The sequence below is a fragment of the Streptomyces sp. NPDC004838 genome, from assembly GCF_053600955.1.
In genome coordinates, this window is sequence record NZ_JBSGAW010000027.1 from 1 (window position 1) to 115343 (window position 115343).

Sequence of the window (115343 nt, forward strand, 5' to 3'; positions counted from 1 at the left end):
GATGGTACTGCAGGGGGGACCCTGTGGGAGAGTAGGACGCCGCCGAACAATTATCGAGGGGGAGGCCCCGCACCACAGGTGCGGGGCCTTTCCGCATTTCCGGACCCTATTCGTAATTCCGGGGCGGGTTCCGGGGCGGGAATGGGGTGGGTGGTGGGCACCGGCCACAGCCGACAACCGCCCGCTGACCTCAACACCCCTGTGCCGATGAGCCGGTCGGCTGAAGGTAGGGTCAGGGGGCATCGTCGGCACGTTCCACACAGGAGGCCCCCGGGTGGAGGTCCAGGAGACTCGGGTTCAGACGGACCGGGTACTCACCATCCCCAACATCCTCAGCATGGCCCGCCTCCTCGGCGTACCGCTCTTCCTGTGGCTGATTCTCCGCCCGGAGTTCGGCGGGCCCAAGAGCGATGGCTGGGCATTGCTGGTGCTGATGCTCAGCGGCATCAGCGACTACCTGGACGGCAAGCTCGCCCGGCGGTGGAACCAGGTCAGCAGTCTGGGGCGTCTTCTCGACCCGGCCGCCGACCGGCTGTACATCCTGTCCACTCTGATCGGTCTGACCTGGCGGGACATCCTGCCCCTCTGGCTCACGGCAGTCCTATTGGCACGCGAACTGATGCTGCTGGTGATGGTGGGAATCCTCCGGCGGCACGGCTATCCGCCGCCTCAAGTGAACTTCCTCGGCAAGGCCGCCACCTTCAACCTGATGTACGCGTTTCCGTTGCTGCTGCTGAGTGACGGCGCGGGGTGGCTTGCGTCACTTGCCGCTGTTTTCGGATGGGCCTTCGCAGGATGGGGTACAACTCTGTATTGGTGGGCAGGGATCCTGTACGTGGTCCAGGTCCGCCGTCTCGTCAAGGCGGATACCGTGCCCGATTGAACTCGTTGATGCGGCGCCCGGCAGTGTCGCCGGCAGCGCATGACGCCAGAGGGCCTCTTTGGACGAGCGAAGTCGGCTGGACCGTCGTCTCTCAAGGAGGACGCTTCCGACATGAAGGCCGTCGTGATGGCCGGTGGCGAAGGAACCAGGCTTCGCCCCATGACTTCCAGCATGCCCAAGCCGCTCCTGCCGGTTGCCAACCGGCCGATTATGGAGCATGTGCTGCGGCTGCTCAAGCGGCATGGTCTCAATGAGACCGTCGTGACCGTACAGTTTCTCGCTTCACTCGTCAGGAACTACTTCGGTGACGGCGAAGAGCTCGGAATGGAGCTCACCTATGCCAATGAGGAGAAGCCACTCGGCACCGCGGGCAGCGTGAAGAATGCCGAGGAAGCGCTGAAGGACGACGCGTTCCTCGTCATCTCCGGTGACGCTCTCACAGATTTCGACCTCACCGACCTGATCTCCTTCCACAAGGAGAAGGGCGCGATGGTCACGGTGTGTCTGACGCGGGTACCCAACCCACTTGAATTCGGCATCACCATCGTCGATGAAGAGGGTGTGGTCGAGCGCTTCCTGGAGAAGCCGACGTGGGGCCAGGTCTTCTCGGACACCGTCAACACCGGAATCTACGTCATGGAACCCGAGGTCTTCGACTATGTCGAAGCCGATGTACCCGTCGACTGGTCCGCTGATGTCTTTCCCCAGCTCATGAAGGAAGGCAAGCCGATCTACGGCTATATCGCCGAGGGCTACTGGGAAGACGTCGGCACACACGAGAGCTATGTGAAGGCCCAGGCCGACGTCCTGGAAGGCAAAGTCGACGTCGATCTCGACGGATTCGAGATCTCGCCCGGTGTCTGGGTCGCCGAGGGCGCCGAAGTACATCCCGACGCCGTACTGCGCGGACCGCTGTACATCGGGGATTACGCCAAAGTCGAAGCCGATGTCGAAATCCGCGAACACACAGTCATCGGCTCGAACGTCGTCGTCAAGAGCGGTGCGTTCCTTCATAAAGCGGTGATCCACGACAATGTGTACATCGGGGAGCATGCGAATCTCCGCGGCTGCGTCGTCGGCAAGAACACCGACATCATGCGATCCGCTCGTATCGAGGACGGCGCGGTCATCGGTGACGAGTGCCTCGTCGGTGAAGAATCGATCGTTCAGGGCAATGTGCGGGTCTACCCCTTCAAGACCATCGAAGCCGGCGCTTTCGTCAACACCTCGGTCATCTGGGAGTCACGGGGGCAGGCGCATCTCTTCGGGGCCCGGGGAGTCTCCGGGATCCTGAATGTGGAGATCACTCCGGAGCTGGCCGTACGGCTGGCCGGAGCGTATGCCACGACGCTGAAGAAGGGCGCCACCGTGACCACGGCGCGCGACCATTCCCGTGGCGCACGGGCGCTCAAACGGGCCGTGATCTCGGCGCTGCAGACCAGTGCCATCGATGTGAGGGACCTGGAGAACGTGCCGCTGCCGGTGGCACGCCAGCAGACCGCGCGCGGCAGCGCCGGCGGCATCATGATCCGTACATCGCCGGGGGTGCCCGACTCGGTCGACATCATGTTCTTCGACGAACGAGGGGCGGACCTGTCGCAAGGCGGGCAGCGGAAACTGGACCGGGTCTACGCCCGCCAGGAGTACCGGCGGGCGTTTCCGGGGGAGATCGGCGATCTGCACTTCCCCGCCAGCGTCTTCGACTCGTACACCGGATCACTGCTGCGGAACGTCGACACGACAGGGGTCGCCGAATCGGGCCTCAAGCTCGTGGTGGACGCCTCCAACGGCAGTGCCGGGCTGGTGCTGCCGAGTCTGCTGGGACGGCTCGGGGTCGATGCTCTGACCATCAACCCCGGTCTCGACGAAGCGAGACCGACCGAGTCGGCCGACACCCGGCGGGCGGGACTGGTGAGGCTCGGCGAGATCGTCGCCTCCGCGAGGGCGGCCTTCGGCGTGCGATTCGACCCGGTCGGCGAACGTCTGTCGCTCGTGGACGAACGGGGTCGCATCATCGAGGACGACCGGGCGCTGCTGGTGCTGCTCGACCTGGTCGCGGCCGAACGGCGCAGCGGCCGGGTGGCTCTGCCGGTGACGACGACCCGTATCGCCGAGCAGGTGGCCGCGTACCACGGCACACAGGTGGAGTGGACGACGACCTCGCCCGACGATCTGACGAGGGTGGGCCGCGAGGAGACCACCATCTTCGGCGGCGACGGCCGCGGTGGCTTCATCGTGCCGGAGTTCAGCAGTGTCTTCGACGGTACGGCGGCCCTGGTACGGCTGGTGGGGCTGGTGGCGCGTACGCAGCTCACGCTGAGCCAGATCGACGCCCGGATTCCGCGCGCGCATGTGCTGCGGCGTGATCTCGCCACTCCCTGGGCGGTCAAGGGGCTCGTCATGCGGCGGGTCGTGGAGGCGGCCGAGGAGCGGCATGTGGACACGACCGACGGGGTTCGTGTCGTCGAGACCGACGGCCGCTGGGTGATGGTGCTGCCCGACCCCGCGGAGGCCGTCACCCATCTGTGGGCGGAAGGACCCGATGACGCTTCGGCGCAGGCACTGCTCAACGAGTGGGCCGCCGTCGTCGACAGCGCAGGTCACTGACGTGTGACCGGTGTGCCGGGAGTTGTCCACCGACGGCTCCCGGCCCGCCGGTGGGGCCATTCGGCGGTAGCGGCCATGGCGTGCGACGATGTGCGGCATGCCGCAGCAGCCCCCCATTCGGAGCACTGGTTCTCCACCGCCGCGCCCCGATGCGTCCATGTCGCTGCTGACGAACGTGATGGAGCACAGTCTCGACGAGGGATACGCCGAGGCGACGGCCCGGCGCCGGGCGGAGGGCGGTGGGCTGCCCCGTACCCTGCGGGCCAAGCTCTGGCTCGCCCTCGGCCTGGTGCTCGCGGCCGTGATAGTCACCGTCGGCGCCGCCGAGGCGCGGATATCCGCCCCGGTCGTGGCCAAGGAGCGCGAGGAACTGATCGACCGCGTCGACGCCGAGACCGCCGAGGCGGACGCACTGGAGCGAGGCGTCGACGAACTCCGGGACGAGGTGGGTGAGCGGCAGCGGAAGGCCCTCAACGCCCAGGACGGTGGCCAGGGGGAACTCGTCGCGATGCTCGCCGGGGCGACGGAGGTCGGCGGACCCGGCGTGAAGCTCGTCGTGGACGATGCGAAGGACGCCGTCGGCGGTGGTGCCGGCGGTCCCCGGGAGAGCAGCGGCTTCAGTGATACGGGCCGGGTGCGCGATCGCGACATGCAACGCATCGTCAACGGACTGTGGGAGTCCGGCGCCGAGGCCGTGGCCATCAATGAACAGCGGCTGACCGCCCTCTCCGCCATCCGTGCGGCGGGCGACGCCATACTGGTCGACAACCGGCCGCTGGTGCCGCCGTACACGGTGTTGGCGGTGGGGGACGGGAAGCGGCTGAGCAGTTCGTTCCAGGAAAGTTCCGACGGACAGTATTTGCAGGTGCTGCGAGAGAACTTCGGGATCCGTTTCAGCATCTCTACACAGGACAAGGTGCGTCTTCCGGCTGCCCCGAGCCTGATCGTACGCACAGCAGAGCCGGGAACCCCCGATGCCGGGAAGGGCAGCGGGCAGGGTACGGCAGACACAGGGAAGGGCACATCGTGATCGCCGTACTGGGCCTCGTCGTGGGAGTCGTGGTCGGACTGTTGGTCCGGCCCGAGATTCCGGCGGTGGTCGAGCCCTATCTGCCGATCGCTGTCGTCGCCGCGCTCGACGCCGTCTTCGGCGGGCTGCGGGCCATGCTGGACGGGATCTTCGTCGACAAGGTGTTCGTCGTCTCCTTCCTGTCGAATGTGGTCGTGGCCGCCCTGATCGTGTTCCTCGGCGACAAGCTGGGCGTCGGCGCCCAGTTGTCGACCGGAGTGGTGGTCGTGCTCGGCATCCGGATCTTCTCCAACGCTGCCGCGATCCGCCGGCACGTCTTCCAGGCGTGACGCCGATGAACAGCGAAGAGCGTCCCCGGAACGGGATTCCCGAGGACACCGCCCCCAAGGTCGCCGGTCCCCGGTCCGAGATGCCCGAGGCCGAGCCCTCCGAGCCCGCAGGAACGGCACCCGCGGAACCGGCACCCGGCGGACCCGAACGCGCGGAGCCGGAGGCCACCGAGGCGACCAAGGAGACCGGCACGGCCCCGGCGGGGCTGACGGGCCGGCAGCGGCTGAAGGCCGGTCTCTGGCCGCCCCGGGCGACCCGCGCCCAATTCATCGTCGCGGTCCTGTTGTTCGTCCTCGGTCTCGGGCTCGCCATCCAGGTCCGCTCGACCAGTGACAACAGTGCTCTGCGAGGGGCACGCCAGGAGGATCTCGTACGCATCCTCGACGAGCTGGACAGCCGCACCCAGCGGCTGGAGGACGAGAAGCAGCGCCTGGAGGTCCAGCGCGCGGAACTGGAGAACAGCTCCGACCAGGCGGAGGAGGCGCGTAAGCAGACGCGGCAGAAGGAACAGCAGCTCGGCATCCTGGCCGGGACCGTCGCGGCCCAGGGGCCGGGCATCACGCTCACCGTCGCCGGCCAGTCCGGCTCCGTGGAGCCGGACATGCTGCTCGACGCGGTCCAGGAGCTGCGGGCCGCGGGCGCCGAGGCGATTCAGGTCAATGGCGTCCGGGTCGTGGCCGATACCTATCTGACGGGCACCGGCGGTGACATCAAGGTGGACGGGATGCGGATCAGCGCGCCGTACGTTTTCAAGGTCATCGGAAAGCCGCAGGATCTGGAGCCCGCCCTGAACATTCCGGGCGGGGTCGTGCAAACACTGGAAAAGGAGCAGGCCACGGCCACGGTGGAGCGCGCGGAGAGGATCGTCGTGGATGCCTTGCGACCCGTGAAGAGCCCTGACTACGCTCGGTCGTCAGCGCGGTGAGGCCGGGGAGCGCGATGCCCGGGTCGCCGGGACGAGAGGTTGCGGGGGGTCGGCACACCGACATCGCGCGGCGTAATGGAAACTGTCTGACGGCCGCGGACGTTGTGATGATGTCCGGGTCGGCAGGTGTGATCAATGAGGGTTCGTCCTGCCCCACGGGCGGGTCTATTTCGGTCAAGGGGAATCGCCCGTGAAGTTGTTTGCGAAGTTGTTCGGCAAGAGCGGACGCGAGGACGGCGGCAACGCCAGGCATCGTGCCCGGCGTCATGGCCAGGAGGAGCAGGGCGCTGAGCGGCCTCTCTTCCGGGACGAGGTCGCTGGTCCGGGTGGTGACATTCCGGGTGGCCGGGGCGCGTCGTCTGTTGACCCTGCCGGTCCCGGCCGCATAGGTTTCGGGGAACCATCAACCTCAGGTACGGGTGGAGGGTTTGCCCCCGACCCCTATGCGACCAATCCCCGCGGGGGCCAGCCGCGACAGGAGGATCCGTCCATGGCGGGCGTGACGGTGTGTACGAGGTGCGGGAACCGCAATGCCGAGTCCAGCCGGTTCTGCTCCAACTGCGGAGCACCACTGCGTGGCGGGGTCTCGGCCGAGCGTCCTTCGGAGACGACGTCGACGATCTCCATCTCCGGGCTGGAGGCGTACGACTCCGAGGTGACGGGGCAGACACAGCTCCCGTCGCTGTCCCCGGAGGCTCAGGCCGCCGTGGACGCCCTGCCCCTCGGCTCGGCGCTGCTGGTCGTCCGGCGCGGACCCAACTCCGGCAGCCGCTTCCTGCTCGACGGCGAGCTGACCACGGCCGGCCGGCACCCGCAGAGCGACATCTTCCTGGACGACGTGACCGTGTCCCGGCGTCATGTCGAGTTCCGCAGGAGCCCGGACGGCAGTTTCAGCGTCGCCGACGTCGGCAGCCTGAACGGCACCTACGTCAACCGTGAGCGGATCGACGCGGTCTATCTGGCGAATGGCGACGAGGTCCAGATCGGCAAGTACCGACTGGTCTTCTACGCGAGCCATGCGAGCCAGCGGGGCATGTAATCCGTCAGGCCCGTCAGGGAAGGCACATGCTGCGAACACCGACGACGGGCGGTGCCGGACACGGCACCGCCTCCGCGGGCGAGAAGCTGATCAGCATCGGCACGGTGCTTCATCAGCTGCGGGACGAGTTTCCCGGCGTCACGATTTCCAAGATCCGTTTTCTGGAGGCCGAAGGGCTGGTCGAACCGCGCCGTACCCCGTCCGGGTACCGGAAATTCAGCTCGGAGGATGTCGAGCGGCTCGCCCAGGTGCTGCGCATGCAGCGGGACCACTATCTTCCGCTGAAGGTCATCCGCGAGCATCTCGACGCCGTCGCCCGTGGCGAGCAGCCGCAGCTGCCCGCTCAGAGCTCCGGCCGGGAGCTGTCCGACGGGGCCGGGGAGTCCGACGCCGACGGGCGTACCGCCGCCAGGGTGGGGCGGGCCGAGCTGCTGGCCGCCGCCGAGGTCGGCGAGGAGGAACTGGCCGACTGGGAGTCGTACGGCCTGCTCGCACCCGACGGCGACGGCGGGTACGACGCCGAGTCGGTGACCGTGGCCCGGCTCATCGCCGATCTCGGCAGATTCGGTCTCGAACCACGGCATCTGCGGGCCATGAAGGCCGCCGCCGACCGGGAGGCCGGACTCGTCGAACAGGTGGTCGCACCCTTGCGGCGGCATCGTAATCCGCAGACCAGAGCGCATGCCGAGGCCACCGCGAAAGAGCTGGCGGCCCTGTCCGTACGGCTCCACGCGGCCCTGGTACAGACCGCTCTCGGGGTCCGGCTCCACTGATCATGGACGTGCCCGACTACCCAAAGAGGCCGGGCACGTCCTAGGGTTGCTGTGTGAACGAGCTCGACGTTGTGGGTGTCCGGGTGGAAATGCCCTCCAACCAACCGATCGTGCTCCTGCGTGAAGTGGGAGGCGACCGGTACCTCCCCATCTGGATCGGTCCCGGGGAGGCGACCGCCATTGCCTTCGCACAGCAGGGCATGGCACCGGCCAGACCGCTGACCCACGACCTCTTCAAGGACGTGCTGGAGGCGGTGGGGCAGGAACTCACCGAGGTCCGCATCACCGACCTGCGCGAAGGGGTCTTCTACGCGGAGCTGGTCTTTGCCAGTGGAGTCGAGGTGAGCGCCCGCCCGTCCGACGCCATAGCGCTCGCCCTGCGCACCGGCACGCCGATCTACGGCAGTGACGGGGTGCTCGACGACGCGGGGATCGCCATCCCGGACGAGCAGGAGGACGAGGTGGAGAAGTTCCGCGAGTTCCTCGACCAGATCTCTCCCGAGGACTTCGGAACCAGCAGTCAGTGACCGCTGAACGCTGAGTGAGCATGGTGGCCGTCGGCGGAAGCCGGTGGCCACCCGCCGGCGGACAGGGCGCATTCGAGCAGCCCTTCCCCGGATCGGGGCATGCGAAACCACTCTCAGGGTGATTATCACTCGGCGTGGCGAGTGTGGCGATCGTTGACGCACCCCTGGTGACTGCCTACCGTCGTGTGGGCAGTCAAGGACGGAGGGCCGGCGTGAGAAGCAGCGGCGACGGTGCGGTTGGGGGCGCCCTCGGACGGAGTCCGGGGGAGGGCGGGCCGTATCCGCTCCAGCGGGGTGCGGCTGAACCGTCCGAGGAGACGGTCGGCTACCGCGGGCCCACCGCGTGCGCGGCCGCGGGCATCACCTACCGACAGCTCGACTACTGGGCGCGTACCGGCCTGGTCGAGCCGAGTGTCCGCCCGGCGTACGGGTCGGGCACACAGCGCCTCTACAGCTTCCGCGATGTGGTCGTCCTCAAGATCGTCAAGCGGTTCCTGGACACCGGCGTGGCCCTTCAGAACATCCGGGCGGCCGTGCGGCATCTCGGGGATCGCGGCTTCGCCGATCTGGAGCGGATGACCCTGATGAGCGATGGGGCGACGGTCTACGAGTGCTCGTCTCCCGACGAGGTCGTCGATCTGCTCCAGGGCGGACAGGGCATCTTCGGCATCGCCGTCGGCGTGGTCTGGCGCGATGTCGAGGCGGCGCTGTCGCAGCTGCACGGCGAGCGGATCGACACCGGCGAGACACTCGTCGGGAACAACCCGGCCGACGAACTGGCCAGGCGCAGACGCGACCGCGCGGTCTGAGCGCGGACCCGTCGCCGGTGTGCCCGTACCGGCGACGGCGAGGACGAGACGATACGCGGTTGGGGCCCTGTGCCCGGGTGGGACCGGTGGAGGGCGCGCGGGCCGGTTGGCGGGGCATTGTCAGTGGCGTGAGGCAGCATCGGAGATGTGAGATCCGCGCCGACGATTCTGCATCTGGACATGGATGCGTTCTTCGCCGCCGTCGAGCAGGCGGCGAAGCCCAGCCTGCGCGGAAAACCGGTGATCGTCGGCGGCCTCGGTCCACGAGGGGTCGTCGCCACGGCCTCGTACGAGGCGAGACGCTTCGGAGTGCACTCGGCGATGCCCATGGCGCAGGCCAGGAGGCTCGCGCCGAACGCGGCGTATCTCGTGCCACGCTTCTCCGTCTACCGCTCGGTCAGCGATCAGGTCATGGCGCTGCTCGGCAGGCTCTCACCGCTTGTCGAGCCGCTCAGCCTCGACGAGGCGTTCGTGGATCTGGAGGCGGGCGGCTCGGCCGGTGACTCGCTGTCGGCGCGGCTGGTGGGCGAGCGGTTGCGCGCGGACATCCGGGCGGTCACCGGGCTCACCGGGTCCGTGGGGCTCGCCGGGTCCAAGATGCTCGCGAAGATCGCCTCCGAGCAGGCCAAGCCGGACGGGCTCGTCCTCATAGAGCCCGGCACGGAGCGCGAGCTGCTCGGGCCCATGTCCGTACGGACGCTGCCCGGCGTCGGACCGGCGACCGGGGAGCATCTGCGGCGGGCCGGCATGACGACCTGCGCGGAGCTGGCGGAGGCGGGCGAGGACGAACTGGTACGGCTGGTGGGCAAGGCCCACGGGACCTCGCTGTTCCGGATGGCGATGGGGTACGACGACCGGCCCGTGGTCGCCGAGCGCGACACCAAGTCGGTGTCGGTGGAGGACACCTTCGACGTCGATCTGCACGACCGGGTCGGGATCCGGCTGGAGGTGGAGCGGCTCGCGGACCGCTGCGTACAGCGGCTGAGGGCGTCGGGGCACTCGGGGCGGACGATCGTGCTGAAGGTGCGGCGGTACGACTTCTCGACGCTGACCCGCTCGGAGACCCTGCGGGGGCCCACCGACGACCCCTCGGTGGTACGGGAGGCGGCAGCGCGGCTGCTGGAGGCCGTGGACACGACGGGCGGGGTGCGACTGCTGGGCGTGGGGGTCAGCGGCCTCGCGGACTACACCCAGGAGGACCTGTTCGCCCAGGCCGCCCAGGCGGCGGCTGGGGAGCCGACAGGAGCGGCGGAGGCCGTGCCCGGCGCGGGAGGAGCCGTACGGCCGGGAGACGCCGACCCGCGGAGCCCGTACGAGAGCGGTGACCGGCCGCCGCCCGGCGGCCTCGGCGGCGGAGTACGGACGGGTGCGTTGCCGGGCGATGACGGACCCGTACGGCACGGCGGGCACACGGCCGGGGCCGGGGACGCGCCCGCGGGGGACGAGGCGCTGGGGGAGCGGCGCTGGCCCGCCGGTCACGATGTGCGGCATGCCGTGTACGGGGCCGGATGGGTGCAGGGCAGCGGGGTGGGGCGGGTCACCGTGCGGTTCGAGGAGCCGGACTCGCCGCCTGGGCGCGTCCGCACGTTCCGAACGGACGATCCGGAGCTGGTGCTCTCCGATCCGCTGCCCCTGGTCGCCCTCGTCGCCCTGGCCGACGATTCGCGTCAGGCGTCGTCGCCGGCGACCTTCCCGAAGGAGCGGTCGCGGGCCGGTGACGGCGGAGTCTCCGGGGCCACGGAGAGTTCGAGGCCGTAGTGGTGGTACAGCTGGAGTTCCTGCTCGGGGGAGAGATGGCGGCCGACGCCGAAGTCCGGCGCGTCCTTGACCAGCGAGCGTTCGTACGGGACACGCAGGATGTCGTCGGCGAAGGTGCTCGGTTCCAGCGGGACGAACGCGTCCCGGCTGAAGAGCCCGGTGCGGACTGCCGCCCATTCGGGTGAGCCCGTGGCGTCGTCCAGATAGACCTCGTCGATCGTTCCTATCTTCACGCCGTTGCGGTCGAACGCCTTGCGGCCGATCAGGCTGCGCGGATCGATATCGGTTCGCACGGTCCCTCCAGAAGGTCGCAACTGCTGGTTAAATCATACGAAAGGGCACATTCTGGCCGTCGGCCACTTGAGGGATCGCATGAACGATCGTCGAGAGTGTGCGCTGGTAGGCTGGCAGGCGGCTGCTGACCCCGTGCGGGAGAGTCCACCGGCAGGACGACGGTGGCGCCGAAGGAGCAAATCCTCCCCGGAATCTCTCAGGCACCTGTACCGCACGGACGAGGTCACTCTGGAAAGCAGGGCGGGCGTCGGACGGCATCCGCTCTCACCGACGGTGAAAGCCGGAGCGCCCCGTTTTCGGGCGGTCCGGCGAAGCTCTCAGGTTGAGATGACAGAGGGGGAGGCCGTCCAGGGCATCCCGCGCCGTGGTGCCCCTCGCAGGTCGTGTCAGACCAGGAGGCCTCCTACATGACCGCCAACCGCATGCCGCTCGCACAGCTGGAGCGAGGCACACCCTTCGAGCAGCGCCACATCGGACCCGACGCCGAGGCCCAGGCCAAGATGCTGGCGCAGGTGGGTTACGGCTCGCTGGACGAGCTGACCGCCGCGGCGGTGCCCGACGTCATCAAGAGCGCCGGGGCACTTGGGCTCCCGGACGCGCGCACCGAGGCCGAGGTCCTCGCCGAGCTGCGCTCCCTCGCCGACCGGAACGAGGTGCTGACGCCGATGATCGGCCTCGGCTACCACGGCACCTTCACCCCGCCGGTGATCCTGCGCAACGTCATGGAGAACCCGTCCTGGTACACCGCGTACACGCCGTACCAGCCGGAGATCTCCCAGGGCCGCCTGGAAGCCCTGCTGAACTTCCAGACCATGGTGGCCGAACTGACGGGCCTGCCCACCTCCGGTGCCTCCCTCCTCGACGAGAGCACCGCCGCCGCCGAGGCCATGTCGCTCGCCCGCCGCGTCGGCAAGGTGAAGAACGGCGTCTTCCTGGTCGACACCGACGTACTGCCCCAGACCCTCGCCGTGATCCGGACCCGCGCCGAACCGACCGGAGTCGAGGTCGTCGCCGCCGACCTGAGCGAAGGCATCCCCGCGGAGATCGCCGACGGCGGCGTCTTCGGCGTCCTGCTCCAGTACCCCGGTGCTTCCGGCGCCGTACGGGACCTCAAGCCCGTCATCGACCAGGCGCACGCCCTCGGCGCGGTCGTCACCGTGGCCGCGGATCTGCTCGCGCTGGCCCTGCTCACCTCGCCCGGCGAACTCGGCGCGGACATCGCGATCGGCACCACCCAGCGCTTCGGCGTCCCCATGGGCTTCGGCGGCCCGCACGCCGGCTACATGGCCGTGCGGGAGACGTACGCCCGCAGCCTGCCCGGACGGCTCGTCGGCGTCTCCGTGGACGCCGACGGCGACAAGGCGTACCGCCTCGCGCTCCAGACCCGCGAGCAGCACATCCGCCGCGAGAAGGCCACCAGCAACATCTGCACCGCGCAGGTGCTGCTCGCCGTGATGGCGGGGATGTACGCCGTCTACCACGGCCCGGACGGACTGCGGTCGATCGCCCGGCGCACCCACCGCTACGCCACCCTGCTCGCCGAGGGCCTGAAGGCCGGCGGTGTGGACGTGGTGCACGGCTCGTACTTCGACACCCTGACCGTACGCGTCCCGGCCCCGGCCGCCGATGTGGTCGCCGCCGCCCGTGAGCGCGGGGTCAACATCCGCCTCGTGGACGACGCGCATGTCTCCGTCGCCTGCGACGAGACCACCACCCGCGCGGCCGTGGCCGCCGTCTGGGCCGCCTGCGGCGTCGACGCCGACATCGAGGCGCTGGACGCCGCCACCGGGGACGCGCTGCCCGAGGCGCTGCTGCGGACCGACGACTACCTCACCCACCCCGTCTTCCACCAGCACCGCTCCGAGACCGCCATGTTGCGCTATCTGCGCCGCCTGGCCGACCGTGACTACGCGCTGGACCGGGGCATGATCCCACTCGGCTCCTGCACCATGAAGCTGAACGCGACGACCGAGATGGAACCGGTCACCTGGCCCGAATTCGGGCAGATCCACCCCTTCGCCCCGGTCGAACAGGCCGCCGGCTATCTCACGCTCATCCGGGAGCTGGAGGAGCGGCTTGCCGAGGTCACCGGCTACGACAAGGTCTCCATCCAGCCCAACGCCGGATCCCAGGGCGAACTCGCGGGGCTCCTCGCCGTACGCGCGTACCACCGTGCCAACGGCGGAGAGCAGCGCACCGTCTGCCTCATCCCGTCCTCCGCGCACGGAACCAACGCGGCGAGCGCCGTCATGGCGGGCATGAAGGTCGTCGTCGTCAAGACCGCCGACGACGGCGAGATCGACGTCGACGACCTGCGCGCCAAGATCGAGAAGCACCGCGGCGAACTGTCCGTGCTGATGATCACCTACCCCTCCACGCACGGGGTGTTCGAGGAGCACGTCGCCGACATCTGCGCACGGGTCCACGAGGCGGGCGGCCAGGTGTACGTCGACGGAGCCAACCTCAACGCCCTGGTGGGCCTCGCCAAGCCGGGCGAGTTCGGCGGGGACGTCTCACATCTGAATCTGCACAAGACGTTCTGCATCCCGCACGGCGGCGGCGGCCCCGGCGTCGGTCCGGTCGCGGTGCGGGCGCACCTGGCCCCGTATCTCCCGAACCACCCTCTCCAGCCGACCGCCGGCCCCGAGACGGGTGTGGGACCGATCTCGGCGGCTCCCTGGGGCTCGGCGGGCATTCTGCCGATCTCCTGGGCGTATATGCGGCTGATGGGTGGCGAGGGCCTCAAGCGGGCCACCCAGGTCGCCGTGCTCGCGGCCAACTACATCGCCAAGCGGCTGGAGCCCCATTACCCGGTGCTGTACACGGGACCGGCCGGACTGGTCGCCCATGAGTGCATCGTGGATCTGCGGCCCCTGTCGAACGCCACCGGCGTCAGCGTGGCCGATATCGCCAAGCGGCTCATCGACTACGGCTTCCACGCGCCGACGATGTCGTTCCCGGTCAGCGGGACGCTGATGATCGAACCCACCGAGAGCGAGGACCTGGGCGAGATCGACCGCTTCTGCGACGCGATGATCGCCATCCGCACGGAGATCGAGAAGGTCGCGTCGGGCGAGTGGCCGGCCGACGACAATCCGCTGCGGAACGCCCCGCACACCGCCGCCGCGCTGGGCGGGGAGTGGACGCACGCCTACAGCCGGGACGAGGCGGTCTTCCCGGGCGCGGTGAACGCCGCGGACAAGTACTGGCCGCCGGTCCGCCGGATCGACGACGCGTTCGGGGACCGCAACCTCGTCTGCTCCTGCCCGCCGCTGGACGAGTACGACAACTGACGGACGGCACGCGTGCGTCGGGGCCGGTACGGAGGAACTCTCCGGCCGGCCCCTGTCGTACGGTTTGCTTCTGTCGTGCGGTTCGCCCCGGTCGTACCCGTCGTAGCTGTTGTACGGAGAACAGCTCGCGGCACGACCGACGGCCCGTCGTACCGCGCCGGATCCGCGTACGGAACCCCGGCTCGTCGTGGGCGAAGGCCCCCGCCTCGCCCGTCGCCGCCGCGTCGCTTGGCCGGATCGCGCCTGTGCGCCCGATATGCGGGCGCCCCCCGCCGTACGATGCGACGCATCCACGCAGAGGGCTCGATCCAACGGGTGCCGAGGGACGGCTTTCAGACGGCTCTCAGGCCGCCTTCACCGCCCGGAGAGGCCGGTGCGGCGCGATGATCTGTCCGTCGGGCAGCAGTTCGCCGGTGTCCTCGAAGAGGAGCACGCCATTGCACAGCAGGCTCCAGCCCTGTTCAGGGTGGTGCGCCATGAGGCGCGCCGCATCCCTGTCGGCTGAGTCGGATGTCGGGCAAGGTGGCTGATGCTGGCACATGGGTGGGTTCTTTCGCTGTGATGTGGTGAGTGTCCCGCGGCTCGATGAGGTGTTCATGGCCGCCCCCCGTATCTGTCGGTCCGATCCCAGTGTTGCCGCACGAGCGTCAATCCGCAGGGATTTCGCGACAGCTCGTCTCTCTCATGAGAGACGTATCACCCACGCGGGCGGTTCAGCTCAACTTGACTGTCCTTTCGGGTGGTTCAGGGGGGCCGGAATGGACTAGTCCATTCGGGCAGCAGTGCGCCCCGTCACCGATGAGTGACGGGGCGCGAACAGGGTTCGACCGCCGGGCGGGATGTGGGGCGGCGGTGTGTCAGGCCGGTGAGCCCAGCAGCGGGGCGGGAGTCAGCCGGAGGTTCATCACGGGCAGGAGGTCGGCGAACCGGTGCGGCCGGTGGGCGGCGATGCCGGGCGGTGCCGGGGCGAGCGGCACCAGGAGGTCGGTGGATCCGGGGGTGCCCGCGGAGGCGTCGGCCTCCGTGTCCGCGTGCAGCCAGAGTGTGAGCATGTACAGCGCGGGTATGGAGAGCAGCCGTGGCTGGAACGGCGTCTGGAGCGACTCCGCCTGACGGAGCGCCTGTTCGGTCGAGCGGAGGTAGGGGCCTTCGAAGAAGTGCGAGAACAGCCAGCCGTCCGGGGTCAGCTCCGTCTCCGCCGCGGCCACGGACCGCTCGCCGGCGCGGAGGAGGAAGCGCCACCCGGTGAGCCGGGTGGCGGGCCGGGGATCGTCGGGCACGATCCCGTCCAGCCCGTCCGGCACCTTCAGTTTCTCCAGTACATGTACGGGGAGCGGTGATTCGGGGCTCACGGGTCCCTGGACGGACCTGAGTGCCGGGATGTGGTCCTCGTGGACGGCGGACGGGGAACCGAGTGCCGCGAGGACGCTGCGGACGGCAGGCGCTGGGGCCGGGGGGACATGCAGCGGCATGATGGGTCGCCTCTCGCTTGGGAGACACGTGGAGCCAGGGCAGGTGCGGACGGCGCTGTCAGCGTGCGGGGCCAGAGGGGGGCCGGAAGGGCCACCGGGTGCCAACTCTCTGCCTCGTCCACCGAGTTTATACGACACGTGTTCTCACTGTGTTTCCGCTAGCGCTGGCCGGCGTTAAGGGCAAGGCGGATTCAAGTCCTTTTCAGCCGTTCGATACGCCGGTTTTCCCCTACGTTTCCGGCGATAGCCTGGGAGTATGTCCCCATGCCGGTAGGCCGAAACTCGTCGGCGTTTTTCACCAGACAGTGGGTGAAGGTAGATGTGTACTGCACCCTGCCGGGTCTGCGGGCCGCCCGATGGCGCACGCCACGGTACCGGTCCGGAAGCGCCCGCGCTGCGTTATGGATCAGTCGGTCTGGGCATTATCGTCCGTGACGCGAGCGACCGATGCTGCGTGCCGCCCACCGGAGGAAGGACGCTTCAATGGGGGACAAGGTCGTGACGGACGGGTTCGCGCTGTCTGATCGCCAGCGGTATCGGCGGAAGCTCCAGCAGTGTCTGGCGGGACTGGGACGGCTCCTGGCGGAGAAGAGGTTCGACCGTCCCAGAAATCTCATGGGTCTGGAGATCGAACTGAATCTGGCGGGTGCCGACGGGCTGCCCAGGATGATGAATGCGGAAGTGCTCGAGCGGATCGCGAGCCAGGATTTCCAGACCGAACTGGGAATGTTCAACCTGGAAGTAAATATCGTTCCGCACCGGCTCGACGGCCGGGTTCTCGACCAGCTGGCAGAGGAGTTGCGAACGGGGCTCGGATATGCCCACCGAAAAGCTGATGAAGTCGGCGCCGGAATCGTGATGATCGGCATTCTGCCCACCCTCGCCCAGGACGATCTCGTCAGCGCGAATCTCTCGGACGACGACCGCTACACGATGCTGAACGATCAGATCGTCGCGGCGCGCGGTGAGGCGTTCGCCCTCGACATCGAGGGCGTGGAGCGGCTGACCTGCACTTCGGCGTCGATCGCGCCGGAAGCGGCGTGCACATCCGTCCAACTGCACCTGCAGGTGACGCCGGCACGGTTCGCGGATGTGTGGAACGCGGCGCAGGCGGTGGCGGCGGTTCAGGTCGCGGTCGGGGCCAACTCGCCCTTCCTGTTCGGGAAGGAACTGTGGCGAGAGTCCCGGCCACCGCTGTTCCAGCAGGCCACGGATACCAGGCCGCCGGAACTCCAGGCCCAGGGGGTGCGCCCGCGCACCTGGTTCGGTGAGCGATGGGTGAATTCCGTATATGACCTCTTCGAGGAGAATCTGCGGTATTTCCCGGCCCTGCTGCCCATTTGCGACGAAGAAGAGGATCCGCTGCGGATCATCGACGACGGCGGGGTCCCCGGACTCCACGAACTCGTCCTGCACAACGGCACGGTCTACCGGTGGAACCGCCCTGTCTACGGCATCGCGGGCGGGGTGCCGCATCTTCGGGTGGAGAACCGGGTGCTGCCCGCGGGCCCCACGGTCACCGATGTGATCGCCAACGCGGCCTTCTACTACGGACTGGTCCGCGCGCTCGCGGAGGAGCCGCGGCCGGTGTGGACCAGGCTCCCGTTCGAGGCAGCGGCGGAGAACTTCGACACCGCGTGCCGCGACGGCATCGACGCGGAGCTCCAGTGGCCGCGTCCCGGCCGGGCGGGCGGCATCACACGGGTGCCCGTGGTCAAACTCGTACGCGATGAACTGCTGCCGCTGGCCGCCGCGGGGCTCGACGCGTGGAACATCGAGGCCGCCGACCGCGACCGGTATCTCGGGGCGATCGAGGAGCGGTGCAGGCGGCGGATCAACGGGGCCTCCTGGCAGGCGGAGACCTTCCACCGCGCGCTGGAGGCCGGCCTGGAGCGGGACGCGGCCCTGGCGGCGATGACCCGTCGCTACTGCGAGCTGATGCACCGGGGGGATCCGGTGCACACCTGGCCGATCGGGTTTCCGGGGCGCGAGACGGAAGCCTGAGACGGGCCGGGACGCACCGCGTCCGGGGCAGCGGCGGAATCGGGCAAGCTGTGGTGTCCCCTGTGAGGGGTCCGTCCCGCCTGTGAGGGGTCGTTCCCCGACGCCGACCCCGTGTCGAGCCTTTCGTGTCTGTGTTCGAGACCCTGGCCGGGTGAGGATGGGGGACGAGACCGGATCACCCGACTGGAGGCGCAGGTGCAGATGGAGGCGGGACGCGTGGCCGATTCTCTTCCCCAGGAGGGCGTGCCACGACGTGCTCTGCGGTCCGAGACGCTTCTGGTGCTCGCGCTCTCGCTGGGGGCCAGCGCGGTGTCGTCGCTGATCAGCTTTGTCGGATCGCTGACGAAACCGGGTGGTCTGAAGGAACAGGCGGCCTCCCTCAACGGGTCGTACGCACCCGGACGGCCCTGGCTCGATCTCGCCTGGCAGCTCTTCGGGATCGCGACCGCCCTGGTGCCGGTCCTGCTGGTCGCGCATCTGCTGACGAGGGAGGGCGCGGGCGGGCTGCGGTCGATGGGCTTCGACCGGACCAGGCCCTGGCCGGACCTGGGGCGCGGCACACTCGTCGCCGCGGGGATCGGGAGCGCGGGCCTGGCGTTCTATCTGGTGGCCAGGGCGACGGGCTTCAATCTGACGGTCGTGCCGGAGTCGCTGCCCGAGGTGTGGTGGAAGTTCCCCGTGCTGATCCTGTCGGCGATCCAGAACTCCGTCGTGGAGGAAGTGATCGTCGTCGGCTATCTGCTGCGCCGTCTCGGACAGTTGGGCTGGTCCCCGATGGCCGCGCTGGTGGCCAGTTCGGTGCTCCGAGGCTCGTACCACTTGTACCAGGGCATCGGCGGATTCATCGGCAACATGGTCATGGGCGTGGTCTTCGTACTGCTATACCGGCGCTGGGGGCGGGTGGGGCCGCTGGTGGTGGCGCATGCGCTGCTCGACATCGTGGCGTTCGTGGGGTACGCGCTGCTGGCCGGGAAAGTGGGCTGGCTGCCGACCGCGTGAGCTGCGGTCCGTGGGGGCGTACGGAACCGGTCCGTACGCCCCTCTCCGTGCCGGGCGGGATCACGGCTGTGCTCCGGACGGGGCTCCGAGGTCAGGGAGTGGTCAGAAGTTCGCCGTCGATGACCGTCACGGCCCGGCCGGTGAGCAGGGTGCGATCGCCGCGCAGGGAGGTGCCGACCAGGCCGGAGCGGGCGGATGCCTGGAGCCCGGTCAGTTCCGTACGTCCGATGCGCGCCGACCAGAACGGCGCGAGGGCGGTGTGGGCGCTGCCCGTGACCGGGTCCTCGTCGATGCCGACCCGTGGGAAGAAGCAGCGTGAGACGTAGTCGTAGCCGCCCGCCGGGTCCTCGGCCGCCGCTGTGACGATGACCCCGCGCCGGGAGAGCGCGGCCACGGCGACCAGATCCGGGGTGAGTTCGCGCACGGTCTTCTCGTCGGCGACCTCCAGAAGGAGGTCGCCGACGTGCTGGCCGGTGTCGTGTACCGAGATCACCCGCGCGCCGATGGCGTCCGCGACCGCGTCCGGGACCCCGACGGGGGTGAGCGGGGAGGTGGGGAAGTCGAGCGTGATGGAGCCGTCCTCATCGGCGGCGGCGGACAGGGTTCCGCAGCGGGCGGCGAACCGGACCGTGCCGCTCGCGGTGCCGGTGGTGTGCAGGACATGGGCGGTGGCGAGCGTCGCATGGCCGCACATGTCCACTTCGGTGGCCGGGGTGAACCAACGCAGGGCCCAGTCGGCGCGGTCCTCGCGGGCCGAGGCGGGGAGAGGGTGGGCGAAGGCGGTCTCGGAGAGATTGACCTCGGCGGCGACCTGCTGGAGCCAGGAGTCGTCCGGGAAGCGGTCGGCTCCGGGGAACAGCACGACGGCGGCGGGATTTCCGGCGAAGGGGCGGGGGGTGAAGGCGTCGACGAAGTGGATGCGCATAGGGGGACGGTAGCTGTGCGGGTAGTGGGCGGGCCAAGGCCAAACGGGCGAGGGTGGCCGTTTCCGACGTGCTCCTCGGCGGCGGATCCGGGTGCGACGTGGAGTACGTCCAGGGCGCCGGCTTCTCTCCGCACGGGCCGCTCAGTCCGACGGATGTCCCGACGGGTGGCCTGACGGAAAACCTGACGGAAGACCTGTTCCGGTGCCGAGCGAGGGGCCGGCCGGTCGCCGAGGGGGCCCGCCGTACGGCCGAGGCTTGTCGGGCGAGCTATTCCGATATATCGTTGACGCATCGCGACAGATCAACGATGGAAGGAGCGTAGCGATGCGTTCACATGGACACGAACACGGACATGGGCCTTGCGGGCCCGGCCATCAGGGTCGGGGCGGTTTCGAGGGACGCCGGGGCGCGTTCGGGCAGTTCGGTCCGCCGTTCGGCGGCGGGCCCTTCGGCGGCGGGCACGGCCGTGGCGGTGGCAGGGGGAGGGCGCGGCGCGGTGATGTGCGCGCGTCGATCCTGGCCCTGCTGAAGGACCGCCCGATGCACGGGTACGAGATGATCCAGGAGATCGACGAGCGCAGCGGCGGGGCGTGGAAGCCCAGCCCCGGCTCGGTCTACCCGACACTCCAACTGCTGGAGGACGAGGGGCTGATCGTCAGTGCGAGCGAGGGCGGCAAGAAGCTGTTCACGCTCACCGACTCCGGACGCGCCGAGGCCGAGTCGGGGCCGGATGCCCCGTGGGAACAGGCCGGGCGCGGTGTCGACTGGGAGACGGTCAACGAGATCCGGCAGGCGGGCTGGGGGCTGATGGAAGCCTTCGGCCAGGTCTGGAAGACCGGAAACGCCGAGCAGCGCCGGAAGGCCGTCGAAGCGATCAACGAAACCCGCAAGAAGCTCTATCTGATCCTCGCCGACGAGCACTGACCCGACGAGCACTGACCCGTGGCGACGGCCGAGGGTCCGCGCACCCCTTGGGTTCCAACGGTCCTCGCAACACCCGCGATCTGTGGGAGTTGCGAGGACCGTGGGCGTCGGTCGGCTGGCCCGCCGAGTCCGCATAGTGATTCATCGAGTGCGGCGGTCGCCGAATCCTCGAGTGGCCATACGGCCACCCCTTCTTCAGGTATCAGGCTTCATATATCGGGTCACGGTGCCGCGGAACGTAGCCGTACCGGGTCGAGCATTCAGTACTGATGAACAGTCAGATCTGTTCGATCAGCTGGTGGTGCCAGATCTCGGCGGAGTCGAAGCAGTCGGAGGCGCGGGGGTGCGGTCCCTCGTCATGGCAGTGGAAGGCGGCCCAGAAGAGATCCGCGGGCAGCGCGCAGGCCGGCGCGTACACCCGGTAGACGTACTGCCGCCCGTCCACCGCGAGCAGAGCGACCATCCAGAACATGCACGGGGGGACGCTCTCCCGGTGTCGGTCGGTTGCCCGCCGGACGCATGTGTACGGGGCATACGGCTCGCGGTGCGGGTGTGCGGCAAGGCGGCGCGCGCGGTCAGGGGGAGATCTCCGCGATCTCATCCGTAAGGAGGAGGAAACGGTCGGGCGTACCCACCTCCGGTGGGATGGGCAAATGGCCCCAGACGGGGACGCACGGCCTTTCGGCGGCTGATGAGGTGGGTTATGTGGAGAGCTCAGACCCCCGACGGCCGCGACTGCCCCGGCAGCGCGCCGTCTCGCGTGCGGAATCCGACACCCGGCTCACCCCTGAACTGGCCTCGGTGGTCGAGGGCGCGCGCCGCAGAGCCCTGCGCGACGGGGACCGGCAGGTCGACACCGCTCATCTGCTGCACTCGCTGATCGAGTCGGACCCGGAGGTCCGTGAGCTGTTCGGGCCGGGACCGCAGATCGCGCGGGTGCTCGGCTATCTCGTTCAGCGGAGCATCGGCTACGGACTGCGGTGGCAGGGGTCGGTGGAGGACTCGGGCGCGCTCCCCGTCGTACGCGATGCTCCGGACGGCGCCTGCGTCGGCGCGGACCCCGACCGGCTCACCGACCCCGACCGGCTCACCGATCCCGACCGCGTCACCGGGATCGAGCCCGGGGTCCGCGTCGGTGCCGGTGACGGTGACGGCGGCTGGGGCGCGGGCTGGTCTCCCTCGGCGGCGGCCGCCATGGAGGGGGCGCTGAAACGCGCCGAGGAGTGCGGCAACGCGCGGGCGACCGGTGTCGATCTCCTCGCCCGCCTCGCCGCAGATCCGGGGTGCCGCGCGATGGAGGTACTGAGCCGGGCGGGCGTCGACGCGGAGTCGCTCGACGACCGGATTCGGCGGGACTACGAAGGGCTGGCCGCCGCCGAATGATCCGCGTCTCGCCATGCGTCACAGGGTCGACGGTACTGACGCGCGCTGACATGATGTGCCGATGCAGGCGTCTTCGGGAAAGAGCGCGGGACTGGCGATAGCCCTGGTCTCGGCGTTCGCGTTCGGTGGTTCGGGTGTGGCTGCCAAGCCGCTGATCGAGGCGGGTCTGGACCCGCTGCACGTGGTGTGGCTGAGGGTGACGGGCGCGGCGCTGATCATGCTGCCGCTCGCCTGGCGCCACCGCGATCTCGTACGCCGTAAACCTGTGTTCCTGCTCGGCTTCGGGCTCCTCGCCGTCGCCGGAGTGCAGGCGTTCTACTTCGCCTCCATCTCCCGGATTCCCGTCGGGGTCGCGCTGCTCGTCGAGTACCTCGGCCCGGCGCTGGTCCTCGGCTGGATCCGCTTCGTACAGCGCAGGCCCGTCACCAGGGCTGCCGCCGTCGGCGTGGTGCTCGCGGTCACCGGTCTCGCGTGTGTCGTCGAGGTGTGGGCCGGGCTGAGCTTCGATGTGCTCGGGCTGCTGCTCGCGCTGGGCGCGGCGGGCTGTCAAGCCTGCTACTTCATCCTGTCCGACCACGGCAGCGACGGCGAGGAGCGGGCGAACCCGCTGGGCGTCATCGCGTACGGGCTCCTCATCGGCGCGGCGGTGCTGACGGTGATCGCGCGTCCGTGGGGCATGGACTTCTCGGTGCTGGGCGGGGACGTGGCCATGGGCGGGACACCGGTCGCCGCCTGGCTGCTGCTCGCCTGGGTGGTGCTGCTCGCGACTGTTTTCGCCTATGTCACCGGAGTCGTCTCCGTACGGATGCTGTCGCCGCAGGTGGCGGGGGTGGTGGCATGCCTGGAGGCCGTGGTCGCGACCGTGCTGGCATGGGTGCTGCTGCGGGAGCATCTGTCGCTGCCGCAGATCCTGGGCGGTGCGCTGGTGCTGGTGGGGGCGTTCATCGCGCAGTCCCAGGCCCCGAAGCCGCCGTCGGGGCCGATCGCCTCCGGGCCGGGCAAGGGCGTCTCCCGGCCGAGGACGCCCGCTGACGGGATCTCGCGCGGGGGCTTGGACGAGGGCTCGCGCGGGGGGACGGATGGCGTACCGGACGGCGGGGGGACGCATGGGGTTACGGGAGGCGTCGCGGACGGGGAGTTGTCGGCCGGGCACGCGGGGACGTAGTCTCACGATCATGCATTCGACCGTCCTTCCGCCGCCCGCGTCGTAGCGCGCGGCCGTTGACGAAGACCGGGCTCGGGTAGTCCCGAGCGGCTCTTCGCTGTCCGCGTGCCGGAGCAGAGCGAGAAGCCATCCCGTTCTTCACACGGAGACCACACGTGTCGAATCTCTCTTCCACTCCTGCCGTCGTCGTGCCCGCGCGGCCGTCCGCGCCCGCGCCCGTCGGGCGGAGCCTGCTCTATCTGATCTTCGCCGGGGTCGCCTGGGGGACGGCGGGGGCGGCCGCCTCGCTGGTCTTCGAGGCCAGCGATCTCGGACCGCTCTCCCTGTCCTTCTGGCGCTGCGTCGGAGGACTCGTGCTGCTGTTGGGTGTGCTGGCGCTGCGCGCACGGCGTGCGTCCGCGACCGCGCACCCCATCGGGTCCACAGCGTCCCCAGCGTCCACCGGGCCTGCGGCGGTCGTCGAGCCGAGGCGTCGGAGGCTGATACGGATCCTCGGTACGGGGCTCGGGCTGACCCTCTTTCAGAGCGCCTACTTCGCCGCCGTGCAGGCGACGGGCCTCGCCGTGGCCACGGTGGTCACCCTGGGCGCGGGTCCCGTCCTCATCGCGGTGGGCGCGCGGCTGACGATGGGCGAGCGGCTCGGGCGCGGCGGTCTCGTGGCCGTCGGCGGGGCGCTGGCCGGTCTGGTGGTTCTGGTGCTCGGCGGCGAGGGCGGTACCGTGCGGCCGGCAGGGATCGTACTCGCGCTGCTCGCCGCTTCCGGATACGCCGCGATCACCCTGCTGGCGCGCTGGCTGGGGCGGGACGGCGGCAGCGATTCCGTGGCCACGACGGCATGGGCGTTCGCCGTCGGCGCGGTCAGTCTGCTGCCGATGGCACTGGCGGAGGGACTCATCCCGCACACCGGGGAACCGGCCCGCGTGCTGTGGCTGATGGTCTACGTGGCCGCCGTGCCGACGGCGTTGGCGTATGTGCTCTACTTCGCCGGCGCCGCCGTCGTACGGGCCGCGACCGTCTCGGTGATCATGCTCCTCGAGCCCGTGAGCGCCGCGGCGATCGCCGTGACGCTCCTGGGCGAACACCTGACGGCGGCGACCGTGTCCGGTACCTTGCTGCTGCTCTCGGCCGTGGCCGCGCTCGCGCTCGCCGAGGCGCGGATGGGGAGACGGAACGGCGCGGATTGAACTCGCGGGACCGGCGCGGTCCGGTTCCGGGGCGGGGCGGCTCCTCGCGCCGGACCAGCTCCTCGTTCCGGACCAGCTCCTCGTTCCGGTTCGGGCCCTCGTTCCGGTTCGGCTTCGCGAGCCGGGGGCGGGGTGCGGGGACCGGTCCGGGGCCCGCCGCCTCCCTGGCCGACCGTCACAGTGTCGCGATGTACTCCGGCACCCCGGTCGAGGGCGCCAGACCGTCGGCGGGGACCGGCGGCCCGTACGACGACGTGAGCGGTACGACTCCCGCCCAGTAGGGCAGATCCATGTCCTCCGGGTCGTCGTTCGGCGGCCCGGAGCGGTGCTTCGCCGAGACCTCCGTGAGGTCCAGCCGGATGACCGCCGTCGCCGCCAGTTCCCTGGCGTTCGCCGGGCGGGAGTCCCGGGAACGGCCCGGAACCGCCTGGTCCACCAGGGCGTCGAGGGCCGTGCGCTTCTCCTCGGGGTCCGTGACCTGGTGGGCCCGGCCGTGGATCACCACCGAGCGGTAGTTGATCGAATGGTGGAAGGCGGACCGCGCGAGAACCAGGCCGTCGACATGCGTCACGGTCAGGCACACCGGGAGACCGGGGTCCGGTTCGCCCGCCATACGGAGTGGCCGGGAGCCGGTCGAGCCGTGGACGTACAGCCGTTCGCCGAGCCGGGCGAAGAGCGTCGGCAGCACGACCGGTGCTCCGTCCCGTATGAAACCGAGATGGCAGAGATACGCCGCGTCGAGAATCGAGTGCACCACCTCGCGGTCGTACGAGGCCCGCTCGCGGAGGCGGGTGGGCACGGTGCGGTCGGTCGGCTCGTACGGATGTTGCCGCTGCTCGTGTTCGCGTGTGTGCCCGGTGGCGTCCCGCATTGGCGTCCTCCATTGTACTAGTGCATAATGTGATTTGTGCTAGGAGAATACCGGATCGAAGGTCGGCGTGCATCGGACATCGCCGCCGGCATTGAGCGCGCCGTCGGGACGGGTGAACTGGAGCCGGGGCAACTTCTGCCGCCCATGAGGGAGTTGGCGGGCCGGCTCGGGGTCAATCCGAATACCGTCGCCGCCGCCTATAGGACCCTGCGCGAGCGCGGGGTGATCGAGACCGCGGGCCGGCGGGGCAGCCGGGTGCGGCCGAGGCCCGTCAGTACCTCGCGCGGGTCCATCAGGGTCGAGGCCCCACCGGGGGTGCGGAGTCTGAGCGAGGGCAACCCCGACCCCGCGCTGCTGCCGCCGCTGCGCGAAGCGCTCTCCGCCGCGGCCCTGCACCATGAGCACCGGCCCGGACTGTACGGGCAGGCCACCGTCGACCCGGAGTTCGGCCGCCTCGCGCGCGCCGCGCTGGACGCCGACGGGGTTCCCGAAGGCCCGATCGCCGTCACCTCCGGTTCACTGGACGCCATCGAGCGCGTCCTCGCCGCGCATATGCGTCCCGGTGATTCGGTCGCCGTCGAGGATCCGGGCTGGGGAAATCTGCTCGACCTGCTGCCGGCGCTCGGGCTGAAGCCCGTCCCCGTCCCGGTCGACGACGACGGCCCGCTCCCCGCCGGAGTGGAGAGAGCCCTCGGCGCGGGGGCCGGGGCGATCATCGTCACCGACCGCGCGCAGAACCCCACCGGCGCGTCCGTGGACGCCGAGCGCGCCCGTGACCTGCGTACCGTCCTCGCCCGCTTCCCCCGGACCCTGCTCATCGAGGACGACCACGGTCACGGGATCGTCGATCTGCCTCTGCACCCCCTCGCCGGGGTCACGGACAGCTGGGCCTTCGTCCGCTCCACTGCCAAGGCGTACGGCCCCGACCTCCGCGTCGCCGTGCTGACCGGCGATCCGGTCACCGTCGACCGCGTGAGCGGGCGGCAGTTCGTCGGACCCGGCTGGGTCAGCAGGCTGCTCCAGCGTGCCGTCGTCCACCTCTGGGCTTCGGAGGCGGTCGATCCGCTCGCGGTCGCGGCCGCGTACGGGGAACGGCGCGACGCCCTCCTGCGCGCCCTGGCCGAGCGCGGAGTCGAAGCGCACGGCCGCAGCGGAATGAATGTATGGGTGCCGGTCGCCGACGAGACGGGCACGGTGGCGCGGCTGCTCCAGGCCGGATGGGCCGTCGCACCCGGAGCGCGCTTCCGGATCGCCGCGCCGCCGGGGGTACGGATCACCGTCTCGGGCCTGACGCCGGACGAGGTCGGCCGGATCGCCGACGCGCTGGCGTCGGCGGCCGAACCGGCGCGGGTACGCAGCTACGGCTGAGCGGCCGGCGACTGAGAAGGGTTCGACTGCTGTGGTGCGGGTGCGGGTGCGGGTGCGGGTGCGGGTGCGGGTGCGGGCGTCGGTGTCGGCATAGGCGTGCCGGTTGCGGCTCGGGGCCCGGAGCCGTCCGACGCGGCCACCGGCCCGGACACGGGAACCGTCGTGCGCGCCGCGGCGGGCGTCCTCGACCGGGTCTGTGTCAGCGCCGCGCCCACCAGGATGATCAGCGCGCCCACCGGTGTGTTCCAGTCCAGACGCTCGCCGAGGACCACCACACCCGCCGCCGTGGCGATGACCGGGATGAAATAGGTGACCATCTGTGCCGTCGTCGGTCCGACTTCGTCGACCAGCCCGTACTGGAGCAGCAGCGCGAGACCCGTGCCCAGCGCGCCCAGTGCGACGACCGCCAGCAGGGGAACGAGCGGGAAGGACGTCGGCATCGCGGTGAACAGCGGGGTGACGACCGCGAGCTGACCCGTGGCGAGAAGCAACTGGGCTCCGGTCAGGGAGAGATGCGAGTCCCTACTGCCCGCCAGCGTCCGGCGTATGTAGATCCAGCCGATCGGATAGCTCATCGCGGCGAGCAGCGCCATCGCGGTACCGCCGAGGTCGAGCCCGGCGAAGCCCTGCCACGCGCCGAGCACGGTCAGCACCCCGAGAAAGCCGATGCCGAGTCCGGCGAACCGGCGGCGGGTGGGACGGTCCTCCGAGAGGGCGACCAGGGAGAGGGCCATTCCCCACAGCGGCGACGTGGCGTTGCAGATGCCCGCCAGAGTGGACGGAATCGTCAGCTCCGAGTACGCGAACAGGGAGAACGGCAGGACGCTGAGCAGGAACGCGGCCACCGTCAGATGCAGCCAGGTCCGTCCTCCGCGCGGCAGCCGTTCCCGCCGTACGGCCATGGCCACGGCCAGCACCGCCGTACCGAAGAAGAGCCGGCCGAGGGTGACCTGGAAGGGCGCGAACGCCTCGGTGCCGACCTTGATCAGAAGGAAGCTGAAGCCCCATACGGTGGAGAGGACCGCGAAGCGGACCCGCCAGTCGAGCCGAGGGCCGCGGAGGGCGGGAGAGTGCGCGGCGGTGGTCATGGTCTCCAGCTTCGACCGTTCGATCTCGTAGAACAAGCGAGAATTCATTGCCGCGTTCTTTTAGTATCGCTTATATGTTGAATCTGGAGCGCCTGCGAACGCTGGACGCCCTCGCCCGCCACGGCTCCGTCAGCGCCGCGGCCGACGGACTGCATGTCACGACCTCGGCCGTCTCCCAGCAGATGGCCAAGCTGGAGCGGGAAGTGGGGCAGCAGCTCCTCGCCAAGCACGGGCGGGGTGTACGGCTCACCGACGCCGGGCTGCTCCTCGCGGACCACGCGGCGCGCATCCTGTCCCAGGTCGAGCTGGCCCAGGCGGATATCGAGGCGCAGCGCGGGCGGGCGGTCGGGGACGTCAGGGTCGGTGCGTTTCCGACGGCGGCGCGCGGGCTCTTCCCCGGGATGATCACGAGACTGCGTGCCGAGCACCCCGAACTGCGCGTCCGGTCACGCGAGCTGGAGCCCGCGCGGGCGGTCCAGGGAGTCGTCAGAGGAGATCTCGATCTCGCCGTGGTGCTGGACTGGAACAACAAGAGGCTGCCGATCCCCGGCGGGCTGGCGCAGGCGCATCTGCTCGACGACGCGGCCGATGTCGCGATGTCCCGCGACCATCCCCTCGCGGGCCGCTCCGAGGTGGATCTGGAGGACTTCGCCGAGGACGACTGGGTGTCCTGGCCCCAGGGCGAGTTCTGCCACGAGTGGCTGGTGTTCACCCTCCGCTCGAAGGGCGTCGAGCCCCGCATCGCGCATCTCGCCGCGGAACACCACACCCAGCTGGCCCTGATCGCCGCCGGGTGCGGTGTCTGTGTCACCCCGCGGCTCGGGCGCGGTCGTGTGCCCGAGGGGATCGCGTTCGTTCCCGTACGGCAGCGGGTGCGGCGGCATGTGTACGCGGTGTGGCGTGCGGACGCGGACCGCCGCCCTTCGATCAGGGCGACGGTCGAAGCGCTCCGCGCGGCGGCTGAGGGGGGAGCGCTCCGCGCGGCGGCGGAGGGGGACGCGCTCCGCGTGGCGGCGGACCGGGTCGCCCACACGGGTGCGGGAGCCGCGTCCGGCGGGGGCCACGGCCCTACCGTCTCAGAGCACTGACATGCGGGCGACCGTCCGCCGAAACGGTGGCCGCCCGGCGGATGCGCTGCTCGGCGCATGCGCTGCTCGGCCGTGCGGGGCCCGCCCGACGGACGGGACTTCGGCGAAACCGCCTTGGCGAGCTTGATCGCGTCAGGCCAGCTTGATCGAGTCGCCTTCCACCTTGATCGACGCGGACGGCAGCGGAGCGGTCGCGGGGCCGCCCTTCACGCTGCCGTCGCCCGCGTCGAACCGGCTGTTGTGGCAGGGGCAGGTGATGACGTTGTTCTCGACGCCCTGGACCGCGCAGCCCTGGTGCGTGCACTTCGACGAGAACGCCTTGAACTCGCCCGCCCTCGGCTGGGTGATCACCACATCGCCGACGACCTTGCCGCCGCCCTCGGGGATGTCCGCCACCTTGGCCAGCTCCGTGCCGCCACCGCCGCCGCTGCCTCCGGCGCTGTCGCCGCCGCCTGCCGTACCGCTGCCGACGGCGCCGCCCTCGTCCTCGGCGCCGCACGCGGTCAGCGCCACCGTGAGACCGGCTCCGCCCACCGCCGCGACGACGGTCCGGCGGGTGACGGTCCGGGACGGCCCCTGCGATCCGGTCATGGTTGACGCTCCTTCTTGTCCGCGGTCCCAGTCGGCCGAACCCTTCGGCCGGTCGCTCCTTCTCGGTCTTCTACGGGCCCGTGCGCCGGAGAGTTCAGATTCTCAAAGATTCAAAGATCTCTTGAGGAAGTCCGCCTCCAGGAGCAGAAGGCTGCTCGCCTGGTCCTCACGGGTGACCATATGGCTCGTCCCCGAGAGCGGCAGCACACTGTGCCGCCGCCCGGCCGCGAGCAGCGCGGACGAGAAGCGCAGCGCGTGGGCGAAGTGCACATTGTCGTCCGCGACCCCGTGCACCAGGAGCAGCGGCCGGGTGAGCCGGTGGGCGTACGGGATCAGCGAGCTGCGTTCGTACGCCTGCGGGAACACCTCGGGATGCCCGAGGAACCGCTCCTCCCAGTGGGTGTCGTACAGCCCTCGCTCCGCGGGGGCGGCGCCCGCGACGGCGGCGTGGAACACCTCCGGCCGGTGCAGCACCGCACCGGCCGCGAGATAGCCGCCGAAGGACCAGCCGCGGATCGCGACCGCGTCCGGATCGAGATCGGGGCGGCGCTCCAGAACCGCGTGCAACGCGTCGACCTGGTCCTGGAGAGCGGGTGTCAACCGGTCGCCGTGGACGGCCTTCTCCCACTCCCCGCCCCGGCCGGGAGTGCCGCGCCCGTCCGTCACCAGAACGGCGAACCCCTGCTCGGCGAACCACTGCGACACACACGTCCACCACGCGCGCGCCCGCACCACAAGCTGCATGCCGGGGCCCGCGTAGGGATTGAGCAGCACCGGCAGCCGCCCGGTGCCTCCCGCCCCACCCGGCTGTCCCGGCCGGCCCGAGCCCGGCTCGTACCAGGACGGGAGGAAGAGCTGGCTGCGCAACTCGCGCTCGCCCAGCGAGAGGAACACCGGCCTCGGAGTGAGTACCGGCTCCTCGGTGAGCACTTCGATCCGGCCGACCGGCTTCCCGTCGCGGAGCACGGTCACCGTCCTGCCTTCCCCGGTCGCGCTGTTCCGTACGACGGTGTCGCCGCCTGCGGCCGCCGAGTGCACACCCGGGCCCTGGCTGAGGCGGACGAACCCGGCGGCCGGGTCGTACGACCAGACGTGGAACTCGGTCGGCTCCTCGTTCGCCGTGAAGAACACCCTGTCCCCGACCGTCTCCACGACCTCGCGGACATGCAGCCCGGCCGGGGTCGTCGCATCGCCGATCCGCAGTCCGCGCACACCGTCGTCACCGTAGTGGGGGAGGACGAGGGCGCCGGACGAGGTACGGGCGGGAGTGCCCGGCAGCAGTTCCACCCATGCCGGATCGCGGTCCCGGTGCAGTGGCTCGGTCGCTCCGGTGGCCGGATCGACGGCCAGCAGGCACAAGGAGCGCTGGTCACGGGTCTGCACCTGAGCGAGCGGCCCGGATCCGTCCCAGCCGGCCGCGGTCACATACTCGAAGGCGGTGTCGGTCCACTCGCCGGGCGGGTGGAACTCCGCGTCGGCGGCGGAGGGCAGCTCCACCCGTACCCGGCCGCCGTCCAGCCCCAGGATGTGCAGCGACACCTCCGCGTTGGCCGTTCCCGCGACCGGATACGCGATCCGCCTCGGCGGCTTGGCGGGGTCGGCCGGATCGGCGAGGTACCACGATCGCACCGGGGTGTCGTCCACCCGCGCGACCAGGAGCGCGTCCCCGTCGGGCGACCACCAGTACCCGCGCGCCCGGCCGATCGACTCCGCCGCCACATGGTCGGCGAGGCCATAGGTCACCTCGGGGCTCTCGGGCGCGGCGAGCAGACGGTCGCCGGTGCCGTCGGCGCGTACGACATGGAGCGTGCCCCCGGTGACGTACGCGATGAAGGCGCCGTCCGGCGAGGGGCGCGGGTCGACCACCGGACCCGCGGTCACGATCCGCCGGGGCGACCCCGGACTCCCGCCGCCCTCGTCGGTCCGTACGGTCCAGAGCGCGCCGCCCAGCGCGAAGGCGGCCAGCCGGACTTCGGCGTCGGTCGCGTACGACACCACACCGGACGACCGCTCCCTGGCCCGCTCCCGGCGAACCCGTTCCGCCTCGGGCACCGCGTCCGAGTCCTCGCCCAGGGCCAGGGGGTCGGCGAGCATCCGCTCCCGCCCCTCCTCGTACGACCACAGCCTGCTGACCTTGTCGTCGCCGCTCGTCCCGCGGACGAACAGCACGCGTGAGCCGTCCGGTGAGACGGTGAAACGATCCGGTTCGCCGAGCGAGAAGCGCTGGGTGCGGGCGAACTGACGGGGGAACTCAGGGACCTTGACGTCGTCATCCATGGAAAATCGTTCGCATCCCGGACCCGGCGGTGGCAAGTGGATATGTGGATATCCCGACAGGCTCCGCTCCGGCGGGAATCGCACACGCGGGTGAAGCCGTTCGTGATACGTTCGACGTCGCCGCACGCCGTTGCGAACCGAGGAGGTGAGACCGATCAACGCTTCGACAGGTCGGGACTCCCTCCCTCGTACGGCCTAGGGAGTGCCCGCGGAAGGCATCCCGAAAGGCTTGAAACCCTATGCGTTTCATCTCAGAGACGTCGTCGGACGGCATCTTCGAACAACTCTTCGCGCTCGGTGAGATTCCCGGCGTCCTATGGACGCCGGAAGGCGCCGCCGGTACTCGTCCCCTCATCCTGATGGGACACGGCGGTGGCCGGCACAAGAAGGCGCCCGACATCACGGCCCGTGCGCGCCGATTCGTGACCGAGTGCGGCTTCGCGGTGGCGGTGGTCGACGTGCCGGGCCATGGCGACCGGCCGAAGGACGAGGAGTACGACCGGATCGCGACCGAGAATCGGGCCCGCGTGGACGCAGGAGAAGATCTGGCTCCGCTGATCGCCGACTTCCAGGCGCTCGTGGCTCGTCGGACCGTCCCGGAATGGCGGTCGGTGCTGGACGCGGTCCAGGGACTCGAACACGTCGGCGCCGGTCCGGTGGGCTATTGGGGTGTGTCGTTGGGGTGCGGACTCGGCGTGCCCTTCGTCGCCGCCGAACCCCGGGTCCGGGCGGCGGTGCTGGGCTTGGGCGGGGCGTCGGCTCCGGCCGAGGCCGCCGCGCGGATCACGGTCCCGGTCGAGTTCCTGGTGCAGTGGGACGACGAGCGGGTGCCGCGGGCCCGGAGCCTGGCGCTGTTCGACGCTCTGTCCTCCACCGAGAAGACGCTGCACGCCAACCCGGGCAAGCACGGGGAGATCCCGGCGTTCGAACTGGACAGCACGCTGCGGTTCTTCACCCGGCACCTCGGCTGACACCACCGCCCGTGGTCCGCGCCGCGCCGACCGGGGTCCGTTCCCGGTCGGCGCGTTCGTCGAGCGCGTCTGCGCCACGCAGGCCGCCGACCGGGGGGTGACCGAGGGCTTCACCGCCTGCTTCCCCGAGTCACCGGGCATGGAGGAGCCGCGTGCCCGGGCCGTGGCGGCCGTGGACGCGCTGATCCGACGCGCACAGGAACAGGGCAGCCTGCGGCCCGAATTGACGAGCGGTGACGTCATGCTGTTCCTGATGGCCAACGCCGGGGTGCTCTCGTCCACTCGCCACGCCGCGCCGGGCGCGTGGCGGCGGCTGGTCGCCCTGCTGCTCGACTCCTGCCGTCCCGGACCGGCGGCGCTGTCGCCGCTGCCCCCCGTTCCAGGCCCCGAGGAACTCCACGACGCGATGGTCGCCGCACGCCCCGGCCGCTGAGACCGGGATGTTCCCGCACGGTGCGATGCGGGTCAGGAGACGGGTTGTGGCGAGGGTCAGGGGATCGGGCGGCGCAGTGCTCTCGGGAGGGCGAACCACAGGCCGGTGAACATGACGAGGGTGGCGGCCGTGATCGCGAGAGCGGCGGTCCGGCCGAGGACGACGTTCATGATCAGCAGAACAGCGCCGTTGAGCGCGAGGGCGAGGAAGACCAGACCGAGTTCCGCGAGCCGGGCCGACAGCGCGACGATCCGGATCTTGGCACCCTTGTGGAACAGCGCTCGGTGCAGTGCGACCGGAGTCGCGAGCACCGCCGATGAGATCACCGTGAGCAGCAACGTCACCACATACGTGGCGCGTTCGAAGGTGTCGAGATTCGGGAACTGGCTGGTGAAGGCGATGCCGAGAAGAAAAGCGAAGACGATCTGCACACCGGTCTGCACGACCCTCAGTTCCTGGAGGAGTTCGATCAGATTGCGGTCCGCCCGCTCCGCGGGCGTCTCCGCGCCCAGCGGGGACCGACCGCCACCACCCGGCGGCATATGAGACATGGCGCTCATTGTTCTCCGGCCGCCCGGTCACGGCACGCGGCGCACCGCATCGCGTCCGAACGGGCTAAACGGTGTCCGACGTCAGACCTTCGAGGCCCGTCCCTCTCCGAAGACAGCCTTGATCGGCTGGCAGTCCGCACCTTGGATCACCACCGACACAGCCTCCCGCACGGCCTCGACCGCCGGTACCGCCACAGCCTCAACCGGCCCGGCAGCCCAGGAGGTCGACGACCGCTGTGTGCACGGATCGTCAAGTGACGTGCATTCCTCGTCATGTACCTCGCCCGCACCAGGCTGCGACCGTGGGATCCCTCGTTCCGGAACTCAGCGACGTCAGAAGGAGAAACACTGTGCGGAATCTGATCGGCCGTATACGCGGCAAGGCCCTGGCGATGGCGTGCGCCGGCGCGGTCCTCGGCGGACTGGCCATGGCCCAGCCCGCCCAGGCGGCGGCAGCCCCGACCTGCGCAACGCTCTGGAAGACGGTCAACAACTCGGCCGGGCATCTCGGCGGCTCCGTCAAGGGACACTTCTGCGTCAGCCCCGATACGGGCTACGCCTATCGCCACAACGGCCACGAGAGCTATGTGCATGACTTCGAAGCGGACGGAGTGGCCGCCCGCGCCTATGTGAGACACGGCGGGGTGACGAAGCTGATCGGCACGGACAACACCTCGAGCCCCTGGAGTACGACCCTGGACTCCTGGGATTCCTCCCCAGCCGACAACGGGCCCGATCTGAAACTGTTCGTGTGTCTCGGCACGGCCCGTCCCGGTGCCGCCGGCGCCCGGTGCGACTACGACTACATGCACGCCTGAGAGCCCCCGCCAGAGGATCGGCCTCCGCGACTTCCGGACCTCACGGCGGCGGATTCGCGTGCGTACACGGCGACGCCGGGAGCCGACCGTCTCATCGGTCGACTCCCGGCGCGGAATCCCGTCCGGGACTCCCCTGGATTCTCCCCAGGGCCGAGCGGGGGGATTTCCCGGCTGTACGGCGCTGATCCGCTTCCGCGGATTGGCAGGAAGTCGGGCCGTATAGCCTGGGGAAATGCTGACAGAGGTGACAGCGACCCGCCATGTCACGCCCCTGCGTAAGGGTGGTTCGCTCCCGGGCATCGTCGAAGCCGACGATCTCGGTACGTACGTCATGAAGTCGACGTGTTGAGGGGGTCGACCTGCAGCAAGACGGCGTCCTGCGTGGCTGACCGTGGCATGCCGTTGATGGGTCGCGGAAGAGCTTGTACGTCCAAGAATGGAGCAGGCGCTTAGAAGAAGCATTGGCCCGTCCGTTCGTCAGGGCGTCTGACCGCGGTTCCCGTCGCGGTCCGCGCCGACGACGGCCAGCGAGGCTCCACGGCGGCTGCTTGGCCGATGGGGTCTGGCTGTGGGCGGGTCCGGCTGGAGCTGGGACCGCACGTGAACTGTCGCCGTGTGGATTCAATGTCGGTCTGCTCCGGGAGCGGGGGATGGACCGGCTCACCGCTCGATCGTGGTACGCACGGTGGCTTCCGCCGACTCCCACGGACTGCGCGAGGTGGGCGACTACTTCCTCAACGGCGCGCGCCCGCCCTTCGCTCTTCCAGCCTGACCGGGAGGGCGACCGGCGCGGCGGGCGGACACGACTGTCATGGATAATCGCGGTATGCGTATCTCGGCGCGGGCGGACTATGCGGTGCGGGCGGCACTGGAGCTGGCCGCAGCAGGGAGCGAGGCATCGCTGAAGGCCGAGGCGATCGCCGCTGCGCAGGGTATCCCGCACAAATTCCTGGAGGGCATCCTCGGCGACCTGCGCCGGGGCGGTCTTGTGGTCAGTCAGCGGGGCGGCAAGGGCGGCTACCGGCTCGCCCGCCCGGCGGAGTCGATCGCGATCGCCGACGTCATCCGCGTCGCTGACGGCCCCCTGGTCTCGGTGCGGGGAGTGCGCCCACCCGGGCTCTCCTACTGCGGTCCCGCGGAGTCGCTGCTGCCGCTGTGGATCGCCGTACGCGCCAACGTCCGCAAGATCCTCGGCGAGGTCACCCTGGCCCACGTGGCCGCGGCCAAGCTGCCCGACGAGGTCCTGAGCCTCGCGGAGGACCCCGAGGCATGGACGAATCCCTGACCGACACCATCCCGGCGCGTCCGGACTGTCCGCGAGGCCGCAACACCTGCGCGGGCGCCGCGCGGACCGTCCTGTCGGCGCTCGCAGGTCCGCGTACCGCCCCGTTCCCGCTGACCAGCCCCACCGCGCCGGGCGAGACCCGGACCCGCCGCACAGACCACCTGGCAGCAGCTCCCGGACGAGAACGTCGACGCCCGGGTCTTCTCCGGCGTCCACACGAGGTCGGCCGACGAGTCGGGGATCACGCTCGGCACGAACGTGGCACGGTGCGTCGAGCAGAACACGGGACGCCTCCCGGCCGCACGGCGGCTCGCGGTCACAGCGCCCGCGCCGCGTAGGCCCTGACGTCGGCGTCCGGGTCCGTCGTCGCGCCGGCCAGGGCGGCTCGGGCGTCCTCGGCCGCACGATGCCGGGTCAGGGCCAGTACGGCGGCCTTGCGGACGTCGGCGTTCAGGTCGGTGAGGGCCTTGGCGAGGGCTGGGACGGCCAGGACGGAGTCCGCGACGGACAGTGCGGTGGCGGCCCCGGCCCGGACCTGCCAGGCAGGGTCCGACAGGGCCGCCTCGGCGCGTGCGGCCAGGGCTTCCGGGCAGCCCGTCGCGCCCAGAGCCTCGTAGGCGGCCCCCCGGACCAGGGCGTCGGGATCGTCGACGAGCGCGGCGAGAGCCGAGCAGACCGTGTCCGAGCCCGTGCCCATGGTGGCCAGGGCCTTGGCGATCGTGACGCGGACCTCGCGGGACGGATCGACGGCCGCTGCGCGGGCCACCTCGACGGAGGCGTCCACCGACACCAGCGCGCGCACGGCCGCGACGCGTACGGCGATGTCGGAATCCGACAGGGAGCGCGCGAACCACTCGGCGTCACCGAGGCGCAGGGCACGCAGTACGTCCAGTGCGGCGGCGCGGACGGCGGAGTCGGCCTCGGACAGGGCGGCGGCGAGACCGTCGCGCAGGGCCGGTTCCGGCGGCAGCGTCTCGGCCAGTTCGCGCAGTGAGGCGACCGCGGCGGCGCGGACGCCGGCGTCGGGATCGGTGAGCGCCGAAGCCAGAGCCGGTCCGGTGCCCGGGGGCGCGATCTCCGACAGGACTGTGACGGCCGTCCGGCGCACGCTGGACTCGGGGTCCGTCAAGAAGTCGGCGAGCACGGAGAGATCAGGCTCGTCCTCTGCGAGAGAGAGGAGTTCGAGCAGACGGGGTGTGGCCCGCGCGTCCGTGTCGGCCCGGGGGTGGGCGGCCGTGTCGGCCACGGTGGGTTCCCGCCGCAACGCCACCGGCGCCGCTTCCCGGGCCCCTGCCGTCGCCACACCTTCCGGGTGGACCTCGCCGACGTGCCGGGAGGGGCCGCCGAACGGGGTGAAGCCGTCGACCGGGACCAGGTAGGGAGCCACCGGACGGGCCGTGAACTCCATAGCCCCAGAGGGGGACTTGTACAGGTCGAGGTGGTGGAACCAGGTCGCGTCGTCGCGCTCGGGATGGTCGAGACGGTCGTGGTAGAGGCCCCAGCGGGACTCGGTGCGGGCCAGGGAGGCGCGCGCGGCCATCTCCGCGCAGTCGCGGATGAAGGTGACCTCGGCGCAGCGCATGAGTTCGTGCGGGGTCCGGGCCCCCATCGCGGCGATATCGTCCCGCATCCGCTCGAAGGCTTCCAGGGCCAGGGAGAGACGGGCGCCGGACTTCGGCGGGGCCACGTAGTCGTTCACGAAGCGGCGCAGCTTGTACTCGACCTGGGGCTGCGGCGGGCCCTCCGGGGTCCGCAGCGGGCGGTAGATCAGCTCGTGGGCCTCGCGCATCTGGTCCTCGGGCAACTCGCCCTCGTAGACCTGGTACTGGGAAGCGTCCGCTCCGGCCAGGTCCCCGAAGACGAACGCGCCGATCATGTAGTTGTGCGGCACGCAGGCCAGGTCGCCGGCGGCATACAGGCGGGGGAGGGTCGTACGGGCGTGGTCGTCGACCCGTACGCCCGATGCCGAGTGGCCGCCGCACAGGCCGATTTCGGAGATGTGCATCTCGATGTCATGGGTGCGGTAGTCATGGCCGCGACCGGCATGGAACGTGCCGCGCGTCGGGCGCTCGGTCGAGTGAAGGATCGACTCCAGGGCCGAGACCGACTCCTCCGGAAGGTGGCTCAGCTTCAGGTAGACGGGGCCCCGGTCGCTCGCGATCTCGGCCGCGAACTCGGCCATCATCTGGCCGGACCAGTAGTCGGAGTCGACGAAGCGTTCGCCGTGGCGGTTGACCTGGTAGCCGCCGAAGGGGTTGGCGACGTAGGCGCAGGCGGGGCCGTTGTAGTCCTTGATCAGCGGGTTGATCTGGAAGCACTCGATGCCGGTGAGTTCGGCACCCGCGTGGTAGGCCATGGCGTAGCCGTCGCCCGCGTTGGTCGGGTTCTCGTAGGTGCCGTAGAGGTAGCCGGAGGCGGGCAGTCCGAGCCGGCCGCAGGCGCCGGTCGCCAGGATCACGGCGCCCGCGCGCACCGCGACGAAGGCGCCCGTGCGGGTGTTGAAGCCGACCGCCCCCACCGCGCGCCGGTCCCCACCCTCGCCCGCCGTCAGCACCCGCACCGGCATCACCCGGTTCTCGACGCGGATCCGCTCGCGCATCTCGCGCCGCCGCAGCTGCCGGTACAGGACCTTCTTGACGTCCTTGCCCTCCGGCATCGGCAGGACGTAGGAGCCGGAGCGGTGGACCTGGCGGACCGCGTACTCGCCGTGCTCGTCCTTCTCGAACTTCACGCCGTACGACTCCAGCCGCCGCACCATGGCGAAGCCGCGGGTGGCGGTCTGGCGGACGGTGGACTGGTCGACGATGCCGTCGTTGGCGCGGGTGATCTCGGCGACGTAGTCGTCGGGTTCGGCGCGGCCGGGGACGACCGCGTTGTTGACGCCGTCCATGCCCATGGCGAGGGCGCCGGAGTGACGGACGTGTGCCTTCTCCAGGAGAAGGACGTTCGCACCGTGCTCGGCGGCGGTCAGGGCCGCCATGGTGCCGGCGGTGCCGCCGCCGATGACGAGGACGTCGCAGGTCAGCTCCTCGGCTTCGGTGAGAGCGGGGATCCGGAGGGGCTCCGTGGGCGTGTTCGCGCGGGTGTTCACCGGGGTGCCTTTCACGTGCCGAGCGAGATGAGGACGTCGCGGCGCAGGGCCGTGCGGGCCGGGTCGCCGAGGGCCGTACGGTCGCGCGGGCGCGGCACGTCCCGTACGGCGAGGAGGCGGCCGGCGCCGAGCAGGGCCACGCGGTCGCCGAGGAACAGGGCCTCGTCCACGTCATGGGTGACGAAGACGACGGTCGCGCCCGTGCCCCGCAGCACCTCCACCAGCAGATCCTGCATACCGGCGCGGGTCTGGGCGTCGAGGGCGCCGAACGGCTCGTCCATGAGGACGGCGCGCGGGCGCCCGGCCAGAGCGCGGGCCAACTGGGCGCGCTGGCGCTGCCCGCCGGAGACGCGATGCGGCAACTGCCGGGCGTGGTCGGCGAGTCCGACCCGGGCCAGCCACTCCTCGGCCTGGACGCGTCGTTCGGAGCGCGGGACGCGGCGGATGGCGAGCGGGAGTCCGACGTTGGCGCGCAGGGTGCGCCAGGGCAGGAGGGCGTCCTCCTGGAAGATCAGGGCGCGTTCGGCCGACGGGCCGGCCAGGGGGTGCCCGTCCTGGTCGATCTCTCCGGCCAGTGGGGGCAGCAGGCCCGCCAGGCTGCGCAGCAGGGTCGACTTGCCGCATCCGGAGGATCCGACGACGGTGAGGATCTCACCCCGCGCGATGACCAGGTCGACGCCGGCCAGAACAGGCGCGTCGGGGTGGCCGAGCGTGGCGGCGTGGAGGGTGAGCCGGGTGCCGCGTACGGACGACGGCGCCTGGTCCACCGTACGGAGTCCGGGCTGGGTGTCAGACGAGGTGTTCATCGCGTGCCTCCTCGGTGTCGGAGGACTGTCCGGTCCGTACGGCGGAGGCGGCGGCGGGGGCCGGCCGGGCGGGTGCGAGCGTGCGCGGTGCCGCCGGCCGGGTTCCGGGGACGTACGACGTGCGGGGCAGCCAGCGGGTCAGGCGTCGGCCCAACAGCTCGACGGTCGTGGAGGTGAGCCATCCGAGGACGCCGATCGTGACCATGCCGACGAAGACACCGGGGTAGTCGACGATCGTGTAGTCCTGCCAGGTGCGGTAGCCGACGCCGTACTGGCCGGAGATCATCTCGGCGGAGATCACGCAGATCCACGAGACGCCGATGCCGACCGACAGGCCGCCGAAGATGCCGGGCAGCGCGCCCGGCAGGACGACCGAGCCGAGGATGCGCCACCGGCCGCCGCCCATCGTGAGCACGGCCTCCTCCCACACCGGGGTCAGCGCCCGGACGGCGTGCCGGGTGGAGACCAGGACCGGGAAGAAGGCGGCCGTGAAGGTGATGAAGACGATGCCCTGTTCGTTGGAGGGGAAGAGGAGGATCGCGACGGGCACCAGGGCGATCGCGGGGATCGGGCGGACCACTTCCAGCAGGGGGCCCAGCAGGTCCTCGGCGAGCCGGGAGCGGGCCACGAGCACGCCGCCCGCCACGCCCAGCACCGCCGCCAGCAGGAAGCCGCCGACGATGCGGGTCAGGCTGTCGCCGAGGTCCCTCCAGTAGTCCGCCCCGGAGAGGCGGCCGGCGAAGGCGTGGGCCACATCGGTGACGGTGGGGAACTGCGAGAAGCGCAGCCACAGGTCGACGTCCAGGCCGGTCAGCAGCTGCCAGAGGCCGAGGGCGGCCGCGACGGCGGCCACCCGCAGCGCATACCGGCCGATCGGCGGGAGTGGCCGCCGGTAGCGGCCTGCTCGCGGCGCGGGCGGGTTCACGCGGCACGCTCCAGGGCGTCGGCGTAGGTGATGACGCGGGCACCGCCGTGCGCGGAGACATACGCCCGCGCGGTCGCCGGGGCGACGAACGGCAGGAGTTTCTCGCCGTCGGCCACCCAGACGGCCTTGTCGGCGAACCAGAGGGTGCCGGTGGTGGCGTCGGGCACGTAGGCGGCACGGATGCCGTCGCGGTGGGCGGCCACGTACGTCAGGAGCTCCGCCGGGGACTTGAACGCCTTGGTCTCCTCGGCGCCCTTGGGCCATGCCTCGCTCGCGGCCGCCGGGGGAGCCGCGGCGAGCCGCTTGTCGTACGACGTGCCGAGGGCCTTCTTCACGTACCGGTCGTCGACGAAGGAGTCCACGTCCACATCGCCGGTCAGCTTCGCCGCCTTCAGGACCGACACGTCCTGCTTGAGCGCGGAGACGAGCTGGGGCTTGACGGCCGGGTCGAAGGTGGAGATGCCGTGGGCGCCGTTGTAGAGGTAGACGACCTCGGCGGGCAGGCCGGTGGCCTTCGCGACCTTCTCGGCGGCGGCCACGGGATGGGTGTTGAGGTAGTCGGTGGCCTCGGCCTGGGCCTTGAGGAAGGCTTCGAGCACGGCCGGGTCGTTCTTGGCGAAGTCCTCGCGGGCGGTGACGCCGTGGAAAGTGGGCAGGTTCAGCCGGGCGCCGTCGTAGAGGGCCTTCGCCTTGCCCTGGTAGGTGAGCAGGCCGGGCCAGGCGACGAACTGCGACAGCGCGTCCGCGCTGCCCGCGGCCAGGGCCGACGCGCCCACGGCGGGCTGCTGGTTGAGCTTCTCGACGCCGTCGTTCGGGTCGACGCCGGCGCGCTGCAGGGCCCGTACGAGGGTGCCGTCGGCGGCGGAGCCGACGCTCGTGGAGATCTTCTTGCCTTTGAGGTCCTTGAGGGAGGTGAGCTTGGAGTCCGGGGCGGTCACGATGGTGTTGAGGCCGCCGCGGAGGTTGTAGCCGGTGACGGAGACCAGATGGGTGGGGCGGCCGAGTTGCTGGCCGCGGGCGGCGTTGATGAGCAGCGGGAAGTCGCCCATCGAGCCGATGTCGATCTTCCCGGCGGTCATCTGGGCGGTGATGGGGGCGCCGGTGGCGTAGTCCTGCCAGTCGACCTTGTAGGTGCGGCCGTCGTCGAGGGAGTTCAGCTGCTTCTCCAGGTAGCCGAGGGAGCGCAGGAGGGTCCCCGCGGTGACCGTGTTGATGGTCTTGGACTGGTAGCCGACGGTGACCGTGACGGTGGAGCCGTCAGCTCCGGCCGCGGCGTTGCCGCCGCAGCCGGTGAGCGGCGCGAGGAGCAGGGCGGCGGCTGCGGCAAGTGCTGGGCGTTTCATGGGAGTTCGGCCTTTCACCGGAGCAGGTAGGGCATGTTGACCGTGACGGCTCCGGTGGGACAGCGGGCCGCGCACGGGCCGCAGTACCAGCACTCGTCGACGTGCATGTATGCCTTGCCGTTGCTTTCGTCGATGGCGAGGGAGTCCAGCGGGCACATGTCCACGCAGAGCGTGCAGCCGTCGATGCACTTCGACTCGTCGACGGTCACGGGCACGTCGGCCCGGTGGGGCACCAAGGGCATGGCTGTCTCCAGGAATGTGCGCGAGTGGGGTGTTCACAGGGACCGGTGCAGCAGACCGCTCATCGAGATGCGGTCGCCGCGGAAGCGGATGAATTCCAGGTCGACGGGTCGCCCGTCGGCGAGGTACGTGAGGCGTTCCAGCATCAGGACGGCCGTACCCCGCGGTGCCTGCAGTACGGCGGCGGAGTGGGCGTCCGCGTTCACCGCCTCAAGGCTGATCTCGGCGTGACCGAGATACCGGCCGGTGAGTGTCTCCAGGAGCCGGAAGATGTCCGTGTTCTCCAGGTCCTCGCCGAGCAGGGCCGTGCCGATGTCGAGGGGGATGTACGTGAGGTCGAGGGACAGGGGCAGGCCGTTCAGCCGGCGCAGACGTTCGATGTAGAGGACGTCGGTGCCGGGTGGGACGTGCAGGCGGTCGGCCACCGGGGACGGGGCGGGGACGGGGCCCACGGTGCGGACCTCGTTGGTGACACGGCCGTGTTCGAGCAGGGTTTCCGCGAGGCCCATCAGGCGGTCGAGTCCGTGGGGGTACTTCTGGGCCACGACGACCGTGCCGACGCCGGGGAGGCGTTCGACCAGACCCTCGGCGCGCAGCAGGTCGAGGGCCTGGCGAACGGTGTTGCGGGAGGCGCTGTAGTCCGTGGCGAGGGTCGTCTCGTGAGGAAGCGCGCCCTCCGGGAACCCCCCGGCCAGGAGCTGGTGGCGGAGCAGGTCGGCGAGCTGGCGAGCCCGGTCCGCACGCAGCCGTCGCCGCGCACGGTGGGCGGCGACGGTGGTCGCGCCCTGGCCGGCGTGGTCTCGGATGCGGTCGGCGGGTGGCATGCTTCGGACCATACCTATCTGGTAGGGAAAGCGGTGTTGCTGGAGTGTTGCGCCACCTGACACATGGCCAGATGCCCGCCTGAACTGGGGTTTCGCAGGAAGGGCGGGGAGATCTGCCAGCGCCGGGGCCTACGGCGCCGACCACTTCCCCGGCCACGGTCGTCGTCGAGGCCGGCTATCTCGCGGGTGTCCTCGACGCGGCCCGCGCCGGACTGGGCGCCGCGCCGCTCGCCGCACCAGGTGGCCGACACCCCGAAGGGCCGACCCCGGTCGGCCGCCTGCTCGCGGTCGCTCCGGCACGGCTCGGTGCGAGCGCCCGGCGTGACGCCGACCCCCCTCCTTTACCGGCGCCGTCGTCGAGGCGGTCCACACGCTGCTCGCCGCCTGCGAGACCGCCCGCGTGGCCTGACCGCGCGGCCTGACCGCACGGCCGGACCCGGCAGGTCTTCTCGGGTAGTGAGACGTTCTGGTGTGGGTGGCACGCACCCCCTTGACGGGGCTCGGCCGTGGCCCGACACTCCAAGGCGGGAAATCATAGTGAATCGGTAGGGAAAATGGACTGTTCTGTGCTGGATTCCGGCCGTCGAGCCATCCGCATCACCGTCCTGCCGCTGCTCCTGCTGACCTCCCGCCGCCACATCGACCTTCTGCGCGTGTGCAGCGCGGCGAACTCCCCGCACGGTGAAGGCTCCACGCCCACCCGCGCCTGATCCTCACGCCCGGCACCGCATCCCGGCCGTGCCGAAGCCGCCGCGAGCCGTCGCCCCCCCCGTATGCCCGTATGCCCGTATGCCTGCGACCGAGCACCCCAGGGAGACGTATGTCCGCCACATCCCCCACAGCCGTGCCGCCCTTCCGGAGCAGGATCGGCTGTGACGCGCGCAGCGGCTACTACGCCGCGCCGCAGCGCTACCGACTCCACCTCGTGCTGTCCTGTCCGAACTGCCTGCGGATCGCCATCACACACAGCCTGCTCGGCCTCGACGACACCGTCCCGGTCACGCTGCTGCCCGACCTGCCCGATGCCTCGGACGGCGGATATCTGGCACTGCGCCCGCTGTACGAAGCCAGTTCGCACCAGCACTCAGGACCGGCCGTGGCGCCGGTCCTCAGCGACAACTGGACCGGAACGATCGTCAGCACCCACACCCCCGACATCCTGCGGGATCTGACTCGGCGGTTCGGCGGACACGGTCCCGATCTCTACCCCCGCGGTGCCGAGAAGGCTGTCGAGACCGTTGGCCGACTCTGCGAGCAGGGCATCACCTGGGCCGCCCAGCGCGCCGGGCAGTCCGACGGCGACCCGGCGGCACGCGACACCGCGCTGGCCACCCTGCTGCGCACGCTGGATGTCCTGGAGTGGAGGCTCGCCTCCCGGGAGCACGTGCTGGGCGGTGAACTCACGCTCGGCGACGTCCAGTTGTGGGTGGCGCTCGTGCAGCTGGACACGGTGCACCGCCACCACCTGGACGCCGCCGCGGTGCACCGCATCACCGAGCACCCCCACGTGTGGGCGTACGCACGGCGGCTGGCGGCACACCCCGCCTTCGGCTCCCACCTCGACCTGGACGGCATCGCCCGCAGGCACCACGCCCGCTGCCGGGGCACAGAGGCCGCCGGGGCGGCGGTACAGATCGTGGACTGGACGGCGTGCGCACCGTGCAAGGAGCCGGAGGCCGTGCGACAGCCCGGCTGACCTGATGCGGCCGGGGGAGGCCAGGGGCTTGCCGAGCGGCCGGCCACGCGGTCTCCTTCTACGTATCCCTCATCCCGTACGTGACGCCCGCCGCCCGACAACCGAGGACGCACGTGAGCGTTCCCCGGTCGGCTCCGCCCTCGCGGTCTGACCGGCTCGGGGCTACGGCCTCCGCCGGTCCGGGGCGGGCGGGCGAGGCCGCCCCGGTCACGCGCGGGGGGCCGCCCCGGTCACGCGCGCGCGTCCAGCGAGCGCACCAGGTACGCCCAGGCGTCGGCGAGCTGGCGGGGGCCGTAGCAGCGGTCGCGTTTCGCCAGCGCCTCGGCGGGATCGAAGTGGTCGGCCTCGTCGGAGTACGGGGCGGTTCCTGCGGCGGCCGCGACGGTGAGCTGCATACGGCACGCCTTCTCCAGGAAGATCGCCGTCATGACCGCCGTGGGCACATCGGGCCCCACCGTCACCAGCCCGTGCCGGTGCAGGAGCAGGGCGTTGCGGTCGCCGAGCGCCGCCGCGACGGCCTCGCCCAGTTCGGGTGTGTGGATGAGATCGCCCGTCTCGGTGAAGCGCGCGATGTCGGGCGGCCAGAAGAGGGTTCCCTCGTGTCCTACCGGCCGCAGCGGCAGGCCCGTGGCCGCGAAAGCCACCGCCGCCTCCCCGTGGCTGTGGACGACCGCCCCGACATCGGGGCGGGCGGCCATGATCGCGGTGTGAATGGGGTACTCCAGGTGGACGCGGCCCTCGCCGCCCGTCCGCCGCCCGCCGTGGTCGATGCGGACGACCCGGTCGGCGGTGATCTCCTCCATGCCGTACCCGGCCGCCTTCAGCCACACGTCCTTCCCGCCCGGATCGCGCCGGGACAGATGCCCCCACACCAGATCGGCGTTGCCGTGCGCGGCCAGGATCCGGCAGCCGAGGGCGACCTCCTCGGCGGGGGTCACCCCGAGTCCCCGGCGAGGAAGTCCCCGACGATCCTGTTGAACTGCCCGGGCTGCTCGAACATCGGCCAGTGACCGGCGTCGGTGATCACGTCGAAACGTGCGTTCGGCATGATCTCGGACGCCCTGCGCCCCACCTCGGCGGGCGTGGTCGGATTGTGGTCGGTCCACACCACCAGCGTCTCGGCCCCGATCCCGGCCAGCTCCGCTTCGCCCAGCATGTACGCCCGGTTCCCCTCGCCGGGCTGCTCGGCGACGAGCTTGGCCTGGGCCTTCTCCGCGCCCGGAAGGGTGTAGTAGCGGTAGCGGCACTCCACGAGTTCGTCGGTCACCACACCCGGATCGACCATGAGCCACTCCAGACGCGCCCGGACGCTCTCCCGGGTCGGCGCGGCGGCCGCCTTCGCGGTGACCGCCTTGACCTGGGCGTGGACCCGCTCGCTCTCCTCCTCGCGCCCCTCGTCCGACAGCAGCAGACCCGCCCCGGTGACGGAGACGACCCGGCCGACCCGGCCGGGGTGGTGGAGCGCGGTGTGGAGCGCCGTCCAGCCCCCCAGCGACTGGCCCACGAGATGGGCGCGTTCGGCGCCGATCGCGTCGAGGAACCCGATGAGGTGCTCGGTGAACAGGGGCGCGTGATAGGTGACATCGGTGGGCCGGGCGCTCAGACCGTGCCCGATGGCGTCGATGGCGTACACCCTCAGTCCGCGCTCGGCGAGCGGTACGACGTTGCGCAGGAACCCCTCCGCGTGGCCGGTCAGCCCGCCCATCAGGACGACGGGGTGTCCCTCGCCGGCCTCGATGGATCGGGTCCGCCAGCCGGCCGCCTCACGGAAGCGGACCTCCGCGCCGAGTGAATCAGTCCAGAATGACATCGGTGTTTCCTTCTTCCAGGAATCGATTGAGGATTTCGTTGACCTGCCGGGGCCGCTCGAACTGGGGCCACTGCTTGGCGCCGGGGACGGTGACGACGGCCGCGTCGGGCACCGCGCGGGCGGCGGCCTCGACGACACCCGGCGGGGTGTGGCCCAGTTCCCCGCGGAGGAACAGGGTGGGGACGCTCAGCCCCGCCAGCCGCTCCGCGGTGAGCAGCCAGGGCGTGTTGTCCGCCGCGCGGACCCGCCGATGGACGTCGCGGGCCTCGGGCGGCCCGTAGAGCCGGGTCCGTATCTCGACCAGTTCCTCGTCCACGCTCGCCGGATCCGCGAGCAGACCGCCGAGCCGGGCTCGGACGGCATCGGCCGTCGGCTCCTCATAGGCCCGGCCGCCCCGCTGGTACGCCGCCCTGACCGTGCTGTCCGCCAGCCGTTCGGCCTCCGACTGGAGCCCGGCGGGCTCGATCAGGGCGAGCCCGCGGACCCGGCCGGGAGCGTCCAGCGCGGTCAGCGCGGCGGCCCAGCCGCCGAGCGACTGGCCGACCAGATCGGCCTCGGCGAGATCGAGCGCGTCCAGCACGGCCCGTACATGGCCGGCGATTTCGCCGATCGTGTAGTCCCCCTGGGCCCTGCGGCCCGGGAGGTGCCCCCACCCCTCGGCACTGCGGGCCGGGAGGTGCCCCCACCCCTCGGCACTGCGGGCGGTCAGGCCGTGCCCGAGCAGATCGATGGCGATCGCCCGGCGGCCGGGCGCGGCGACGGCGGCCAGATTGCGTGCGAAAGTCTCCAGATGCCCGCCGCGCCCGTGCAGGAACACCACGGCGGGCCCCGACCCCACGGACACCGTACGGGTGGGCACTCCGCCGGCGCTGATGTGCCGGACCTCTGCCCCGAGCAGGTCGGTCCACAGGCTCACAGGTGCTCCCGCAGAAAGGCCAGGGTCCGCTCCCAGGTGAGCCGGGCGGCCTTCGGATCGTGGTTGGGGTGGGTGTCGTCGTGGTAGGCGTGCCCCGCGCCCTCGTACACATGTACCTCGCTCGGACGGCCGCTGCGCCCCAGGGCGTCGGTGAGCCTGGCGACCTGATCGAGCGGGATGACCGCGTCGGCACCGCCGAAGTGGGCCTGGACCGGGCAGCGCACCCGGTCGGCGATGTCGATGCGGGAGCGGACCGCACCGGTCGGGCTGTAGGCGGCGGGCAGTTCGGGGATGCCGTACAGCGGTACCGCGCACGAGAGCCGGTCCGACCGCGTGGCCCAGACGATGGCGAGACCGCCCCCGAGGCAGAAGCCGACGACCGCGGCGCGGGCGGCGTCGACGTCGCCGCGGGCGGCGAGGTAGTCGAGTCCGGCCTCCAGGTCGGGGACGGCCTGCTCGTCGCGGGCGGCCAGGAACGCCTTGGCCCGCCGCTCCTCCTGGGTCGCGTACTCCTGGGGCGGCCGGCCCTCGATCCGGCTGAACAGATCGACCGTCAGGACGGCGTAGCCTTCGGCGGCGAGTTCCTCGGTGACGCGCTGCCGGTGGGGAATGACGCCGAGATTCTCGTGCGCCATGATCACCGCCGGGGGGCGCTCGGCGCCCGCAGGCGGCAGAGCCAGATAGCCGCGGATCTCGGCATCGCCGCTGGGGAAGGTCACCCAGTCAGCGGTGACTGCAACCATGGTCTCTCCTTGCACTGTCAGGTTCCGGTCCTGGGCGGGACCGGGGGGTGGGCGGCGCGGCCTCGCAGCTCCTGTGTCAGGGCGGCGATGCTCTCAAGGCGCCGACGGGGCATCCGGACGGTGGGGCCGCAGACGGCGACCGCGCCCGCGGGGCGTCCCGCGACGAGGACGGGGACCGCCACGCCCGCGATGCCTTCGATGAACTGGTCGATCTCTATCGCGAAGCCCCTGGTGCGGCTCGCTTCGACCTCCTGGAGGAATACCCCGGGATCGGTGATGCTGAGGGGGGTGCGCTGGGCCAGCCGCAACTGCGGGACGATCCTCCTCGTCTCGTCCGGGGGCAGGGCACTGAGGATCGCGCCGCTGATGCAGCCGTTGGCGAGGACGGAACGCTGGCCGATCGAGGACAGTGCGCCGGGGCTGTGCCCCACCTCGCGCCTGCCGGTGATGATCAGCGATCGGTCCCGCCAGTCGACCTCGGCGATCAGCACGGTCTCCCCGGTGGCACGGGCCAGTTCCTCGGCCACGCCTTGCGTGAGGTGGGCGAGGGCCGTCGTGGTGGACACCAGGCTGCCCAGTTCGAGCAGCCGGGTGCCCAGCACATAGGCTCCGTCGTCCTCCTGGCGCAGGAATCCGCGCTCGACCAGGGTCACCGCGATGCGGTGCGTGCTGGTCTTGGGCAGTCCGGCGACCTCGGCGAGTTCGGAGAGCTGCAGGCGGGGGTAGGCCGCGCTCAGGGCGCTGAGGATGTCCAGCGCCCGGTCGACCGATTGGACGCCGCGGCGACGCGGGCCGGTGCTGTGGTGTGCCATCGGGGAGTCCGCCTTAGGGTGTTTCTGATGGATCAGGCTCGATCAGTGAGCGGGGTCTGGTGCCGTGCATCGCAAGGCGGAGGAGGGAGTCCATGCGGAGCATCGGCGACTGACGACAACGCAGCGTGGGGGTACCTCCCGGGCCGCCAGGCCCAGGGGGAGTGCGGTGCCAGGGCACGCGAGCCCAGCAAGATCCATCAGAAGCGGCCTACGCGCAGTAGGGGGGTGCCTCGCCGACGTTGGCCTTGGTGATCAGCAGGTTCGGCACGGTGGAGATCTTTTGTACCCCCTTCTCCTTGTGCATGAGTCCCACCACGTTGTCGATCGCCATCTCGCCGACGGACCACGGAGTGTTGCTGACGGTCGCGGCGATCTCGCCGTCGCGGATTCCCTCGATGCCCTCGGGGCTGCCGCCGTTGGTGACGACCTTGATGTCGTGGCGCTTGGCCGCCTTGAGCGCGGCAAGGACCCCGGTCGCCATGTCCTCGTTGTGGACGAAGACGTACTTGACCTTCGGGCGGGCCTGGAGCATGTTCTCGGCCACGTCCTGCGCCTTGGCCCGCTGCCAGAACGCGGGCTGGTCGAAGACGATACGGGCCTGCTTCGGCAGCGCCTTCTTGAACGCGGCGTCCATCAGGTCGGCCGCCGCTCCGGGCGCCCCGCCGATGACGCCCACCTCGACGGGCTTGCCCGCACTGTCCTCGCCGAGCCATTCGCCGAGCTGCTTGCCGACTCCCGCGACATCGGTGACGACGGCGCCGAGGATCTTGGACTGGTCCACGGCGGCGACCGAGGTGAGGAAGATGGGGATGTTCGCCCGGTTGGCGCGGGTGATGCCGCCCTCCAGGGCGTCCATGTTGACCGTCTGGACGATGATCACGTCGACCTGCTTGGCGATCATGTCGTCGATGTTGGACAGCTCTTTGGCCGGGTCCATCGCGGAGTTGGCGGTGAGCAGTTCCACCTTGTCCTTGTCCGCGCGCGCCTGCATCGATCTGAGCAGACAGGTGTGGAATTCGATGTTGTTGCCGTTGACGAAGCCGATCGTGAGCTTCTTGTTCCGGTCGACCGGGGCAGCGTCCGCGCCCTTGCCCTTGTCCACGGAACAGCCGCCGACCAACAGTCCGAGGGCTGCGGTGAGGGCCAGTGGTGCTGTGAGGCGTCGGGTGGTGGTGCGGCTCATGGCGTTTCCTTTCACCGGGGGGAACAAAGGAGGGTGGCTCAGGTGCGGCGGCCGCGCTGATGGTTCACGATCGCGGCGATCATCAAGACGGTGCCGACGGCGATGTCCTGGTAGACGGGGTCGATCTGGAGGAGATTGAGCGAGTTGGCGACCAGGCCGAGCAGCAGGACACCCAGGACCGTGCCGACGAGGGTTCCGCTGCCGCCGTGCAGGGAGGTGCCTCCGATGACGACGGCGGCGACGACGGTGAGCTCCAGCGGCAGGCCGCCCGTGCCGGGGCTGGCCGCGCCGAGCCGGGCGACGAGCATCACGCCGCCGAGAGCCGCGAGGAAGCCGCCGAGCGCGTACAGGAGCAGCTTGCCGCGGACGACCGGGATGCCGGACAGTCGCGCGGCGCTCTCGTTGCCGCCGATGGCGAAGGCGTTGCGGCCGAACGCGGACCATCGCATGAGCAGCCCCACCGCCACGCACACCAGTACGGCCAGGACGACCAGTGAAGGAATCGCGCCGAAGAGCTCGCCGAAGCCGAGGACGGAGAGATGGTCGCCGATGCTGACGCTCTTGCCGTCGAGCAGCAGCAGCGCGAACCCGGTCAGAATGGTGGAGGAGGCCAGGGTCGCGACGAACGGGGCGACGGAGAACACTGTGACGACGCCCCCGTTGACCAGGCCGATGGCGGTACCCAGTACGAGCGCGATCAGGACCGCGGTCCATTCGTTCATACCGCCCTGGATGAGCTTGGCGACGACGGCGTGGGAGACGGCCGCGATCGCCCCGAGGGAGAAGTCGATGCCGCCGGCGGTCATCAGCAGGGTGAGACCGGCGGCCAGTACGGCGACGACCGCGATCTGCTGCGAGACATTGACCAGATTGGACGTGGTCAGGAAGACGTCGCTGTTGAGCGAGGTGAACAGTCCGATCAGCAGCAGGACGCTGAGCAGTCCGAAGTGACGGGCGACACCGGGCGGCAGGCTCAAGCCGGTCCGGTCGCGGAAGGCGGATGCGGCGCTCATGAGACGTGTCCTCCTACGGTGAGCGAGACGAGTTCGTCGCGGGACAGCTCGTCCCGGTGCACTTCAGCCACGGCGCGCCCGCCGCGGACGACGACCACACGGTCGGCGAGTCGTCTGACCTCGTCGACGTCCGCCGAGGTCAGGAGTACCGCGGCGCCCCGGTCGGCGAGTTCGTCGACCATCTGGTGGATGTCGGCCTTGGCCGCCACGTCCACGCCGCTGGTGGGCTCCTCCAGCAGGCACACGGTCGTCTCGGTGTCGAGCCACTTCGCCAGCAGCACCTTCTGCTGGTTGCCGCCGGACAGGGAGTCGACGGCGGGGTCGGCCGACAGGGTGATGACGCCGTAGCGCCGGCGGGTGTCGGCGGCCCTGCGGTGCAGAGCCGTCCACCGCACCAGCCAGGGCCGGTTCATGCCCCGGTCGGCCAGCGCCAGGTTCTCGTCGACGCTCAGGCCGGGGACCAGCCCGTGCAGCAGCCGGTCGCCGGTGACGCAGCGCAGCCCCGCCGCCAGCGACGCGCGGATGCTGCCGGTCCGCAACCGGGTCCCGCTCACGTGGACGGTTCCGGCCGAGGGCTGCCGCACCCCGCTGAGCAGCGGGAAGAGTTCGCGCTGCGCCTCCCCGGCCGGGCCGAGCACGGCCACGATCTCGCCCGCCCTGATCGTGAGGTCGAAGTCCCGCAGCCTGTCCCCGCCGAGCTTGTCCAGTTCGAGGGCAGGCGCCCCGAAGTCCCTGTTCCGGACCGCCGGTTCGGCGACCAGGCGGTCGCCGACCATGGCCCGGACCAGGGCGGGGAGATCCACGTTCTCGACCGCCTCGGTCAGCGCGGTCAGACCGTCCCGCATCACCGTGATCCGGTCGGCCAGCGCCAGGACCTCGTCCAGGTGATGGGAGATGTAGACGACGGCTGTGCCGCGGGAGCGCAGTTCACGGACCAGATCGTGGATACGTGCGGCGTCCGCGCCGCCGAGCGCGGCGGTCGGCTCGTCCAGGATGAGGATGCGCCCGCCGACGTGCACCTCCCGCGCGATCTCGACGAGCGTTTGCTGCGCGGGTGTGAGATCGCCGACGGCGGCCTGCACGGGCACCTCGACACCCAAGTCGTCCAGGGCCCTCGCCGCCTCGGTCCGCACGGTGGACCAGTCCACCCGGCCCGCCCTGCGGGGGAGCCTCCCGAGCAGCATGTTCTCCGCCACCGTCAGATCGGGCACCAGGGTGCGCCGCTGGTGCACGATGCTCACGCCGAGGGCACGCGCCCGCCGGGGGGTGAGGGCCGCACAGCTCTCGCCGCCGACCAGGATCTCGCCGCCGTCCGGGGCCAGTGCCCCGCAGACGACTTCGACGAGTGTCGACTTGCCCGCACCGTTCATCCCGGCGAGGGCGTGCACCTCCCCGGCGCGAAGGATGAAGTCCACCTCCCGCAGAGCGTGCGCCCCGCCGAAGGACTTGCTGACCTTGCGCAGTTCGAGCGCGGGCCCGGCGGTGGCCGCTCCTTTGTGTACGGTCGTCATCTGTCCCCCGTCCGTTGCGAGCGGTACATCGCGTGGTGGGCGATGCCCAGGACGACCATGAGGTTGCGCAGGGCCACCGGGTTCATTCCGCGGGCGAGCAGCCAGGTGGCGTCCGTGTTGCACACCGCCCGCCTCTCCTCCCCGCTCAGGTCGTACGCGCGGAGCACCGACTGCGGAGCTTCGCGGAACCGCTCCAGCAGCCCGGAGGTGTGCTCCAGCTCGCGGGCGAGCCGATTGAGGCCGACGATGCTCACGGCGCCTCCCTGACGTCGAATCCGCAGATGCCGATGCCGACGGTCCAGGAGGGCATGGGCTCGTAGGCGAGGACACGGGCCGGACCGCCGGCGGCGGCCGCGGCGATCAGCCAGGTCCGCACCTCCAGCGCTCCGTTGCCCGCCACCTCCTGGATCCGCTCGTCGCTGAAGGAGGCCGCTTCGTCCGCCCGCCCCTCGGTGAGGAGTGCGAGGAAGTCGCGGTCGAAGTCCTCGTTGATCTCGCCGAACCGGGGGAGGCCCACCCAGTGGGAGAGCCCGCCGGTCGCGAGGACACCGATCCGGGCGTCGCCGGGCAGGTCGCCGGCCGCCGCGGCGATCGCCTTCCCCAGGTCCAGGCAGCGCCCCAGGGCCGGCAGCGGTTCGGTGTTGCAGTTGACGAAGAGCGGGACGACGCCGGCGGCCGCGACCGCGGGGAGTTTGGTCAGCGGCACCATGAAGCTGTGGTCCAGGTGCATGGTGTGGGAGCGGGACATGTCGAAGCCCCGCTCGGTGAGCCCCTTCAGGAGGTACTCGGCGAGCACCGGCCTGCCGGGTACCGTTCCGCCGGGATTGCCGAACTCGGCCCAGCCCTGGTGCTCCTCCGCCAGCCCGATGCAGAACGCCGGGTAGTTCTCCAGGCCGAAGGTCTCGTAGTGATCGGTGGCCACGACGACGACCGCGTCGAGCCCTGCCTCGGCGATCTCGCGGTCGAGCCGCTCCCAGGCGGCGTGCAGTATCGAGGAGCGCTCGGGCTCGGCGTCCGGATTCTTCACGATCGCGCCGACGTGGGAGGTGGCGGCGGCCAGTGCGACGCGTCCCATCAGCGTTCACCTCCCCCGTCGGCGGTCAGCCGGACGTCGTCGGGGTGCGCGGCGTCGCGCCGCACGACATCGGTGGAGTGCAGCAGTCCGCAGCCGGGGCAGGCGTACTGGCGCAGCTCCAGGTCCTCGCTCAGGCGGGTGGCGTGGCTCAGTTCGTGGATGTCACCGGTGGCCCGGACCGACGCGTACAGTCGCCAGGGCTCGCCGGCCGGTGCGAGCACCCGCGAGCAGGCGCACGCCGTGAAGCGGCTGCCGGCGATCTCCACGACCCGCAGGACGTCGCCGAGGGGATGGACACGGGTGGCGGGACCGTCCGGGACCTGGGGCTGGGGTCGGGCGACGGGCCAGGACTTGCGCTCCTCGCGGATCCTCTCGCGCTGCCGGGCCGTGGCCTCGGGATCCACGCGGCCGTCCTCGCCGAGCACCGCGCGGTAGATCCGCCGGGCGGCATCCGGGGTGACCGCCCCGAAATCGAGGTCGGCCTGCACCTCTTCGGCGGGGCGCTCCAGCGGATCGCCCCAGCCGCCGCCCGCCTGCGGGACGGTGGCGAGGATGTCGTAGTCGCCCAGGCGGTACAGGCCCTGGCGGCCGCGCATCTCGGGTCGGTCGCCGGACAGTTCGCCGACCGCGGGAATCTCGCCCGCGGCGAACCGGTCGGCCAGATCGCTGTCGTGCAGGACGGTCCGGGTGTTCTGCGCTCCCGGATAACCACCGAAGATTCCCGTCGAGTTGGGCGCCTCCCAGCCGTGCGCCGAGTTCAGCGCGGTGACGTCCCGCCCGCCGCGTACGGTGTAGACAGCCCCCATGCTCATACCGCCGCGGCGGCGTCCGGCTCCGCCGGAGTCGGCGACCAGTCCACGCCACACGTACAGCAGCGGCGAATCCATCTCCACCGCCTCGACGTTGGAGATCCGCTGCCGCTCGATGTTGTGCTGCCCCTGGGTCCAGGCTCCGTCGCGGTGAGCGTAGGCGCCGCCGCCGGTGGCCAGACAGTCCATGATCACGTACGTCTGGCGGGCCCCGTTCTCACCCGCTCCGGTGAGGACGAACTTGTCGGGTCCGCCGGCCGGGACGGCCTGGGCCTCACAGAGCAGTTCGTCGGAGCAGGCGGCCAGCTTGGACAGGCATTCCACGGCGGTCATCTCCACCAGCCAGCCGGCCTCCAGCGCGCCGCCGCTGACGGCGGCCGGGCGGGCCGCGTTGCAGATCAGGCCCTCGGGGCAGGTGACTTCGACCGGCTTGAACAGTCCCTCGTTCCAGGGAGCGTCGAACGCCAGGGTCGGCAGCAGGGCCGCGGCGATGCCGGCCATCATGCCCGAGTAGGCGCAGTTGATGTAGCCCTTGGCCTGCGGCGACGAGGCGGAGAAGTCGAACTCCAGGGTCTCGCCCCGCTTGGTGAGGACGAGGTCGACCTCGTAGGTGGCGTTCTCGGCCGACTGGGCCAGACCGCCGTCGTTGTCCAGGAAGGCCCGGGAGTGCACCCGTGCGTCCGGCAGCTTGGCCAGCCGGTTGCGCAGCCGCCGCTCCGAGAGGGTGATGAGATTGCTCATCACGGTGCGGACGGTATCGGCTCCGTACTTCTCGGCGAGCGCGGTCATGGCGCGGATCGCCGTGTTGTTGGCGCCGATCAGGGCTCGCAGGTCGAGGTTGACGGTGGGAGCCATCCGGGTGTGGGCCAGGATCAGGTTCCACACGTCGGTGCGGACCCGTCCGCCGTCGACCAGTTTGGTCGGCGGCATCTGGAGGCCCTCCTGGTACGAGTCGGTCGCGTCGATGCAGAAGCTGCCGGGGGTCATGCCGCCCACGTCGACCATGTGGCACATGGCGCCGGTCCACGCGAGGAGTTCGCCGTCGTGGAAGATCGGTGCGATGAGCCCGACGTCCTGTGCGTGGACCGTGCCCTTCCAGGGGTCGTTGACGATGAACATGTCGCCGGGGTTGATGCCGGGGTCCTCGGTGCAGTCCTCGATGACGGAGCGGGTGATGGCGGCCATGGACGAGGAGTGCGAGAGGATCGTGCGGCCCATCGCCGCCACGGACCCGTCGGGGAGGTAGAGACCGACGTTGTAGTCGCTGGCCTCGACGACGTGCGTGGAGCCGGAGATCGCGGCCAGGGTCGCGCCCTGCTCGTCGGTGATGGCCAGCAGCCTGTGGCGGATGACCTCGAAGGTGACGGGGTCGATGGGCGTGGTGGGCGTGTCGGTGGCGGTCACGCGTCCCCCTTGCAGTCGATGACGAGATTGCTGTGACGGTCGACGACGAGCGACTGGGCGGGGCCGACCACCACGGTGGTGCCGGCGAACTCCAGGATCGCCGGGCCCCGCAGGGCCGCTCCGGCGCCCAGGTCCTCGCCGCGGTAGACACCGGTGGGGACGCGTCCGGTACCGGGGAAGTGGACATCGCGCTCGGAGAGCCTGGCCGCCGCGACGTCCGGGGTGCCGGGGTAGCCGCCCTCGGATACCTCGGTGACGCTGACCCGGCCTTCGACGCGCAGGGTGTGGATCTCCACACCGGCTCCCAGCAGGGCCGTTCCGGCGCCGTAGATGCGCTCGTAGACCGCTCGGAACTCGTCGATCAGGCCCCGCAGAACCTCGGTGGTGACCTCGCCCTCGGGCACGGTGATGGGCAGTTCGTGCGACTGCCGGCGGAACTTGAGGTACGCGATGCGGCTCAGCCGGATCCGAGGGTCACCGTCGAGGTCCTCGCGGCACCGCGCGGCCAACTCGTCGAGCGTGCCGTCGATCCGCTCCGCGTCCAGATGGGCCGCGGGGTCCGTCGCGCCGGGAGGGGTGCGGTGGACTTCCGTGGTCTGCACCGCGCGGTAGCGGTCCGAGGTGACCGTGCCGTAGGCCGAGTGGACGGTGGAGGTGGGCGGCACCACCAGCGTCGCGATGCCGGCGGCCTCGGTGTAGGCGTACGCGTGGGTCGGACCGGCGCCGCCGTACGCGTAGACGGCGAAGTCACGGGGGTCGTGCCCCTGTTCGACGGTGACCTTGCGCAGCAGGTCGGCCATTTGGTTGTCGGCGACGCGCTGGATGCCGGCCGCCGCCTCCTCGACGGTGAGGCCGAGGGGATCGGCGACGTGCTCGCGGATGGCCTTCTCCGCCAGTGACCGGTCCAGCGGCATCCGGCCGCCGAGGAACCGGGAGGGGTCGATGATGCCGAGGACCACATCGGCGTCGGTGACCGTGGGGCGGTCGCCGCCACGGGCGTAGCAGGCGGGTCCCGGCACCGATCCGGCGCTCTCGGGGCCGACGACCAGGACGCCGGACTCGTCGACTCCCGCGATGGAGCCGCCGCCCGCGCCGATGGCGGTGACCTTGATACGGGGCAGGGCCAGATGCAGGTCGCCGACCTCGCTGACACGCTCGACGACCGGCTCCCCGTCGATGATCAGGCCGACGTCGAAGCTGGTCCCGCCCATGTCGGAGGTGATCACATGGGGGTGGCCGAGACGGCGCGAGAGGGCGGTCGACGCCAGCACCCCACCGGCAGGGCCGGAGGTGAGCATGGACGCGGAGCGCCGTGCGGCGTCCTCCGCGCGCATGACGCCACCGCCGGAGTCCATGATCGAGAAGTCTCCGGTGAACCCCGAACTCCGCAGCCGACCCTCCAGGTTGGCGACATAGTCGCGGATCACCGGACCGAGGTAGCTGTTGACGACGGTCGTCGCCGAACGCTCGTACTCGCCGATGACGGGGGCGACCTCGTGCGACAGCGTCAGATACGCCTCGGGCCACTCGTCCCGCACGATCCGGGCCACCGCCGCTTCGTGGTCCCCGTTGACGAAGGACCACAGGAACGACACCGCGAGTGCTTCGACGCCGTCCTCGCGCAGCAGGCGCAGCGTCGCCCGCACCTCCTGCTCGTCGAGCGCGACGACCTCCGCGCCCGAGGCGTCGACGCGCTCGGTGATGGCCGCGAGGCGGGACCGGGGGACGATCTGCCCGGGGTTGCGGCGGCGGCTGTAGTGACCGGTCGCGGCCCCCATGCCGACCCACGAGGTCATCGAACGCTGGATCAGCATCGTGTCCGTGAAACCGCGTGTGGTGAGCAGAGCGGTCGGGGCGCCCTTGCGCTCGATCAGGGCGTTCGTCGCCGCGGTGGTGCCGTGGGCGAAGTAGACGATGTCCGCGCAGAAGGACGGCAGATCCCGGCCGTAGGAATCGGCGGCCAGTCGCAGTGCGGTGATGACCCCCTCCGAGCGATCGTGCGGAGTGGTCGGTGATTTGAAGAGCCGTGGCGCGCGGTCGTCCTGGAGGACGACGAGATCGGTGAAGGTCCCACCGACGTCCGTGCCCACGAAGAATCCTGTCGCGGCACCATTTTTTCTTTCCACGCTGCCCTCACAAGAAAAGGAAATATGACGCGGGAACTACCAAGAAGTCGGGCAAGCAACGGAGTCCGACATATGCGTTGCGTCCCGGGATTACTGTGAGGTGGTGGCCGCATCTGATCAATGCCTGAGTCCGCATGGCGGAACGCCGCAGGTAGAACCTTGATCAACATGTGAGATGTGAGGCAGAACACGCGAGATCAAGCCATAGTGCAACGGTCGGATGGCACCGCTGTGGTCTGCGCGGGCCGCTGCCGGCGGGCGGCGGCCGCAGCAGAGTGGGCGGTCGTCGATGCGGCGCCGGCCGCCGTCGACACCGATTCCGGCACCGGCGCCTGTTCGCCGAAGCCCACCGCCACCTCGCCCGCGTCCTGCGCGGTCGGCCCCACCGGCCCGGCCCGGACGGACAGATGGCGCGGGCGGCCGCCGACGGCCGCACGCCACCACGGGGATCACCCACGTCGGCGGGTACGCGGGGCAGGGGCCGGCGGCCGCCTGCGTCGCGGGTCGAACGGTCGCTGACCTGATCACGGAGCGGCAGTCGGAGTTCACCGCCCTTTTGTGGGTGAGGCCGATGCCACGTCGTGGGGAGCCGGAGCCCCTGAGATGGATCGGGGCGAATGGCCTCTACGAGGCGTACTCGATCGCCGACCGGATGGAGGCCCGCTCCGGAGGGGGATCCACGGCCTGGTCGGCGAGGTCGCCGAGACCAGGACGAGCGGAACGGACCGCACTGGAAGACCCGCGCACTTGTCGCATGGGCTGCGGGGCGCCCGTTCGCCTGGGTCGACGACGGGGTCACCGACATCGATCGGTCCTGGGTCGCTTCCCGCCACCGAGGACACGCCCTGCTCCACCGTGTCGATCCCCGCCATGGCCTGACGGACGGCGACTACGCGGCTCTCGACTCGTGGCTGCGACAGCTGGTCTGATCTTCGGCCGGAGATCGTGAAGTGGCCGCGAGAGGGACTCCGCGGCCCGCCCGCCCGTGGGTGTCGAGGACCGCCGCCCCGCCGGGCCGGCGGTGGTTTCAGGCGGGCGCCAGGCCGCCGCGCGGCAGTCCGAGTTCGGTCTCCGCTGTGGTACGGGCCAGGTCCGCGATCGGTGCGGTACGGGTGTCGGCGCTGGTGTTGATGTAGGCGCTGCTTCCGTCGATCGCGACGAGGATGCGGACGGCCGCCGTCCACGGGTCCGCACAGCGGAAGACCCGCGTCCTCGCGCCTGCGGCGATGAGCTGCTCGATGCGGCGGCACCAGAGCAGCTCCTGCTCGACGACGTGGTCGCGGAGCACGGGGCGATAGCGCGACAGGTGCCGTGCGTTCAGCCAGAGCCTGCTGACGTTGTCGAATTCGGTGCTCGTGATGAGGGCGAAGAAGCGCTGCAGCGTGCTCAGCGGGTTCTCGTGCTCCGGGCCCGCGGGCTCTTCCGGGAGGAGGCCGTCGAGTTCGGCCATGGTGGCGCTGGTGAATGCCTCCGCCACCAGTGTGTCGGCGGCGGGGAAGTAGTGGCCGACCAGTCCGGGCTGGACGTCGAGCTCGTCGGCGATCCGCCGCAGCGTGATGCACTCCAGTCCTTCGGTGAGCCCGACCTGCGCGGCGGCGCGGACGATCTCGTGGCGGCGCTCGGCCGGAGCCTTGCGGGTACGTGTACCGGGAACCCTTGACGTCATGGAGCGAATGCTATTAAGTGAGTTCCCGATCGGCAATTGGCCAGGCGGCCAATAAAGGTGAGGCTCCAGGAAACCGCGGCTCGGAGGCGACATCCCGCCCCGACGGCGGGGGAGCGGTCCACCGTCCCCCTCGACCCGCCACCCGGGTCGCACCGTGCCGACTCTCGACCCGCGGCACGAGCACGGCCCGCGCACGCGGACCAGCGCGCCGCACCCGTAACAGGAGACCAATGTGGACGACACTCGCACCGACGCCGGCGAACTCGCCGAGTACGGCTACCAGCAGGAACTGAAACGGACCCTGTCCGCGTGGGCCGTGTTCGCGATCGGATTCGCGACGATCTCGCCGGTCGTCGGGGTCTACGCGGTGGTCCAGCTGGGTTTCGTCTTCGCGGGCCCCGCGTGGATCTGGGCGGTCGTCGTCGCCTTCCTCGGCCAGCTGACGGTCGCCGTGGTCTACGCCGAGCTGTCGTCCCAGTTCCCGATCACGGGTGGGGTCTACCAGTGGGTGCGTCGGCTGGGCGGACCACGGCTCGGCTGGCTGGTCGGCTGGATCTACCTCTCCTCCGCCGTGGCGTCCCTGACCACCGTGGCCTACCTGGGGGCGACCTGGCTGCACATGCTCTTCGGCGAAGGCACGCTGTCGACCGGCACCCATGTGCTCCTCGGTGTGGTCTTCGTCGCGGTGGCCCTCGGGATCAATCTCCTCGGCGTCAACCCGGTGAAGCACTTCCTCAACGCGGGCATCATCGCCGAGGGCGTCGCTTCCATCGCGGTGAGCGTGTTCCTGCTGATCTTCGTGCACAACAACGGCTTTGGGATCCTCTTCGAGACGATGGGCGCGGAGTCGGTCTCCGGCGGATCCGTCCTGGCGGGCTTCCTGACCGCTCTGGCGGTGGCCGGGTGGGCGTTCCTGGGCTTCGACGCGACCACGCAGGTGGCCGAGGAAACCGAGCAGCCGCGACGCAGCGTTCCCAGAGCGCTCCTGCGGGCCTACCTCTTCGTCGCCTTCACGGTCCTGCTGACCGGGCTCGCCGTGACGCTCGCGCTGCGCGGCCCCGAGGACGCCGTGTCCGGCGCACTCGCGGACCCGGTCTTCACCGCCGTGACGCAGGGGCTGGGCGGATGGAGCGAGAAGCCCTTCATCCTCCTCGTCCTGATCGCGTTCATCGCCTGCGCCATCTCGATCCAGACCTACATCGGCCGCGCCGTCTACTCCTTCGCCCGCGACCGCCAGCTGCCCTTCTCCTCGACGCTCGCCACCGTCGGGCCGCGCCAGATCCCGTACGTCTCGCTCATCGTGACGGCCGTGCTCGCCAGCCTCGGACTGCTGCTCGGACTGAACGGCAACGCCGCCGCGACACTGATCGCCTTCGGCTCCGGCGGCTTCTACTTCATCTTCCTCACTGTCGCGGTCGTGGCGCTCGCCGCCCGGCTGACCGGCCGGTGGAACCCCGCCGCGGGACGGCTCAGGCTGGGACGGACCGGCCTGGTGATCAACGTGGTCGCCGTCGTGTGGCTGCTCTTCGAGGCCGTCAACATCGCCTGGCCCCGCGTCGAACTCGCCCCGGCCGACGGCAGCTGGGTCCAGGTCTGGGCCGTGATCCTGGTCTTCTCCGTCCTCTTCGTCGCCGGTCTGCTCTACGTCGCGATCGCCAAGCCCCACACCAGGCTCCCCGCCACCCGGACCACTGAATCCGCCATCCCGACCACTGAGAAGGTGAAGGCATCCTGATGCCGTCGAAACTCTCCCCCGCCATCGTCTTCGACCCCGCCTCGGGACTCGGCTCACGTGATGTGTCGCTCAGGTCCGCCGGACCGGGCGAGGTCGAGATCGACGTACGCGCGGCGGGCGTGTGCCACTCGGACCTGCACGTGGTGGCGGGCGACTGGCCCAGCGACCGCCCGCTCGTCCTCGGGCACGAGGCAGCCGGAGTGGTGACCGCGGTCGGGGCCGGCGTCACCTCGCTGAAGGCCGGAGACCACGTCGTCCTGTCCTGGTTCGCACCGTGCCGCCGCTGCCGCAGATGCGTGGCCGGAATGGCGTGGCTGTGCACCGGCACCAAGGCCGTCTCCAACATGCTCCCCGACGGCACCACCCCGTTCGCGGACGACCGGGGCGAGCCGGTGTGGCCCTACCTCGGACTGGGCGCCTTCACGGAGCGGCTGGTCGTGCCGGAAGTCGCCGCGGTGAAGGTCCCGGACGAGCTCCCCTTCAGCATCGGCGCCCTCCTCGGCTGCTCCGTCACGACCGGCGTCGGCGCCGTCGTGAACACCGCGGGCGTCCGCCCCGGCGAGTCCGCGGTGGTCATCGGCACGGGCGGCGTCGGACTCTCCGTCGTGATGGGCCTCCGCCTGGTCGGAGCCGACCCCGTCATCGCCGTCGACCTCTCACCCGAACGCCTCGCCACAGCACGCAAATTCGGCGCCACCCACACCCTCGACGGCGCCGGGACCGATGTCGCCGCCTGGTGCCAGGACGAACTCGGCGGGGTGGACTACGCCTTCGAGGCGATAGGCAGCCCCAAGGTCATCGGCACACTCCCGGCCATGCTCACCTCGGGCGGGGCAGCGGTTCTGGTGGGCATGGCGGCGACCGGCGCGACGGCCTCATTCGACGCGTTCGACCTCGCCGACCAGGGCAAGCGGATCCTCGGCTGCAACTACGGCTCCAGCATCGGGGAGATCGACATCCCGAAACTGGCCCGGCTCTACCTCGCCGGCCGACTGCCGCTGGACCACCTGATCGGGCGCACCCGGCCCCTGAGCGAGGCGGCCGCCGCCTTCGACGACCTCCGGTCGAACACCGGCGTCAGAACGATCCTCGAACCGTGAGGCACCCTTCCACCCGGCGCGCGGCACGGGCACACGCATTCGCACACACAGGGACGACGGCGGCCGCGGCCGTCCCCGACCAGTTCCAGGAGGCATGATGATGTACGCCGTCACCGACCCGTCCACCGGCGAGGTCACCGCTACCTACCCGACCGCCACGGACGCCGAGGTGGCGGCGGCCGTCGACGCCGCCCACAAGGCCACCGCCTGGGGGCGCGCCGGCTCCGTGGCCGAGCGCGCGGCACTGCTGCGACGGCTCGGAGATCTGCACACCGAGCACCGGGCCGAGCTGGCCGCGAGCATCGTCCAGGAGATGGGCAAGCCGCTTCAGGAGGCCGAGGGCGAGATCGACTTCTGCACCGACATCTACCACTACTACGCCGACCACGCCGAGGAGTTCCTCGCCGACGAACCACTCGACGTCGTCTCCGGTCCCGGCACCGCCGTCATCCGTCGCAGCCCGGTGGGCGTACTCCTCGGCATCATGCCGTGGAACTTCCCGGCCTACCAGGTCGCCCGCTTCGCCGCCCCGAACCTCGCGATCGGCAACACCATCGTGCTCAAGCACGCGCCGCAGTGCCCGGCCACCGCCGCGCTGCTCGAGAAACTGTTCGCCGAGGCCGGATTCCCGGCAGGTGCCTACGTCAACGTGTACGCCACCAACGAGCAGATCGCCCAGGTCATCGCCGACCCGCGGGTCCAGGGAGTCTCGCTCACCGGATCCGAACGGGCCGGCGCGGCCGTCGCGGAGATCGCCGGGCGGCACCTCAAGAAGGTCGTCCTCGAACTCGGCGGCTCCGATCCCTTCATCGTCCTTTCCACCGACGACCTCGACGCGGTCGTCGACTCCGCCGTCGCCGCACGCCTCGACAACACCGGCCAGGCATGCAACGCCGCCAAGCGGTTCGTGGTCGCCGACCACCTCTACGACGCCTTCGTCGAGCGGTTCACCGCCAGGCTGCTCGCGAGCGAGACCGGAGCGCCGCTGTCGTCGGCCGCCGCGGCCGAGAACCTGGGCCGCCAGGTCGACGCGGCCGTGGCCCAGGGAGCCACCCTGCACAGCGCCGGCGAGCGGCGCGGCGCCTACTTCCCGGCCGGGGTCCTGACCGGTCTCACCACCGAGCACACGGCGGCCCGGGAGGAACTGTTCGGCCCGGTGGCGATGGTCTTCACCGCCTCCGACGAGGAGGAGGCCGTGCGGATCGCCAACGACACCCCCTACGGTCTCGGCTCGTACCTCTTCACCACCGACCCGGCGCAGGCCGAGCGGGTCGCCGACCGGATCGAGGCCGGCATGGTCTTCGTCAACGGTGTCGGCGCCGAGGGCGCCGAACTGCCCTTCGGCGGTGTCAAGCGCTCCGGGTTCGGGCGCGAGCTCGGCCGGCCCGGAATCGAGGAGTTCGTCAACAAGAAGCTCAGCCGGACCGTCGACTGAGGGCTTTGAGATGGAGGTCCGAGCGGGCCCGTTGCGGAGGCCCTGGAGTCCGTGCTGATGGAGCCGGATGGTGCGCAGCCGCTTCCGAGGGCGGCCGACCTATCCTGCCCACCCGCGTGCTCGGCATCCGCCATCTCCCAGGCGCACCAGGGTGGGGTGGGTGACCGGGCCTCACCCGCCCCGAGACCTCCGGCCCCCCGGCAGGTAGGTCCTCGGTGAGCTCGGGGCGGTGGCCGCCTGGCCTGGCCGCGGGTACGCGCGGAGGCGAGCCCGTCGTCTGTGCTGGCCGTAATTGGCTCGCGCTGGAGTCCGGCGAGCAACTGACAGCACCCCGAACTCGCGCGGCCCTCCATGGCGACCGACAGCCAGCCCACGGCGAAGCCTCATCGGGTGGTGCAAGTGAGAGGCAGGACGGTTGCGTCGATGTCGTGATCACTGGCAGCGGGGAAACCGGCGGCAGACGCCGCTCCAGGCGCGCTTCCCAGGCAGGTCACCCGTGCGGAGAAGGAGATTGCGTCCCAAGGTTCATGTCAGTGCCGGAGGAGACCGAAGACGAGGTCATTGGGCGCTGCGTACAGGGGCGGGAATTCAGGGGCGGGCGTCAGGTGTTGGGGCCGCGCCCCAGGTGGAAGTCGCCGGTCAGTCGGTTCGGTGTGGCGGCCCGTAAAGGTCGTCGAGGCGGAGCGGTGCGGGCGGGGGCAGGGACGGCGCCCCATCCGTGGCCCGGCAGGACTGGAGGAAGTAGGCGAGCAGGCGGCGAGAGGCGGCCAGGGACGCCTCCGGGGACTGTCGCACGACGCCGCTGTTCGCCAGGAGCAGGAGGGTGACGTCGCTGGGATCGAAGTCCTTGCGCAACCGCCCTGTGTTCTTCGCGCGTTGTACCAGCTGGGCGAGTCCTGCCTCGGCGCGGGCGCGCTCGCGATGAAGGTCGGGATCGTCGGGAGACTCGCCGAGGAACGCGGCGCTGAACCCGCGGTCTTCGGCCTGCATCCTGCACACCTTGGCGAGGGCGGAGCAGAGACCGCGCCAGGGATCGTCGTCCCGTAGGGCCTCGTCCAAGGCTGCGACGCACTCGGTGAGCTGCTCGGAGAACGCCGCGGCGATCAGCGAGCCCCGGGTCGGGAAGTGCCGGTAGAGGGTGGCGGCGCCAACGCCGGCCCTGCGGGCGATGGTGCTGGAGGGTACGTCGGTGCCGTTGAGGGCGTACGCCTCGCGGGCGGCCTGGAGGAGCTGGGCGTGGTTGTGCCGGGCGTCGGCTCGCTGCCCCCGGACGGGGGTCCCGGCGGCGGACGAGGACTGGTTTCGAGACGGCTGAACAGGCATGTCTCTCACCTAACCACAAATGGAAGAGGTCGTCCGTTTAGCGGGTTAGCGTCTCTGGTGCTGCGGCATCGAGGTCACCGAGGACGTCTGAGCCTCGTTGTTCGGCAGCCACATGCGCGACAAGACACCTGCGAGGAGACATCATGCGTGCAGTAGAGATCACCGAATTCGGTGGTCCGGAGAACCTCAAGCTGGTCGACCGGCCGGACCCGACCGCCGAGCCGGGCCATGCCGTATTGGCGGTGGCAGCGGCCGGGGTCGGCTTTTTCGATGTCCTGCTACGGCAGGGCGCCAACCCCGACGTCGGCACCGGCACCGTGCCCGGTCTGGAGGTGGCGGGCACGGTGGTCGAGGTCGGTTCGGAGGACGACGCCGGGTGGGTGGGACGCCGGGTCTTCGCGATGACCGGACACGGCGGCGGCTACAGCGACCGCGCCATGGTGCCCGTCGAATCTCTCGTAGAACTACCGGAGGACGTCTCGTCCCATGACGCGGTAGCGCTCGGGGTGAATTCCCTGGTCGCCGCGGCAAGCGTGGAAAGGGCCGACGTCAGGGCGGGCGAGCGGGTGCTCGTTCGCGGCGCCGGTGGCGGGATCGGCGTGCTCACCACCCAGTTCGCGGCCGCTCGGGGTGCGACGGTGATCGCCTCCGTTCCCGACCGGTCCGTCGCGCAGCGGCTGTACGACCTGGGGGCCACGGAAGTCGTGGGCGTGGACGCGGTCGACCCGGGCCCGGACGGCCGCTATCACGCCGTCGTCGACATCGTCGCCGGTTCCGACGTGGCCGACTTCATCCCCCTGCTCCGCCCGAACGGCAGGTACGTGATCAGTGGTGTCGTCGCGGGTGTCCCCACCCCCGACTTCGGCATGGCACTGTTCGCGAACTTCCAGCAGTCCTGGACCATCTCGGCCCTCAGTCTCTCCAGCGCGCCGTCGAAGACCGCCGCCGAGACCTTCGCACTTGTCTTCGCCGACTTGCGGGAAGGCCGACTGAAGCCGGTGCTGCACGGCACCTTCCCGCTGAACGAAGCCGCGGCCGCGCACACTCTGCTGGAGTCCCGCGCCGCCTTCGGTAAGATCGTTCTGACCGTCTGATTCGGCCATCCGGCTCGCCTGCGTCCGCCCCGGGCACGACTCCGCGGTCAGGAGGATTGTGCGGGACGACGCGGGTGAGAAGTGGGCGCTCGCCCTCCCAAGTGACGAGACGGAACCGCTCCCGCCCGAGCTGCCCAGGTCTCCGGAGCCGCCGACCCGGCGGGCGCGCTGGAACCCGTCCCGCGCGAGCAGGTCGGCGCACGCCTGCTCGAAGCCGTCCGCGCTCATCGCGGCGAGCTGCTTCATCCGGAAGGTCAGGACCTTGGGCGCTGCGGTGCCTGGCTCGCTGTCACTGCGCTCGCCCGGGCTGTCGTCGCTGTCGTCGGGCGTGTCGCTGTGGACGACGTAGCCGCCCCGGTCGGAGAAGACCACGAAGCACAGCAGCACGAGCGTGCCCACGATGATCAGGGCGAACCACCAGGGATGCCCTATGAGCCATCCCCACACGTCCTCCGTGAACCAGTCCCCGACATCGTCGCGTACCCAGGGCCATGCGTCCTGCGTCAGCCACTGCCAGGCGGCCTTGGCGATGGCCAAGCCGACAATCACCCAGAGGATGACCTTCAACACCGGTTCCAGTGACCCGTCCTCGTCGAACACCGTTCCCCCTTCCCTGCCCTCTCGGTGGCCCGCGCTACGCGGCTCGTCGGACTGCGGTCCTGCGTGTCCTGCGGGCGGGCAGTCGCAGCAGGGTGTGCAGCGGGACTCCGTCTTCAGCCCACTGCCGCAGACGTTCGCGATCGACCCAGTGGACCTGATGCCGCTCGCCCCATGCCTTGGCGTCCCGGGTGAAGCCGCCGTTGGTGACCACGACCGCGACATCGGCTTTGTGGACGGGGCCGGCGGTTCCCTTGACCTGGTACATCACCTTCGAGTCGACCTTCCCGCCGACAGCGGTGTGCTTGGCCTGCAGCACGATTCGCCCACGCTGGGCATGCCGGCCGATGACGTCGGCTGCCTGATCGCCGGCCTGCCCGACCCGCTGCGCTGACCAGCCGTCACGGATGAGGAGATCCCGCAGAGCGAACTCGAACTCCGCATCACCGAGCGAGTCGATTCGGTCGAGCGGGAGTCGAAGGACCGCGACCAGCGCGGCCTGGGCCCGCCGCAGCCGAACCCGCCTCACCTGCCACCAGACGGCAGCCAGCAGGCTCGCCACCGCCACGGCGACCGCGAGCGGCCACCCGCGCACGATCGCACGCCACAGCACCGTCGCCGCCTGCACCAGCACGGTGGACACGGCCAGGGCGACGAGGACCGCTGCTACCCGCTCGTGGCGACCGCGCGGCACGCGCAGCCGCATCCGGATGCCGCCCATCACCGGCTCGACGACGCGGACACCGACGGCGTGGGGGAGACCGGCTTGTTCGTCTCGGCCCCGCTGTCGCTGCTGCCGAACCCGAAGACCTGTCCCCACAGCCAGACGAAGGCGACGATTCCCGCGATGGTCCAGCCGCCCAGCTTCTTTCCACGTGGCCGGGGATTCCTGCGGATGTGGCGACGAACCTCGTGAAATCCCTCCGGCGGCATGCCCTTCCCCCTCCTGCGACCTGGCAACTTGATGACGCTGCCCCTGTGGATATGGGTGTATCAGCGGGCACTGACAAAAACTGATGGATCATCACGAGCGTCGGCCTGCATCGAGCACAATCCAGCCAGGGCCGATCGAATCGTCCTCGTCGACCGATGAGGTGAGCGAGCATCACGCCTCTGACCTGGAGGTTCTCAATGCGATACGGTCGTCGCCCACTGGTATGCACGCCACGCCATCTCGCCGATTCGCCGCCGGCTGCCGATAGTTCACCTGCGCCGACGCCGGGAAAGCGGCCCTGGAACGCAGCGGGGAGTTGGCGCGAAAGCGGAGGCGCCGAAGAGCGACCGAGCCATATTTGGCCACCACCTTTCGGCCTATTCGGAAGGGTGCTGAGCAAACCGTAAGAAGTGCCGCTCCTGCCCGTCGTGTTGTTGCTTGTCATAGCCGACGTGATCGGTGATCTCGCCCTCCAGGGCGGACTCCAGCACCCGCTTGGTCAGCTGCTGCAGCAGCCCGCCCTCCCCGGTCAACCGCAGCCCGTCCGTACGGGCACGGTCGACCAGCACCGCGATCAACTGCTCGTCCGACACCGACTCCGCAGCCGACTCGACCGCCGGCTCCTCCACGGCCGAGTGCTCGGTGGTGGTCTCGCCCATCAGGCGTCTCCTTGATCATCGGATCCGCCGTTGATTAGACACTCCCTCTGCACTACCGCTACGAGAACGGCTCCCTCCCGCACGTGCTCCGGGCGGTCATCGGTGTCGGCACGGCGTTGCATCTCACGACCCGCGGTATGAACCGCCTCGGCCGCTGCGCGGCGGCGCCGTGCACGAACGTCGTGGTCGATGTGACCCGCAACGGGCGCCGGCGCTACTGCTCGGTCCGCTGCGCCAACCGCGATGCCGTGCGCCGCCATTGAGCGCGGTACGTCTGAGGGTGCATCGATCTGGCCGGTCGATCGGCCGGCGCCTCTGGTGCTGCGCGGGGCGACAAAGCTATCGTGCAACATACTTGCATGTGATGCATGACGGTCATGGGATCACGAAACGGGCCGTTCTTCCGTCGACGAGGACCAAGGGCGTACAACCGCCCGAGGTTCGCACCGTTCGGCGGCGCTCACCCCGGATCGAAGGCGTTCCGTCCGTGACCCACGGCACCCGAGGAGAAAGTCATATGCTCCGATTGGCGATCAATCCCCTGCCCTGGACCCTGGGCCCGACCGGTCTGACTCTGTCGGAGTCGTCGGTGCGGCTCGCGCTCAGCGAACTCACGCCGACCGGCTTCCGTGCGCTGCACACGAGCGTCCCCGAGGGCATGGACCTCGCCGCGTATGCCGCGCTCCTGGATGAGTACGGGTTCCGTGCCGCCCCAGGATATGTCTCGGGACCGTTCGACCAGCCCGAGCTCCGCGGCGATCTGATCGAGACGGTGCGCGCCCATGCGCGCCTCATCCGCGAACTCGGCCTCGACGTCACGTTCGTCGCCGGCGGGCTCGATCAGGAGCGGATGATGCGCCCTGCGGTCGGGGAAGGCGGCAGCCTCGACCGGACGAAGCGGATCGCCGACGGCCTGGTCGAAGCCGCCGAGGCCGCCGAATCCGAAGGGGTGCGACTAGCGCTCCACCCGCACGTCTCGTCGATCGTCGAGACGGAGGACGAGATCCGTACGATCCTGGACGCCACGGCCGGATCCGCTCTCGGCTTCGGTCCGGACACCGGCCATCTGGCCTGGGCCGGGATGGTGCCGGCGGAGATCATCGCGGACTATGCCGACCGGGTCATCGCGATCCACGTGAAGGACGTCGGTCTCGCGGGCCTGCAACAGACGATCCGCTACTCCGACGACTACATGACCGCTGCGTTGGTCCGCCACATCTGGACCGAGCCGGGCCGGGGCGTCGTCGACTTCGACGCCGTCTTCGCCGCGTTGCCCGAAGACCTCGACGGCTGGTGCGTCGTTGAGGTCGACGTCCCGAACTTGCCGAGCGCGGTCGAGAGCGCCCGCGCATCCTTTCAGACCCTGACCGCCCGCTACCCCTCTCTGGAGGCATCCGCATGACTGCCCTTGAGACGCTCGGCGTCGGGATCGTCGGAGCCGGCCCCGCTTCGCAGACCATCCACCTGCCCACCCTCGCCAGGATGAGGGACCGGTTCCGCGTCGCGAACATCATGGACGTGGCGCCTGGGGTCGCCGAATCGGTGGCCGCCCGTGTCGGAGCTCGTGCGTCGACGTCGCTGGAGGCGCTCCTGAAGGATCCCGACGTCGACGTCGTCGTGGTCGCGAGCCCCAAACAGTTCCACGCCGATCAGGTCGTGGCGGCGATCGAGGCGGGCGCGCGTGCCGTGCTGTGCGAGAAGCCCCTCGTCACCAGCGCCGAGGAAGGCGACCGGATCGCGGCCGCCGCAGAGCGGACGGGGATTCCCGTGATCGTCGGGGCTATGCATGCGTACGATCCCGCTTGGCTCGCGGTCTCGGGCGGATGGGGAGACTTCGCCGATCGCGTCCACACGGTGCGCTCACGGATCGTCCTGCCGAGGAACCGACGCTTCGAGGACTGGTCGACCGAGGTGCGATTCCGCTCGCAAGGCCCGGTCTTCACCATGTCCACACCCGAGGAGACGGCGGCCGTGCTGCGGAACCTGGTCCTTGAGCTGACCGTGCACGATCTGCCGCTGGTCCGTGCTCTGCTGCCTCGCGCGGACGAGTTGTCCGTGCATTCGGCCAGGATGCTCCGCCCGGTGGGGTACGCGATCGCCGGGGAGGCCGGTGATCGCTTGGTGCATCTGATCGCCTCCTTCCACGGGCATTCCGAGCCCTATTGGGAGCTTGAGGCGATCTCCGACGACGAGATCCTGCGGGTGCGGTTCACGCCCTCGTACGTTCACGCGGGATCCTCCGAGGCCAGCCTCCGTCGCGCCGACGGGTCCCGGACGGTGTTCGGTCCCTACCGAAGCAACGGATACGAGGGGGAATATCTCGCTCTCCACGCCGCGGCCACCGGCGCCGATGCCGGTCGCGGCCTCGAGGCCGCCGTCGGCGATCTCGACTTCACCTTGGCCGTCGCCGATCGAGCGGTCGCGGCCCTTCTCCGGGAGGACCGGGCATGAGCTCGTTGCGCATCACGATCGCGGAGGGGGTGGCGCGCGAGGCGTTCGACTACACGCTCGCGACCCTTCCCGAGTCCTATGTCGTCGTGCCCACCCACGCAGACGTCGAGGTCGTCGACGGTGGCGTCGGCTGGGTGAACGCGGCTTCCCGCGCGATCGAGACGGGCGTGCGGGCGGTCATCGTCACGGATCCCGTCTTCGTCGGGTCGGACGCGGTCCTTGGGCTCGCGGATCGCGCGGACGCTGCCGGGGTGCTCGTGCGGATGGCGGAACAGTTCGCGGGGAACCCGGCGCTCGCCGCACACGAACGACAGCTGCGGGCCCATCTGGTGGCGACGACCGCCGTCGTCGTCACCGAGACGCGGGCGGAGGTGCCGCCGGCGGACGCGGCGTTGAGCGTGCTGCGCACGCTGCGAGCGCTCGGTCTCGATGCCGAGTTCGCCTCGTGGTCGGGCAGACTCTCCTCCGTTCACATCGGAGGAGACGCGGGGACGGTGGCGATCGAGGCCGCCGTGAGCCGGAGCCGCCATGCCGGACAGCGGATCCAGGCACTCGGGTGGAGTCGGACCGTGGACATCGAATTGCCCCCTGCCGGCACCTCCACGCCGGCGCGTCTGACCATCACCACGCTCGACGGTGAGGACAAGCTCGCGTCGATCTACGAGACCGCCGACCGGGCCGCATGGCGCGCAACGCACGAAAGCCTGGAGAGCGGGCATGTGGACACCGCGGCTCTTCGCGCGTTCGCCGCGGACGTGACCGCGGTGGAGCGACTGATCGCACGAGGCTCACGATGAGTCGTCCGGACCGGGCGGATTCAGGCCATGCGGGCTAGCACGCGGGTCGCGATCATCGGCACGGGCATGATCGCCGCGGCGCACGTGCGTGCTGCGCGCGATGCCGGCGCGACGGTGCTCGGGGTGCTTGGTTCGAGTGCGGAGTCCTCGACGGCGGCCGCGATGGACTGGGGGCTTGCGTCGGCATTCCGAGATCTGGACGACCTGCTGCGCTCCCGTCCGGACGTGGTCCACGTCTGCAGCCCCAACTCGACTCATCTGTCCTACGGACGAGCGATCGCGGAGGCCGGCATCCACCTGGTGGTGGAGAAGCCGGTCGCGACGACGTTGGAAGACGCCCTGCTCCTCGACCAGGCCGTTCGAGGAGCAGGGGTCGTGGCTACGGTGCCGTACGCGTACCGGTTCCATCCTCTGGTGCGGGAGATGCGCGAGCGACGTCGTCGAGGCGATATCGGGGACGTGATCCTCATGCACGGGTCCTATCTGCAGGACTGGCTGCTCTCGCCCGCTGCGTCTACCTGGCGGGCAGACGCCACCGTCGGCGGGCGTTCGCGGGCGTTCGCCGACATCGGGTCGCACTGGTGCGACCTGGCCGAGTTCATCTCCGGCGAACGGTTCGACTCTCTCCACGCCACGTTCTCGATCGTCCACCCGACGCGGCCGGCATCGTCGTCGGCGTCCTTCTCGTCGGCGGAGGGCGGCGCGAAGCGCATGAGCGTGAACACCGAGGACATCGCCCTGCTCACCCTGCGCAGCGAGCGTGGTGTCTACGCGAGCACCACGATCTCGCAGGTGTCCGCGGGGCGTAAGAACCGGCTGTGGATCGAAGTCGACGGAACGCGGGAGTCGCTCGTCTTCGATCAGGAGCAGCCGGACGTGCTGTGGATCGGTGCGGAGGACGGGGCTCGCCTCCTCCGACGAGGCGAAGGGACGTCTTCGGCGGATCAGCGTCGGCTGCTCCGTACCCCGGCCGGTCATCCCCAGGGGTGGCCGGACGCGTTCGCGGCGTTCTGCGCGGACACGTACGCCGCCGTGCGCGGCGAGGACCCCGAGGGGCTGCCGACCCTGGCGGACGGCGTCCGTTCGATGAAGCTGATCGACGCCGCGCTGGAGAGCGCGCAGTCGCACGGATGGAAGGAAGTGGTCCGATGAAGCTGGGACTGACGACGGCATGTCTGCCGGCCTGGTCGCTGGAACGCATCGCCGAGCACGCGAGCGTCCACGGCTTCGACGCGCTCGAAGTCGCGGCGTGGCCCAGTGTGGGAAGCCGCGATTTCGAGGCGACGCACATCGACGCCGCCGCCTTCGACGGGAGCGACGAGGAGGTCGTGCGCACACTGGACGGGCTTCCAGTTCTACGACCGCAAAGGCGTGCTCAACCCAGCCTTCGCCGATGTCCGGGTGAGGCAGGCCCTCGTCACCGCGGTCGACAAGAAGGGCATCTTCAAGAGCGTCCTGCTCGAGCGAGGGAAGCTCACCAACCAGATCTTCAACCCGAAGGGTCTGGCGTACGACCCCTCGCTCGACGACGGCCGCTGGGACTACAACCCGGCCAAGGCCAAGCAGTTGCTCGCCGAAGCGGGACACGGTGCCGGCCTGACCATCGAGCTGCCGCTCATCGGCGCGTTCCCGCCGGCGATCTACACGACCATCATCCAGAACCTCAAGGATGTCGGCGTGACCGTCAAGCAGCGTCAGTTCGCGCCGGGCGAGGCCATTCCCTCCCTCACCGGGGCGAAGAACTCCTTCGCGTACATGCAGCTGAACCTGTTCGACGACTGGGCCATGATGAACCAGACCGTGGTGCCTGGTGCCCCATGGAACCCGTTCAGGATCGCTGACCCGAAGGCGGACGGATACGTCACCGCCTACCAGCAGGCGAAGACCGACGACGAGCGGCGGACCGCGGGGCGTGCGCTCAACAAGCACATCGTCGACAACGTCTGGTTCGGCGTCTTCTACCTGGAGCAGCAGATGTACGGCGCCGACAAGAAGACGGCGGTCGTCCTCCAGCAGGGACAGGCCGTGCCATCGATCTACAACTACTCGCCGGCCGGTTGATCGACCGACACCGCCCCCGGTGCCGCTCATCGGCGCCGGGGGCGGCAACCTCTGGGAGCGACTGTGCTCAGATTCATCCTCAAGCGAGTGCTGCTGGCGATATCGCAGCTGTTCGCGATCTCCCTCATCGCCTTCACGCTGCTCTACCTGTCCTCGGGTGACATCGCGCGTGCCATCCTCGGACAGTATGCGACCGAGGAGCAGGTGCGTCAGAAGACGCAGGAACTGGGTCTCGACCGACCCCTGATCGTCCGCTACGGCGAGTGGCTGGGCAACGTCCTCCAAGGAGACCTCGGCCAGTCCTACTTCACGCCCCAGAGCGTGGGGGACGCCTTGCTGACCCGACTTCCCGTCACCCTCACGCTGCTCATCGCCACGACGGTGCTCGCCGGTCTCATCGCCTTCGCCCTCGGCGTCGCCGCGGGCGTCCGTCGCGGCTGGCTCGACCGGCTGATCCAGGTGGTCTCCGTCGTCGGCTACGCGCTCCCCGGATTCCTCGTCGCCCTCCTGCTGGTGCTGACGTTCGCCGTCGATCTCGGGTGGTTCCCCGCGACAGGCTATGTTCCGTTCGCCGACGATCCGGCAGGGTGGGTGTGAACCATGACCCTCCCGGTCGCCGCGCTCTCGATCGCGGCCATCGCGGCCGTCGCGGCGCAGGTGCGCGGAGCCGTCATCGACGCGATGCGTCAGGACTATGTGCGGACCCTGCGCAGCCGAGGGCTCAGCGAGCGCAAGATCATCCTCAAGCACGTGGTGCGCAACGCCTCCGGGACCGGGCTCACGGTCCTCGGGATCCAGTTCGTCGGGCTCCTGGGCGGCGCGATCATCGTGGAGCAGATCTTCGCTCTCCCCGGTCTCGGCACGATCGCGATCACCTACACGACCCGGGGTGACATCCCGGTGGTCATGGGGCTCCTGCTCGTGACGTCGCTCATCGTCGCGACCGTCAACGTCCTCGTGGACATCTCGGTCGGACTCCTCAATCCGAAGGCGCGCATCGCATGACCGATTCCACAATCTCCACGGCGACACGGATCGGGTTCGCCGGCAGGTTCCTGCGCAATCCGCTGGCCATGGCGGGGCTCCTCGTCCTCCTGATCATCGTGCTCTCCTGTGTCTTCGCCGGAGCGCTCGCCCCCGCCGACCCCAACCGCTCCGTGATCGGCGACGCCTTGCTGCCGCCGTTCTCTCCGGATCATCTGCTCGGGACGGACTCGTCCGGACGCGACGTCTGGTCGCGTCTTCTGCACGGCGGCCGGGTCAGCCTCCTGGGTGCGTGCCTTGCGATCGTGGTGGCGGCGATCATCGGCATTCCGACGGGCATGCTCGCCGGCTACTACGGCTCCTGGTTCGACACGTCGTCGGTGTGGTGGAACAACCTGATCCAGTCGATGCCGGGGATCATCGTGCTGCTCGCGGCGCGTGCCGTCATAGGGCCGTCGATCTGGCTGTCGATGATCATCTACGGCGTCATCCTCTCGCCCGCCTTCTATCGCGTGGTGAGAACGGCTGTCATCGACGTACGCAACGAACTCTACGTCGACGCCGCACGGGTGGCGGGGCTGCGCGACACGTCGATCATCGGTCGCCACATCCTCGCGGTCGTTCGCGCCCCGGTCATCATCCAGACCTCTCTGCTGCTCGGGATCGCGCTGGCGATCCAGTCCGGGCTGGAGTTCGTGGGGATCGGGGATCCGACCATCCCGTCCTGGGGCAACCTCCTCAACGACGCGTTCAAGAACATCTACCAGAACTCGGTCATGCTCCTGTGGCCGACGTTGGCCATCGGGCTCACCTGTGCGGCGTTGGTCGTGATCGGCAACGGGCTCCGAGACGCGCTGGAGGACCGGGGCTCGCGCACCAGGGGACGCCCCTCGCGCCGCGGGCGGCGGGCGGCGATCGATTCGGCGGCGCTGACGTTCACGCCCGGCCTCGGCACGCAGTCCGAGTCGTCGAAGCTCGATGTCGCGACGGCGTCCGAGCCCGAGCCTGCGGCGGCTCCCCCCGCTTCGTCCATCGGCGTTCCGGCTCCGCACCCGTTCCGCGCAGACGCGGCTCTGCCCCCGGGTAGACGCGGTCTCCATCGCCTACGGCGATGGCCCGGAGCCGACGACGGTCGTCAGCAACGCGAGCTTCGACCTCGCCCAGGGCGAGGTGCTCGGGCTGGTCGGTGAATCGGGGTCCGGCAAGACACAGACGGCCTTCTCCATCCTGGGACTGCTGCCCGAAGGCGGTCGCGTGCGCTCCGGGAGCATCCTGTTCGACGGGCAGGATCTCGCCCAGGCGCCGCCGTCGGCCTTCCGGCTGCTGCGCGGCACGGAGCTGGCCTACATCCCGCAGGAGCCGATGAGTAATCTGGACCCTTCGTTCCGGATCGGCAGCCAGCTGATCGAGCCGATCATCGATCGCCTGGGAGTCTCGAAGCGCGAGGCGACCCGGTCTGCGCTGGAACTGCTCAGCCGGGTCGGCATCCCCGAGCCGCAGCGTACTTTCGATGCCTACCCGCACGAGATCTCCGGCGGGATGGCGCAGCGCGTCCTGATCGCCGGAGCGGTCTCCTGCAAGCCGCGCCTGCTCATCGCCGACGAGCCGACGACGGCGCTCGACGTGACGGTGCAGGCCGAGGTGCTCGAACTGCTGCGGAGCCTGCAGCGCGAGTACGGAATGGGCGTGATCCTCGTGACCCACAACTTCGGCGTCGTCGCCGACATCTGTGACCGCGTCGCGGTGATGCGCGGGGGCGTGGTCGTCGAGGTGTCGGACGTGCAGTCGATCTTCGCCGACCCTCAGCACCAGTACACCCGGACGCTTCTGGGTTCCACTCTCGAGGGCGGTCCGTCACGCCCCGAGCTTGATGCCGCCGAGGAGGCGATCCGATGACGACGCTGCTGGAAGTCGAGGGGCTCGAGGTCGAGTTCCGCAGACGGGGAACGGCGTTCAAGGCGCTGAACGACATCAGCTTCACGATCGAACGCGGAAAGACGATGGGGCTGGTCGGGGAGTCCGGATCGGGCAAGACGACCATCGGTCGTGCGATCCTCGGCCTCGTCTCCCCGTCGAGTGGGCGGATCTCCTTCGAGGGGAAGGACATCACTCGTCTGTCACGCGCTCGACGACGTCCGCTGAGCCGGGACATCCAGGTCGTGTTCCAGGACCCGTACACGTCGCTGAACCCTGCGTTGACGATCGAGCAGATCCTCGCCGAGCCGCTTCGGGTGCAGGGTGTGTCGCGGGCGGAAGCATCCCGCCGAGTCCGAGGTCTGCTCGATCGGGTGGGACTGCCTGCCGATGCCGCAAGCCGCTATCCGAGCGAGTTCTCCGGCGGGCAACGGCAGCGCGTCGCGATCGCGCGGGCGCTCGCGATGGAGCCCAAGCTCATCGTGTGCGACGAGCCGGTGTCGGCGCTCGATCTGTCGACCCAGGAGCGCGTGCTCGATCTGTTCATCGAGATCCAGAGGGAGATCGGCTGCGCCTATCTTTTCATCTCGCACGACCTCTCGGTCATCCGCCACATCAGCCATGACGTGATGGTGCTCTACCGTGGTGACCTGGTGGAGGCGGGCGATGTGACCACGATCACCTCGGCGCCCTCCCATCCGTACACGCGCCGCCTGATGCTGTCGGCCCCCGTGCCAGACCCTCGGGAGCAGCGTGAGCGCCGCGCGGAGCTTGCTCGCCTGCGCGCATTGGAGGCGACCGGGTGAGCGTACGTCGTCCCGCCTGACGCCGCGTAAGCGGCCGTGGGTCGCGTCGGCTTCGAGCAGCCGCCGGCAGAGGCCGGCCTGTCCGTGACACCGCTCTCGAGTGCTTGTGCTCTGAGCGCAATGCAACAAATTCAAGAATGTTGCACAAAGAAATAGGAATCATGGCGACATCACAGGTGATCTCGCGACGAGACGTCGATTTTCTGCTCTACGAGTGGCTCGACATCGTCTCGCTCATCGAGCGACCCCGCTTCTCGGATCATGATCGGTCGATCTTCGACGGCGTCATCGACATGGCCGAGGAGATGGCCGTGAAGACGTTCGCGCCGATCAACCGCCTCCTCGACGAGGTCGAGCCCCGGATCGGCGCCACCGGGCAGGTCGAGCAGCCCGCCGAGCTGGCCGACGCCCTCCGACGGTTCGCCGAGTCCGGCCTGACGGCGAGCACCTTCGACATCGAGCACGGGGGTGCGCAGCTGCCCTCCGTCGTACGGGCCGCATGCGCTGTCTTCCTCCAGGCGGCGTCGATCGCGGCCTACGCCTACCCTTTCCTCTCCGAGGCGAATGCGAACCTCCTCGTCGCGTTCGGAACCGCGGAGCAGATCCGTCTCCTCGCCCGTCCGATCATCGAGGGGCGCTGGTACGGGACGATGTGCCTGTCGGAGCCGCAGGCGGGGTCGGCGCTGAACGAGATCGCCACCGCTGCCGCCGTCCAGCCGGACGGTTCGTACCGTCTCACCGGCACGAAGATGTGGATCTCGGCCGGCGATCACGAACTCGCGGAGAACATCGTCCATCTCGTCCTCGCGAGGACGGACACGACACATGGCGCCGGGGCGGCTCTGTCGCTGTTCGCCGTGCCACGCTATCTCGTCGCGGACGACGGCAGCCTCGGGGAGCGCAACGACGTGGCGCTCTCCGGGCTCAACCACAAGATGGGGTACCGCGGCACGGTCAACACGGTCCTCTCCTTCGGTGGAGGCGCCTGGACCCCCGGCGACACTCCCGGCGCCGTCGGTCATCTCGTGGGCGAGGAGGGGCGTGGTCTGGAGTACATGTTCCACATGATGGACGAGGCGCGTATCGGCGTCGGCTCGGGCGCGGTGGCCCTGGGGTACGTCGGCTACCTCCGTGCCCTCGAGTACGCGCGAGAGCGCCCCCAGGGGCGTCGGCTCGGGGGCGGGGTCGAGGAGCGGGGCTCTGTGGCGATCAGCGAACATCCCGACGTGCGGCGCATGCTGCTGGCGCAGAAGTCCTATGCAGAGGGCGGGCTCGCCCTCATCTTGTACTGCGCGCGCCTCGTGGACGAGACGCGCGCCGCCGACGCGGCGGAGGACCGGGAGAGCGCTACGACGTTGCTGAGGTTGCTCACCCCGGTCGCCAAGTCATGGCCTTCTCAATGGTGCCTCAAGGGGAACGACCTCGCGATCCAGGTCCACGGCGGTTATGGGTACACCAGGGACTTTCCGGTGGAGCAGCTCTATCGGGACAATCGGCTGAACTCCATCCACGAGGGCACCCACGGCATCCAGGCTCTCGATCTCCTCGGCCGCCGGGTTTGCCGCAACGACGGCGAGGACCTGAGACTGCTCCTCGATCGGATGAGGGACACCTGTGCGCGCGGTCTGGCTGAGGGTGGGGCCGAAGGCGAACATGCCGCCGCCGTGGAACGATGGGCTCTCGAGCTCGATCGCGTCACCCGCGACCTTTGGCGCGACGAGGATCCGGTGACGGCGTTGGCGAACGCCTCGTACTACCTCGACGCCTTCGGGCACGTGGTCGTCGCATGGCTCTGGCTCGAGCAGGAGCTGGCGGCGAAGGGGCGCGCCGGTGCGTTCTACGACGGGAAGAGGTCGGCGGCGCAGTACTTCTTCCGCTACGAGCTTCCTGCGGTCGAGCCGTGGTTCCGGCTCCTCGGGCAACGGGACCGCACCACGATTGACCTCGACCCCGCCACGTTCTGAGGATCCGCTGCCATGCCCACGGATGCCGTCGTCGTCAGCGTTGCACGAACGCCGATCGGACGCGCCTGTCGAGGCTCACTGAACAACACCATGGCCCCGCGTCTTGCCGTCCATGAGATCTCGCATGCCGTCTCGCGGGCCGGGCTCGACGCTGGAGAGGTCGAGGACGTCGTCTTGGGCGCGACGCTTCAGCAAGGCACATCGGGGTTCGACGTCGGAAGGCGGTCGGCCCTCAGATCCAGGTGGCGCCGATGTCGACCTGACACACCGAACCGTAGTGCCGGGCTTCGTCGACATGCATGTGCACGGTGGCGGCGGCGCCGGTCCGGACCCGGCGGCCGAGCTTGTCGTGGACGCGGTCCCAGGTGCCGTCCCTGCGCCACTTGGTGAACCAGCGGTGAGCCGCCTCCCAGGGCAGCAGATCACGCGGAAGCATCCGCCACTGGCAGCCCGACCGCAGCACGCAGAAGACCGAGTCGAGCACCAACCGGTCCCCGTACTCGCGCATCCCGCCGCCTTTTCGCAGGTCACGCGTGGGAAGGAGCGGCTGGATGATCTCCCGCATCCCATCGGTCAGGCTGGACGGACAGCATGGGCCGCTGACGGCCTCGGAGTTGTCGCACTGGCACACACCACGTGATCATCCCGGGGCCGTCGCCACGCCCGGAAGGCAGATCACGACCGTCACGCATCACACATGATCAGCCATCCGACAGGCTCTTGGACGGTGCACTGCCGAGACCGTCCGGGTATCGATCCGGCACGGTTCAACGTCGACGGCGGGGCGATCGCCATCGGGCACCCGTACGGGATGTCAGGCGCGAGGATGCTCGGCCACGCCCTTCTCGAGGGTCGCCGCCGCGATGCGCGTCGCGCAGTCGTCACCATGTGCGTCGGAGGCGGGATGGGAGCCGGCGCCCTCTTCGACATCGCGTGAGTCGCGGAGCCCCGGCGGTGGGCATCAGTCGACGTGCATCAAAGCGCCGACCGCGTCGCCCACCATCGCCGCGTCGGGCGGGTCGCCCGTGATCGTGTCGGTGTAGACGAAGGACTCGATGATGCGGACCACGATGTAGGCGAGCGGGCGGGAGTCCATCGTGTGGGTGAGTCTGCCCGCGCGGCGCTCGGCCTCGATCAGATCCTCGAAGGCCGTCACGATGTGTGCCTGCACGGCGCTCGCCTTGGAGGTGAGGAGGCGGAGCGCACGGTCCGACTCTCGGCGCAGGTAGGACTGGAAGAACGAGGAATCGAGGACGCCCTCGGCGTATCGGCGGGCGACGTCCCTGACCCTCGCCGCTCCCTCGGAGGTCGTCTGTGCTTCGGCGGCGCGGATCGCCGGCTCGGCGAGCGAGATCAGGATCATGGCGAGGAGGTTGTCCCTGTTGCCGATCCACCGGAAAAGCGTCGACCGGTCCACTTCCATGTCGGACGCGAGGTCCTGCATGTCGATGCGTTCGCCTGCCATGAACTGCCGACGCGCTTGCAGGAACGCGCGCTCGGCGCCTTCACGGTTCCCAGCGGCCGCAAGGGCTTTCGGAATTGTCATAGGCGCGAGTGTATGCGGGGAGGGTGGTGCCTTCGGATGAGCATGCATGCAACGATACAGCTAATGTTGCACGTCCTCGTTTGGCGCGAGGGTGCGATCGCGTGAGGAGAATGATGAAGCCCTACCGGCTCGGTCTGATCGGCCATGGCACGTGGCCGTCGATGTTCACGCTCCCCGGCGCGCGTGCGAACGAGGGCGTCGAGATCGTCGCGGTCGCGGGGCGCCGTATCGAGAGCACCCGGGAGTTCGCCTCGTCCTGGGGGATCGCCGGTGCGTTCGACGGCGTCGAGGCCATGCTCGACGCCGCTGTTCCGGACGGCATCGTGATCGCGAGTCCTCCGGCTGCCCATCCGCATGCCGTCCGTGCGGCCGCCGCCCGCGGCGTCGACGTGCTCTGCGAGAAGCCGGTCGCTCTCGACAGCGTTCTCAGCGCGGCTGCGGTCGCTGCCGCCGCACCCGTCAACGCCCTCACCGGTCTCACGGCGCGCTGGCTTCCGCGCGTGCGACAGTTCCGCGACCTCGTGCGGCAGGGGCGGATCGGGCGTCTGCTGCATGCGGAGATCGCCTACCTGCACTCCTCGGCCTCTGGCCCCGATGCTCCGTGGACCTGGCACTTCGACCGTTCCGCGGAGCCGTACGGGGTGCTGAGCGATCTCGGGCCACACGCTCTCGATCTCGTGCGATGGATCGTCGGGGAGCCCTGTCGTGTCCACGCCGAGGGGGCGATCCGCGTCGGCGAACGCCGTGACGAGAGCGGGCGCCTGCGGGCCGTCGAGAACTTCGACATGGTCCGTGCCGAGATCGCGTGCATCGACGGAACGCGCGCCCGACTCGCCGTCAGCCGCGTGGAGCGGCCGGAGGCCGCCCGCATGTCGGTGACGGCATATGGCGACGAGGGGATCGCGCACGTCGATTTCGTGGATGCCGAGCGATGCTGGATCAGACCGCACATCGGCGGCTCCATCGTGCGCTGGGCGGAGGCCGATGGGTTCCGGGCTCAGCTCGCGGCTGCCGCCATCGACCAGATCGCCGATCTCGTGGCGCTGCGGCGGGCGGGGGAGCGACGCGACGACATGCCGGAGCTGGTCGACGGTCACCGGGCCCAACTGCTCATCGATGCGATGGCGCTGTCCATCGCGCGGGGCGGCGCGATCGCGATGGAACCCCATGTCTGACTCCGCCGTGCACGACTCCAACGCTCCTGACGCCACGAACCGAGAGAGGGTATCCATGCTCATCCCTGCCCCTGTCCACGTCACCGCGCATCGAGGGCAGCTGTCCGTCGGCGACGGCGACCGGATCCAGGCGCCGCCGGAACTCGCGGAACAGGTCGACGCCTTCATCGCGGACCTTGTCGCGGATGGCGGCCCTCGACTCGTGCGGGAGGGGTCGGGGCGTGCGCTGTTCACGGTCGACGTCGGCGCACCGATGGATGTCGCCCACACCGTTCCCGCGGCGACGGGCATCGATCCCTCGGGGCGTATCGAGACGGACGCGCGCTATGCGCTGAGCGTCACACCGGAAGGGGTCGTGATCCGTGCGGCCGACGTCGCAGGCGTCTGCCACGCGTTCGCGACCATGCGCCAGCTCTTGGCGGCCGCCCCTCGCGATGCGCAGGGGCGCCGGGGGGTGGCTGGTATCCGTGTCCTCGACGGCCCGAGGCTGTCGTGGCGTGCCTTCCTGCTCGACGTCGCCCGTTGCTACTACACGCTGGAAGACATCTTCGCGATCGTGGACGTCGTCGCGCTCTACAAACTGAACGTGCTGCAGCTTCATCTGGCCGACAACGAGGCATGGCGGGTGGAGGTGCCCGGCTATCCCGCACTGACCGCGGGCACCGACCCCTCGTACACGCGTGCCGAACTGGAGCGGCTGCGCGACTACTGCGCGACTACTGCGCGGCTCGGGGGATCGCTCTCCTTCTCGAGATCGATCTCCCTGGACATTGCGTCGCGCTGCTTCGGGCCTATCCCGAGTGGGGGACGATCGAGAACCGCCAGGGACGACTCGTGGGGCAGGTCGATCCAGACCACCCTCAGTTGTGGGCCTTCATCGAGACCGTGCTGCGGGAGCTGTCCGAGATCGCCCGCACGCCGTACGTCGGATTGTGCTGCGATGAGCGTTCCGTATGGATCCCGCATCGTACGCCTCCTTCGTGCGGCAGGCCGGTCACGTCGCGCGTGCGCGCGGGGTCGAGCTCGTCCTCGCGCAGGAGGCGACCCGCGCCGTCCTCGAGCCCGGGTCGATCGTCGACCTGTGGATCGACTTCGTCGGCCCCGGGGGAGACCTCGAGAAGCTCGAGCGTCTCGCTGCCGAGGGAAAGCCTCTCCCGCACAACATGCCCCCGGCGACGTTGCCGTTCTACCGCATCGCCGCCGACGACGTGGAGCGGGCGGTCGCGCAAGGCTGTCGCGTCGTGCTCGCACCCACGCACGTGGCCTATCTGGACACGCCATATGCCGATGCCTCTCTGGACGTCGCCCAGGAGGGCCGCCGGCGCTCGCTCGGTCTGCCGGTCTACTCGCCGCCCTCGGTACGCGAGTTCTACGAGTGGGAGCCGGACACCGTCGTCCCCGGGCTCGACGCGACCAGCATCGCCGGAGCGAAGGCTGCCATGTGGGCCGACACCGTGACGGACATCGAGACCATGCACCTTCTCTGCGTCACCCGGATCCCTGGGTTCGCGGAACGGGCGTGGTCGCCTCGGGGACAAGGCGCCTGGGAGGAGTTCGCTCCTCGGCTGGGTGCGCAAAGCCGCGTCTGGGAGCGGCGTGGACTCGCGTACTTCCGGGCGGCGAGCGTGCCCTGGGAGACGCGATCCGGGCGGACCCGGCCGGAGAAGACCTCGCCGCCGCCGACGAAGACGGTCACCGCGAAAAAGGAGACGAAGCGATGTTCCACAGTCCGTACCCCGACCTCGAGATCCCGGATCTCAGTGTCTACGACTACCTGTTCGCCGACCTGACGGACAAGGAGCTGGGTAGAGTCGCCCTGATCGACGCCGCCACCGGCGCCGAGACGACCTATGGCGCCCTCCGTGCGCAGGTGGACGCGTTCGCGGGTGCCCTCGCCGCGAGGGGAGTGGGCACGGCGACGGTCGTCGCGATGCTGTGCCCGAACACTCCCGCGTTCGCGACGGTGTTTCACGGCACCCTCCGTCTGGGAGCGACCGTCACCACGATCAACTCCCTGTACACCCCCGGCGAGATCGAGAAGCAACTGTCCGATGCCGGGGCGACCTGGCTGATAACGGTCGGAGCGCTTCTCCCGCAGGCGGAGGTGGCTGCGCAGGCCGTAGGGATCCCTCCCGAGCGGGTTGTCGTGCTCGACGGCGCCCCTGGCCATCCGGACCTTCGCGGGTTGCTCTCCGAGAACGCCGCCCCGCCGGTCGTCGCATTCGACCCCGCCACCCATGTCGCCGTCCTTCCCTACTCCTCCGGGACCACCGGGGTGCCGAAGGGCGTCATGCTCAGCCATCGCAACCTCGTCGCGAACGTCGAACAGTGTCAGCCCGGCACCACCCTGCGGGGGACGGATCGTGTGCTGGCGGTTCTCCCGTTCTTCCACATCTACGGGATGACCGTGCTCCTGAACCTCGCACTCCGGCTGAGGGCGAGCCTGGTGACGATGCCGAGGTTCGACCTCGTCGACTTCCTCACCGGCATCCAGCGGCACGGCTGCACATACCTCTGCATCGCGCCGCCGATCGCGGTCGCGCTCGCGAAGCATCCGATCGTCGACGAGTTCGACACCTCCACGGTGCGGACCGTCTTCTCCGGGGCCGCGCCCTTGGACGGCGAGACGGCAGAGCTCGTCGGGCGTCGGATCAACGCGCGTGTCTATCAGGGATACGGGATGAGCGAGCTCAGCCCCGCCTCGCACACGATCCCCCCGGAGCCCGAGGGCATCCCCGTCAGCTCGGTCGGCTACGCGCTGCCGAACATCGTCTGCAAGCTCGTCGACACCGAGACGGGAGAGGAGATCACCGAGTTCGACTCGGACGGGCAGACCCGTCCCGGGGAGCTCTGGGTCAAAGGGCCGAACGTCATGCTCGGCTATCTGAACCGTCCTGACGCCACCGCAGAGACGATCGATGCGGACGGCTTCCTCCACACGGGGGACGTGGCGACTCACAGCCGGGAAGGCTGGTTCACGATCGTCGACCGGGTCAAGGAGCTCATCAAGTACAAGGGCTACCAGATCGCTCCGGCCGAACTCGAGGCATTGTTGCTGAGCCATCCCCGGATCCTGGATGCCGCTGTCGTCGGCGTGCTCGACGCGGAGAAACAGGAGATCCCCAAGGCGTTCATCGTCGCCGCGCCGGACGCCGCGCTCACCGCGGAGGATGTCATGGCGTTCGTCGCGCAGAACCTGGCCCCGCACAAGAAGGTGCGCCAGGTCGAGTTCATCGACTCGGTCCCGAAGTCGAGCGCAGGAAAGATCCTCCGCAAGGATCTACGCAACCGCCAGATCGTGGACTCCTGACCGTGAACGTGCATCCGACAGAGCCCTTGACTGCTCTCCGCGCCCATCTCGACTCCCCACCCCGGCGGATCTCCGCAGGGCTCGGGTTCGACGGCTTCATCGACACGATCTACCGGGTCGAGCGCGGCGGCGGCGAGTGGTACGAGAACAGCAAGGACCTCGCAGCCTTCCTCGCATCCGCTTCGGGACAGAACCACTCCCTCGGGCTCACGTTCGTGGCCCGGAAGCTGGGAGGCAACATGCCGCTCTTCGCCTGTGCGCTCGCGCACCTCGGCGCCGATGTCACCGGTGTGGGGATGGTGGGGGCCGGGAAACCCCATCCGATCTTCGCCGCCGAGCCCGGCGTGCGTTGGGTGGGATACGAGGAACCCGTCGAGACCATCGCGCTCGAGTTCGAGAGCGGGAAGCTGTTCCTCGCCGACACCGAGGTGCTCGAGAAGGTCGGCTGGGAGGCGGTCGCCGATCGCGTCGATGCGGCCACCGTGCGTGCCGCTTTCGCGGGGAAGGACATCGTGGCCCTCACCAACTGGGGCGAGATGCGCCATGCCACCGAGATCTGGCGGGCGCTCATCGACGAGGTCCTCCGTGTGCCCGGTGCCGCTCCGAAGCTGCTGGTGGTCGACCTCGCCGACGGAACGCGTCGTTCGCAAGCCGAGACCGACGAACTCTTCGTTCTCCTCGCCGAGGCGGCTCGCACCGCGCGGGTGGCGCTCATCCTGAACGAAGGCGAGGCCAGGCTCGTCCATCAACGCTCTGGCGCGAGCGGAGACTCGGACGTGGGTTCCCTCGACATCCTCGGCGAAGGGCTGCTTGCGCGGCTCGGTGTCCACGAGATCGTGATTCGCAACGCGTGGGCCAGCGCCGCATGGTCCCGGGACCGGGGCAGCGCCAGGATGCCGACCCTGCATACGGCGAGCCCTGTCGTCCGCACCGGGGCGGGGGACAACTTCAACGCAGGGTACGCGTTCGCCCGCGCACAAAGCTGGGACGTGGACGCTGCACTGGCGTTGGGTGTCTCGACCGCCGGGGCGTATGTGCGAACGGGAGCGAGCTCTTCGTTGGAGGATGTCATCCGGCTTCTCCGCGGAGAGCGCGTCGTGCGAACCTGACGTCCAGGGCGAGGGTTCTCACATCGTGGAGGATGTGTCCCGCGCGCCGTCTAGCTGTTCGCCCGTTCAGGGCCGGGCGCCGTCGACCGCGTCAATGGGGTTGCTCATCCCGCCGGCGATGGCCGTGGCGCTCAGCGGGCGGTCGAACAGGAGGAGATGGGTCCTCGGGTCTAGACGCTCATGCCGGAACGAAGAGGGCGACGGTGTCCGCCACGAGGGCGGGGCGGGGGCACTCGGCGATCTCGATCGTCGTGGTGAGCGAGGTCCGAACCCCCTGCATTGTCGGTATCGCCGCCGTCACCTCGGTGGTTGCGCGCACCTGGGCACCACGGCGTACGGGCTCGAGGAAGCGGACGCGATCGAGGCCGTAGTTGACGGCCATCGCGATGCCGCCGACCGTGAGGAGCCCCTCGGTGAGACGCGGCAGCAGAGAGAGCGTCAGGTATCCGTGCGCGATCGTCGCGTCGAACGGGCCGGCGGTCGCGCGGGCCTCGTCGAGGTGGATCCACTGCCAGTCCTCTGTCGCATCGGCGAACGAACGGATCCGGTCTTGCTCGATGGGCAACCATTCGCCCGTGGCGCGCTCGCCCACCTTCTCCACGAGCGTCAAGGGGGATTCCACGGAGATGGTCATGCGCGGGGGCCGCCCGCGACGTAGAGCACCTGGCCGGAGACGAAGCCCGCTTCCGGCGAGCAGAAGAGCGAGACGGCCGCAGCGACGTCCTCCGGCTGACCCGGTCGTCCGACCGGGATCTCTGCGCCGTCACCCGCACACCACGGCGCACCGCCTCGATGATGCTGGCGCGCGTCGCCGCGTGGGAGCCACGGCGCCCGGTGATCGCGTCGTGCTCGCCCGGATCGTCGCTGTAGTACGAGGCGGCGAGGCTCACCTGCGGGTGTTCGAAGGGAGCCCAGTGCACCTCGCGCACGCGCACCAGGTTGGAGTAGACGCGCACGCGCAGGCCGGCTCGCACCGCGTGTTCCACGAGGCCGGTGAAGTCCGGATGCAGGGTGGGCTCCCCTCCTATCAGCTGCACCGTCGTCGTGCCGAGGGCGGCGGCCTGGTCGATGACCCGGTGCCAGTCCTCTCCGGTCATGCTGCCGTGGCCGCGTGCCGGCCCGGCTTGGGCGTAGCAGTGCCGGGCAGGTGAGCTGGCACCGGGCGGTGAGCTCCAACGACAGGAACCGCAGAGCAGTGGGGGCCTCCGGAGCGATCGTCATAACGCGATGGTAGGCGCCGGCCCGGACAACCCGGCTGTTTTCGGCCCTACTTGGCGTTCGGCAGCGCGGCGGCCCTGCGCGGACCGGATCGGCGGCGGCATTGAGGTCACCCTCGTACGGCAGTGGAGACCGTGGATCCTCTGGCCTGGGTCGGTGGAAACCGGGCGGCGCCCGTCGGCTTGTGGCCGGGATGCTGCGGGGGTGTCGACGACAGCTCTCGAAGCCGTCCGGGCAGCGCTGCGCGCCCACACCCCTTCCGCCGTGTTGGGGCAGCTAGGCAGTGACTGGATGCCAAGGCGATCCCGTACAAGCTGTCAGAGGCGCCCTCGGCGAGGTCGCTCCAAGCGCGTAGGCGAGACTGGACCTGCCCGGCGGCGCGACGACGTCCGGCCGATGCCGCCGCCGGTCCCCTCCTCCCGCACCGCTCCACGGCCCGAAGGGTCCTTCCTCCCCGGGAACGCTGGTGCCGAGCAGGACACCGCCCTTGGTGCGGTGTGGCGGCAAGGGAATCACGAAGCGGCATTCCCGCGCATCGCGCCGCCGCGCGAGCGGAAGGTGACCCCGACGTCTTCGAGCAGGCGGTGCCCGCCGCCGTAGGAGCGGCCCGTCTGGGGTGTCCGACGGCGGTGGCCGCAGGCCGGCTCATACCCGGCCTGCGGCCTGCGGGGATCAGACGTTTCGCCGCATGTGGAGTTTTCCGTTCCTCAGCGCCTTCTTGCAGCGAGCGCAGGCTGCGTCGCCTGCGCCCCAGAGGGTCCATGCCGTGATCTGCGCACCGATCTTGCGGCCGACCTCGTTGTTGAGGTCGTCGACGCGGGAGTCTTCCTTCTTCTTCTTGTCCTTGGAATTCTTGTGCTTCTTCTCGTGGGCGTCACCGAACGCCTTGGCGACCCAATCGCCGAGATCCCAGGTGAGTATCGCCTGCCAGAGGCAGTGACGGTAGGCGTTCTGCTTGTTCGAGTTCTTGTATGTCCTCTTGGCCGTCCACGCGACCCAGGCGGAGTGCTGGGCGACACTGCCACACAGCCACCAGTACTTGACGCAGGCCTCGCCCTCGTGCCAGATGTCATTGATGCTGAACTGTCCTGTGGTGTCCGAACAACCTACCGGATCTCCTGAACAGTAGTCGTAGGCATTGGAGTTGCCCCCGTCCACGGGGTCGACCGAGGCGAAGCGTCCCGTAGCCGGATTGTAGAGGCGTGCTCCCATGAGCGTCAGGCCACTGACGGTTTCGGCCGACCGCTGCTCCTTGCCGAGCCAGCCGTAGCGGGCCGGTGAACCGCCCGCGCGGGGGTTGCCGTACTCGTCCGTGTCCAGTGCTTCCGGAGCCCGCCCGGCGGTCAGCGGGAGGTTCAGTGCGATGTCGCCGTGGATGGTGGTGAGGTGGAGCACGACGTCACCGGTCCGACCCGTGCTCGCGGCGAGCGCACCGGTCGGGGAGTCCACATAGCGGGTCACCGCGCCGGCCGCATTCTCGGTGATCCACCGGGGACTGTCCGAGTCACCGCTGTAGTGGTTGACGCGGGCCGCCGTCTGGCTCCATGTGCTGCCGCCGCCGGTCTCACGCGTCCAGGACCGGAACCGGTGCGCGGCGTCCAGCTTCCAGGTCTGGCGCTCGGATCCCTTGGTCTCCTGGTGGACCCTGTCGTTCGCGTAGTAGCCGAGCGTGGTGCCGCCCGGCAGTGTCGTGGTCCGGCCGAGCGCGTCGTAGGCGTAGCCCGTCGAAACGATCCGGTCGGCGCTGTCGTAGGAGGAGGACTGGGTGGTGCCGCCCGTCGTGGGGCAGTCGATCCCGGCTTCGGCGGACGCGGTGGTGAGGGCGGTGCGGTTGGCCCGGGGGCTGAAGGTGTAGGAACGGCGCGTGCACACTGTGTCGGCGGTGTCCTCGACTATGGCCATGCGCCCCAGTGCGTCGTACGTGTACGCCTGCTCCGACCAGCCGGTGTGGCTGGCGGCCTGGCCGTGGGACGTCATGGTGACCGAGTCCGAGTAGAGGACCGTGCCGTCGCTGTCCCGGGTGTAGGTCCTGCCGGTCTGCGCACCGGACGCGTCCTCGGTGACCTCCAGCGAGTATCCGCCCGGCAGTTGCTCGCTGCGGACCGAACCGTCCGGCGTGTACGCCGTGGAGAAGGTTCCGGCCACCGAGTCGACGACCTTGGTCGCCAGACCGCGCGGCTCCAGGGTGTGGTCGTAGGTGTACATCTGGGTGCTGGGCACATTGTCGCTGACCTGGACGGGGCGGTTCAGCCGGTCGTAGGTGACGCTGGTGACGCCGCCGTCCGCGTCCGTGTACTCGGTCTGACGGCCGAGCTCGTCGTAGGTCTTCGTGATGGTCCCGCCGGTGGGGGAGACCGACCGGGAGGGCCGTCCGGTCGCGGCGTCGTACTCGGTGGTCGACTCGGGGACCGCCTGTCCGGGGCCCGACACCGTCGCCGTGGTCGGCCGTCCTGCCTGGTCGCGTGTTGTGGTGAGGGTACGGGTGCTGCCGTTGGCGGTCTCGGTGACCGCTGCCTCGTTGCCCCACCAGTCGTAGGTGACGGAACGTGTCACGCGCTCCGACGGGTTGGCGCCGCCGCCCGTGATTGCGCCGCCCGGTCCGGTGGAGCAGACCAGGCCGGTCCACTCGGGCCGGCCCTGGCAGGTGCCCGTGCCGGTCGCCGACCAGTAGGTGGTCACCGTGGTCGCGGCGTCGGTGCCGGTACCGCCGGGGAGTATGTTCTTGATCTCCCTGCCCTCGGCGTCGTACTGGGTCTCCGTGGTGACGGCCAGCCCGCCGGGGTCCCGGATCTCCTTGACCGGCAGGCCCTTGCCCCAGTCGTACTGTGTCTCGCTCACCCGGGTTTCGGCGAACACGTCGGGGTGTTCGCGTACCTGGGCACCGGAGGTCGTCTTCGTGACCTGGTCGGAGACGCTTGCCGAGCCGTCGGTCGGACGGCCGGTGTCGTACTCGGCCTTGGTCCAGGCGCGTGCGGTGACCGACGTCCCCTCCGCCACGAGCACGGTGGAGCCGCTCTGCAGGTTCTTCGTCAGCGTGATCCGGCGCAACGGGCCGAAGCCTTCCAGCTCCCGGGTGCCCGTGGTGTCGTAGACCGTTCGGGTGGAGAGGAGTTCGGCCCGCTCGGCGCCGGTCAGCTGACCGATGCCGAGTTCGGCCTGAGTCGACTGGGCGTCGGCGGAGATGTTCAGGGCGATGGCCCGGTTGGCGGCGCTGAGCTGTCGTACGGTGTTGCCGTGCCGGTCGTACTCCACCGAGCTGATGTGACCGCCCGGTTCAGCCATATTCACCCTGCGGGCGGACGCGTCGAGATAGTGCACGGTGGCGCGCCCATAGGCGCCGACGGCGAGCGAGCCGCCGTTGTGGCCGGAGGGGACCGAGTCCGGGGGGAAGACCGCGGTGGCGTCGGTCGGCAGACCGGTCTGCCCCCACGTCCTGACGTCGGAAGCGCCGAGTCCGTAGGGTGCCGACGTGCCGCTCAGGGGCACTCCGTAGACGACGGAGGTGACGGCCTCGCCGTCGAGGGTGCCGCTTGTGCCCGTCGCGAGGGCCGGGCGGGAGGCGTTCAGCAGCATGCCGTCGGCGGCGATGCCGCCGGTGCCCGCGTTCCCGTAGGTGAAGGTCCAGGGCAGCTCGCCGGGCGGGGTGATCTCGGTGACCCGGCCGGCCGCGTCGTACACGTACCGTGTGACGACCGAGGGCGTGATCTGGGGGTGCCAGGTCCGGGTCAGCCGACCGTCGGAATCGTACTGGTACATCTGCACGGATCTGGATGTCGCAGCCGTGGCACCGGGCTCCGTGGACCAGAGCCGGATCTCCTTCACCCGGCCCGCGTAGTCTCCGTTCGTCCCGGACGTGGCGGTTGTGGTGGTCGCGTAGACGAACTGGAGGGCACGGCAGCCCTTGGTGGAGGGGGCCGTCGCGCACTGGGTCGCCGTGGCCGCGCTGGTGGGGGCGATGATGCGCTGGGGCCGGGCGAGCCGGTCGCCGCCGACCGTGACCGTCTCGGAGACCACGGTCGTCGTGGAATTGTCCAGGCCCTCGAAGAGGGTGGCCGAGACCTGCCAGGTGACCGCGTTCGCGTCCGGCTTGGTGAAGTGGACCACCGCGCCGTCCACGGAGGTCAGGGTGAACGACGTGGTCGGTGTGCCCGTGAGGGTGAGGACCTCGGCTCCGGGCTCGGGGATCCAGCGGTTCTGTGCGGCGTTCGCGGTGAAGTAGGTCTCCGAGCCGTCGGTTTCGACGACCGCGACCGCGGTGTCGGAGGTCCGGCGGATGTGGGAGTAGTCGGAGTCGGTCGTCTCGGCGGTCACACCGGAGTGCCATTGGGGTCCGAAGATCGGGGCCTGGTTGTCGTCCGCGCCGGCCTGCGGGTTGCGGGAGGAGGCTGTACGGGTCACGGACATGCCGTAGGAGGACACGTCGGTCTGGGCCAGGGTGTAGTCACCGGTGAGCAGGTTGAGTGCGCCGGGACCCACGGGAGCGGTGGCGGCGCCGTCCGCGTTCCGGTTGACGATGACGCTCAGCGGCTCGGTGCTGCCCGAGACACCGCCGGTACCGGTGAAGTCGGCCTTGATCTCCACGGTGCCGTCCGCCCCGACGCTCGTCGCGGCGTCCCACACCAAAGGCGCGTTCCTGCCTCCGGTCAGCGCCACGGGCCAGGCGGAGAGAGGCGTACCGGATGCGGTCACCTGGGCGGGCGGGATCACGGTCCAGGGATCGGCCTCCGAGCGCCGCCAGGAGAAGGAGGCGGAGTCGTACTTGCTCGCGTCGGCCTCGGCGACCAGGGGCAGCCTGCGCGCCGTCCGCTCGTTCTCCAGCGGCTGGAGGAAGCCCCCGGGGCCCGCGTGGAAGGTGTACTCGATGGGCTCGGACTTGTTGTCGGCCTTGTCGACGGTGCGCACTTCGAGGCTCTGCGTACCGTCCGTCTCCGGGGTGACGGAGATGTTCTTGGCTCCCGGGGCACCGCCGGTCGTGGCCTTCGTCCAGGTCACACCGTCGAGCGACCACTCAAGCCAGTTGTGGTCGGCCGCGGGCGGGGTCACGGTGAAGACTCCGGCCTGTCCGGCGCCCTTGACCCACTGCCCGGTCGGATAGTCGGTTGAGGTGATCCCCGCCGGGACCGCGGGCCTCGTGGTGTCGACCGTGAAGGTCTTCCACGCCGACCAGCCTGTGTTGTAGTGCGCTCCGTCGTACGGGCTGGTACGGAACTTGTACGTTTTGCCGTTGGTCAGCACTCCCGCGGGGACGGTGACCGAGGCGGTCTTCCCGGAGGGCACGAACGGCGAGACGAGGACGCTGCCGACCTGGGTGTTGGTGACGGAGTCGAAGATCTGGAAGGTGCCGTTGACCTTGTCGCCGTTGGCGTCGACGAAGGTGTCGCGAAGCACCGGCTGGAGAGTGTTGACCGTGTACGCGCCACCAGAGGAGAAGTACGGCGGTCCGGCTTCCTGCTTGGTGCCCGTACGGGGGCGGTAGTTGTACGTGACGACCAGCTTCGGGGGGTTGGATGCGGCGTTGGCGGAGTTGACCCGCTTCCACTGCGCCGTGACCGTCTCGCTGGTGGCGCGCAGGCCCATGTGGCCGCGTGTCACATTCGCGGACGACCACTCCTGTACCAGGGTGGAGACATCGGCGTTGATCCAGCCGTCGGGGGCCGAGGTGCAGGCGGCATTGCCCCGGGTCTCGGTGGAGGTGGCCTTCTCCGCCGTCCACGCCGGCTGCGCGGTCCACCGCGAAGCGGTGGAAGCCGCTCCTGCCGACCAGACCTCCCACGGCTGGGCCGTGCAGGCCGTGTTGCCGGAGTGGAAGTTCCACAGGGACAGTTTCGCTTCGGTGATCAGCGCGTTCTGGATCGGCTCGGTGTTCCACGAGATGAACGAACGGGCCGTTCGGGGTGTTCCGTTCGGGTTGGTCGTCCCGGGATTTCCGAGGTCCAGCTCGGTGTCGGCGGACCAGTCGACGGTCTCGCCCTGCTGGACGTAGGTGTCGAAGACGTTCCCCAGGGCCGAGGTGGAGGGATCCACTGTGACCGGGTACTTCGTCTTCGGGTCCGCGAGGAACTTCGCGTCCGGGGTGACGACCAGGTCGACGCCGCCAGGTCTTTCGACTGCCTTCATCGCGACCGGGACGCGGCGGGTGTGCTCACCGGAGACCGGGTCGACAGTGGAGTCCCACATCACCGGCGCGGGCATCACGGCCCTGGTCTTGTTCTCCTTGTCGGTGAACCGCACGCTGCCGTCGGGGAGCTGCCTGACTCTCAGGCCTTCAGCCCTCAGCGGCAGGGTGTAGGTGTACCCGGCCGTCGCCGGGCGCTGCCTGATCTCGACGAACTGCTCGAACCCGGTACGGGTCGCCTCCACGACCACATCCGCGCCCGGCACCGCGTTCGCGTACTCGGCGCGGGTGCCCGACAGTTTCGGCGCGGGCAGACCGCCCTTCCACTGCAGCGTGATCCGCTGGTCGCCCTCGCCGAGGGTGACCAGGTCGGTCGCCTTGGCAGCGGCCGCGGCCGCCATCGAACGGGCCGGAGTCCCGGCCTTCCCGGCCAGTCGCAGACCCCGGGGGTGGGCCCTCGGCGCCACCGCGCCACCGGCGGCCTTCACCAGGTCCAGATCGACCTCACGCCAGTCGCCGGAGCCCTTGTCCGCGAACCGGACCGGACCGGCGACGAGTTCCGTGGTGAGGGAGCCGTCCTTGTTCGCCCATGTCGTCGACGTCTCCGTACGCTCCGAGACCGCCTCCACGCGTTTACCCGACAACCGGGCAGCCACCCGCGCGGACGCGACGTCCGCCGCCGATTCGACGGTCGCAGCCCGCTTCTGCGGCGGTGCGACGTCCGCCGCCTTGGCGGCCGCGGCGGAGGCGCCGTCCAGCAATGCGGCGGCCAGGGCCAGAGACAGACTCCCCGCCAACAAGCGAGTGCATATCCCCGACCAGGGACGTCTGCGCTCTTTGGGCGCAGGATCCTGAATCACCATGATTCTCCAACCTGTTCACTCTGCCGGTCACCACGGTTGATCGTGATGCCGTTATGGAGGTACAAAAGGGTTAAAAGACGGCATGAGTCGGTGAATTGGCCAAAGAGAGCGACCGGAGCTGGCTGATCTCCGTGCTTTTTGCCGTAGCGCACGGACTTCTGTAGACCGGCCGCCAGCCTCGCGTCGAATCCCTATGTCCGCTTCCTGGCCGCTCTGTCGAGAGGGCTCGGCTCTATCGACACTTGTCGCCCTCGTGGAGAAGGACGGAACCGATAGGGGGAGACATCGATATATCTGGAGGTGGTCCGTCCTGGCCACGGGCCGGGTGGGCAGGACCGCTCGTTTCCGGGGGCGACACCGGCACGGCGTCGGGCGCCCTGGGCAGAGGGACACCGCCGCGGAGGTTGCACAGGAACTCCGAGCCGGCAGTCATCCGGTCCGGGAACGACCAGGCATTGTCGGCTGTGTCGAGGAAGGTTCAGGACGTGAAGCCGGTCGGCGAAACCGGCACCGGTGCGGAAGCCCGAGGCGGCGTTCCTTATGGCACCCGCGATGGGCGGCCCCTCCGCTCCGGCTGGGGGGACAGGGACGAATGGGTGGCGGGGGGCGCATGAGCAGACGGTGACGCTCTGGGAGCCCAGGGACCAGTTGTCCTTCACCACGCAGACCTGCATGGGGTACCCGGTGCCCTCGGTCAGGTCTCCCGATACGGGGTCGGCGTACGGGAAGTTCTGTCCCCGGGCCGCCGCGATTCGGCCCAGGTTGAAGAACGCCGCGCTGGCGTACCGTCGGCCGGCATGTCCGATACCTCTAGGCCCCCCGGGGGGCCCGGCGCCACAGCCGGGACCGGCCGGGTATCCGCTCCGACTCTCGTTGCAGATGTGGCAACCGGTCGCATTTGCTGAGAAGTAGACGAAACGGAAGCTGTCCTCGGCGGCGGTCTGCCCCGGTCACGATGGCGGTGGCTGCGAGCACCAGGCTCCCGGCGGCCGTCGCGAGGACTGTCCTTAAAGCGGCGACGTCGGCGGATGGCGGGCACAAGGTTGGACATTGCGATGGCTGCGCCGATCACGGTCGTCGGCTTTCCTGAAGCTCTTCACGGACTCTCCGGGTTGTCACGCAGGGGTGGTTTGCACAAGGTCCTACAGGAAGCCCGGGACGTCCAGAGGAGTCTGCTTCTGTGACGCTGGATGAACATCTCTGGTGGCGCTGAGGAGTAACTGCTGGGTCGCCGCCGGCTGCACGAGTGTCACCCGCCTCTACCGCGAGTTCCTTGCCGCGAATGCTCCGGTGACCTATGGCATGGTCCGCGCCTCCATCGCCCCCCTCGCGCCATCCCACCACATGCACCGCCCCCGCCTCCGACAGTGCGGCAGGTGACCGGCTGACTCAGCGCATCGTTGCGTGAGGTTCTCGAGGATCTCGCGCAGCCACGGGCTGCGGACGGCTGGCAGCCGCACCAGGGTGGGGTCTGTCCAATCAACGGGTCTGGCCCGTAGTCGGTGGTGACGGTGGGTAGCCGTCAGTGCAGGAGGATGCGGTGGCGGAGGAGATTGAATCCGGCGCGGCCGTGCATCTGTCTCATGATCTGTTTCGTTCGGGTGTTGACGCCTTCGGTGCGGCCGTTGTGGTAGGGCAGGGTGAGGCCGGTGTCAACGGCTGAGCGGTCGGGTTCGAGGCCGTTGGTGAAACTGTGCAGGTGAGGCAGGGCCGCGGCGCGGGTGGTGGTGATCCACTCGGTGAGCTTCAGATCGTTGCCCTGGGATGGTGTGAGCAGGGCGGCGAAGCCGCGCACGAGGTCGGCGGGTGCGGTCGTCTCCGGGCAGGCCGCGGTGATCTTCTCCAGCAGGGTGGCTTCCTTCGGGCGCAGTTTCTCCGGATCGGTGAGGAGGAGCCGCGCGGTGCGGCGTGGGGTGGTGACGGGCCGGTCGCCGTCGGCGCGGCCCTGGTTGAGGTATTTGTGCAGGCCGTTGAGGCTGCCGGTGTAGCCGAGTTCCTTGATCTCGCGGAAGAGGTGGGGGGCGGGGACACCCGGCTCCTCGGTCCGGCGATGGCGCAGGTGTTGGCGGTAGGGGTCGACGAGGGTGGGCCGGTAGGCCGGCGCGATGCGCAGGCCGGTGGGCTCGGGCATGCGGGCGTAGCGTTTGACCGTGTTCAGCGCGACACCGAGACGGCGGGAGCAGTCGAGCAGGCCGATGCCCTGGCCGAGCAGGGTGTGGACCTTGTTCCAGCGTTCACGGGTGGTCTGTTCGCGTATGCCGCCGGGCAGCGGGGGGTTGAGGACGACGGCCCAGCAGCCGGCGTGGGCGCGGACTTCGGGCTGGACCTTGTCGCACACGTTGCGCCACAGGTGCCAGCGGTCGCTGACCCGCACCGCGTTGGGCAGGGCGCGGCGGACAGCCTCGGCATAAGCAGCCGAGCCGTCCCGGTATACGACCTCGATGCCGGGATGCTGGCGCAGCCAGGCTTCCAGGGGGTCGGCGTCCCGGCCGGGCAGGACCTCGATGCGCTGGCCGGTGACGGCATCGGTAATGATCGTGGCGTAGCGGTGACGGCGCCGCAGCGCGAAATCGTCCACGCCGATCACCCGCGGGACCGGCGCCTCGGGCACTGGCAGACACCACAGCCACCTCAGCACGGTACTGCGGGAGACCGGCATGGCCAGCAGGTTGGCCAGACCGGCGGCCGCCCGTCCGCATAACTCCCGCGCCACCTCGGCTATGTGCCCGGCCAGCCGCACCATCCTGCGCTGATGACGCTCCAGCAGCCCGGCAACCTGCTCACGGAAGGTCTGCCGCGCACAGCCCGGCACCGGACAGACCAGCCGCCGCACCCGCAGCCGGTCGACGACCTGCCGGCCGTCGACCGGCACGTCCGCCACCGTCCGGCCGTGATACCCGTGCACCTTCATCGTCGGCATCCCGCACACCGGACACGGCACCGCGACACCCCGGGTACGGGCCGTGACCACGACCGCGTCCCCGCCGTCCGTCACCCCCTCGACCACCACCCCCGGCAGGCCAGAAAACACCGTCGCGACAAGCGAGTTGACATCCATCACAAGATCATGATCCCCGATGGCTACCCACCGTCACCACCGACTACGGGCCAGAGCCGTTGATTGGACAGACCCCAAGAACGAGGCCAAATCCTCGTAATGATCCAGCGTTACGAACCCGACTGACGCCATGCCCAGAGCAGGGCCTCAGCCGGGGTTTCGCTGAAGCGTTGTTTTCGGCGGCGGCGAGGGAGGCGAGCAGGCGCAGGCCCTCTTCGGAGGGAGAGCCGGGTTCGGCGGTCAGGTCGAGGGATTCGTAGGCAGGGTTGAGTTCGCCGATGTCGGGGTGGTGGAACCGTTTGGTGCCGGTGCCGGTGCCGGTGCCGGTGCCGGTGCCGTGGCGGCGGACGTTGTGCGCGCCCCAGCGGGTGCGGAACTCCTCGGAACGGGTCGACAGCTCTCCGACGAGGTCGTGCAGACCCTTGTCGTACGGGTTGCGGCCTGCCTGCGCGTTCAGGATGGCCACGGCCACGTCGGCGAACAGCTCCCAGTCGGGGCAGAAGCGGCGTGAGGCCGGGGCGAGGTACTGGAACCGCGCCAGGTTGTGCTGGTCGCCCGCCACTACAAAGCCATGGTCACCCTCGCCTGCGGATTCGTCGACGGGAGCCTCTGTGGGAGAAGGCGTCGGACTGTCCGACTGACAGCTGACCTCAGCCGTCCGCCCTCCCCGCCGCGCGCAGCACCCGTTGCTCCGCGACGTCGACGTCGAAGCGTCCCGCCCGGTCACCGTCGCGGTTGCGTACGGCGACACGGACCAAGGCCAGGTAGTACACGGCCGGGGCACACGGCGTCCACGTGTCGACGTGCTTGTTCAGCAGGAACGAAAGTACGGAATCGGGGTCGGCAGGCACGAAGTCGTATTCGTCGTGCACCCACTTGTCTTCGATTCCGCGGGCCCATCGCTGGCGCAGTGCCCGCTCGTCCAGGTCGTGGAGTTCCGCACTGAAGAACGCCGCCCACTGGTTGTTCCGGAGGTCCAGGCCGAAGCCGAGAAGTTCGAGGTCGAGGCTGTCCGCCGCCTGAATCGCCAGTTGCTCGCGCAGGGCGCGCCGGGCCGCGGCGTGCAAGCTGATCCGCCTGTCTGGCCCGAGGTCATCGTTGACCGCCATGCCCACGTTCGCCGAAGAGTTCCAGCGTGAGCGGTTCGGTCCCGCGACCCTGCCGCTGCGGTGCGAGAACAACATCTTGCCGTCCCTGCGGGTCCGCACGGCCACGTGAACCCCGAAGCTGCAGGACATGAACGACGGGGCCTGGACGGGGTCCCGGTTTTCCAGGTACTGCTGGCGCAGAGTCAGCCCGTTCGTCTGTGGGCGGTCGAGGTTGAGGGACGTGGTCAGGAAGTCGAAGTAGTCGGCATCCCGTAGCGAGAGGGTGACGATCGGCGAATCGCCGATGTGCGTGCGGGACACGGTCAGTCCATCGACGGCGAAGCGGCGGGAGTTCCAGCTGTATGGTCGGCCCGCCGCCTCCTTGCGTCGTTCTTCGTCCTCGATCGTCCGCCGCCAGCCTGCGATCTCCTCGGGGAACGTCACGGGCTCCGGGGTGTAGCGGATACGGACGTTCTCCTCCTTGATGGAGCGGGTTCCGTCACCTTCGTAGATGTGGCAGTCGGTCGGATGGCTGAACAGCGTGAAGGAGTCACGCCACCCCGCGCGGGTCCCGCTGTCGTGCACCGGCCGGGTGAGCCAGGACAACGCCGCAGGCGGCGCCGCCGGGCGCGCGGAAGCCGGCAACGCCCGGATCGCGCGTACCAGTTGCCGAAGACTCTCCTCGTACTCATCCGGCGTCATCCCTCTACGGAAGTCGAAGTACCGCCGTTCGGCGATGGAAGAGGGGACTTTCGTCACACCCCCCCAGAGCACCGGGAACACTCGCGTGCGGCCGTCCGCGGTGGCCGCCTCGAACTCCCTGTTGGCCCACTCGGAAGTGAGCCACCCCGGACTCACCACGGCCACCATCGCGTCGGCCTTCGCCAGCCCGTCCCGCAAGCCTGCGGCCACATCCTGTCCAGGGGACAGCTCCCAGCGGTCGAGCCACACCCCAAGCCCTCGCCGCTGAAGATCTTCGGCCAACGTGACCGCCCATTGCCCGTCCTCATGCGCGTACGAGACGAACACGTCGTAGCGCTCCGGGTTCGGGAAGAACGGCTGCTCTGCCGCACCCGATGTGGAGAGAAAAACCTCCCCGCCCGCTCCGCCATACCGTGAGCCGAGGAACTCCGACATTCTTCGCCGCACCTCCCTCAGATCGATGAAGCGACCACTGCCGACGGTCACGGGAACGGACAATGCGTGAGCCAGCGCCTCGATGAACCGGCTTCCCTCCTCCGACTCGTACCTGACGGAAACGCTGAGCACTGACAGCTCGACCCCGGGCCGAGAGGAACGGACGAGCCGCCGAAAGGCGTCGTCTCCGGCGACATCCGGATCGCCGACACACGTGTCCATGAGGAGCAGCAGATGCCCGACTCCGCTGCGGAGCAGGCCCTCGAACGCCGCCTCGGGGATCAAGGTGGTGCGCGCGTCCCGTCGCACGCTGTCGGAGACCAGCAAACGCAGTTGCCCGCCCACACGCTCGGCGATTCCGGCGAAGTACACGACGACCACGTCGGCGGGACCCAGTGAGGCGTCGACAACCCATTCACGCAGGCCCTGCACCAGTTCGGCGCGTTTCGGATCGGCGGCCAGTTCGAGCAGTACGTGCGTGTAGCCAAGCCTCTCGAAGATGTCGTGCACACGCGCGATGCCCGGCCGCACGCCAGGGAGGTCACCCAGCGACGGGTCCCCATGACGCGAGACACCGATGGTGACGAGGAAGCGGCGTCCCTCCGTGTCCGAGCCAGGCGGGACCGAGATCTGCCCTGCGGATTCCGCCGAGGGCTTCGGCACCGGGTCGTCCACCGGCGTCCGTACGCGCGGTGTCGCCGGGGCCATGCGCCTGCCCTGTCGTCGGCGGACGAGGTGGTGCACCTCCGCCCAGTGACGCGCGCCGATCGGCAGGGCGAGCGTTCCGTCGGGGTCCCGCACGGCGGCCGTGAAGCGAGCGCCGCTCGTCGGAGCGTTCCGGTCCACGTACGCCGAAACCGCGGCGATCACTTCGTCGGCCTCGTCCCGCCGGATGGTGCTCAGCAGGCGCTCCCGTACGCCCGGAACGAACTCGTAAGCCTGGTTCAGCGCGTCGTCCGGGCGGCTGCCGCCGTTCACCTTTCGCAGCAGTCCGCTGTAGACGATCTCCGCCAGGTCGGACAGCGGGCTGGCTGGCAGCATCGCGGACTGCACAGTCCGCATCACCCCGAGATTGAGCGGGGCGGCGGCGAGATACGCGGCGAGTCGGAGGACATCCGGCTGCGCCTGGGCCTGGAAGTCCTCGAACGTGATGCTCCGGTCGGGTACGTCGATGTCCCCGGGCACATCTACGCGGTGCTGCGGAGATCCGGGTGACACAGGCAGCAGCATGGCCGCTCCGTCGAACGCGGCCGGTTGCGCGATCGCGTGTGCCCACGGCCCCAGCCATTCCGGAGTGACCCCCAGCACCGGTACCGGGACGCGGTGTCCCACAACGGGTGGCCGCAGCCCGTAACCCGTATACAGCAAACGGGAATTGGGACCGCCCGCCTCTGTGCTGCGAAAGCGCCCTGACTCGGGTGCCAGGGCTGTCCGTGCCCACACGTTCTCGGGGAGGGTCTGGAGAACGGCTGTCGGGCCGTGGTCCGCCCACGTCCGCAGCGCTTCGAGTATGGGGCCGGTGCGCCAGGCCGGTGCCACGCCGTCCGTGAGGACCAGGGTCACCGTGCGGCCGGTCGGATCGACGAGTGACCCCGTCGAGCGAAGCGGCTGCGACGACGTTGACGAACCTGTTCCTGTTCCGATCCCGGGGTCGCCGTCGCCGCGCGGGGCCAGACAGTGCAGCCGGACATCGCGGAACGCGCCGAGCTGGAGCAGCAACGTGCGCAGCTCACGAGCGAGCGGCTCCCAGAAGACGGCGCTCTCACCGTAGGAGTCCAGGACGATTCGAACGTCGAGCCATCGGTCCGCCGCCGGTGCGAGGACCGGGATCCAGTGATCGTGATCGGCGATCCGGCTGACGGTGGCGTCTTCGTCCAGGACGGTCCGGACCCTGGAGGGAACGCGCCGTTTGAGCGGGCGCAGGGCACGCGCCAGCTCGCGGCGGCGCGGCAGCGCCGGCGGTCCCGTGACGCGGACCGGCGCCGCCTGTTCGACCTGTGGCTCCTCCTCTCCGTCCGGGGAGGGGCGCCTGGGCACGTACAACCGCGTGGCCTCGCACTCGGAGCGGTCGTCGTCACCGGCCTCTGGTGGCTCCTGTTCGGCGCCGCCTTCCAGAGTGGGTGGCGTCGAACGTCCCTCGGTCGGCACGGCGGTCGACGAGGTCCGTCCGGTCTCAGCGGGCAAGTGCCGTGCCAGCCAGATGAGTTCGGCGACCTCGCGAGGTGTGGACGGCTGCTCTGCCGGACACAGGTCGGCGAGCAACGCGCCGAGCCGCTCGATCACGGTTTCGCCGGAACCGTCGTATTGAGATGCTGGAAGACCAGTTCGCTGAGCCGATCGAGGCTCGGCGCACCGTCACCTGTCGTACGGCTCACCAGGTAGACGGCGTTGAGAAGCTGGTCGGTGGCCAGCTCGCCTGAAGCAGCGTGGCTGAGGAACCGGTTGATGACTTCGTCGGCGTCCTCGGCCGCGGTGGGGAGATGCGCCTTCACGATCGTCCGCAGCCGTTCGTCGCTGTCGACGGCGGGGAGATTGAGCCTGACACATCGGCGAAGGAATGCGGGTGGGAACTCGCGTTCGCCGTTGCTCGTCAGGATGACGAAAGGGAAGGTGCGGCAGCGTACCTTGCCGCTCACGACCTTGACCGGTTCGCCGTCGTCCGCCGGGCGGACCCGGACTGTGGGATGTCTGTCGGCCACCCGGGAGAGCTCCGGGATCTCGAACATGCCTTCCTCGAAGACATCGAGGAGGTCGTTCGGCAGGTCGATGTCGCTCTTGTCGATCTCGTCGATGAGCAGGACGCGCGGCAGCGCGTACGGCGCCAGGGCCGTCCCGAGCGGCCCGAGCCGCAGATAGCGCCCGATGTCCGTGGCGCGCTCCTCTTCCTCCTCGGAACCCGGTGGGGCGTCCCTGGCCGCGCGGGTGACTCCGGCGTCCTCCAGACGGCCCAGGGAGTCGTACTGATAGAGACCGTCGCGCAGTCCGGCCTTGCTGTTGATCGGCCAGCGCAGCACCGTGCCCAGCTTCAGTTCACGGGCGACCGCGTAGGCCAGTGTGGACTTGCCTACGCCGGGATCGCCCGTCACCAGCAGGGGGCGGCGCAAGTAGAGGGCCGTGTTCACCGCCTCGACCGTGTCCTCCTCGGCCTTGTACGCGTCGGCCTTCGGCAGTCGCCGGTCCCCGTGGGACTCGACGTTTCGGTCGAACGGCGTCACCTCACCGGTGTGTTCGAAGTCCCGCCACGGCGGTGGGGCCGGCAGGCGGTCGATGCCGTCGTGCGGCTCGCGCACACCTTGATAGATCCGCCACTCGCTCATCGGGAGCGTCCTTCCTGGGCCGGGGCCAAAGGCGATCGAGGGATTTGGCGCCGCGGGTCGTCCCACAGCAGAACGATGTCGCCACCGAGGTGCCCCTCCCTCTTCGGGGGCTTCTCCGCATCGACGCGCAACCGGCGGATCCGCTCGGGCAGGTCGTCCCGCCGCGCGTCGTCCAAGGAGGCACACAGCTCGGTGAAGAATCCGTTGCCGGGGCAGGCCCGACGGCCCGGCGCCCCGCACCTGCCGCCGTCGGCACGCTCGCAGGCCGGGCTGCCCCGCCGCCACATCATCATCGGCACTCCGGATGCGACGGCGACCTGGTATGCGTCCGAGACCGGTGGCGACTGCGGCGTACCCGCAAGCGCGAGCGCGCCCAATGCCGGGTCGTTGTCGAACGAGGCGTCCAGCGCGGCCTGATGCTGGTCACCTCGGCCGCACACGCACACCACCATGTCGCCGACCGCCTTGCCGTCCAGTTGCTGCCAGCGCTCAGCCCACGCCGCATGCAACGAGGGCGCCTCGTGTCGCTCCAGCGGCCGGACGACCACCCGTTGCTTGCGGCCCAGCGAGAACCAAGGCAACTGCGGCCAGAGCTCGAGATCCGCGAAGCCTTCGTCGAGTGCCTCCACGGGAAGGATCAACTCGATCAGACCGGGGCTGGTGGCCCCACCCATGATCTCGATCTGCGCGGGCAGCAGCTCCGCCAGATGCTTAACCGCCTGGTCCAGGGGAAGTGCGTCCGACTCCGGGGCGGCCGGACGGATGTCGCTCGCCGAGCGGTATCGCCACACCATGACGTGGTACAGCCGCCGGTCGCGCATGGAGTGTCGAATCCTGCCGATGATCGAGGGCTGGACTTCCGGCCCGGGCCGTTCGGCCAGACGTCGCTGCATCGTGTCACCGAGTCCCAGCCTGCCCGCCGTGATCAGCACTCGGTCGCGCAGTTGCGGGACAGCGCCTTGCCAGGCCGGCCCCGCTGTCGCGCCCCGGCGGGCGAGGTCGGCGGCGAAGGCCAGCTCGTAGGGAAGCCCACCGTCCTCGGGCGGCATCTGGGCGGCCAGCTCAGTGAAGACGTCGCGGTGGTCCAGCAGCGGGTATGGCGCGGGCGGGAGGGCGCCTTCGACGGCCGCGGCGAAGAACGCGGCGAGATGGCTGCTCGTACCGGAGAGGGTCTCGTCCATCGGCTCTTCCGGCAACTGGGAGACGAGCGCCAGCAGTTGCCGCTCCTCGGTGGAGTTGAGCGCCGTGTCGAGGCCCTTGTCGGCCCCGCCCGCGTCAAGCCCGATGACGCGGTCGGACAGCCGAGACCATCGGTCGTCCTGCCCGTGAAAGGCGTCGTGTGCCCGGATGAGGTTGCGGTAGACGTCCGCGTCCAGCAGCCTCAGGGCGCTCACGGGGGTACCCAGACCTCCCATGGACGTGTTTCGCAGTCTGGTCGCCTTGACGATCGCGCAGACACCACCGGACTCGTGGTTCAGCACCGGGCCACCGGACAGCCCTTTGTTGACCTCACCGCCCACTAGCTCCAGCATCGAGCCGCCCTGCAGTTTCGTGGTGCCCCCGCGGACGAGGGCGGCGGAGCGCTCGGACGCGCTGCCGGGCTCGTAGACGTCGGAGAAGCCGATCGCGGTCAGGCCGGCGTCACGCGAAGGAGGCACGGTGTCGAGCCAGACGCACGGGTGACCCGAGGGGGCGTCGAGGAGCCGTACGACAGCCAGATCCGGATACGGCCACAGCTCCCTGCCCTTGGGCGGGGCCGACGCGGTCAGCACGATTCCACCGAACTCCGTGTCCTCCCAGAAGACGGGCAACCGAGTCCCTGGCTGCGCCCCCGCCACATGGGCGCAGGTCACGACGTGGCCCGGGGCGACGAAGAAACCCGTCCCCTGCGTCACCCCCTGCACGCGCACGCGACAGGAGCCCAGGTGTTCCTGGAGAAGGGACAGGGGTGAGGGCCTGCGCACAGCGGACGGCCTCAGTCCTGAACCGGTGGCACCGGGGGTACTGCTGGGGTCTGTGCCGGCTGCGGTAGCACGACCGGTGTCGCCGGTGTGGCGGGCAGTCCCTGGCTGTTCCAGGTCAACGTCACCTTGAACGCCGCCTTGCCGCTGCCGCCGACTACTGCGGCGACAATGCCGCTCTCACCGACGGCCAGTTCCAGACCGAACTCGACACTGGTCTCGTCGGGGCGGGCCGACGCCACCGCATCGCGCACATTGGAGGCGACGGTCTGGAGCGCCTCCTGGAACCCGTCGAGCTTTTCCGTGATCCGCTCGCCGAGACCCGAGTCGCTCGGCCCGTCGCCCTCGTCGACCGTTGCCCAGATGACCTTCTCGTCCGGCATCTGCAAGCGCATGAGCTGCGACATGACTCCCCCTCAACTGCTTCGCGTGGCAAGTCACATCGTACGAGCCGTGCGTCGAATCCGAAGACCGATCACCGAATCACTGCCTCGTGCCGGGCGCGCTCGACCGCACGGCGCCGTCTCCCGAGGGAACTCACCTCCTCGGGCGCCGAAGGCCCTGGGCGGTCTGGCCGCCGTGGCCTGCGTGGTGTGCTGCGCACTGCCCGTGCTGATCACGGCCGGGGGCATCGGCGCGGGCGCCGTCCTGGCCGTGCTCGCCGCCGGGACCTTCCTTCTCGGCCGTCGTCGCCGCTCCGGTTCCTGCTCCTACTCGCCGAAGGCCGCCTGTGGGGGCGGGCGCGGGTGCGCGAGGCCCGGCGAACCGGTGGTCGTCGGCGGCCGGGACGCACGGTAGCGCCCCGGGGCCGGGAGCGGCCCGTTCAGCCGGTTCCCAGGGAGTGAGTGCCCTGGTGTCCGTGTCGGCGTCGTCTGTTCAGATCGGAGATCCCCCATGCCCGGGGAGGTACATGGTGGGGGCGGGTTCCTCGGCCGGGTCGCGGCCCGGCGTCCGGCCGTGATCATCGCATGGGGGAGCGGCGTCGCCCGGCTCCGCCACAGCGACACCAGAAGGGAAAAGGGGTGTTGATACTCCATTGTTTGATCAAAAACCGGTTCGACAGCATGGGGCCATGCGACGACATGAGCACGCCGGACCCGCAACACTGCGCGCCATGCAGAGCCTGGCCACCCGCACATTTCCGGCAACCGGCTACCACCACATCGGCGACCTCACCTGGAACTGGTGTCTGGCCCTCGACCGCGCCGACCAGTACCCGACAGCCGTCTGGACCCAGGACGAACAGACGCTGGCCTGGGGCTGGTTGGAACTGCCCGACACCTTGATGCTCCAAGTCGACCCGGAGCACCCGGAACTGGCTCACGAGGTCCTCGCCTGGGCCGAACACACGGCATCAGGCCCGCTGAGCATCGACGTCACCGAGACCGAAACACACCTGATCAGGGCGCTGGAACAGCACGGATACACCCGGACCGCCGACGGCCCGTTCATGACGTGCCTCGGCCGCCCCCTCACCGGCCTGCCGGACATCCCGCACCTGCCGGACGGCTACGCGATCCACCCCCAGCGCGACCATGCCGACGTGGCAGGCCGGGCAGCAGCACACCGCGCCGCCTTCGGATCGACCCGGATCAACACCGAACGACACGCCCGCATGAGGGGCACCTGGCCCTACCGGCCCGAACACGACCTCATCGTGACCTCGCCCGCCGGGGAAGTCGTCGCCTACTGCCAAGGCTGGTACGACCCGACCAATGGAATCGGCGAGTTCGAACCCGTCGGCACCCACCCCGATCACCGCCGCCTCGGCCTCGCCCGAGCCGCCTGCATCGCGGTGCTGCACGCCTTCGCCGACGCCGGCGGCCACCGTGCCATCGTCTACTCACGCGGCGACGCCGCATACCCCACCCCCAAGCGGCTGTACGATTCCATGGGCTTCACCGCGTACACCCGCACCCACACCTACGTCGGCACCCCGACCGGCTAAGACGCCGACCGGGTCCCGCTGATCAGAACAACCGGGACCCGATCACTTCGCCGATCAGACAGCGCGGGAACCGCTCACTGTCACTGGGAACGGACATCGAGGCAGGCAAAGCCGGGTGGATCACGAGGAAGTGTCTCAGTGGCTGTTGTCGTTCCGATCTTGAGGGGTGCGTGTCGAACGGGAGTCTCGATCGGGTGATTGCCACTGGCCGTGGGCATGAAGGCAGGGCCTCTTGGTAGCTCGGGGTTGCGAAGCCAACCGAGATCCAGGAGACCCTGTTGCCGCAGTTGCACGTGCTCGCGCCGGTGGAGTTCAACTCGGCGTCTCCGTCGTGTGATTGTGTCGCCCACCGGTTCGGAAACGCAGCCGATCACCCGGAACGTGTTCGGCGGTATCCGTCGGACACGACGGACGCGGAGTGGGCGGCGGTCCGGCCGCTGCTGCCGGTGCCGGCCTGGATGCGCGGCCGGGGCGGGCAGCCGGAGGGGTACTGTCACCGCGCGATGTTGGACGCGATCCGCTACCTCGTGGACAACGGCATCAAATGGCGGGGTATGCCGGTCGACTTCCCGCCGTGGGACCGGGTGTATGCGTTCTTCCGCCGCTGGCGCGACAACGGCCTGGTCAAGGAGTTCCACGACCGGCTGCGCGGACAGGTCCGCGAAACGCTGGGCCGCGACGCGGCACCAACGGCCGCAAGCGGCATGTCGTGGTCGACACGCTCGGCCTGCTGCTGGGCGTGATGGTCACCGCCGCGGACACCGGCGACCGCACCGCCGCCCACGTGCTGCTCGGGCAGGTCACCGACGTGCACCACCGGCTGGAACTGGTCTGGGCCGACGGCGGCTACACCGGGGGCGTCGTCGCGTACTGCCTCACCACGCTCGCGCTGGTCCTGGCGATCGTGAAAGGCAGCGACGACATGCGCGGCTTCGTGGTGCTGCCCAAGCGGTGGATCGTCGAGCGCCTCTTCGCCCACCTGATGCGAAGCCGCCGTCTGGTGCGCGACTTCGAACGCCGCACCACCAGCGCCGAGGCGGTGATCTACTGGTCGATGACCCTGCTCATGACGCGCCGCCTGGCCCGGCCGGCCCCGGGGCGAGAGTGAACCGGCCCGGCTGTTGCTCGGCCAGCCAGCCCCGCGCGACCAGGCGCTTCGCCTTCGACCGCAGCGCCTCCACCGTGGCCGGCACCGCGTCCAGGCCGAACATCAGGGCCAACTCCTGACAGGTCAGCGTCCCTTGGTGGAGCCGGTGCCGGTCCGCGAGCACGGTGAGGATGCGCTGGTAGTCCACCGACAGCACCGACCAGGTCAGCCCCTCACGCCACACCGGCACCTGCGACTTCGGCTTCGCCGCCTGCCCGGGAACCGAGCACGCGTCCGCGTCCAGCAGGCCGGGAGCGGCCTCTTCACCAGCGATGTTGCCGCCGCCTGCAGCCAGGACGGTGCCCACTCGCCTGCGGGCGATCACCCACTCCTGCCATTCCTGCTCGGCCGCCGCCAGTTCGGCCTGGATGCGATCGGCTTCCTCGCGCAACCGGTCAACTCGACGGCGAGCGGCAAGCTCGTGCTGTTCCAGCAGTCCGACAACCGACGGCATCCGCAACCTCCTGGGGAGCAACGACACGACACATCACCACTCCCGCAGAATCACCGAACCTATGCCTGACCAGCGAAAACACCGCCCTCAAATTCGGAACGACAACAGCCACTTACGCCCGCGCAGGCCAGGGACGCGATCGGGGATGTGGCACCCGCACTGGAGATCGTCGACAGCCGGGTCGAGGACTGGAACATCTCGATCGCCGACACCATCGCCGACAACGCCTCCAGCGGCCTGTTCGTGCTCGGCGCGCGCTCGCCGCTCGGCAACCTCGATACCGCAGCGGTCAAGTTGACGATGCTCATGAACGAGAATGTCGTCCCCCCAGGCTCCGGCGTGCAGTGCCTCGGCGACCCGATCAACGCCCTCGCCTGGCTCGCCGTTACCTGCGCACAAAACGGCGACCCGCTCCGAGCCGGCGAGATCATTCTGTCCGGCGCGCTCGGACCCATGGCCGCGCCCGCCCCAGGCGCCACGTTCTTTGCCTCGATCACCGACATTGGGGACGTCACCACCATCTTCTCCGGAACGGACGTCGCATGACTCACCCACAGACCGTCAGCACCCGGTCGGACCAGGATCACAAGCCGCGATGGAGAGGAGCGCGCGGAGCATCGGCAGGAAGGAGCGCTTCCCGCGGCCGCAGCTCTTCCAGTTCCCGCAGCTCAGCAGCGGACCACTCAACATCGTGCACTGGCCAATCCTATCAATCGAGGTGGTAAGGGCGGCCTTGGACAAGATCGGCTGGTAGCGCTGCGTAATCAGTGCAATATGCATGGATATAGAGCCACATCCACACGCACGACAGCCCGACCGGGCGTCTACAGTCCGAGTGTTTCTGGCCGGACGTTCATATGACGCCGGCCGAGGGTGTACGGGCCCATATCGACCTTCAGTGCGCACAGCCGGGCGGTGTGATGCTGCCGATCCACTGGGGGACTTTCAACCTCGCGCCCCACCCGTGGGCCGAGCCGGGCGAGGGCACGGTCGCGGCGGCCGCGGAGGCGGGCGCACGGCTCGCCCTGCCGAAGCCGGGCGAGCCGTGCGAGCCGACCGCGGAGTCCGTGCCCGGACAGCCGTGGTGGCGTTCCGTGGCGACCGCGCCCACGGGAGGCTGGGCCACCGCCCCCGGCGGCAGCACCGCGGCGGGCACGGACCGGGACGAGAGCGCGGGCACGGGCAGCCCGGAGGTCGCCCCGACCGGCTGACCCGCTGCCGCCGGTACGCCGGAGCCCGCCCTCCGGCGGCCCGGCGTCGACCGCCTGTCTCCAACGGCCTGCCTCCAACGGTCGGGCCGCCCGACCCTCGGCCGCCCAACCCCCAGCTGCTCGGCCCCGGACCTTGTCGCCCCGCCCTCCGGGCCCCGACCGCCCTCCCGCCCGGACCGACCCGCGTCCGGTCGTCGGCTCCGGAAGCCGACGACCGACTCGGGTGACCCCGGACTGCCCCCGCTGTCCGGGTCGGCTGCCCGGCCCCCGGCTCACGGCGGCACGGTTCGAGCTGCCGTGCGATCCCTCATACCAGAGCGGGACGAATGACGGGCAACTTTGGCAACTGCCCGTCGCACGTGCCCGTACGGCGACTACCGTGTGTGGCCAGTGATCAACGGCGGGCTCATCTCTCCCGTGCTGAACCGCCGTTGAGGCGAGGAGCCGGGCCCGCGTTCACTGGGCAGCACGCAGCAGTCCGCACGCAGCGCGCAGCAGTCAGCACGCTGTACGCCGAACCCTGGGACCCCACGTACCGAGGACGCCGATGTCTCAATTACGCGCACCCGCCTTACGACCGGACCGTCGTGAGGGCGGGCGGCACGGCCGGTCGGGCGCTCGCCCCGCCCCACCCTGGGGCAGACAGCGCCTCGCTCCGTCGCCCCCGGACACCCGATTACGTCCGCAACTGCTGCGCACGGCGGTTCTGCCGGCCCTCGTCGTGTCACTGAGCGGTGCGGCGGCCGTGGTCTTCACCGCGAGGACCGCCGCGCCCCGGCCGTCCGCCACCCTGTGGGCCGTACTGACCGGCTCGGCCGCACTGGCCCTCGCGGCCGTGGCGGTGGCCGCGCTCGGCGCCGATCGGCTGGCGGCCTCCGTGCTCAACCGGTGCGCCGAGCTGCGCCGCTCCAGCGAGCGTGACCATGCCGAACTCCTCTCGGCGGTGGAACGACTCCGACGCGGCGAGGGGCCGCCCACCCCCCGTACCCCCTGCGCGGCGGCGGAGCGGGCGGACGAGTTCGATCTGCTCGACCGGCAACTGGGACGCGCGCACGCGGCGGCCCTCACGGCCGTGACGCAGGCGTCCCGGCTCTTCAGCGCCGCCGGCAACGACCAGAAGGTCGAGGTCTTCGTCAATCTGGCCCGACGCCTCCAGTCGCTGGTCCACCGGGAGATCCAAGTGCTCGACGAGCTGGAGAACCGGGTGGAGGACCCCGATCTGCTCAAGGGCCTCTTCCACGTCGACCACCTCGCCACCCGGATCCGCCGCCACGCCGAGAACCTCGCCGTGCTCGGCGGCGCGGTCTCCCGACGTCAGTGGTCCCGCCCGGTCGGCGTGACCGAGGTGCTGCGCTCGGCGATCGCCGAGGTCGAGCACTACCCGAGGGTCGTACTGGTGCCGCCGATCGACGGCACCCTGCGCGGCCACTCCGTCGCCGATGTGATCCATCTGCTGGCCGAACTCATCGAGAACGCCACGCTGTTCTCCGCTCCGCACACCCAAGTCCTGCTGCGCGCCCAGCAGGTGACCGCCGGACTGGCCGTCGAGGTCGAGGACCGGGGACTCGGCATGCCGGCAGGCGAACAGGCCAGAATGAACGCGCTGCTCACCGACCCCGACCAGGTGAACGTCGCCCATCTGCTCCAGGACGGGCGCATCGGGCTCTTCGTCGTCTCGGCGCTCGCCCGCAGGCACGGCATTACGGTCCGGCTCCAGCCGAACATCTACGGAGGCGTCCAGGCCGTCCTCGTACTGCCGCGACGGCTGCTCGGCACCCAGCCCGACGGTCCCCCGCCCGAGGGCATCCGGCACGAGGGCACCAGGCACGAGGCAGGCCCGACGCCGGACCACGGCCACGGAATGCCGGCACCGCGCATCGGCATGGCCTCGCCGCCGTCGGTGCCCCGCCAGTACCAGCCCCCACGCCGGCCCACCGGGCAGCACACCACGCACGCCCCCCACACCACCCACACCACCCCGACCGTGCCCGGCCCGCTTCCCGTACGCGCGGAACACACCGACCGTCCCGCCGCGCTCCCCGGCAACCGGACCACGTCGGACGCCGGGGATCCGCTCAGGCCCCCTCGGGCTCCGGCCTCGGCCACCGGCGTCGTCCGAGGCACGATGGGCCGCCCCAAACTCCCCACACGCCGTAGCCAGGAGCACATCGCTCCGCAGCTCAGAAGCGCTCCGCGGCCGCGCGCGACCGACGAGTACGCGGCTCACGACCCCGGACTCATGGCCGCGTTCCAGCGTGGCATCGGGCTGGCCGAGACGCATGCGCAGGCGCGATCGCAGGAACAGCCATCGGCGCGGGCAGACCTGAACACCGCACCACCGTCATCCGAATCCGAACCCCGCAGTCACGACAACCCCACCAAGGAGTAGGTACCCCATGGCGAGCGATGCGCCGAACGGTCAAGTCCCGGATCTCGACTGGCTGCTGGGCGGCCTGGTCCAGCGCGTGCCGCACACCCGTAACGCGGTGCTTCTCTCCTCCGACGGCCTGGTGAAGTCCGTTCACGGCTTAGATCCCGACAGCGCCGACCATATGGCGGCCCTGGCGTCCGGCCTCTACTCCCTGGGCCGGAGCGCCGGAGCGCGCTTCGGCGACGGCGGAGAGGTACGCCAGGTGGTGGTGGAACTCGACTCCACCCTGCTGTTCGTCTCCACGGCGGGCTCCGGCACCTGTCTCGCCGTACTCGCGGGCCGGGAGGCCGACGCAGGCGTCCTCGGCTACGAGATGACGATGCTGGTGAAGAGCGTACGCCCATACCTCGCCACCCCGGCGAGGCAACAGAGCGGGGCGTCGAGCACCGTGGGGTACTGATCCGTGCCGCTTCCCCCCGACGGACCGTTGCTCGACGACGCCGCGGGCCGGCTGATCCGCCCGTACACGGTGAGCGGCGGTCGGACCCGTCCGACCGCCGCGCTCGATCTGCTCTCCCTGGTGATGGCCACCGGAACCGTGCCCCGGACACAGCTGGGACCGGAACACGCACTCGCCCTCGGCCTCTGCGGCGGCCCGACCTCGGTCGCCGAGATCGCGGCCCGTTTGAAGCTGCCGGCCGTGGTCACCAAGGTGTTGCTCTCCGATCTCGTGGACTGTGGAGCGGTCACCGCGCGAGCGCCCCGCCCTCATGACACACCGACGGACCGCTCTCTGCTGGAGGCAGTGCTCGATGGCCTACGACGACGGCTCTGAACAGGGCACCGAGCCCGGAGCGGGACAGGGAACGGAACCCGTACCCGGAACCGAACCCGGAAGCAGCAACTCCCCAGTCGAGGGCGGCGTCTTCCCGACCGCGCTGAAGATCCTGGTCGCGGGCGGCTTCGGGGCCGGCAAGACGACGTTCGTGGGAGCGGTCAGCGAGATCGATCCCCTGAGCACGGAGGAACTGCTGACCCGGGTCGGCGTGGAGACGGACCCGCTGGAGGGCGTCGAGTCCAAGACGACCACCACCGTCGCCATGGACTTCGGCCGGATCACCCTGGACGAACGCCATGTGCTCTATCTCTTCGGCACGCCCGGCCAGGAGCGCTTCTGGTTCCTGTGGGACGAGTTGTGCGAGGGCGCGCTCGGCGCGGTCGTCCTCGCCGATACCCGTCGGCTGGCGGACTCGTTCCCCGCCGTGGACTTCTTCGAGCGCCGCGGCCTCGGATTCGCCGTGGCCGTCAATGAGTTCGACGGCTCCTACCGGTACGAACCGGAGGAGGTACGGGCGGCCATGGACCTCGGACCGGAGGTGCCGATAGTGCTGTGCGACGCGCGAACAGCCAGCTCAGGCATCGGAACCCTGGTCACGCTCGTCCAGCACCTGCTCACCACGGTGGTGCCGGCACCCGTGCGGATCGGCGGAGCCACGCCATGAGGTACGGCCCTGCGGCGGCGGTCCGTTGCGGCGCGAACCGGTCCGGCGTGACCTTCACCCGGCGACGCCGGGCGTGACTCCCGGCGGTGCGGCGACGCATCGGGCGTCGTCGCACCGCGACGGGCCGAAGCGCCCGGAGCGCGGCGGCGACGTACCGCCGTCACGGTCGCTCGCGGGCGATGTCAGTGCGGGGCCGTACGGTCGTCCCATGGCCACTGCCGACGATGCACGCAGACTCGCGCTCTCGCTCCCCGGTGCCCTGGAGAAGCTCGCCTGGGGTATGCCCACCTTCCGCGTGGATGGCGGACGGATCTTCGCCTCGCTCGACGACGAAGACCGGGTGATGGGGGTGAAATGTCCCAAGGAGGACCGGGAGGAGCTGATCGCCGCCGAGCCGGAGAAGTTCTTCCTGCGCCCCGGCCACGACGACAACTACGCCTGGCTGAGGGTCCGGCTCTCCGCGTTGGAGGACGACGGAGAGCTGTACGCGATCCTCCTCGACTCCTGGCGCCAGGCCGCCCCCCGCCGACTGCTGACCGCGCACCCCGACCTGGCCCAGCCGCCGACGGGTTGAGCCCGGCCCCGGCGAGACCCGGCACGCCTCCCCGGGAGCCTGGGTGCCCGGAAAGCGGTTCGTGATCATCGCTCCTCGTGCGGTATCGTTCTCATGCGCGTTCGGCCCGGGAAACCCCCAGGCCAGGGCGGGCATCGGGACGTGGCGCAGCTTGGTAGCGCACTTGACTGGGGGTCAAGGGGTCGCAGGTTCAAATCCTGTCGTCCCGACCAGCGTTTTCGCAGGTCGTAGGCGGTATCGGAGTGATCCGGTACCGCCTTTCCGGCGTTTTGGGGACCAGTTGGGGGCCACGGGGTCCAGCGGCGCCGTCCGGTTGACGGCTGGACGGCGAGGCCGAGGGGCGCGCGGACGGGGTTGAGGTGGCCGGACGGTCGGCACCGCGCCGTGGATGGCGCACAGCCGGTCCGGGCGGTGTCAGGACGGTGGGTGGGTCCATGCCCCGGCGAGCATCGTCGCGTGGACCGGCATACCGCGCAGCGTGTCGACGTCCGCGGTGAGCGGGTCGGCGTCGGTGATCACCAGGTCCGCGCGGTCGCCGACGCGGATCAGACGGCGGCCCTGGGCCGATCCGGTGAGCGCGGCCAGGACGGGGATGCGCTGTTCGGGGTGCCACGGCGGGCGCTCGTCGTCGGTCCGGGTGACCGCGGAGGCGATGGTCAGCCAGGGGTCGAGCGGGGCGACGGGGGCGTCGGAGCCGAGGGCCAGGCCGGCTCCGGACGCCAGCAG

At 70.0% G+C, this 115343-nt stretch carries 97 protein-coding genes, 1 tRNA gene, 13 pseudogenes and 1 riboswitch (1 of these 112 running past the window's edge); of the genes and pseudogenes, 63 read left to right on the plus strand and 48 right to left on the minus strand.

Annotated elements, in window-relative coordinates:
- Positions 1–274 precede the first annotated feature (274 nt).
- The 10 genes from ACWEFL_RS26890 to ACWEFL_RS26935 all read left to right on the plus strand — a co-directional run bounded on the left by ACWEFL_RS26890 (position 275) and on the right by ACWEFL_RS26935 (position 10681).
- The gene (locus tag ACWEFL_RS26890; RefSeq protein WP_451717170.1) at positions 275–883 is read left to right on the plus strand and encodes a CDP-alcohol phosphatidyltransferase family protein; all 609 of its coding nucleotides are present in this window, start codon (positions 275–277) and stop codon (positions 881–883) included.
- Between the two features lie 111 nt (positions 884–994).
- Positions 995–3490, plus strand: a complete 2496-nt coding sequence (locus ACWEFL_RS26895; protein WP_451717172.1) for a sugar phosphate nucleotidyltransferase — start codon at positions 995–997, stop codon at positions 3488–3490.
- 97 nt (positions 3491–3587) lie between these two features.
- Positions 3588–4520, plus strand: coding sequence for a DUF881 domain-containing protein (locus ACWEFL_RS26900; RefSeq protein WP_451717174.1), 933 nt, complete (start codon positions 3588–3590; stop codon positions 4518–4520).
- Positions 4517–4849: a small basic family protein gene (locus ACWEFL_RS26905; RefSeq protein ID WP_451717176.1), complete on the plus strand. Its 333-nt coding sequence runs from the start codon at positions 4517–4519 to the stop codon at positions 4847–4849. The genes ACWEFL_RS26900 and ACWEFL_RS26905 overlap by 4 nt, the downstream gene beginning before the upstream one ends.
- Positions 4850–4854: 5 nt before the next feature.
- Positions 4855–5775: a DUF881 domain-containing protein gene (locus tag ACWEFL_RS26910; RefSeq protein ID WP_451717178.1), complete on the plus strand. Its 921-nt coding sequence runs from the start codon at positions 4855–4857 to the stop codon at positions 5773–5775.
- Positions 5776–5923: 148 nt separating this feature from the next.
- A complete protein-coding gene (locus ACWEFL_RS26915; protein WP_451717340.1) occupies positions 5924–6814 on the plus strand; it encodes an FHA domain-containing protein in 891 nt (296 codons plus the stop codon).
- Between the two features lie 26 nt (positions 6815–6840).
- On the plus strand, positions 6841–7587 hold the full coding sequence (gene ftsR / locus ACWEFL_RS26920) for a transcriptional regulator FtsR (protein ID WP_451717180.1): 747 nt from the start codon (positions 6841–6843) through the stop codon (positions 7585–7587).
- 53 nt (positions 7588–7640) lie between these two features.
- The gene (locus tag ACWEFL_RS26925; RefSeq protein WP_004002801.1) at positions 7641–8114 is read left to right on the plus strand and encodes a bifunctional nuclease family protein; all 474 of its coding nucleotides are present in this window, start codon (positions 7641–7643) and stop codon (positions 8112–8114) included.
- 212 nt (positions 8115–8326) lie between these two features.
- Positions 8327–8923, plus strand: coding sequence for a MerR family transcriptional regulator (locus tag ACWEFL_RS26930; RefSeq protein WP_451717181.1), 597 nt, complete (start codon positions 8327–8329; stop codon positions 8921–8923).
- Between the two features lie 147 nt (positions 8924–9070).
- Positions 9071–10681, plus strand: coding sequence for a DNA polymerase IV (locus ACWEFL_RS26935; RefSeq protein ID WP_451717183.1), 1611 nt, complete (start codon positions 9071–9073; stop codon positions 10679–10681).
- Here ACWEFL_RS26935 and ACWEFL_RS26940 read toward each other — a convergent pair.
- Positions 10591–10974 (minus strand): PRC-barrel domain-containing protein, encoded by a 384-nt coding sequence (locus ACWEFL_RS26940; protein ID WP_451717185.1) that lies wholly within the window; start codon positions 10972–10974, stop codon positions 10591–10593. The two genes, ACWEFL_RS26935 and ACWEFL_RS26940, sit on opposite strands and share 91 nt — an antisense overlap.
- A 126-nt stretch (positions 10975–11100) precedes the next feature.
- Positions 11101–11197: riboswitch (glycine riboswitch) on the plus strand.
- Between the two features lie 185 nt (positions 11198–11382).
- Between ACWEFL_RS26940 and gcvP the strand changes: the two genes are divergently transcribed.
- A complete protein-coding gene (gcvP, locus tag ACWEFL_RS26945; RefSeq protein WP_451717187.1) occupies positions 11383–14268 on the plus strand; it encodes an aminomethyl-transferring glycine dehydrogenase in 2886 nt (961 codons plus the stop codon).
- A gap of 343 nt (positions 14269–14611) precedes the next feature.
- On the opposite strand, the gene ACWEFL_RS26950 is transcribed toward gcvP, so the two are convergent.
- Together ACWEFL_RS26950 and ACWEFL_RS26955 are read right to left on the minus strand one after the other, a co-directional pair.
- Positions 14612–14809, minus strand: a complete 198-nt coding sequence (locus ACWEFL_RS26950) for a DUF5999 family protein (RefSeq protein ID WP_451717189.1) — start codon at positions 14807–14809, stop codon at positions 14612–14614.
- 316 nt (positions 14810–15125) lie between these two features.
- Positions 15126–15740 (minus strand): hypothetical protein, encoded by a 615-nt coding sequence (locus tag ACWEFL_RS26955; RefSeq protein ID WP_451717191.1) that lies wholly within the window; start codon positions 15738–15740, stop codon positions 15126–15128.
- A 483-nt stretch (positions 15741–16223) separates the two neighbouring features.
- On the opposite strand from ACWEFL_RS26955, the gene ACWEFL_RS26960 reads away from it, so the two are divergent.
- Entirely contained in the window at positions 16224–17744 is a 1521-nt protein-coding gene (locus ACWEFL_RS26960) for a glutamate-cysteine ligase family protein (protein ID WP_451717193.1), read from the plus strand.
- Positions 17745–17945: 201 nt separating this feature from the next.
- Positions 17946–18743 carry a CPBP family intramembrane glutamic endopeptidase gene (locus ACWEFL_RS26965; protein WP_451717342.1) on the plus strand — a complete coding sequence of 266 codons (798 nt, stop codon included), beginning with the start codon at positions 17946–17948 and terminating at the stop codon, positions 18741–18743.
- 91 nt (positions 18744–18834) lie between these two features.
- Here the strand turns inward: ACWEFL_RS26965 and ACWEFL_RS26970 are convergent, their stop codons facing one another.
- On the minus strand, positions 18835–19668 hold the full coding sequence (locus ACWEFL_RS26970; protein ID WP_451717195.1) for a PhzF family phenazine biosynthesis protein: 834 nt from the start codon (positions 19666–19668) through the stop codon (positions 18835–18837).
- A gap of 325 nt (positions 19669–19993) precedes the next feature.
- Here ACWEFL_RS26970 and ACWEFL_RS26975 point away from each other — a divergent pair, with 325 nt between their 5' ends.
- Positions 19994–20593 carry a PadR family transcriptional regulator gene (locus ACWEFL_RS26975; RefSeq protein WP_451717197.1) on the plus strand — a complete coding sequence of 200 codons (600 nt, stop codon included), beginning with the start codon at positions 19994–19996 and terminating at the stop codon, positions 20591–20593.
- Positions 20594–20870: 277 nt separating this feature from the next.
- On the opposite strand, the gene ACWEFL_RS26980 is transcribed toward ACWEFL_RS26975, so the two are convergent.
- Positions 20871–21065: a hypothetical protein gene (locus ACWEFL_RS26980; RefSeq protein ID WP_451717199.1), complete on the minus strand. Its 195-nt coding sequence runs from the start codon at positions 21063–21065 to the stop codon at positions 20871–20873.
- Positions 21066–21328: 263 nt separating this feature from the next.
- Here ACWEFL_RS26980 and ACWEFL_RS26985 point away from each other — a divergent pair, with 263 nt between their 5' ends.
- The 3 genes from ACWEFL_RS26985 (at position 21329) to ACWEFL_RS26995 (ending at position 24325) form a co-directional block, all read left to right on the plus strand.
- Entirely contained in the window at positions 21329–21976 is a 648-nt protein-coding gene (locus tag ACWEFL_RS26985) for a Clp protease N-terminal domain-containing protein (protein WP_451717344.1), read from the plus strand.
- A gap of 61 nt (positions 21977–22037) precedes the next feature.
- Positions 22038–23141: an EamA family transporter gene (locus ACWEFL_RS26990; RefSeq protein ID WP_451717201.1), complete on the plus strand. Its 1104-nt coding sequence runs from the start codon at positions 22038–22040 to the stop codon at positions 23139–23141.
- 155 nt (positions 23142–23296) lie between these two features.
- Positions 23297–24325 carry a DMT family transporter gene (locus ACWEFL_RS26995; protein WP_451717203.1) on the plus strand — a complete coding sequence of 343 codons (1029 nt, stop codon included), beginning with the start codon at positions 23297–23299 and terminating at the stop codon, positions 24323–24325.
- 175 nt (positions 24326–24500) lie between these two features.
- On the opposite strand, the gene ACWEFL_RS27000 is transcribed toward ACWEFL_RS26995, so the two are convergent.
- Positions 24501–25196: a pyridoxamine 5'-phosphate oxidase family protein gene (locus ACWEFL_RS27000; protein ID WP_451717204.1), complete on the minus strand. Its 696-nt coding sequence runs from the start codon at positions 25194–25196 to the stop codon at positions 24501–24503.
- Positions 25197–25232: 36 nt separating this feature from the next.
- On the opposite strand from ACWEFL_RS27000, the gene ACWEFL_RS27005 reads away from it, so the two are divergent.
- Positions 25233–26564, plus strand: a complete 1332-nt coding sequence (locus ACWEFL_RS27005) for an aminotransferase class I/II-fold pyridoxal phosphate-dependent enzyme (RefSeq protein ID WP_451717206.1) — start codon at positions 25233–25235, stop codon at positions 26562–26564.
- Here the strand turns inward: ACWEFL_RS27005 and ACWEFL_RS27010 are convergent.
- A complete protein-coding gene (locus tag ACWEFL_RS27010) occupies positions 26555–27652 on the minus strand; it encodes a DMT family transporter (protein WP_451717346.1) in 1098 nt (365 codons plus the stop codon). The two genes, ACWEFL_RS27005 and ACWEFL_RS27010, sit on opposite strands and share 10 nt — an antisense overlap.
- 74 nt (positions 27653–27726) lie before the next feature.
- Between ACWEFL_RS27010 and ACWEFL_RS27015 the strand changes: the two genes are divergently transcribed.
- Entirely contained in the window at positions 27727–28740 is a 1014-nt protein-coding gene (locus ACWEFL_RS27015) for a LysR family transcriptional regulator (RefSeq protein WP_451717208.1), read from the plus strand.
- A gap of 132 nt (positions 28741–28872) precedes the next feature.
- On the opposite strand, the gene ACWEFL_RS27020 is transcribed toward ACWEFL_RS27015, so the two are convergent.
- Positions 28873–29331, minus strand: a complete 459-nt coding sequence (locus tag ACWEFL_RS27020) for a Rieske (2Fe-2S) protein (RefSeq protein ID WP_451717210.1) — start codon at positions 29329–29331, stop codon at positions 28873–28875.
- A gap of 102 nt (positions 29332–29433) precedes the next feature.
- Complete coding sequence (locus ACWEFL_RS27025; RefSeq protein ID WP_451717211.1) at positions 29434–31608, minus strand: prolyl oligopeptidase family serine peptidase; 2175 nt, start codon at positions 31606–31608, stop codon at positions 29434–29436.
- Positions 31609–31847: 239 nt separating this feature from the next.
- Between ACWEFL_RS27025 and ACWEFL_RS27030 the strand changes: the two genes are divergently transcribed.
- Together ACWEFL_RS27030 and ACWEFL_RS27035 are read left to right on the plus strand one after the other, a co-directional pair.
- On the plus strand, positions 31848–32579 hold the full coding sequence (locus ACWEFL_RS27030; protein WP_451717213.1) for an alpha/beta hydrolase: 732 nt from the start codon (positions 31848–31850) through the stop codon (positions 32577–32579).
- A gap of 97 nt (positions 32580–32676) precedes the next feature.
- Positions 32677–33012: an SbtR family transcriptional regulator gene (locus ACWEFL_RS27035; RefSeq protein WP_451717214.1), complete on the plus strand. Its 336-nt coding sequence runs from the start codon at positions 32677–32679 to the stop codon at positions 33010–33012.
- A 56-nt stretch (positions 33013–33068) separates the two neighbouring features.
- Here the strand turns inward: ACWEFL_RS27035 and ACWEFL_RS27040 are convergent, their stop codons facing one another.
- Positions 33069–33563 (minus strand): DUF6328 family protein, encoded by a 495-nt coding sequence (locus ACWEFL_RS27040; RefSeq protein ID WP_451717215.1) that lies wholly within the window; start codon positions 33561–33563, stop codon positions 33069–33071.
- A gap of 350 nt (positions 33564–33913) precedes the next feature.
- Between ACWEFL_RS27040 and ACWEFL_RS27045 the strand changes: the two genes are divergently transcribed.
- The 3 genes and pseudogenes from ACWEFL_RS27045 (at position 33914) to ACWEFL_RS27055 (ending at position 35666) form a co-directional block, all read left to right on the plus strand.
- Positions 33914–34381 carry a hypothetical protein gene (locus ACWEFL_RS27045; protein WP_451717216.1) on the plus strand — a complete coding sequence of 156 codons (468 nt, stop codon included), beginning with the start codon at positions 33914–33916 and terminating at the stop codon, positions 34379–34381.
- Between the two features lie 232 nt (positions 34382–34613).
- Positions 34614–34724, plus strand: a pseudogene (locus tag ACWEFL_RS27050) (HipA family kinase); the annotation flags it as partial.
- Between the two features lie 483 nt (positions 34725–35207).
- Positions 35208–35666, plus strand: a complete 459-nt coding sequence (locus ACWEFL_RS27055) for an RrF2 family transcriptional regulator (RefSeq protein ID WP_451717218.1) — start codon at positions 35208–35210, stop codon at positions 35664–35666.
- A 316-nt stretch (positions 35667–35982) separates the two neighbouring features.
- Here ACWEFL_RS27055 and ACWEFL_RS27060 read toward each other — a convergent pair whose 3' ends face one another.
- Genes ACWEFL_RS27060 through ACWEFL_RS27085 form a run of 6 tightly spaced genes read right to left on the minus strand, consistent with a single transcriptional unit; the run spans position 35983 to position 42895 of the window.
- Positions 35983–38757 (minus strand): fumarate reductase/succinate dehydrogenase flavoprotein subunit, encoded by a 2775-nt coding sequence (locus tag ACWEFL_RS27060; RefSeq protein WP_451717220.1) that lies wholly within the window; start codon positions 38755–38757, stop codon positions 35983–35985.
- A gap of 11 nt (positions 38758–38768) precedes the next feature.
- Positions 38769–39563, minus strand: coding sequence for an ABC transporter ATP-binding protein (locus ACWEFL_RS27065; protein ID WP_451717222.1), 795 nt, complete (start codon positions 39561–39563; stop codon positions 38769–38771).
- Entirely contained in the window at positions 39547–40488 is a 942-nt protein-coding gene (locus ACWEFL_RS27070) for an ABC transporter permease (RefSeq protein ID WP_451717224.1), read from the minus strand. The genes ACWEFL_RS27065 and ACWEFL_RS27070 overlap by 17 nt, the downstream gene beginning before the upstream one ends.
- Complete coding sequence (locus ACWEFL_RS27075; RefSeq protein WP_451717226.1) at positions 40485–41831, minus strand: ABC transporter substrate-binding protein; 1347 nt, start codon at positions 41829–41831, stop codon at positions 40485–40487. Before ACWEFL_RS27075 ends, ACWEFL_RS27070 begins: the two co-directional genes overlap by 4 nt.
- A gap of 14 nt (positions 41832–41845) precedes the next feature.
- A complete protein-coding gene (locus tag ACWEFL_RS27080; protein WP_451717228.1) occupies positions 41846–42073 on the minus strand; it encodes a 4Fe-4S dicluster domain-containing protein in 228 nt (75 codons plus the stop codon).
- Positions 42074–42106: 33 nt separating this feature from the next.
- Positions 42107–42895 (minus strand): GntR family transcriptional regulator, encoded by a 789-nt coding sequence (locus ACWEFL_RS27085; RefSeq protein ID WP_451717230.1) that lies wholly within the window; start codon positions 42893–42895, stop codon positions 42107–42109.
- 566 nt (positions 42896–43461) lie between these two features.
- Between ACWEFL_RS27085 and ACWEFL_RS27090 the strand changes: the two genes are divergently transcribed.
- Together ACWEFL_RS27090 and ACWEFL_RS27095 are read left to right on the plus strand one after the other, a co-directional pair.
- A complete protein-coding gene (locus ACWEFL_RS27090; protein WP_451717231.1) occupies positions 43462–43605 on the plus strand; it encodes a hypothetical protein in 144 nt (47 codons plus the stop codon).
- A gap of 110 nt (positions 43606–43715) precedes the next feature.
- Positions 43716–44591: a glutathione S-transferase C-terminal domain-containing protein gene (locus tag ACWEFL_RS27095; protein WP_451717233.1), complete on the plus strand. Its 876-nt coding sequence runs from the start codon at positions 43716–43718 to the stop codon at positions 44589–44591.
- Between the two features lie 230 nt (positions 44592–44821).
- Here ACWEFL_RS27095 and ACWEFL_RS27100 read toward each other — a convergent pair whose 3' ends face one another.
- From ACWEFL_RS27100 to ACWEFL_RS27155, 12 genes are all read right to left on the minus strand, one after another.
- Positions 44822–45529, minus strand: coding sequence for a class II aldolase/adducin family protein (locus ACWEFL_RS27100; protein ID WP_451717234.1), 708 nt, complete (start codon positions 45527–45529; stop codon positions 44822–44824).
- Positions 45526–46401: an alpha/beta fold hydrolase gene (locus ACWEFL_RS27105; protein ID WP_451717235.1), complete on the minus strand. Its 876-nt coding sequence runs from the start codon at positions 46399–46401 to the stop codon at positions 45526–45528. The genes ACWEFL_RS27100 and ACWEFL_RS27105 overlap by 4 nt, the downstream gene beginning before the upstream one ends.
- Positions 46385–47317 (minus strand): alpha/beta fold hydrolase, encoded by a 933-nt coding sequence (locus ACWEFL_RS27110; protein WP_451717237.1) that lies wholly within the window; start codon positions 47315–47317, stop codon positions 46385–46387. Before ACWEFL_RS27110 ends, ACWEFL_RS27105 begins: the two co-directional genes overlap by 17 nt.
- A complete protein-coding gene (locus ACWEFL_RS27115; RefSeq protein WP_451717238.1) occupies positions 47314–48060 on the minus strand; it encodes a dienelactone hydrolase family protein in 747 nt (248 codons plus the stop codon). Before ACWEFL_RS27115 ends, ACWEFL_RS27110 begins: the two co-directional genes overlap by 4 nt.
- A gap of 17 nt (positions 48061–48077) precedes the next feature.
- Positions 48078–48872 (minus strand): IclR family transcriptional regulator, encoded by a 795-nt coding sequence (locus ACWEFL_RS27120; RefSeq protein ID WP_451717240.1) that lies wholly within the window; start codon positions 48870–48872, stop codon positions 48078–48080.
- Between the two features lie 208 nt (positions 48873–49080).
- Positions 49081–50055, minus strand: coding sequence for a sugar ABC transporter substrate-binding protein (locus tag ACWEFL_RS27125; protein ID WP_451717241.1), 975 nt, complete (start codon positions 50053–50055; stop codon positions 49081–49083).
- 38 nt (positions 50056–50093) lie between these two features.
- Positions 50094–51068, minus strand: coding sequence for an ABC transporter permease (locus ACWEFL_RS27130; protein WP_451717243.1), 975 nt, complete (start codon positions 51066–51068; stop codon positions 50094–50096).
- Positions 51065–52579, minus strand: coding sequence for a sugar ABC transporter ATP-binding protein (locus ACWEFL_RS27135; RefSeq protein ID WP_451717244.1), 1515 nt, complete (start codon positions 52577–52579; stop codon positions 51065–51067). The genes ACWEFL_RS27130 and ACWEFL_RS27135 overlap by 4 nt, the downstream gene beginning before the upstream one ends.
- Positions 52576–52833, minus strand: a complete 258-nt coding sequence (locus ACWEFL_RS27140; protein WP_451717246.1) for a hypothetical protein — start codon at positions 52831–52833, stop codon at positions 52576–52578. Before ACWEFL_RS27140 ends, ACWEFL_RS27135 begins: the two co-directional genes overlap by 4 nt.
- Complete coding sequence (locus tag ACWEFL_RS27145) at positions 52830–53654, minus strand: DODA-type extradiol aromatic ring-opening family dioxygenase (RefSeq protein WP_451717248.1); 825 nt, start codon at positions 53652–53654, stop codon at positions 52830–52832. Before ACWEFL_RS27145 ends, ACWEFL_RS27140 begins: the two co-directional genes overlap by 4 nt.
- The gene (locus ACWEFL_RS27150) at positions 53654–55867 is read right to left on the minus strand and encodes a hydantoinase B/oxoprolinase family protein (protein ID WP_451717250.1); all 2214 of its coding nucleotides are present in this window, start codon (positions 55865–55867) and stop codon (positions 53654–53656) included. The genes ACWEFL_RS27145 and ACWEFL_RS27150 overlap by 1 nt, the downstream gene beginning before the upstream one ends.
- On the minus strand, positions 55864–57957 hold the full coding sequence (locus tag ACWEFL_RS27155) for a hydantoinase/oxoprolinase family protein (RefSeq protein WP_451717252.1): 2094 nt from the start codon (positions 57955–57957) through the stop codon (positions 55864–55866). The genes ACWEFL_RS27150 and ACWEFL_RS27155 overlap by 4 nt, the downstream gene beginning before the upstream one ends.
- A 743-nt stretch (positions 57958–58700) precedes the next feature.
- Here ACWEFL_RS27155 and ACWEFL_RS27160 point away from each other — a divergent pair.
- A pseudogene (locus tag ACWEFL_RS27160) lies at positions 58701–58922 on the plus strand (hypothetical protein); the annotation flags it as partial.
- Positions 58923–59020: 98 nt separating this feature from the next.
- Here the strand turns inward: ACWEFL_RS27160 and ACWEFL_RS27165 are convergent.
- The gene (locus tag ACWEFL_RS27165; RefSeq protein ID WP_451717254.1) at positions 59021–59659 is read right to left on the minus strand and encodes a TetR/AcrR family transcriptional regulator; all 639 of its coding nucleotides are present in this window, start codon (positions 59657–59659) and stop codon (positions 59021–59023) included.
- 232 nt (positions 59660–59891) lie between these two features.
- Between ACWEFL_RS27165 and ACWEFL_RS27170 the strand changes: the two genes are divergently transcribed.
- The 3 genes from ACWEFL_RS27170 (at position 59892) to ACWEFL_RS27180 (ending at position 63929) form a co-directional block, all read left to right on the plus strand.
- On the plus strand, positions 59892–61394 hold the full coding sequence (locus ACWEFL_RS27170) for an APC family permease (RefSeq protein WP_451717255.1): 1503 nt from the start codon (positions 59892–59894) through the stop codon (positions 61392–61394).
- Positions 61394–62494 carry an alcohol dehydrogenase catalytic domain-containing protein gene (locus ACWEFL_RS27175; protein ID WP_451717256.1) on the plus strand — a complete coding sequence of 367 codons (1101 nt, stop codon included), beginning with the start codon at positions 61394–61396 and terminating at the stop codon, positions 62492–62494. Before ACWEFL_RS27170 ends, ACWEFL_RS27175 begins: the two co-directional genes overlap by 1 nt.
- Positions 62495–62588: 94 nt before the next feature.
- The gene (locus ACWEFL_RS27180; RefSeq protein WP_451717258.1) at positions 62589–63929 is read left to right on the plus strand and encodes an NAD-dependent succinate-semialdehyde dehydrogenase; all 1341 of its coding nucleotides are present in this window, start codon (positions 62589–62591) and stop codon (positions 63927–63929) included.
- Positions 63930–64568: 639 nt separating this feature from the next.
- On the opposite strand, the gene ACWEFL_RS27185 is transcribed toward ACWEFL_RS27180, so the two are convergent.
- Positions 64569–65252 carry a TetR/AcrR family transcriptional regulator gene (locus tag ACWEFL_RS27185; RefSeq protein WP_451717259.1) on the minus strand — a complete coding sequence of 228 codons (684 nt, stop codon included), beginning with the start codon at positions 65250–65252 and terminating at the stop codon, positions 64569–64571.
- A 143-nt stretch (positions 65253–65395) separates the two neighbouring features.
- Here ACWEFL_RS27185 and ACWEFL_RS27190 point away from each other — a divergent pair, with 143 nt between their 5' ends.
- Entirely contained in the window at positions 65396–66346 is a 951-nt protein-coding gene (locus tag ACWEFL_RS27190; RefSeq protein ID WP_451717261.1) for a quinone oxidoreductase family protein, read from the plus strand.
- Between the two features lie 634 nt (positions 66347–66980).
- On the opposite strand, the gene ACWEFL_RS27195 is transcribed toward ACWEFL_RS27190, so the two are convergent.
- The 3 genes and pseudogenes from ACWEFL_RS27195 to ACWEFL_RS27205 form a co-directional block, all read right to left on the minus strand.
- Positions 66981–67664, minus strand: coding sequence for a restriction endonuclease (locus ACWEFL_RS27195; RefSeq protein ID WP_451717263.1), 684 nt, complete (start codon positions 67662–67664; stop codon positions 66981–66983).
- A complete protein-coding gene (locus ACWEFL_RS27200; RefSeq protein ID WP_451717264.1) occupies positions 67664–67876 on the minus strand; it encodes a hypothetical protein in 213 nt (70 codons plus the stop codon). The genes ACWEFL_RS27195 and ACWEFL_RS27200 overlap by 1 nt, the downstream gene beginning before the upstream one ends.
- Before the next feature lie 420 nt (positions 67877–68296).
- A pseudogene (locus ACWEFL_RS27205) lies at positions 68297–68536 on the minus strand (IS256 family transposase); the annotation flags it as partial.
- Between the two features lie 47 nt (positions 68537–68583).
- Between ACWEFL_RS27205 and ACWEFL_RS27210 the strand changes: the two are divergent.
- The 13 genes and pseudogenes from ACWEFL_RS27210 to ACWEFL_RS27270 all read left to right on the plus strand — a co-directional run.
- Positions 68584–68799, plus strand: a pseudogene (locus ACWEFL_RS27210) (CGNR zinc finger domain-containing protein); the annotation flags it as partial.
- Positions 68800–69053: 254 nt separating this feature from the next.
- On the plus strand, positions 69054–69938 hold the full coding sequence (locus tag ACWEFL_RS27215) for a sugar phosphate isomerase/epimerase family protein (protein WP_451717266.1): 885 nt from the start codon (positions 69054–69056) through the stop codon (positions 69936–69938).
- Positions 69935–70987 carry a Gfo/Idh/MocA family protein gene (locus ACWEFL_RS27220; protein ID WP_451717268.1) on the plus strand — a complete coding sequence of 351 codons (1053 nt, stop codon included), beginning with the start codon at positions 69935–69937 and terminating at the stop codon, positions 70985–70987. Before ACWEFL_RS27215 ends, ACWEFL_RS27220 begins: the two co-directional genes overlap by 4 nt.
- The gene (locus tag ACWEFL_RS27225) at positions 70984–71784 is read left to right on the plus strand and encodes a hypothetical protein (RefSeq protein ID WP_451717270.1); all 801 of its coding nucleotides are present in this window, start codon (positions 70984–70986) and stop codon (positions 71782–71784) included. Before ACWEFL_RS27220 ends, ACWEFL_RS27225 begins: the two co-directional genes overlap by 4 nt.
- A gap of 27 nt (positions 71785–71811) precedes the next feature.
- Positions 71812–72936 carry a Gfo/Idh/MocA family protein gene (locus tag ACWEFL_RS27230; protein WP_451717271.1) on the plus strand — a complete coding sequence of 375 codons (1125 nt, stop codon included), beginning with the start codon at positions 71812–71814 and terminating at the stop codon, positions 72934–72936.
- A 219-nt stretch (positions 72937–73155) separates the two neighbouring features.
- Positions 73156–73845, plus strand: a complete 690-nt coding sequence (locus tag ACWEFL_RS27235; RefSeq protein WP_451717273.1) for an ABC transporter substrate-binding protein — start codon at positions 73156–73158, stop codon at positions 73843–73845.
- A gap of 63 nt (positions 73846–73908) precedes the next feature.
- Positions 73909–74442 (plus strand): ABC transporter permease, encoded by a 534-nt coding sequence (locus ACWEFL_RS27240; RefSeq protein WP_451717275.1) that lies wholly within the window; start codon positions 73909–73911, stop codon positions 74440–74442.
- A 3-nt stretch (positions 74443–74445) separates the two neighbouring features.
- Positions 74446–74850, plus strand: coding sequence for an ABC transporter permease subunit (locus ACWEFL_RS27245; protein ID WP_451717277.1), 405 nt, complete (start codon positions 74446–74448; stop codon positions 74848–74850).
- Positions 74847–76019, plus strand: a complete 1173-nt coding sequence (locus ACWEFL_RS27250; protein WP_451717279.1) for an ABC transporter permease — start codon at positions 74847–74849, stop codon at positions 76017–76019. The genes ACWEFL_RS27245 and ACWEFL_RS27250 overlap by 4 nt, the downstream gene beginning before the upstream one ends.
- Positions 76000–76725, plus strand: coding sequence for an ABC transporter ATP-binding protein (locus ACWEFL_RS27255; protein ID WP_451717281.1), 726 nt, complete (start codon positions 76000–76002; stop codon positions 76723–76725). Before ACWEFL_RS27250 ends, ACWEFL_RS27255 begins: the two co-directional genes overlap by 20 nt.
- Entirely contained in the window at positions 76722–77549 is an 828-nt protein-coding gene (locus ACWEFL_RS27260; protein ID WP_451717282.1) for an ATP-binding cassette domain-containing protein, read from the plus strand. Before ACWEFL_RS27255 ends, ACWEFL_RS27260 begins: the two co-directional genes overlap by 4 nt.
- A gap of 161 nt (positions 77550–77710) precedes the next feature.
- Entirely contained in the window at positions 77711–79513 is a 1803-nt protein-coding gene (locus ACWEFL_RS27265) for an acyl-CoA dehydrogenase (RefSeq protein WP_451717284.1), read from the plus strand.
- Between the two features lie 12 nt (positions 79514–79525).
- Entirely contained in the window at positions 79526–79903 is a 378-nt protein-coding gene (locus tag ACWEFL_RS27270) for a thiolase family protein (RefSeq protein ID WP_451717286.1), read from the plus strand.
- A 19-nt stretch (positions 79904–79922) separates the two neighbouring features.
- Here ACWEFL_RS27270 and ACWEFL_RS27275 read toward each other — a convergent pair.
- Positions 79923–80078 (minus strand): annotated as a pseudogene (locus tag ACWEFL_RS27275) (transposase); the annotation flags it as partial.
- A gap of 132 nt (positions 80079–80210) precedes the next feature.
- On the opposite strand from ACWEFL_RS27275, the gene ACWEFL_RS27280 reads away from it, so the two are divergent.
- Positions 80211–80450, plus strand: a complete 240-nt coding sequence (locus ACWEFL_RS27280) for a hypothetical protein (protein ID WP_451717288.1) — start codon at positions 80211–80213, stop codon at positions 80448–80450.
- Positions 80451–80474: 24 nt separating this feature from the next.
- Here the strand turns inward: ACWEFL_RS27280 and ACWEFL_RS27285 are convergent, their stop codons facing one another.
- Positions 80475–81059: a QsdR family transcriptional regulator gene (locus ACWEFL_RS27285; protein ID WP_451717290.1), complete on the minus strand. Its 585-nt coding sequence runs from the start codon at positions 81057–81059 to the stop codon at positions 80475–80477.
- A gap of 110 nt (positions 81060–81169) precedes the next feature.
- On the opposite strand from ACWEFL_RS27285, the gene ACWEFL_RS27290 reads away from it, so the two are divergent.
- From ACWEFL_RS27290 to ACWEFL_RS27315, 6 genes and pseudogenes are all read left to right on the plus strand, one after another.
- Positions 81170–82234: a Gfo/Idh/MocA family protein gene (locus ACWEFL_RS27290; protein WP_451717348.1), complete on the plus strand. Its 1065-nt coding sequence runs from the start codon at positions 81170–81172 to the stop codon at positions 82232–82234.
- A 55-nt stretch (positions 82235–82289) separates the two neighbouring features.
- Positions 82290–82883 (plus strand): annotated as a pseudogene (locus ACWEFL_RS27295) (family 20 glycosylhydrolase); the annotation flags it as partial.
- Positions 82853–83122, plus strand: a pseudogene (locus ACWEFL_RS27300) (family 20 glycosylhydrolase); the annotation flags it as partial. The pseudogenes ACWEFL_RS27295 and ACWEFL_RS27300, both read left to right, overlap by 31 nt.
- Before the next feature lie 65 nt (positions 83123–83187).
- A complete protein-coding gene (locus ACWEFL_RS27305) occupies positions 83188–84024 on the plus strand; it encodes a family 20 glycosylhydrolase (protein WP_451717350.1) in 837 nt (278 codons plus the stop codon).
- Positions 83952–85544, plus strand: a complete 1593-nt coding sequence (locus ACWEFL_RS27310; RefSeq protein WP_451717352.1) for an AMP-binding protein — start codon at positions 83952–83954, stop codon at positions 85542–85544. The genes ACWEFL_RS27305 and ACWEFL_RS27310 overlap by 73 nt, the downstream gene beginning before the upstream one ends.
- A gap of 26 nt (positions 85545–85570) precedes the next feature.
- Complete coding sequence (locus tag ACWEFL_RS27315) at positions 85571–86653, plus strand: PfkB family carbohydrate kinase (protein WP_451717291.1); 1083 nt, start codon at positions 85571–85573, stop codon at positions 86651–86653.
- A gap of 178 nt (positions 86654–86831) precedes the next feature.
- On the opposite strand, the gene ACWEFL_RS27320 is transcribed toward ACWEFL_RS27315, so the two are convergent.
- From ACWEFL_RS27320 to ACWEFL_RS27370, 11 genes and pseudogenes are all read right to left on the minus strand, one after another.
- Positions 86832–87287, minus strand: coding sequence for a MaoC family dehydratase (locus ACWEFL_RS27320; RefSeq protein ID WP_451717293.1), 456 nt, complete (start codon positions 87285–87287; stop codon positions 86832–86834).
- Positions 87284–87412: pseudogene (locus ACWEFL_RS27325) on the minus strand (SDR family oxidoreductase); the annotation flags it as partial. The gene ACWEFL_RS27320 and the pseudogene ACWEFL_RS27325, both read right to left, overlap by 4 nt.
- A 65-nt stretch (positions 87413–87477) precedes the next feature.
- A pseudogene (locus tag ACWEFL_RS27330) lies at positions 87478–87750 on the minus strand (radical SAM protein); the annotation flags it as partial.
- Between the two features lie 633 nt (positions 87751–88383).
- Positions 88384–88494 (minus strand): annotated as a pseudogene (locus ACWEFL_RS27335) (helix-turn-helix domain-containing protein); the annotation flags it as partial.
- Positions 88495–88543: 49 nt separating this feature from the next.
- A complete protein-coding gene (locus ACWEFL_RS27340) occupies positions 88544–94759 on the minus strand; it encodes a DNRLRE domain-containing protein (protein ID WP_451717354.1) in 6216 nt (2071 codons plus the stop codon).
- Between the two features lie 1612 nt (positions 94760–96371).
- Positions 96372–97907, minus strand: coding sequence for an ISL3 family transposase (locus ACWEFL_RS27345; RefSeq protein WP_451717295.1), 1536 nt, complete (start codon positions 97905–97907; stop codon positions 96372–96374).
- A 151-nt stretch (positions 97908–98058) separates the two neighbouring features.
- Positions 98059–98475: pseudogene (locus ACWEFL_RS27350) on the minus strand (MmyB family transcriptional regulator); the annotation flags it as partial.
- An 82-nt stretch (positions 98476–98557) separates the two neighbouring features.
- Complete coding sequence (locus ACWEFL_RS27355; RefSeq protein ID WP_451717297.1) at positions 98558–102415, minus strand: SAV_2336 N-terminal domain-related protein; 3858 nt, start codon at positions 102413–102415, stop codon at positions 98558–98560.
- A complete protein-coding gene (locus ACWEFL_RS27360; protein ID WP_451717299.1) occupies positions 102412–103449 on the minus strand; it encodes an AAA family ATPase in 1038 nt (345 codons plus the stop codon). The genes ACWEFL_RS27355 and ACWEFL_RS27360 overlap by 4 nt, the downstream gene beginning before the upstream one ends.
- The gene (locus ACWEFL_RS27365) at positions 103446–105413 is read right to left on the minus strand and encodes a VMAP-C domain-containing protein (RefSeq protein ID WP_451717301.1); all 1968 of its coding nucleotides are present in this window, start codon (positions 105411–105413) and stop codon (positions 103446–103448) included. Before ACWEFL_RS27365 ends, ACWEFL_RS27360 begins: the two co-directional genes overlap by 4 nt.
- 11 nt (positions 105414–105424) lie before the next feature.
- Positions 105425–105817, minus strand: a complete 393-nt coding sequence (locus tag ACWEFL_RS27370) for a CU044_2847 family protein (protein ID WP_451717303.1) — start codon at positions 105815–105817, stop codon at positions 105425–105427.
- A 172-nt stretch (positions 105818–105989) separates the two neighbouring features.
- Between ACWEFL_RS27370 and ACWEFL_RS27375 the strand changes: the two genes are divergently transcribed.
- From ACWEFL_RS27375 to ACWEFL_RS27390, 4 genes are all read left to right on the plus strand, one after another.
- Positions 105990–106208, plus strand: coding sequence for an MYXO-CTERM sorting domain-containing protein (locus tag ACWEFL_RS27375; protein WP_451717305.1), 219 nt, complete (start codon positions 105990–105992; stop codon positions 106206–106208).
- Between the two features lie 274 nt (positions 106209–106482).
- Complete coding sequence (locus tag ACWEFL_RS27380) at positions 106483–107358, plus strand: GNAT family N-acetyltransferase (protein ID WP_451717307.1); 876 nt, start codon at positions 106483–106485, stop codon at positions 107356–107358.
- Between the two features lie 278 nt (positions 107359–107636).
- Positions 107637–108101 carry a transposase gene (locus tag ACWEFL_RS27385; RefSeq protein WP_451717309.1) on the plus strand — a complete coding sequence of 155 codons (465 nt, stop codon included), beginning with the start codon at positions 107637–107639 and terminating at the stop codon, positions 108099–108101.
- Entirely contained in the window at positions 108068–108466 is a 399-nt protein-coding gene (locus ACWEFL_RS27390) for a transposase (protein ID WP_451717311.1), read from the plus strand. Before ACWEFL_RS27385 ends, ACWEFL_RS27390 begins: the two co-directional genes overlap by 34 nt.
- Here the strand turns inward: ACWEFL_RS27390 and ACWEFL_RS27395 are convergent.
- Positions 108423–108959, minus strand: a complete 537-nt coding sequence (locus tag ACWEFL_RS27395) for a hypothetical protein (RefSeq protein WP_451717313.1) — start codon at positions 108957–108959, stop codon at positions 108423–108425. The genes ACWEFL_RS27390 and ACWEFL_RS27395 overlap by 44 nt on opposite strands.
- Positions 108960–109085: 126 nt before the next feature.
- Here ACWEFL_RS27395 and ACWEFL_RS27400 point away from each other — a divergent pair.
- From ACWEFL_RS27400 to ACWEFL_RS27435, 8 genes and pseudogenes are all read left to right on the plus strand, one after another.
- A pseudogene (locus tag ACWEFL_RS27400) lies at positions 109086–109505 on the plus strand (2-keto-4-pentenoate hydratase); the annotation flags it as partial.
- 293 nt (positions 109506–109798) lie between these two features.
- A pseudogene (locus ACWEFL_RS27405) lies at positions 109799–110170 on the plus strand (MBL fold metallo-hydrolase); the annotation flags it as partial.
- Between the two features lie 547 nt (positions 110171–110717).
- Positions 110718–112559: a sensor histidine kinase gene (locus ACWEFL_RS27410; protein WP_451717315.1), complete on the plus strand. Its 1842-nt coding sequence runs from the start codon at positions 110718–110720 to the stop codon at positions 112557–112559.
- A gap of 7 nt (positions 112560–112566) precedes the next feature.
- The gene (locus ACWEFL_RS27415; protein WP_451717316.1) at positions 112567–113001 is read left to right on the plus strand and encodes a roadblock/LC7 domain-containing protein; all 435 of its coding nucleotides are present in this window, start codon (positions 112567–112569) and stop codon (positions 112999–113001) included.
- A 3-nt stretch (positions 113002–113004) separates the two neighbouring features.
- The gene (locus ACWEFL_RS27420; RefSeq protein WP_451717318.1) at positions 113005–113376 is read left to right on the plus strand and encodes a DUF742 domain-containing protein; all 372 of its coding nucleotides are present in this window, start codon (positions 113005–113007) and stop codon (positions 113374–113376) included.
- On the plus strand, positions 113354–114043 hold the full coding sequence (locus ACWEFL_RS27425) for a GTP-binding protein (RefSeq protein ID WP_451717320.1): 690 nt from the start codon (positions 113354–113356) through the stop codon (positions 114041–114043). The genes ACWEFL_RS27420 and ACWEFL_RS27425 overlap by 23 nt, the downstream gene beginning before the upstream one ends.
- Before the next feature lie 208 nt (positions 114044–114251).
- Positions 114252–114617, plus strand: coding sequence for an MmcQ/YjbR family DNA-binding protein (locus ACWEFL_RS27430; RefSeq protein WP_451717322.1), 366 nt, complete (start codon positions 114252–114254; stop codon positions 114615–114617).
- Positions 114618–114752: 135 nt separating this feature from the next.
- A tRNA-Pro gene (locus tag ACWEFL_RS27435) sits at positions 114753–114829 on the plus strand.
- Positions 114830–115031: 202 nt separating this feature from the next.
- Here ACWEFL_RS27435 and ACWEFL_RS27440 read toward each other — a convergent pair.
- Positions 115032–115343: the final stretch of an amidohydrolase gene (locus ACWEFL_RS27440; RefSeq protein WP_451717324.1), read on the minus strand. Its footprint extends 1212 nt past the window's final position; 312 of the gene's 1524 nt are visible here — the last part of the coding sequence; its start codon lies off the right edge, out of view; the stop codon is at positions 115032–115034.

Bases quoted from the DNA above. Each gene is read 5' to 3' on its own strand.
- ACWEFL_RS26895 (WP_451717172.1), top strand. From the start codon at position 995: ATGAAGGCCGTCGTGATGGCCGGTGGCGAAGGAACCAGGCTTCGCCCC.
- ACWEFL_RS26900 (WP_451717174.1), top strand. From the start codon at position 3,588: ATGCCGCAGCAGCCCCCCATTCGGAGCACTGGTTCTCCACCGCCGCGC.
- ACWEFL_RS26910 (WP_451717178.1), top strand. From the start codon at position 4,855: ATGAACAGCGAAGAGCGTCCCCGGAACGGGATTCCCGAGGACACCGCC.
- ftsR (WP_451717180.1), top strand. From the start codon at position 6,841: ATGCTGCGAACACCGACGACGGGCGGTGCCGGACACGGCACCGCCTCC.
- gcvP (WP_451717187.1), top strand. From the start codon at position 11,383: ATGACCGCCAACCGCATGCCGCTCGCACAGCTGGAGCGAGGCACACCC.
- ACWEFL_RS26950 (WP_451717189.1), bottom strand. From the start codon at position 14,809: ATGTGCCAGCATCAGCCACCTTGCCCGACATCCGACTCAGCCGACAGG.
- ACWEFL_RS26955 (WP_451717191.1), bottom strand. From the start codon at position 15,740: ATGCCGCTGCATGTCCCCCCGGCCCCAGCGCCTGCCGTCCGCAGCGTC.
- ACWEFL_RS26960 (WP_451717193.1), top strand. From the start codon at position 16,224: ATGGGGGACAAGGTCGTGACGGACGGGTTCGCGCTGTCTGATCGCCAG.
- ACWEFL_RS26965 (WP_451717342.1), top strand. From the start codon at position 17,946: ATGGAGGCGGGACGCGTGGCCGATTCTCTTCCCCAGGAGGGCGTGCCA.
- ACWEFL_RS26970 (WP_451717195.1), bottom strand. From the start codon at position 19,668: ATGCGCATCCACTTCGTCGACGCCTTCACCCCCCGCCCCTTCGCCGGA.
- ACWEFL_RS26975 (WP_451717197.1), top strand. From the start codon at position 19,994: ATGCGTTCACATGGACACGAACACGGACATGGGCCTTGCGGGCCCGGC.
- ACWEFL_RS26980 (WP_451717199.1), bottom strand. From the start codon at position 21,065: ATGTTCTGGATGGTCGCTCTGCTCGCGGTGGACGGGCGGCAGTACGTC.
- ACWEFL_RS26990 (WP_451717201.1), top strand. From the start codon at position 22,038: ATGCAGGCGTCTTCGGGAAAGAGCGCGGGACTGGCGATAGCCCTGGTC.
- ACWEFL_RS27000 (WP_451717204.1), bottom strand. From the start codon at position 25,196: ATGCGGGACGCCACCGGGCACACACGCGAACACGAGCAGCGGCAACAT.
- ACWEFL_RS27010 (WP_451717346.1), bottom strand. From the start codon at position 27,652: ATGACCACCGCCGCGCACTCTCCCGCCCTCCGCGGCCCTCGGCTCGAC.
- ACWEFL_RS27015 (WP_451717208.1), top strand. From the start codon at position 27,727: ATGTTGAATCTGGAGCGCCTGCGAACGCTGGACGCCCTCGCCCGCCAC.
- ACWEFL_RS27020 (WP_451717210.1), bottom strand. From the start codon at position 29,331: ATGACCGGATCGCAGGGGCCGTCCCGGACCGTCACCCGCCGGACCGTC.
- ACWEFL_RS27025 (WP_451717211.1), bottom strand. From the start codon at position 31,608: ATGGATGACGACGTCAAGGTCCCTGAGTTCCCCCGTCAGTTCGCCCGC.
- ACWEFL_RS27030 (WP_451717213.1), top strand. From the start codon at position 31,848: ATGCGTTTCATCTCAGAGACGTCGTCGGACGGCATCTTCGAACAACTC.
- ACWEFL_RS27040 (WP_451717215.1), bottom strand. From the start codon at position 33,563: ATGTCTCATATGCCGCCGGGTGGTGGCGGTCGGTCCCCGCTGGGCGCG.
- ACWEFL_RS27055 (WP_451717218.1), top strand. From the start codon at position 35,208: ATGCGTATCTCGGCGCGGGCGGACTATGCGGTGCGGGCGGCACTGGAG.
- ACWEFL_RS27065 (WP_451717222.1), bottom strand. From the start codon at position 39,563: ATGAACACCTCGTCTGACACCCAGCCCGGACTCCGTACGGTGGACCAG.
- ACWEFL_RS27075 (WP_451717226.1), bottom strand. From the start codon at position 41,831: ATGAAACGCCCAGCACTTGCCGCAGCCGCCGCCCTGCTCCTCGCGCCG.
- ACWEFL_RS27080 (WP_451717228.1), bottom strand. From the start codon at position 42,073: ATGCCCTTGGTGCCCCACCGGGCCGACGTGCCCGTGACCGTCGACGAG.
- ACWEFL_RS27085 (WP_451717230.1), bottom strand. From the start codon at position 42,895: ATGCCACCCGCCGACCGCATCCGAGACCACGCCGGCCAGGGCGCGACC.
- ACWEFL_RS27095 (WP_451717233.1), top strand. From the start codon at position 43,716: ATGTCCGCCACATCCCCCACAGCCGTGCCGCCCTTCCGGAGCAGGATC.
- ACWEFL_RS27105 (WP_451717235.1), bottom strand. From the start codon at position 46,401: ATGTCATTCTGGACTGATTCACTCGGCGCGGAGGTCCGCTTCCGTGAG.
- ACWEFL_RS27115 (WP_451717238.1), bottom strand. From the start codon at position 48,060: ATGGTTGCAGTCACCGCTGACTGGGTGACCTTCCCCAGCGGCGATGCC.
- ACWEFL_RS27120 (WP_451717240.1), bottom strand. From the start codon at position 48,872: ATGGCACACCACAGCACCGGCCCGCGTCGCCGCGGCGTCCAATCGGTC.
- ACWEFL_RS27125 (WP_451717241.1), bottom strand. From the start codon at position 50,055: ATGAGCCGCACCACCACCCGACGCCTCACAGCACCACTGGCCCTCACC.
- ACWEFL_RS27130 (WP_451717243.1), bottom strand. From the start codon at position 51,068: ATGAGCGCCGCATCCGCCTTCCGCGACCGGACCGGCTTGAGCCTGCCG.
- ACWEFL_RS27135 (WP_451717244.1), bottom strand. From the start codon at position 52,579: ATGACGACCGTACACAAAGGAGCGGCCACCGCCGGGCCCGCGCTCGAA.
- ACWEFL_RS27145 (WP_451717248.1), bottom strand. From the start codon at position 53,654: ATGGGACGCGTCGCACTGGCCGCCGCCACCTCCCACGTCGGCGCGATC.
- ACWEFL_RS27165 (WP_451717254.1), bottom strand. From the start codon at position 59,659: ATGACGTCAAGGGTTCCCGGTACACGTACCCGCAAGGCTCCGGCCGAG.
- ACWEFL_RS27175 (WP_451717256.1), top strand. From the start codon at position 61,394: ATGCCGTCGAAACTCTCCCCCGCCATCGTCTTCGACCCCGCCTCGGGA.
- ACWEFL_RS27180 (WP_451717258.1), top strand. From the start codon at position 62,589: ATGATGATGTACGCCGTCACCGACCCGTCCACCGGCGAGGTCACCGCT.
- ACWEFL_RS27185 (WP_451717259.1), bottom strand. From the start codon at position 65,252: ATGCCTGTTCAGCCGTCTCGAAACCAGTCCTCGTCCGCCGCCGGGACC.
- ACWEFL_RS27190 (WP_451717261.1), top strand. From the start codon at position 65,396: ATGCGTGCAGTAGAGATCACCGAATTCGGTGGTCCGGAGAACCTCAAG.
- ACWEFL_RS27195 (WP_451717263.1), bottom strand. From the start codon at position 67,664: ATGGGCGGCATCCGGATGCGGCTGCGCGTGCCGCGCGGTCGCCACGAG.
- ACWEFL_RS27200 (WP_451717264.1), bottom strand. From the start codon at position 67,876: ATGCCGCCGGAGGGATTTCACGAGGTTCGTCGCCACATCCGCAGGAAT.
- ACWEFL_RS27215 (WP_451717266.1), top strand. From the start codon at position 69,054: ATGCTCCGATTGGCGATCAATCCCCTGCCCTGGACCCTGGGCCCGACC.
- ACWEFL_RS27220 (WP_451717268.1), top strand. From the start codon at position 69,935: ATGACTGCCCTTGAGACGCTCGGCGTCGGGATCGTCGGAGCCGGCCCC.
- ACWEFL_RS27225 (WP_451717270.1), top strand. From the start codon at position 70,984: ATGAGCTCGTTGCGCATCACGATCGCGGAGGGGGTGGCGCGCGAGGCG.
- ACWEFL_RS27230 (WP_451717271.1), top strand. From the start codon at position 71,812: ATGCGGGCTAGCACGCGGGTCGCGATCATCGGCACGGGCATGATCGCC.
- ACWEFL_RS27245 (WP_451717277.1), top strand. From the start codon at position 74,446: ATGACCCTCCCGGTCGCCGCGCTCTCGATCGCGGCCATCGCGGCCGTC.
- ACWEFL_RS27250 (WP_451717279.1), top strand. From the start codon at position 74,847: ATGACCGATTCCACAATCTCCACGGCGACACGGATCGGGTTCGCCGGC.
- ACWEFL_RS27260 (WP_451717282.1), top strand. From the start codon at position 76,722: ATGACGACGCTGCTGGAAGTCGAGGGGCTCGAGGTCGAGTTCCGCAGA.
- ACWEFL_RS27265 (WP_451717284.1), top strand. From the start codon at position 77,711: ATGGCGACATCACAGGTGATCTCGCGACGAGACGTCGATTTTCTGCTC.
- ACWEFL_RS27270 (WP_451717286.1), top strand. From the start codon at position 79,526: ATGCCCACGGATGCCGTCGTCGTCAGCGTTGCACGAACGCCGATCGGA.
- ACWEFL_RS27280 (WP_451717288.1), top strand. From the start codon at position 80,211: ATGATCAGCCATCCGACAGGCTCTTGGACGGTGCACTGCCGAGACCGT.
- ACWEFL_RS27285 (WP_451717290.1), bottom strand. From the start codon at position 81,059: ATGACAATTCCGAAAGCCCTTGCGGCCGCTGGGAACCGTGAAGGCGCC.
- ACWEFL_RS27290 (WP_451717348.1), top strand. From the start codon at position 81,170: ATGATGAAGCCCTACCGGCTCGGTCTGATCGGCCATGGCACGTGGCCG.
- ACWEFL_RS27305 (WP_451717350.1), top strand. From the start codon at position 83,188: ATGGATCCCGCATCGTACGCCTCCTTCGTGCGGCAGGCCGGTCACGTC.
- ACWEFL_RS27310 (WP_451717352.1), top strand. From the start codon at position 83,952: ATGTTCCACAGTCCGTACCCCGACCTCGAGATCCCGGATCTCAGTGTC.
- ACWEFL_RS27320 (WP_451717293.1), bottom strand. From the start codon at position 87,287: ATGACCATCTCCGTGGAATCCCCCTTGACGCTCGTGGAGAAGGTGGGC.
- ACWEFL_RS27345 (WP_451717295.1), bottom strand. From the start codon at position 97,907: ATGGATGTCAACTCGCTTGTCGCGACGGTGTTTTCTGGCCTGCCGGGG.
- ACWEFL_RS27360 (WP_451717299.1), bottom strand. From the start codon at position 103,449: ATGAGCGAGTGGCGGATCTATCAAGGTGTGCGCGAGCCGCACGACGGC.
- ACWEFL_RS27370 (WP_451717303.1), bottom strand. From the start codon at position 105,817: ATGTCGCAGCTCATGCGCTTGCAGATGCCGGACGAGAAGGTCATCTGG.
- ACWEFL_RS27380 (WP_451717307.1), top strand. From the start codon at position 106,483: ATGCGACGACATGAGCACGCCGGACCCGCAACACTGCGCGCCATGCAG.
- ACWEFL_RS27395 (WP_451717313.1), bottom strand. From the start codon at position 108,959: ATGCCGTCGGTTGTCGGACTGCTGGAACAGCACGAGCTTGCCGCTCGC.
- ACWEFL_RS27410 (WP_451717315.1), top strand. From the start codon at position 110,718: ATGTCTCAATTACGCGCACCCGCCTTACGACCGGACCGTCGTGAGGGC.
- ACWEFL_RS27415 (WP_451717316.1), top strand. From the start codon at position 112,567: ATGGCGAGCGATGCGCCGAACGGTCAAGTCCCGGATCTCGACTGGCTG.
- ACWEFL_RS27425 (WP_451717320.1), top strand. From the start codon at position 113,354: ATGGCCTACGACGACGGCTCTGAACAGGGCACCGAGCCCGGAGCGGGA.
- ACWEFL_RS27430 (WP_451717322.1), top strand. From the start codon at position 114,252: ATGGCCACTGCCGACGATGCACGCAGACTCGCGCTCTCGCTCCCCGGT.